The sequence below is a fragment of the Achromobacter sp. JCM 18799 genome, assembly GCF_055395645.1.
On sequence record NZ_AP043866.1, the window covers coordinates 3195452 to 3307170 of the forward strand.

General features: G+C 67.8%; 104 protein-coding genes, 6 tRNA genes and 1 pseudogene (2 of these 111 running past the window's edge). 74 read left to right on the forward strand and 37 right to left on the reverse strand.

What is annotated here, in order from left to right; translation table 11 throughout:
- Positions 1 to 690, forward strand: the 3' portion of a protein-coding gene (locus ACZ5YA_RS15045; protein WP_306635862.1) for an alanyl-tRNA editing protein. The gene continues 21 nt to the left of window position 1, outside the view; 690 of the gene's 711 nt are visible here — the last part of the coding sequence; the start codon falls outside the window, past its left edge; the stop codon is at positions 688 to 690.
- Positions 691 to 734: 44 nt separating this feature from the next.
- Here ACZ5YA_RS15045 and ACZ5YA_RS15050 read toward each other — a convergent pair whose 3' ends face one another.
- The gene (locus ACZ5YA_RS15050) at positions 735 to 1496 is read right to left on the reverse strand and encodes a phosphatase PAP2 family protein (protein ID WP_251881079.1); all 762 of its coding nucleotides are present in this window, start codon (positions 1494 to 1496) and stop codon (positions 735 to 737) included.
- Positions 1497 to 1664: 168 nt separating this feature from the next.
- Between ACZ5YA_RS15050 and miaB the strand changes: the two genes are divergently transcribed.
- The 5 genes from miaB to lnt all read left to right on the forward strand — a co-directional run bounded on the left by miaB (position 1665) and on the right by lnt (position 7251).
- On the forward strand, positions 1665 to 3098 hold the full coding sequence (gene miaB, locus ACZ5YA_RS15055) for a tRNA (N6-isopentenyl adenosine(37)-C2)-methylthiotransferase MiaB (protein ID WP_054451562.1): 1434 nt from the start codon (positions 1665 to 1667) through the stop codon (positions 3096 to 3098).
- Positions 3095 to 4120: a PhoH family protein gene (locus tag ACZ5YA_RS15060; RefSeq protein WP_059380239.1), complete on the forward strand. Its 1026-nt coding sequence runs from the start codon at positions 3095 to 3097 to the stop codon at positions 4118 to 4120. The genes miaB and ACZ5YA_RS15060 overlap by 4 nt, the downstream gene beginning before the upstream one ends.
- Positions 4110 to 4583: an rRNA maturation RNase YbeY gene (ybeY, locus tag ACZ5YA_RS15065; protein WP_059380240.1), complete on the forward strand. Its 474-nt coding sequence runs from the start codon at positions 4110 to 4112 to the stop codon at positions 4581 to 4583. Before ACZ5YA_RS15060 ends, ybeY begins: the two co-directional genes overlap by 11 nt.
- Positions 4584 to 4735: 152 nt before the next feature.
- Positions 4736 to 5626: an HlyC/CorC family transporter gene (locus tag ACZ5YA_RS15070; protein WP_118933857.1), complete on the forward strand. Its 891-nt coding sequence runs from the start codon at positions 4736 to 4738 to the stop codon at positions 5624 to 5626.
- Positions 5623 to 7251: an apolipoprotein N-acyltransferase gene (gene lnt / locus ACZ5YA_RS15075; protein WP_306635859.1), complete on the forward strand. Its 1629-nt coding sequence runs from the start codon at positions 5623 to 5625 to the stop codon at positions 7249 to 7251. Before ACZ5YA_RS15070 ends, lnt begins: the two co-directional genes overlap by 4 nt.
- Before the next feature lie 7 nt (positions 7252 to 7258).
- Here lnt and ACZ5YA_RS15080 read toward each other — a convergent pair whose 3' ends face one another.
- Entirely contained in the window at positions 7259 to 8314 is a 1056-nt protein-coding gene (locus tag ACZ5YA_RS15080; RefSeq protein ID WP_118933855.1) for an aldo/keto reductase, read from the reverse strand.
- 355 nt (positions 8315 to 8669) lie between these two features.
- Here ACZ5YA_RS15080 and ACZ5YA_RS15085 point away from each other — a divergent pair.
- From ACZ5YA_RS15085 to ACZ5YA_RS15125, 9 genes are all read left to right on the forward strand, one after another.
- A tRNA-Ala gene (locus tag ACZ5YA_RS15085) sits at positions 8670 to 8745 on the forward strand.
- A 39-nt stretch (positions 8746 to 8784) separates the two neighbouring features.
- Positions 8785 to 8860 (forward strand) — tRNA-Glu (locus tag ACZ5YA_RS15090).
- Positions 8861 to 8924: 64 nt separating this feature from the next.
- Positions 8925 to 9001 (forward strand) — tRNA-Asp (locus ACZ5YA_RS15095).
- A gap of 103 nt (positions 9002 to 9104) precedes the next feature.
- Positions 9105 to 9180 (forward strand) — tRNA-Ala (locus ACZ5YA_RS15100).
- Positions 9181 to 9219: 39 nt separating this feature from the next.
- A tRNA-Glu gene (locus tag ACZ5YA_RS15105) sits at positions 9220 to 9295 on the forward strand.
- Between the two features lie 71 nt (positions 9296 to 9366).
- Positions 9367 to 9443: transfer RNA gene (locus ACZ5YA_RS15110), tRNA-Asp, on the forward strand.
- A 214-nt stretch (positions 9444 to 9657) separates the two neighbouring features.
- The gene (locus ACZ5YA_RS15115; RefSeq protein WP_464092709.1) at positions 9658 to 11151 is read left to right on the forward strand and encodes a PAS domain S-box protein; all 1494 of its coding nucleotides are present in this window, start codon (positions 9658 to 9660) and stop codon (positions 11149 to 11151) included.
- A gap of 246 nt (positions 11152 to 11397) precedes the next feature.
- Positions 11398 to 12417, forward strand: coding sequence for a biotin synthase BioB (bioB, locus tag ACZ5YA_RS15120; protein WP_464092710.1), 1020 nt, complete (start codon positions 11398 to 11400; stop codon positions 12415 to 12417).
- On the forward strand, positions 12414 to 13289 hold the full coding sequence (locus tag ACZ5YA_RS15125; protein WP_165867922.1) for an EamA family transporter: 876 nt from the start codon (positions 12414 to 12416) through the stop codon (positions 13287 to 13289). The genes bioB and ACZ5YA_RS15125 overlap by 4 nt, the downstream gene beginning before the upstream one ends.
- An 18-nt stretch (positions 13290 to 13307) precedes the next feature.
- Here ACZ5YA_RS15125 and ACZ5YA_RS15130 read toward each other — a convergent pair whose 3' ends face one another.
- Both ACZ5YA_RS15130 and ACZ5YA_RS15135 read right to left on the reverse strand, forming a co-directional pair.
- Positions 13308 to 14690 (reverse strand): MFS transporter, encoded by a 1383-nt coding sequence (locus tag ACZ5YA_RS15130; RefSeq protein WP_464092711.1) that lies wholly within the window; start codon positions 14688 to 14690, stop codon positions 13308 to 13310.
- A gap of 86 nt (positions 14691 to 14776) precedes the next feature.
- Positions 14777 to 15280: a peroxiredoxin gene (locus tag ACZ5YA_RS15135; RefSeq protein ID WP_054451571.1), complete on the reverse strand. Its 504-nt coding sequence runs from the start codon at positions 15278 to 15280 to the stop codon at positions 14777 to 14779.
- Positions 15281 to 15525: 245 nt separating this feature from the next.
- Between ACZ5YA_RS15135 and ACZ5YA_RS15140 the strand changes: the two genes are divergently transcribed.
- Complete coding sequence (locus ACZ5YA_RS15140) at positions 15526 to 15948, forward strand: hypothetical protein (protein ID WP_118933850.1); 423 nt, start codon at positions 15526 to 15528, stop codon at positions 15946 to 15948.
- Positions 15949 to 16939: 991 nt separating this feature from the next.
- Here the strand turns inward: ACZ5YA_RS15140 and ACZ5YA_RS15145 are convergent.
- Positions 16940 to 17818 (reverse strand): dienelactone hydrolase family protein, encoded by an 879-nt coding sequence (locus tag ACZ5YA_RS15145; protein WP_464092712.1) that lies wholly within the window; start codon positions 17816 to 17818, stop codon positions 16940 to 16942.
- 63 nt (positions 17819 to 17881) lie between these two features.
- Complete coding sequence (locus ACZ5YA_RS15150) at positions 17882 to 21490, reverse strand: DUF748 domain-containing protein (RefSeq protein WP_464092713.1); 3609 nt, start codon at positions 21488 to 21490, stop codon at positions 17882 to 17884.
- 170 nt (positions 21491 to 21660) lie between these two features.
- Here ACZ5YA_RS15150 and moaC point away from each other — a divergent pair, with 170 nt between their 5' ends.
- Genes moaC through ACZ5YA_RS15175 form a run of 5 tightly spaced genes read left to right on the forward strand, consistent with a single transcriptional unit; the run spans position 21661 to position 24598 of the window.
- Entirely contained in the window at positions 21661 to 22149 is a 489-nt protein-coding gene (gene moaC / locus ACZ5YA_RS15155) for a cyclic pyranopterin monophosphate synthase MoaC (protein ID WP_042794830.1), read from the forward strand.
- The gene (locus ACZ5YA_RS15160; RefSeq protein ID WP_059377940.1) at positions 22130 to 22381 is read left to right on the forward strand and encodes a MoaD/ThiS family protein; all 252 of its coding nucleotides are present in this window, start codon (positions 22130 to 22132) and stop codon (positions 22379 to 22381) included. Before moaC ends, ACZ5YA_RS15160 begins: the two co-directional genes overlap by 20 nt.
- Positions 22382 to 22386: 5 nt before the next feature.
- Positions 22387 to 22854 (forward strand): molybdenum cofactor biosynthesis protein MoaE, encoded by a 468-nt coding sequence (locus tag ACZ5YA_RS15165; protein ID WP_059377938.1) that lies wholly within the window; start codon positions 22387 to 22389, stop codon positions 22852 to 22854.
- Between the two features lie 13 nt (positions 22855 to 22867).
- Positions 22868 to 23389, forward strand: a complete 522-nt coding sequence (moaB, locus tag ACZ5YA_RS15170) for a molybdenum cofactor biosynthesis protein B (protein WP_054451576.1) — start codon at positions 22868 to 22870, stop codon at positions 23387 to 23389.
- Between the two features lie 3 nt (positions 23390 to 23392).
- Positions 23393 to 24598 carry a molybdopterin molybdotransferase MoeA gene (locus ACZ5YA_RS15175; protein ID WP_251881064.1) on the forward strand — a complete coding sequence of 402 codons (1206 nt, stop codon included), beginning with the start codon at positions 23393 to 23395 and terminating at the stop codon, positions 24596 to 24598.
- Here ACZ5YA_RS15175 and mobA read toward each other — a convergent pair.
- Genes mobA through ACZ5YA_RS15190 form a run of 3 tightly spaced genes read right to left on the reverse strand, consistent with a single transcriptional unit; the run spans position 24583 to position 27408 of the window.
- Entirely contained in the window at positions 24583 to 25131 is a 549-nt protein-coding gene (mobA, locus tag ACZ5YA_RS15180) for a molybdenum cofactor guanylyltransferase MobA (RefSeq protein ID WP_059377964.1), read from the reverse strand. The two genes, ACZ5YA_RS15175 and mobA, sit on opposite strands and share 16 nt — an antisense overlap.
- Before the next feature lie 58 nt (positions 25132 to 25189).
- Positions 25190 to 26293, reverse strand: a complete 1104-nt coding sequence (gene moaA, locus ACZ5YA_RS15185; protein WP_059377934.1) for a GTP 3',8-cyclase MoaA — start codon at positions 26291 to 26293, stop codon at positions 25190 to 25192.
- A gap of 35 nt (positions 26294 to 26328) precedes the next feature.
- Entirely contained in the window at positions 26329 to 27408 is a 1080-nt protein-coding gene (locus tag ACZ5YA_RS15190) for a substrate-binding domain-containing protein (RefSeq protein WP_059377931.1), read from the reverse strand.
- A 140-nt stretch (positions 27409 to 27548) separates the two neighbouring features.
- Here ACZ5YA_RS15190 and ACZ5YA_RS15195 point away from each other — a divergent pair, with 140 nt between their 5' ends.
- From ACZ5YA_RS15195 to ACZ5YA_RS15230, 8 genes are all read left to right on the forward strand, one after another.
- Positions 27549 to 28106, forward strand: coding sequence for a formate dehydrogenase subunit gamma (locus ACZ5YA_RS15195; RefSeq protein WP_059377930.1), 558 nt, complete (start codon positions 27549 to 27551; stop codon positions 28104 to 28106).
- On the forward strand, positions 28103 to 29674 hold the full coding sequence (locus tag ACZ5YA_RS15200) for a formate dehydrogenase beta subunit (RefSeq protein ID WP_118933771.1): 1572 nt from the start codon (positions 28103 to 28105) through the stop codon (positions 29672 to 29674). Before ACZ5YA_RS15195 ends, ACZ5YA_RS15200 begins: the two co-directional genes overlap by 4 nt.
- Positions 29675 to 29687: 13 nt before the next feature.
- Entirely contained in the window at positions 29688 to 32564 is a 2877-nt protein-coding gene (fdhF, locus tag ACZ5YA_RS15205) for a formate dehydrogenase subunit alpha (protein ID WP_059377926.1), read from the forward strand.
- A gap of 29 nt (positions 32565 to 32593) precedes the next feature.
- Positions 32594 to 33415 (forward strand): formate dehydrogenase accessory sulfurtransferase FdhD, encoded by an 822-nt coding sequence (gene fdhD, locus ACZ5YA_RS15210; protein WP_118933772.1) that lies wholly within the window; start codon positions 32594 to 32596, stop codon positions 33413 to 33415.
- Between the two features lie 18 nt (positions 33416 to 33433).
- Positions 33434 to 33691 (forward strand): formate dehydrogenase subunit delta, encoded by a 258-nt coding sequence (locus tag ACZ5YA_RS15215; protein WP_118933773.1) that lies wholly within the window; start codon positions 33434 to 33436, stop codon positions 33689 to 33691.
- 110 nt (positions 33692 to 33801) lie between these two features.
- On the forward strand, positions 33802 to 35469 hold the full coding sequence (locus tag ACZ5YA_RS15220; RefSeq protein WP_464092714.1) for an OFA family MFS transporter: 1668 nt from the start codon (positions 33802 to 33804) through the stop codon (positions 35467 to 35469).
- Between the two features lie 116 nt (positions 35470 to 35585).
- Positions 35586 to 36704 (forward strand): methyltransferase, encoded by a 1119-nt coding sequence (locus tag ACZ5YA_RS15225; RefSeq protein WP_251881058.1) that lies wholly within the window; start codon positions 35586 to 35588, stop codon positions 36702 to 36704.
- A gap of 194 nt (positions 36705 to 36898) precedes the next feature.
- Entirely contained in the window at positions 36899 to 37549 is a 651-nt protein-coding gene (locus ACZ5YA_RS15230) for an imm11 family protein (RefSeq protein ID WP_464092715.1), read from the forward strand.
- A gap of 152 nt (positions 37550 to 37701) precedes the next feature.
- On the opposite strand, the gene ACZ5YA_RS15235 is transcribed toward ACZ5YA_RS15230, so the two are convergent.
- The 3 genes from ACZ5YA_RS15235 to ACZ5YA_RS15245 are packed head-to-tail and all read right to left on the reverse strand — an operon-like array spanning position 37702 to position 39521.
- On the reverse strand, positions 37702 to 38388 hold the full coding sequence (locus ACZ5YA_RS15235; protein ID WP_251881054.1) for a DUF1345 domain-containing protein: 687 nt from the start codon (positions 38386 to 38388) through the stop codon (positions 37702 to 37704).
- A 33-nt stretch (positions 38389 to 38421) separates the two neighbouring features.
- The gene (locus ACZ5YA_RS15240) at positions 38422 to 38946 is read right to left on the reverse strand and encodes a chromate transporter (protein ID WP_059377909.1); all 525 of its coding nucleotides are present in this window, start codon (positions 38944 to 38946) and stop codon (positions 38422 to 38424) included.
- Entirely contained in the window at positions 38943 to 39521 is a 579-nt protein-coding gene (locus ACZ5YA_RS15245) for a chromate transporter (RefSeq protein WP_059377906.1), read from the reverse strand. Before ACZ5YA_RS15245 ends, ACZ5YA_RS15240 begins: the two co-directional genes overlap by 4 nt.
- A gap of 125 nt (positions 39522 to 39646) precedes the next feature.
- Here ACZ5YA_RS15245 and ACZ5YA_RS15250 point away from each other — a divergent pair, with 125 nt between their 5' ends.
- The 4 genes from ACZ5YA_RS15250 (at position 39647) to ACZ5YA_RS15265 (ending at position 42429) form a co-directional block, all read left to right on the forward strand.
- Positions 39647 to 40567 (forward strand): LysR family transcriptional regulator, encoded by a 921-nt coding sequence (locus tag ACZ5YA_RS15250; RefSeq protein ID WP_059377903.1) that lies wholly within the window; start codon positions 39647 to 39649, stop codon positions 40565 to 40567.
- A gap of 46 nt (positions 40568 to 40613) precedes the next feature.
- Positions 40614 to 41417 (forward strand): glutamate racemase, encoded by an 804-nt coding sequence (gene murI, locus ACZ5YA_RS15255; protein WP_059377900.1) that lies wholly within the window; start codon positions 40614 to 40616, stop codon positions 41415 to 41417.
- A 141-nt stretch (positions 41418 to 41558) separates the two neighbouring features.
- Positions 41559 to 41984 carry a universal stress protein gene (locus tag ACZ5YA_RS15260; protein WP_059377961.1) on the forward strand — a complete coding sequence of 142 codons (426 nt, stop codon included), beginning with the start codon at positions 41559 to 41561 and terminating at the stop codon, positions 41982 to 41984.
- Positions 41985 to 42000: 16 nt separating this feature from the next.
- The gene (locus ACZ5YA_RS15265) at positions 42001 to 42429 is read left to right on the forward strand and encodes a universal stress protein (RefSeq protein WP_251881046.1); all 429 of its coding nucleotides are present in this window, start codon (positions 42001 to 42003) and stop codon (positions 42427 to 42429) included.
- A gap of 16 nt (positions 42430 to 42445) precedes the next feature.
- Here ACZ5YA_RS15265 and ACZ5YA_RS15270 read toward each other — a convergent pair whose 3' ends face one another.
- From ACZ5YA_RS15270 to ACZ5YA_RS15280, 3 genes are read right to left on the reverse strand one after another with little or no spacing between them, the layout of a single operon-like run.
- Positions 42446 to 43816, reverse strand: coding sequence for a sensor histidine kinase (locus tag ACZ5YA_RS15270; protein WP_118933777.1), 1371 nt, complete (start codon positions 43814 to 43816; stop codon positions 42446 to 42448).
- Positions 43813 to 44475 (reverse strand): response regulator transcription factor, encoded by a 663-nt coding sequence (locus ACZ5YA_RS15275; RefSeq protein ID WP_464092716.1) that lies wholly within the window; start codon positions 44473 to 44475, stop codon positions 43813 to 43815. Before ACZ5YA_RS15275 ends, ACZ5YA_RS15270 begins: the two co-directional genes overlap by 4 nt.
- Positions 44475 to 44774, reverse strand: coding sequence for a PepSY domain-containing protein (locus ACZ5YA_RS15280; protein ID WP_223283490.1), 300 nt, complete (start codon positions 44772 to 44774; stop codon positions 44475 to 44477). The genes ACZ5YA_RS15275 and ACZ5YA_RS15280 overlap by 1 nt, the downstream gene beginning before the upstream one ends.
- Before the next feature lie 220 nt (positions 44775 to 44994).
- On the opposite strand from ACZ5YA_RS15280, the gene ACZ5YA_RS15285 reads away from it, so the two are divergent.
- The 6 genes from ACZ5YA_RS15285 to ACZ5YA_RS15310 all read left to right on the forward strand — a co-directional run bounded on the left by ACZ5YA_RS15285 (position 44995) and on the right by ACZ5YA_RS15310 (position 51899).
- Entirely contained in the window at positions 44995 to 45306 is a 312-nt protein-coding gene (locus ACZ5YA_RS15285; protein ID WP_059377886.1) for a PepSY domain-containing protein, read from the forward strand.
- A gap of 74 nt (positions 45307 to 45380) precedes the next feature.
- Entirely contained in the window at positions 45381 to 46724 is a 1344-nt protein-coding gene (locus ACZ5YA_RS15290; RefSeq protein ID WP_464092717.1) for a ferredoxin reductase family protein, read from the forward strand.
- 63 nt (positions 46725 to 46787) lie between these two features.
- A complete protein-coding gene (locus ACZ5YA_RS15295) occupies positions 46788 to 48122 on the forward strand; it encodes a PQQ-dependent sugar dehydrogenase (protein WP_280016579.1) in 1335 nt (444 codons plus the stop codon).
- A gap of 19 nt (positions 48123 to 48141) precedes the next feature.
- On the forward strand, positions 48142 to 48846 hold the full coding sequence (locus ACZ5YA_RS15300) for an SDR family oxidoreductase (protein WP_118933781.1): 705 nt from the start codon (positions 48142 to 48144) through the stop codon (positions 48844 to 48846).
- A gap of 99 nt (positions 48847 to 48945) precedes the next feature.
- Positions 48946 to 50511: a DUF1800 domain-containing protein gene (locus ACZ5YA_RS15305; RefSeq protein WP_118933797.1), complete on the forward strand. Its 1566-nt coding sequence runs from the start codon at positions 48946 to 48948 to the stop codon at positions 50509 to 50511.
- Positions 50508 to 51899: a DUF1501 domain-containing protein gene (locus ACZ5YA_RS15310; protein ID WP_118933782.1), complete on the forward strand. Its 1392-nt coding sequence runs from the start codon at positions 50508 to 50510 to the stop codon at positions 51897 to 51899. Before ACZ5YA_RS15305 ends, ACZ5YA_RS15310 begins: the two co-directional genes overlap by 4 nt.
- Positions 51900 to 51921: 22 nt before the next feature.
- Here the strand turns inward: ACZ5YA_RS15310 and ACZ5YA_RS15315 are convergent.
- Positions 51922 to 53560, reverse strand: a pseudogene (locus ACZ5YA_RS15315) (acyl-CoA synthetase).
- Positions 53561 to 53596: 36 nt separating this feature from the next.
- Positions 53597 to 54886 (reverse strand): hypothetical protein, encoded by a 1290-nt coding sequence (locus ACZ5YA_RS15320; protein ID WP_464092718.1) that lies wholly within the window; start codon positions 54884 to 54886, stop codon positions 53597 to 53599.
- A gap of 101 nt (positions 54887 to 54987) precedes the next feature.
- Here ACZ5YA_RS15320 and ACZ5YA_RS15325 point away from each other — a divergent pair, with 101 nt between their 5' ends.
- From ACZ5YA_RS15325 to ACZ5YA_RS15405, 17 genes are all read left to right on the forward strand, one after another.
- The gene (locus ACZ5YA_RS15325) at positions 54988 to 55833 is read left to right on the forward strand and encodes a GntR family transcriptional regulator (RefSeq protein WP_059377868.1); all 846 of its coding nucleotides are present in this window, start codon (positions 54988 to 54990) and stop codon (positions 55831 to 55833) included.
- Positions 55834 to 55906: 73 nt separating this feature from the next.
- Positions 55907 to 57088, forward strand: a complete 1182-nt coding sequence (locus tag ACZ5YA_RS15330; protein WP_059377866.1) for an ABC transporter substrate-binding protein — start codon at positions 55907 to 55909, stop codon at positions 57086 to 57088.
- Positions 57089 to 57154: 66 nt separating this feature from the next.
- Positions 57155 to 58084 (forward strand): ferritin-like domain-containing protein, encoded by a 930-nt coding sequence (locus ACZ5YA_RS15335; RefSeq protein ID WP_059377863.1) that lies wholly within the window; start codon positions 57155 to 57157, stop codon positions 58082 to 58084.
- A gap of 15 nt (positions 58085 to 58099) precedes the next feature.
- Positions 58100 to 59005 (forward strand): hypothetical protein, encoded by a 906-nt coding sequence (locus ACZ5YA_RS15340; protein WP_464092719.1) that lies wholly within the window; start codon positions 58100 to 58102, stop codon positions 59003 to 59005.
- Positions 59006 to 59031: 26 nt separating this feature from the next.
- Complete coding sequence (locus ACZ5YA_RS15345) at positions 59032 to 59910, forward strand: branched-chain amino acid ABC transporter permease (RefSeq protein ID WP_251881025.1); 879 nt, start codon at positions 59032 to 59034, stop codon at positions 59908 to 59910.
- Between the two features lie 11 nt (positions 59911 to 59921).
- Entirely contained in the window at positions 59922 to 60938 is a 1017-nt protein-coding gene (locus tag ACZ5YA_RS15350; RefSeq protein WP_464092720.1) for a branched-chain amino acid ABC transporter permease, read from the forward strand.
- The gene (locus tag ACZ5YA_RS15355) at positions 60931 to 61710 is read left to right on the forward strand and encodes an ABC transporter ATP-binding protein (RefSeq protein WP_059377849.1); all 780 of its coding nucleotides are present in this window, start codon (positions 60931 to 60933) and stop codon (positions 61708 to 61710) included. Before ACZ5YA_RS15350 ends, ACZ5YA_RS15355 begins: the two co-directional genes overlap by 8 nt.
- Positions 61703 to 62416, forward strand: coding sequence for an ABC transporter ATP-binding protein (locus ACZ5YA_RS15360; RefSeq protein ID WP_059377847.1), 714 nt, complete (start codon positions 61703 to 61705; stop codon positions 62414 to 62416). Before ACZ5YA_RS15355 ends, ACZ5YA_RS15360 begins: the two co-directional genes overlap by 8 nt.
- 18 nt (positions 62417 to 62434) lie before the next feature.
- Positions 62435 to 63304: an alpha/beta hydrolase gene (locus ACZ5YA_RS15365; RefSeq protein WP_059377845.1), complete on the forward strand. Its 870-nt coding sequence runs from the start codon at positions 62435 to 62437 to the stop codon at positions 63302 to 63304.
- 19 nt (positions 63305 to 63323) lie between these two features.
- Entirely contained in the window at positions 63324 to 63716 is a 393-nt protein-coding gene (locus tag ACZ5YA_RS15370) for a RidA family protein (protein WP_464092721.1), read from the forward strand.
- A 33-nt stretch (positions 63717 to 63749) separates the two neighbouring features.
- Positions 63750 to 64511: an SDR family NAD(P)-dependent oxidoreductase gene (locus ACZ5YA_RS15375; protein WP_464092722.1), complete on the forward strand. Its 762-nt coding sequence runs from the start codon at positions 63750 to 63752 to the stop codon at positions 64509 to 64511.
- A 29-nt stretch (positions 64512 to 64540) separates the two neighbouring features.
- Positions 64541 to 65749 carry an acyl-CoA dehydrogenase family protein gene (locus ACZ5YA_RS15380; protein ID WP_464092723.1) on the forward strand — a complete coding sequence of 403 codons (1209 nt, stop codon included), beginning with the start codon at positions 64541 to 64543 and terminating at the stop codon, positions 65747 to 65749.
- Positions 65746 to 66789 carry a phosphotransferase gene (locus ACZ5YA_RS15385; RefSeq protein ID WP_464092724.1) on the forward strand — a complete coding sequence of 348 codons (1044 nt, stop codon included), beginning with the start codon at positions 65746 to 65748 and terminating at the stop codon, positions 66787 to 66789. Before ACZ5YA_RS15380 ends, ACZ5YA_RS15385 begins: the two co-directional genes overlap by 4 nt.
- 165 nt (positions 66790 to 66954) lie before the next feature.
- On the forward strand, positions 66955 to 67419 hold the full coding sequence (locus tag ACZ5YA_RS15390; RefSeq protein WP_054451612.1) for a GNAT family N-acetyltransferase: 465 nt from the start codon (positions 66955 to 66957) through the stop codon (positions 67417 to 67419).
- Between the two features lie 100 nt (positions 67420 to 67519).
- Entirely contained in the window at positions 67520 to 67888 is a 369-nt protein-coding gene (locus ACZ5YA_RS15395; RefSeq protein WP_059377825.1) for a COG4315 family predicted lipoprotein, read from the forward strand.
- Positions 67889 to 67918: 30 nt separating this feature from the next.
- A complete protein-coding gene (locus ACZ5YA_RS15400; protein WP_464092725.1) occupies positions 67919 to 68431 on the forward strand; it encodes an RNA polymerase sigma factor in 513 nt (170 codons plus the stop codon).
- A 1-nt stretch (position 68432) separates the two neighbouring features.
- Positions 68433 to 69248 carry an anti-sigma factor family protein gene (locus ACZ5YA_RS15405; protein WP_464092726.1) on the forward strand — a complete coding sequence of 272 codons (816 nt, stop codon included), beginning with the start codon at positions 68433 to 68435 and terminating at the stop codon, positions 69246 to 69248.
- Here the strand turns inward: ACZ5YA_RS15405 and ACZ5YA_RS15410 are convergent.
- The 3 genes from ACZ5YA_RS15410 to atzF are packed head-to-tail and all read right to left on the reverse strand — an operon-like array spanning position 69245 to position 75494.
- Positions 69245 to 69994, reverse strand: coding sequence for a GntR family transcriptional regulator (locus ACZ5YA_RS15410; protein ID WP_464092727.1), 750 nt, complete (start codon positions 69992 to 69994; stop codon positions 69245 to 69247). The genes ACZ5YA_RS15405 and ACZ5YA_RS15410 overlap by 4 nt on opposite strands.
- A 2-nt stretch (positions 69995 to 69996) precedes the next feature.
- Positions 69997 to 73629, reverse strand: a complete 3633-nt coding sequence (uca, locus tag ACZ5YA_RS15415) for an urea carboxylase (RefSeq protein ID WP_464092728.1) — start codon at positions 73627 to 73629, stop codon at positions 69997 to 69999.
- Positions 73630 to 73673: 44 nt separating this feature from the next.
- Positions 73674 to 75494, reverse strand: coding sequence for an allophanate hydrolase (gene atzF, locus ACZ5YA_RS15420; RefSeq protein ID WP_187774084.1), 1821 nt, complete (start codon positions 75492 to 75494; stop codon positions 73674 to 73676).
- Positions 75495 to 75862: 368 nt separating this feature from the next.
- On the opposite strand from atzF, the gene urtA reads away from it, so the two are divergent.
- The 10 genes from urtA (at position 75863) to ACZ5YA_RS15470 (ending at position 87050) form a co-directional block, all read left to right on the forward strand.
- Positions 75863 to 77116 (forward strand): urea ABC transporter substrate-binding protein, encoded by a 1254-nt coding sequence (gene urtA / locus ACZ5YA_RS15425; protein ID WP_059377801.1) that lies wholly within the window; start codon positions 75863 to 75865, stop codon positions 77114 to 77116.
- Between the two features lie 20 nt (positions 77117 to 77136).
- The gene (urtB, locus tag ACZ5YA_RS15430) at positions 77137 to 78768 is read left to right on the forward strand and encodes an urea ABC transporter permease subunit UrtB (RefSeq protein WP_464092729.1); all 1632 of its coding nucleotides are present in this window, start codon (positions 77137 to 77139) and stop codon (positions 78766 to 78768) included.
- Positions 78765 to 79892, forward strand: coding sequence for an urea ABC transporter permease subunit UrtC (gene urtC, locus ACZ5YA_RS15435; protein ID WP_059377789.1), 1128 nt, complete (start codon positions 78765 to 78767; stop codon positions 79890 to 79892). Before urtB ends, urtC begins: the two co-directional genes overlap by 4 nt.
- Positions 79889 to 80728: an urea ABC transporter ATP-binding protein UrtD gene (urtD, locus tag ACZ5YA_RS15440; protein WP_059377787.1), complete on the forward strand. Its 840-nt coding sequence runs from the start codon at positions 79889 to 79891 to the stop codon at positions 80726 to 80728. Before urtC ends, urtD begins: the two co-directional genes overlap by 4 nt.
- A 1-nt stretch (position 80729) precedes the next feature.
- On the forward strand, positions 80730 to 81428 hold the full coding sequence (urtE, locus tag ACZ5YA_RS15445) for an urea ABC transporter ATP-binding subunit UrtE (protein WP_059377784.1): 699 nt from the start codon (positions 80730 to 80732) through the stop codon (positions 81426 to 81428).
- Between the two features lie 75 nt (positions 81429 to 81503).
- Positions 81504 to 81917, forward strand: a complete 414-nt coding sequence (locus ACZ5YA_RS15450; RefSeq protein ID WP_251881010.1) for a DUF2946 domain-containing protein — start codon at positions 81504 to 81506, stop codon at positions 81915 to 81917.
- Positions 81918 to 82104: 187 nt separating this feature from the next.
- The gene (locus ACZ5YA_RS15455; protein ID WP_059377781.1) at positions 82105 to 84306 is read left to right on the forward strand and encodes a TonB-dependent receptor; all 2202 of its coding nucleotides are present in this window, start codon (positions 82105 to 82107) and stop codon (positions 84304 to 84306) included.
- A 23-nt stretch (positions 84307 to 84329) separates the two neighbouring features.
- Positions 84330 to 85859 (forward strand): PepSY domain-containing protein, encoded by a 1530-nt coding sequence (locus tag ACZ5YA_RS15460; RefSeq protein WP_464092730.1) that lies wholly within the window; start codon positions 84330 to 84332, stop codon positions 85857 to 85859.
- 65 nt (positions 85860 to 85924) lie between these two features.
- Positions 85925 to 86353, forward strand: coding sequence for an arsenate reductase (glutaredoxin) (arsC, locus tag ACZ5YA_RS15465; RefSeq protein ID WP_118934816.1), 429 nt, complete (start codon positions 85925 to 85927; stop codon positions 86351 to 86353).
- A gap of 91 nt (positions 86354 to 86444) precedes the next feature.
- Positions 86445 to 87050: a phosphatase PAP2 family protein gene (locus tag ACZ5YA_RS15470; protein WP_059377774.1), complete on the forward strand. Its 606-nt coding sequence runs from the start codon at positions 86445 to 86447 to the stop codon at positions 87048 to 87050.
- 13 nt (positions 87051 to 87063) lie between these two features.
- Here ACZ5YA_RS15470 and ACZ5YA_RS15475 read toward each other — a convergent pair whose 3' ends face one another.
- The 4 genes from ACZ5YA_RS15475 to ogt form a co-directional block, all read right to left on the reverse strand.
- On the reverse strand, positions 87064 to 88044 hold the full coding sequence (locus ACZ5YA_RS15475) for a Bug family tripartite tricarboxylate transporter substrate binding protein (RefSeq protein WP_059377772.1): 981 nt from the start codon (positions 88042 to 88044) through the stop codon (positions 87064 to 87066).
- Between the two features lie 119 nt (positions 88045 to 88163).
- A complete protein-coding gene (locus ACZ5YA_RS15480; protein ID WP_059377770.1) occupies positions 88164 to 89249 on the reverse strand; it encodes a tartrate dehydrogenase in 1086 nt (361 codons plus the stop codon).
- Between the two features lie 202 nt (positions 89250 to 89451).
- On the reverse strand, positions 89452 to 90417 hold the full coding sequence (locus tag ACZ5YA_RS15485; protein WP_464092731.1) for a DUF3829 domain-containing protein: 966 nt from the start codon (positions 90415 to 90417) through the stop codon (positions 89452 to 89454).
- 73 nt (positions 90418 to 90490) lie between these two features.
- Positions 90491 to 91039, reverse strand: coding sequence for a methylated-DNA--[protein]-cysteine S-methyltransferase (ogt, locus tag ACZ5YA_RS15490; protein WP_118934820.1), 549 nt, complete (start codon positions 91037 to 91039; stop codon positions 90491 to 90493).
- Between the two features lie 147 nt (positions 91040 to 91186).
- On the opposite strand from ogt, the gene ACZ5YA_RS15495 reads away from it, so the two are divergent.
- Positions 91187 to 92632, forward strand: a complete 1446-nt coding sequence (locus ACZ5YA_RS15495) for an AlkA N-terminal domain-containing protein (RefSeq protein ID WP_251880999.1) — start codon at positions 91187 to 91189, stop codon at positions 92630 to 92632.
- A gap of 13 nt (positions 92633 to 92645) precedes the next feature.
- Here ACZ5YA_RS15495 and ACZ5YA_RS15500 read toward each other — a convergent pair whose 3' ends face one another.
- From ACZ5YA_RS15500 to ACZ5YA_RS15540, 9 genes are all read right to left on the reverse strand, one after another.
- Positions 92646 to 93551 carry a LysR family transcriptional regulator gene (locus ACZ5YA_RS15500; RefSeq protein ID WP_118934825.1) on the reverse strand — a complete coding sequence of 302 codons (906 nt, stop codon included), beginning with the start codon at positions 93549 to 93551 and terminating at the stop codon, positions 92646 to 92648.
- A 47-nt stretch (positions 93552 to 93598) separates the two neighbouring features.
- Entirely contained in the window at positions 93599 to 94081 is a 483-nt protein-coding gene (locus ACZ5YA_RS15505) for a YajQ family cyclic di-GMP-binding protein (protein ID WP_059377757.1), read from the reverse strand.
- Between the two features lie 79 nt (positions 94082 to 94160).
- Positions 94161 to 94949 (reverse strand): heme ABC transporter ATP-binding protein, encoded by a 789-nt coding sequence (locus ACZ5YA_RS15510; RefSeq protein WP_059377754.1) that lies wholly within the window; start codon positions 94947 to 94949, stop codon positions 94161 to 94163.
- Entirely contained in the window at positions 94946 to 95890 is a 945-nt protein-coding gene (locus ACZ5YA_RS15515; protein ID WP_118934840.1) for a FecCD family ABC transporter permease, read from the reverse strand. The genes ACZ5YA_RS15510 and ACZ5YA_RS15515 overlap by 4 nt, the downstream gene beginning before the upstream one ends.
- 37 nt (positions 95891 to 95927) lie before the next feature.
- Positions 95928 to 96761 (reverse strand): heme/hemin ABC transporter substrate-binding protein, encoded by an 834-nt coding sequence (locus ACZ5YA_RS15520; RefSeq protein WP_464092732.1) that lies wholly within the window; start codon positions 96759 to 96761, stop codon positions 95928 to 95930.
- A gap of 18 nt (positions 96762 to 96779) precedes the next feature.
- Positions 96780 to 97826: a hemin-degrading factor gene (locus ACZ5YA_RS15525; protein WP_251880994.1), complete on the reverse strand. Its 1047-nt coding sequence runs from the start codon at positions 97824 to 97826 to the stop codon at positions 96780 to 96782.
- A gap of 79 nt (positions 97827 to 97905) precedes the next feature.
- Positions 97906 to 100521, reverse strand: a complete 2616-nt coding sequence (locus ACZ5YA_RS15530; protein WP_464092733.1) for a TonB-dependent receptor — start codon at positions 100519 to 100521, stop codon at positions 97906 to 97908.
- A gap of 112 nt (positions 100522 to 100633) precedes the next feature.
- Entirely contained in the window at positions 100634 to 101647 is a 1014-nt protein-coding gene (locus tag ACZ5YA_RS15535) for a FecR domain-containing protein (protein WP_464092734.1), read from the reverse strand.
- Positions 101626 to 102135, reverse strand: coding sequence for a sigma-70 family RNA polymerase sigma factor (locus ACZ5YA_RS15540; protein ID WP_464092735.1), 510 nt, complete (start codon positions 102133 to 102135; stop codon positions 101626 to 101628). The genes ACZ5YA_RS15535 and ACZ5YA_RS15540 overlap by 22 nt, the downstream gene beginning before the upstream one ends.
- A gap of 136 nt (positions 102136 to 102271) precedes the next feature.
- Here ACZ5YA_RS15540 and ACZ5YA_RS15545 point away from each other — a divergent pair, with 136 nt between their 5' ends.
- Together ACZ5YA_RS15545 and ACZ5YA_RS15550 are read left to right on the forward strand one after the other, a co-directional pair.
- Positions 102272 to 102739: a CopD family protein gene (locus ACZ5YA_RS15545; RefSeq protein ID WP_059377732.1), complete on the forward strand. Its 468-nt coding sequence runs from the start codon at positions 102272 to 102274 to the stop codon at positions 102737 to 102739.
- Between the two features lie 143 nt (positions 102740 to 102882).
- Positions 102883 to 103743 carry a hypothetical protein gene (locus tag ACZ5YA_RS15550; RefSeq protein ID WP_059377730.1) on the forward strand — a complete coding sequence of 287 codons (861 nt, stop codon included), beginning with the start codon at positions 102883 to 102885 and terminating at the stop codon, positions 103741 to 103743.
- Here the strand turns inward: ACZ5YA_RS15550 and ACZ5YA_RS15555 are convergent.
- Positions 103740 to 104696 carry a LysR family transcriptional regulator gene (locus ACZ5YA_RS15555; protein ID WP_464092736.1) on the reverse strand — a complete coding sequence of 319 codons (957 nt, stop codon included), beginning with the start codon at positions 104694 to 104696 and terminating at the stop codon, positions 103740 to 103742. The genes ACZ5YA_RS15550 and ACZ5YA_RS15555 overlap by 4 nt on opposite strands.
- A 162-nt stretch (positions 104697 to 104858) precedes the next feature.
- On the opposite strand from ACZ5YA_RS15555, the gene ACZ5YA_RS15560 reads away from it, so the two are divergent.
- The 4 genes from ACZ5YA_RS15560 (at position 104859) to ACZ5YA_RS15575 (ending at position 108099) form a co-directional block, all read left to right on the forward strand.
- Complete coding sequence (locus tag ACZ5YA_RS15560) at positions 104859 to 105869, forward strand: tripartite tricarboxylate transporter substrate binding protein (protein ID WP_187774082.1); 1011 nt, start codon at positions 104859 to 104861, stop codon at positions 105867 to 105869.
- Entirely contained in the window at positions 105866 to 106837 is a 972-nt protein-coding gene (locus ACZ5YA_RS15565) for an alpha/beta hydrolase (RefSeq protein WP_464092737.1), read from the forward strand. Before ACZ5YA_RS15560 ends, ACZ5YA_RS15565 begins: the two co-directional genes overlap by 4 nt.
- 77 nt (positions 106838 to 106914) lie before the next feature.
- Positions 106915 to 107607, forward strand: coding sequence for a helix-turn-helix transcriptional regulator (locus ACZ5YA_RS15570; RefSeq protein ID WP_118934795.1), 693 nt, complete (start codon positions 106915 to 106917; stop codon positions 107605 to 107607).
- A gap of 78 nt (positions 107608 to 107685) precedes the next feature.
- Complete coding sequence (locus ACZ5YA_RS15575) at positions 107686 to 108099, forward strand: VOC family protein (protein WP_464092738.1); 414 nt, start codon at positions 107686 to 107688, stop codon at positions 108097 to 108099.
- Between the two features lie 81 nt (positions 108100 to 108180).
- On the opposite strand, the gene ACZ5YA_RS15580 is transcribed toward ACZ5YA_RS15575, so the two are convergent.
- A complete protein-coding gene (locus ACZ5YA_RS15580; RefSeq protein WP_059377720.1) occupies positions 108181 to 109587 on the reverse strand; it encodes an amino acid permease in 1407 nt (468 codons plus the stop codon).
- Between the two features lie 77 nt (positions 109588 to 109664).
- Positions 109665 to 110915 (reverse strand): kynureninase, encoded by a 1251-nt coding sequence (gene kynU, locus ACZ5YA_RS15585; protein ID WP_059377717.1) that lies wholly within the window; start codon positions 110913 to 110915, stop codon positions 109665 to 109667.
- Between the two features lie 138 nt (positions 110916 to 111053).
- Here kynU and ACZ5YA_RS15590 point away from each other — a divergent pair, with 138 nt between their 5' ends.
- A complete protein-coding gene (locus tag ACZ5YA_RS15590) occupies positions 111054 to 111527 on the forward strand; it encodes an Lrp/AsnC family transcriptional regulator (RefSeq protein ID WP_059377705.1) in 474 nt (157 codons plus the stop codon).
- 19 nt (positions 111528 to 111546) lie between these two features.
- Here the strand turns inward: ACZ5YA_RS15590 and trhA are convergent, their stop codons facing one another.
- Positions 111547 to 111719 carry the 3' end of a PAQR family membrane homeostasis protein TrhA gene (gene trhA, locus ACZ5YA_RS15595; RefSeq protein ID WP_464092739.1) on the reverse strand. The gene runs 457 nt beyond the window's last position, so the window shows 173 of its 630 coding nt (coding positions 458–630); its start codon lies beyond the right edge, outside the window; the stop codon is at positions 111547 to 111549.

A 111719-nucleotide genomic window follows, 5' to 3' on the forward strand; every position in this document is an offset into this window, starting at 1 on the left:
TTCGACGAAGACCCTTATCTGGACCGGTGCGAGGCCACCGTGATCGCGGTCAGCCCCGAGGGCGTCGAACTGGACGAGACCGTCTGCTACGCGCGCAGCGGCGGCCAGGCGGGCGACAGCGGCACGCTGACATTGGCCGACGGCCGCGCACTGACGCTCACCGACACCGTCTACGCCGAAGACCGCAAGCGCATCCTGCACGTGCTGGAAGGCGACATCGCGCCGCAAGTGGGCGAGCGCGTTTCGGTGGCCATCGACTGGCCGCGGCGCCACCGCCTCATGCGCCTGCATACCTGCCTGCACCTGCTGGGCTCGCTGGTGCCCGCGCCGGTGACCGGCTGCAATATTTCGCCCGATTCCGCCCGCATCGACTTCGACCTGCCCGAATCCACGCTGGACAAGGCCGACCTGACCGAACGCCTGAACGCCCTGATCGACGCCCGTACCGGCGTCAGCATCAACTGCATCACGCCCGAGGAACTGGCCGCGCAACCCGATCTGGTGCGCACCATCGGCGCCGCGCCCCCGACAGGCACGGCCAGCATACGCATCGTCGAGATCCCCGGCGTGGACCGCCAGCCCTGTGGCGGCACGCACGTGGCCAACACGGGCGAAATCGGCGCCGTAGCAGTCACCAAGATCGAAAAGAAAAGCCGCACGAACCGGCGCGTGGTGGTGAACTTCGCGTAAGCCGCCGCCTGAAGCCGGCTCATGGCCGGCCGCCTGGACCAGGCTTACTTCTTCCACCAGCGCCAGGGCGCACGCAGAGGCCATTGGTAGCTGGCGCCCAGCACCCGGGGCGCCAATACGTGCCCGACCAGCACCGCGATACCCGCGGCCGTCATCACGTCCGACAGATAGTGGTCCAGGTTGACCAGCCGGCTCATCGCCACCAGCGCCGCCAGCAGCAGAAAGACCCAGCGCCAGCGCGGCGCCAGGATGCCCAGCACCACCGCCACGGCAAATGCCGCATAGGTGTGGCTGGAAGGGAAGGAGTTGTACAGCTGGGCGCGGGAGAAAGACTCGCCCAGCCCGTAGATGCCCTTCTCGAAGAAGAGCTCGGGGCGCGCCCGCGCCACCGAACGCTTGAGCACCAGCACCACCAGCCCGCCGACCGCCATGGTCGACAGCATCAGCAGGCTGCCGCGCGCCATGCTGGCGTAGCTCATGCGCACCGGGTTGCGCCAGCCGCGCGTCAGCCCGACCAGGCCGATCACGTAGAAGGCCAGCGCCACGCCGATATAGGGGCCGCTTTCGCCGAGTTCGCCGATCCATTCGAAGGATTCGTTCACGCCTTCGGACACCGACTGCTTGATCCACACCGCCAACGGCAGGTCCACCCATAACGCGCAGGCGCTGGCGGCCAGCGCCAGCGCGCAGCCCAGCAGCACCCAGGTCAGAGCGGAAAACGGGTTGCGGAACTGGTCGGGCGCGGAACCGGCCGCGGCGTCGGATACGGGAGCGGCCGCCGAAGGCGTCAGGGGGTTGCTGTTCATCGGTACCGCTGTCGGGAAATGAGAAATATTCTGGGCTGTGGAATCAGCCCGGCACGCTATCGTAACGGCCTGCGCGCGCCAGACCAAGAAGCAAATTCGGGCAAGGGTTAAAATCTCGGGTTTCCTACCATTCTGCCCCCGGGATCTACACCCGTCACGGCGACCATCATGCAAGAAACCACCCTCAAGCGCGCCGACGCCGCGCCCGACGGCGCCAGCGCCGCCCTCCCCGCCGCCGACGCCGGCTCCCCCCGCAAGCTGTACATCCGCACCTTCGGCTGCCAGATGAACGAGTACGACTCGGACAAGATGGCCGACGTGCTGCGCGGCGACCAGGGCCTGGAGCTGACCGACAACCCCGAAGACGCCGACGTCATCCTCTTCAACACCTGTTCGGTGCGCGAGAAGGCGCAGGAAAAGGTCTTCTCGGACCTGGGCCGGGTGCAGCACCTGAAGAAAACCAATCCCAACCTGGTGATCGGCGTGGGCGGCTGCGTGGCCAGCCAGGAAGGCGAAGCCATCGTCAAGCGCGCGCCCTACGTGGACGTGGTGTTCGGTCCGCAGACGCTGCACCGCCTGCCGGACCTGATCAAGCGCCGCCGCGACGAAGGCCGCTCGCAGGTGGACATCAGCTTCCCCGAGATCGAAAAGTTCGACAACATGCCGCCGCCCCGCGTGGACGGCGCCACGGCGTTCGTCTCCATCATGGAAGGCTGTAGCAAGTACTGCAGCTTCTGCGTCGTGCCCTACACGCGCGGCGAGGAAGTCTCGCGCCCCTTCGAGGACGTGCTGGTGGAAGTCGCCGACCTGGCCGACCAGGGCGTGAAGGAAGTGACGCTGCTGGGCCAGAACGTCAACGCCTACCGCGGCCGCATGACGGACAGCGACGAGATCGCCGACTTCGCCATGCTGCTGGAATACGTGCACGAAATCCCGGGCATCGAGCGCATCCGCTACACCACCTCGCACCCCAAGGAAATGACCCAGCGCATGGTGGACGCCTACGCCCGCCTGCCCAAGCTGGTGTCCTTCCTGCACCTGCCGGTGCAGGCCGGCAGCGACCGCGTGCTGGCGGCCATGAAGCGCGGTTACACCACCCTGGAATTCAAGTCCGTGGTGCGCCGCCTGCGCGCCGCCCGCCCGGACCTGACGCTGTCCTCGGACTTCATCGTGGGCTTCCCCGGCGAAACCGAGGAAGACTTCGAAAAGACCATGAAGCTGATCGAGGACGTCGGTTTCGACACCTCCTTCTCGTTCGTGTATTCGCGCCGCCCGGGCACGCCCGCCGCCGACCTGCACGACGACACGCCGCAGGACGTGAAGCTGCGCCGCCTGCAGCGCCTGCAGGCGCTGATCAACGAGCAGGCGGCCACGATCGCCCGCAACATGGTCGGCACGCGCCAGCGCCTGCTGGTCGAAGGCCCCTCGCGCCGCGACCCGAACGAGCTGATGGGCCGCACCGAGAACAACCGCATCGTGAACTTCGCCGCGCCCGCGCGGCTCATCGGACAAATGGTCGACGTCATCATCACCGAAGCGCACACCAATTCGCTGCGCGCCCGGGTCGCCGACGTGGACCGCACTCCCCAAGAGGCCGAATGACCACTCCCCGCTCCCGCGCCCGTCGCAGCATGCCCATCGTCGTCACCCTGGACGGCGACAACACCCATCTGGCCAACCTCTGCGGCCCGCTGGACGAAAACCTGCGGCAGCTGGCCGACGGCATGAACGTCAAGCTCTCGCGCCGCGGCAGCCGCGTCACCATCGAAGGCGAACTGGCGGAGCTGGCCGGCCGGATACTGCGCCGCTTCCACGAGCAGGCCGTGCACCGCGCCCTGTCGGTCGACGACATCCAGCTCGGGCTGGTGGAGATCGGCGTCGGGCGGCAGGAACAGGAACTGAAGGAAGAGCAGGCCCGCGAGGCCGACCCGCTGCCCGCCCTGGACGACGAAAGCGACAGCATCGCCCTGCGCACCAAGCGCAGCGACCTGCGTCCGCGCACGCCGCGCCAGCGCGACTACCTGAACAACATCCTCAAGCACGACATCACCTTTGGCGTCGGCCCCGCCGGCACCGGCAAGACCTGGCTGGCCGTGGCCTGCGCCATCGACGCGATGGAGCGCGACACGGTGCAGCGCCTGGTGCTGACGCGTCCCGCGGTCGAAGCCGGCGAGCGCCTGGGCTTTCTGCCCGGCGACCTGGCGCAGAAGGTCGACCCGTACCTGCGCCCGCTGTACGACGCGCTGTACGACCTGATGGGCTTCGAGAAGGTGCAGCGCCTGTTCGAAAAGCAAACCATCGAAATCGCGCCGCTGGCCTATATGCGCGGCCGCACGCTCAACCATGCCTTCGTCATCCTGGACGAGGCGCAAAACACCACGCCGGAACAGATGAAGATGTTCCTGACGCGGATCGGCTTCGGCAGCAAGGCGGTCATCACCGGCGACCCGTCGCAGGTGGACCTGCCGCGCGGCCAGGATAGCGGCCTGGCGCATGCGGTGAAGGTGCTGCACGACGTGCAAGGCATCGCCACCACCCGATTCACCAGCCGAGACGTCGTGCGCCATCCCTTGGTCGCCCGCATCGTCGACGCCTACGACCGCGCCGCCGAAGATGAAGCCTGAACTGTCCCTGTCCGTGCAATACGGCGTCGAGGAAGCCCGCCTGCCCCGCTGGCGCCTGCGCCGCTGGGCCGAACGCGCGCTGGCGGGCGCGGCCGAGGACGGCCTGGTCACGTTTTCGGCCGCGGAACTGAGCCTGCGGCTGGTCGGCGCGGCCGAAGGCCGGCGCCTGAACCGCGACTTTCGCGGCCGCGACTACGCCACCAATGTGCTGACCTTCGAATACGGCGTGGATCCGCTGGGCGTTGCGCGCGGCGACATCGTCATGTGCGTGCCGGTGCTGGTGCGCGAGGCCCGCGAACAGCGCAAGGCGCTGCTGGACCACGCCGCCCACCTCACCATCCACGGCGTGCTGCACGCCCTGGGCTACGACCACATCAAGGCCCGCGACGCCAAGCGCATGGAAGCCCTGGAGACCGCCACGCTGGCCGCCATGCGCATCGCCGATCCTTACGTCGAGGCATGACACGGCACTCGGGTCAACCCTGAGAAATTGGCTGAAAATGGCGTCCAGCAAGGCGCAGATGGCGGCGGTTCCCCTCATTTTGGGGACCGTCGTTACAAATTGCAGGCCAGTATCGGTTATGCTGGCCCCTCCATAACTTGTCCTCCCGGACGATGTCTGACCCTTACCCTGCTCCCGAAGCGACGCCTGCTCGCTCCTCCAAACCCGCCGCCAAATCCCTTCTAGACCGCCTGCTTTCCCTCGTGCGCCGCGAGCCCGAGGACCGCGAAGGCATCAAGGCCGTTCTGGAAGCCGCGCACGAACGCCAGCTGCTCGACGCGGAATCCTACAAGATGATCAAGGGCGCGCTCGCCGTGTCCGAAGGCACCGTGGGCGACATCATGGTCCCGCGTTCGCGCATGGATCTGCTGGACGTCACGCAGCCCATCCCCTACCTGGTGGCCTCGGTCATCGAGACCGCCCACTCGCGCTTCCCCGTCTACGAGGGCGACCGCGACAACATCATCGGCATCCTGCTGGCCAAGGATCTGCTGCGCTGCATGCTGGAACCCGGCATCGAAGTGCGCACGCTGGTGCGGCCCGCCGTATTCATCCCCGAATCCAAGCGCCTGAACGTGCTGCTGCACGAGTTCCGCGCCAGCCGCAACCACCAGGCCATCGTCATCGATGAGCATGGCGGCATTTCCGGCCTGGTCACGATGGAAGACGTGCTGGAACAGATCGTTGGCGACATCGAAGACGAATTCGACGAAACCGAGGAAGACTCGATCTTCCCCGAAGGCGAGAACCAGTGGCGCGTCCTGGCCGCCACCGACATCTCGCACTTCAATGAAGTGTTCGGCTGCCAGTTGCCCGACGACGAGTACGACAGCGTCGGCGGCTGGATGGGCGGACAGCTGGGCCGCATCCCGCGCCGCGGCGACACCGCCGAATTCGACGGCCTGCGCCTGGAAGTGGCCCGCGGCGACGCGCGCCGCGCCATCTGGCTGCGCGTCAAGCGCAACGCCCCGTCCCAAGCCTCCCGCCCCTCCGACGAAGCATGACCCAAACCCCGCGCAGCCGTAATCTGCGCGGCGCCGCCGGCCTGGTGCTGGCGGGCGCCGCGCACGCCTTGACGTTCTCGCCCGGCCCCCTGCCGGATTGGGCGTTGGCGGTGACCCAGGTCCTGATGCTGGCCATCGCCGCGCGCGTCACCCTGTACGCGCCTTCGGCCAAGCAGGCCTGGCTGCGCGGCTGGCTGTTCAGCTTCGCCAGCTACTCGTTGGGCTTGTACTGGATTTTCATCAGCCTGCACCGCTACGGCGACCTGGCCGCGCCGCTGGCCGTGGCCGCGGTGCTGGCGCTGTCGGCCTTCCTGGCCCTGTTCCCGGCCGCCGCCAGCGCGCTGGCGCGCCGCTACGCGCCGCTGGAGGCGGGCTCTCCGCCCTCCCGCATCCTGTCGGGCACGCTGGCCTGGGCCGCGATGTGGGCCGCGTTCGAATGGCTGCGCGCCGTGCTGCTGACCGGCTTTCCCTGGCTCAACATCGGTTACGCGCAGGTCGATAGTCCCATCGCCGGGTGGGCGCCGCTGCTCGGCGTGCATGGCATGGCTTTCCTGGCCGCCTTCGTCGCCGCGGCCCTCGCCAGCTTGTGGCAACCCTCGCGCAAGAGCGGCACCGGCTCGCGCCACGCCCTGGCCGCCGGCATCGCGCTGGCCCTGGCCGCCGCCGGCTGGCCGCTGTCCCGCATCGACTGGTCCACGCCGTCCGGCGATCCGCTGAACGTGCGCCTGGTCCAGGGCAACATCGGACAATCCCAGAAATTCGACCCCGCCCTGCTCGACCAGAGCCTGACGCGCCACCTGGACCTGGCCGCCATGCCGCCGGCGCCGGGCGTGCCCGCGCCGCAGCTGATCATCCTGCCGGAAACCGTGCTGCCGATTTTCCAGGACCAATTGGATCCGCGCGTCTGGGCGGTCTGGCGCGACCTGGCCGCCCAGCGCAACGCCACCATCGCGATGGGCGTGCCGCTGCACGACCGCGTCGACGGCCGCGACCGCTACACCAACAGCGTCATGGGCTTTGACGGCAATACCCCGGTCGAACAGCTCGTGGCCGGCAGCACCGCCATGCGCTACGACAAGCGCCACCTGGTGCCCTGGGGCGAATACGTGCCGCCCGGCTTCCACTGGTTCGTGGACATGCTGAACATTCCGCTGGGCGACTTCGACCGCGGCGCGGTGCGGCAGACGCCCTTCGCCGTCGGCGGCCAGCACATCGCATTCAACATCTGCTACGAAGACCTGTTCGGACCCGACCTGCTGCCCGCGCTGCAGCCCGGCCCCAACGGCGAACCGGGCGCGACCATACTCGTGAACGTCAGCAACCTGGGCTGGTTCGGCGACTCCTGGGCCTTGCGCCAGCATCTGCAGATCGGCCGCCTGCGCACCAAGGAAACGGCGCGGCCGATGCTGACCTCCACCAACACCGGCATCACCGCCGCCATTGACGCCAAGGGCCGCGTCGCGGCCCAGCTCGCGCCGCTGCAGGCCGGCGTGCTGCCGGTGGCCGTGCAAGGCATGACGGGGCTGACGCCCTACGCGCGCTTCGGCGACAAGACGGCGCTGGCCCTGATCGGCCTGGCGCTCATCGCCGCGTTCGGCAGCGGCCGCAAGACGCGCCGCGCCTGAGGCGTCTTCAGGCGAACAGATTGGCCGGCAGCGCGCCGCTCTCCTCCGGCGGGCGCAGCGGCCCGCTGCCGGCGCCGGTGCGCTCGATCGCGTCCGCGATGGCGTCCATATCCTCGCCATCCAGTTCCAGCGACGCCGCGCCCAGCAATCCATTCACCTGGGCCGCGTTGCGGGCGCCCACGATCGCGCCCGTCACGCCCGGCCAGGCCAGGGTCCAGGCCGCTGCTACCGCCGCAACCGTTGCGCCGTGGCGTTCGGCGATGGGCTTGAACGCATCGGCCAGCGCCAGGTTGCGTTCGATGCCCGGAGAGGCGAATTCCGCGTTGCGCGCGCGCCAATCATCCGCCGGCAAGGCGCGGGCGCGTTCCACGCTGAAGGCGCCGGTCAATAGGCCGGACCCCATCGGGCTGTAAACGATCACGCCCGTGCCATTGCGCTCGCACCACGGAATCAGCTCCGCGCCCGCGGCGCGCTGAATGGCCGAAAACGGCGGCTGCAGCGTATCCACGTGGCCCAGCATTTCGGCCTGCTGCAGTTGCGCGAGATTGTGGTTGGACAGCCCCACCGCCCTGACCTTGCCCTCTTGCTTCAGATCCAGCAGTTCCTGCCAGTACACCTCCAGGGGCGTGCCGTCGCCCGCCGGCCAGTGCATCTGATAGAGATCGATGCGCTCGACGCCCAGCCGGCGCAACGAGTCTTCGACTTCGCGCCGGATGCTGGCTGGCGCGCCGGTGCGCCGCGGCATCGCCTGGGGCTGCTCCGCCGACCAGGTCAGGCCGCATTTGGTGAACACGTAAGGCCGGGCGTCCGGCGTCATCTGCGCCAGCGCCCGGCGCACGATTTCCTCGGAATGCCCCAACCCGTACACCGCGGCGGTGTCGATCCAGTTGATGCCGCGCTCGACGGCGCGGCGGATCGCCGCCACCGAATCAGCATCGTCCTGCGGCCCCCAGCCCACCGCCCAACCGCTGCCGCCGATGGCCCAGGCGCCCAGCCCGATGCGGGTGATGTCCATGCCGCTCTGGCCCAGCGGCCGCGTGGGAAACGAAGTCTTGCTGCTCATGGCGATGTCCGTGCGTGCGGGTCCGGCGCAGAAAATTCTCCGGATCGGCGAAAAAATTTTTCGCTCACGATACCATTCTCACAAGTCTTTGATTTACTTGATCTCTGCATCAATCATGCTGGCCCGCCCTGAGCAAAAAAAGAGCAAAATCGGGCGAAAATCGCCTTCCACCCCCCTTTTTTTCCCGACTTTTTTGCTTTTTGCCGCCAAGCGACTTGCACACCAAATTTAGTTCGTGCATAATCTCGTTTCTTCGCCAACGGCACTAAACAAAACCGGCAACGAACTACGAAAAAGCACTCGGTAAAACGTGTGTTCGATTTCGTAAAACGTTGAACGGGTTGATTAGAAAGACGGGGGTATAGCTCAGCTGGGAGAGCGCTTGCATGGCATGCAAGAGGTCAGCGGTTCGATCCCGCTTACCTCCACCAGTCAACGGCGAAGGATGCAGTACCAGTTTGCAAGTCCAAGTCCCCTTCGTCTAGAGGCCTAGGACATCACCCTTTCACGGTGAGTACAGGGGTTCGAATCCCCTAGGGGACGCCAGTTCTTCTGGCAGCAGTATGTAGTGATGCAGTTGAAGTGACAATGTAGTTGAGTACGCCGCTGCGGAGCGGTAGTTCAGTTGGTTAGAATACCGGCCTGTCACGCCGGGGGTCGCGGGTTCGAGCCCCGTCCGCTCCGCCAAAAGCTCTCGCTCAGAGTCTTTCAAGAGCTCCGTTTTCGGGGCTTTTTTGCTTTATATAGTGTGAGACCTTGTTGTCTGAAGTTTGGGGCATCGAGGATCCTGGGGGGTATAGCTCAGCTGGGAGAGCGCTTGCATGGCATGCAAGAGGTCAGCGGTTCGATCCCGCTTACCTCCACCAGTAAGCAGTACGGTAGTAAAGTTGTTCTGTTTTGTTCAGGTCCCCTTCGTCTAGAGGCCTAGGACATCACCCTTTCACGGTGAGTACAGGGGTTCGAATCCCCTAGGGGACGCCAGTCTTTCTGGCATGTAGTACCAAACTGCCTTGACACCGCAGTGCATTGAAGAAGTCAGAGTAAACCGCTGCGGAGCGGTAGTTCAGTTGGTTAGAATACCGGCCTGTCACGCCGGGGGTCGCGGGTTCGAGCCCCGTCCGCTCCGCCAAGCACATCACGCAGTTCGCAAGCGCGCTAGCCTTGCCAGCCATAGAAAGCTCCGGTTTCCGGAGCTTTTTTGCATTTCTGCCCGCATCATCTGGCGGCAGCCATCTTCCCCGCCATCCCCCCTACGCTCAGACTCGTCCATTTCGCCATCTGGACAGGCTTTCAGTGCGCCTTCATTCTCTTTTCGTCGTGCCCAGCGAAAAGAAGAGGACTACGTGACCGCGAACGCCGCCGCTCCCCATCCGCACCGCCAGCATCTGCAACGCATCATCGCAGGCCTGAACGAAGGCATCATCCTGCTCGAAGCGGACGGCGCCATCGCCTGGGCCAATGCCAGCGCGCTCAGGCTGCATGGCGCCGATGAGCTGGATGAACTCGGCGGCACGCCAGCCGGCTACCGCAAGCGCTACAGCCTCAGCTACCGCAACCATCACCGTGTACCCGCGCGCCAATATCCGCTGGATCTGCTGGCTGCGGCCGAGCCGTTCGACGAACTGCTGCTGGACCTGGAACGCAAGGACGACGACGCGTTCCTGCGCAATGTGCGCGCCAGCGGCCTGAACCTGGACGGTAGCGACGGCGCCGACTACCGCGTCCTGATCCTGCATGACCAGACCGAGCAGATCAACGCCGAAGTACGCTTCGAGCGCGCCTTCGGCGCCAACCCCGCGCCCGCCCTCATCTGCCGCCTGTCCGACCTGCGCTATGTGAAGGTGAACCAGGGCTTCCTGGAGATGACCGGCTATGCGCGCGACGTCATTGTGGGCAAGTCAGCCTATGAACTGGACGTACTGGACGGCGGCGACGACAAGGACAACGCGGTCGCCAGCCTCAACGAAGGACAGACCATTGCGCAACGCGAGGGCGTGTTGAAACTTGCAGACGGCAGCGTGAAATTCGTCATCGTCGCGGGCCAGCCCATCGACATGCAGGGCGAACCATGCATGCTGTTCACCTTCATCGACCTCGAAGCCCGCAAGCGCACGGAGCTGGCCTTGCGCGAAAGCGAGGAACGATTTTCCAAGACGTTCCGTCTGGCGCCCGTTCCCATGGCGGTCTGCGAGGGCGAGACCCTGCTCGCGCTGGACCTGAACGACGCCTTCGCCACGGCCGCCGGCGCCTCTGCGCAGGACGGCATAGGCCGGACGCTGACCGGATTGGGGCTCCAGCTCTCCGATGAACTGGAGGCCAGCCTCAAGCGCGGCGAAAGCGCCCGCAGTCGCGAGGTGGCATTGGCGGCCACGGACGGTAGCCGGCTGGATTGCCTGTTGTCGGCCGACCCCGTGACCCTCGGCGGCCAGCAACGCGTGCTGCTGGCGATTCAGGACATCACGGAACGCAAGCGCTCCGAGGGGGAATTGCTGACCGCGATCGAGGCTGTCATGCAGGACACCTCCTGGTTCAGCCGCAGCGTCATCGAGAAGCTGGCGCAATTGCGCGAGCCCGCGCCCGCGACGCGCGACGTGGCCGAACTGGCGCAGCTCACCTCGCGCGAACGCGAGGTGCTGAGCCTGATGTGCCAAGGCCACGACGACGAGGGCATCGCCCGGCAACTGAAGCTGTCGCGCAACACGGTGCGCAACCACGTGGCCACCATTTACAGCAAGATCGGCGTGCACCGCCGCAGCGCGGCCATCGTGTGGGCGCGAGACCGCGGCATTACCGGGCACGAGCGCGTGCGGACGCGGGACAAGCGGGCCAAGGGCTGATCCCTCTCTAAAAATTTACAATTAGATGCAAAATAATCGACACCTCGGCGTCCCCGAAGATGTCCGCCACTTAGTAGCCCGCAACCCCAAAAATCTTTCATTTCCCATAAAAATAACCGCAACAGGCTGCTAATTTCTGGTTGATAGCCTGCATTGCGCAAACCCTGCGCAGCTTCTTACGATCCGCCGATCCTGCCCTTGCCCGACAAGCGGCGCGATCCCCGCAAGACCGAAAGGAGCCCATCCATGCAGACCGCCTACGTCCCCGTCCCGACCATCGCCAAGCCGGCCGCCGCCCCCGCCTGGAGCGCCGCCGACATCATGGCGCTCTACGAGCTGCCGTTCATGGATCTGGTGTTCCGGGCGCAGCAGACGCACCGCGCCCATTTCGATCCGAACGCCATCCAGCTATCCAGCCTGCTGTCGATCAAGACTGGCGGCTGTCCCGAGGACTGCGCCTATTGCCCGCAGTCCTCGCACTACGACACCGGCCTGGACGCCGACAAGCTGATGCCCCTGGCGGACGTGGTGACCGCGGCCCGCAAGGCCCAGGAAGGCGGCGCGCAGCGCTTCTGCATGGGCGCCGCCTGGCGCAGCCCCAAGCCGCACCACCTGGAGGCGGTGGCCGAGATGGTCAGCGCGGTGAAGGCCCTGGGCCTGGAGACCTGCGTCACGCTGGGCATGCTGCGCGAAGGCCAGGCCGAACAGCTCAAGAGCGCCGGCCTGGACTACTACAACCACAACCTGGACACCTCGCCCGAGTTCTACGGCAAGATCATTTCCACCCGTACCTACCAGGACCGGCTGGACACGCTGGACCGGGTGCGCGACGCCGGCATCAACGTGTGCTGCGGCGGCATCGTCGGCATGGGTGAATCGCGCCGCGAACGCGCCGGCCTGATTGCCCAGCTGGCCAACATGGAGCCTTATCCCGAATCCGTGCCGATCAACAACCTGGTGCAGGTGGAAGGCACGCCGCTGGCCGGCGTGGAAGCCCTGGACCCGTTCGAATTCGTGCGCACCATCGCCGTGGCCCGGATCGCCATGCCGCGCGCCGCCGTGCGTCTGTCCGCCGGCCGCGAAGCCATGGATGACGCGTTGCAGGCCCTGTGCTTCATGGCGGGCGCCAACTCCATGTTCTACGGCGACGCCCTGCTGACCACCGCCAATCCGCAGATGGAAGCCGACCAGCGCTTGCTGCAGCGCCTGGGCATGCGCATCGACGCCGCCCAGCACACGCACCACGACGCCACGGCATGCCGTTGACGCCCGGCCTCCTCTACCTGCTGGCCAGCGTCGCCTGCAGCGTCACCGTGGCCGTGCTGCTGAAGCTGGCGCGGCGCTACCAAGTGGACGTGCGCCAGGCCATCGCCATGAACTATGCGGTCGCCGCCCTGCTCTGCTGGGCCGTGCTGCGCCCGGACCCGGCGACGCTGCTGACCCCGCAAACGCCGTGGCTGGTGCTGGCCGCGCTGGGCGTGCTGCTGCCCAGCGTGTTCCTGGCGATGGCGGCGGCCGTGCGCCATGCCGGCATCGTGCGCAGCGACGCGGCGCAGCGCCTGTCCCTGTTCATCCCGCTGCTGGCGGCCTTCCTGCTGTTCGGCGAACCGGTAAGCGGCCGCAAGCTGGCCGCGACGCTGCTGGCCGCCAGCGCCTTGTATTGCCTGCTGCGCCGTGCGCCCCGCGTGCAGGCGCCGGGCGAGGACACGGTGGCCAACAGCCGCGCCATGTGGCTGTGGCCGCTGGTCGTCTGGGTGGGCTATGGCGTCATCGACATCCTGTTCAAGCAGATGGCGCGCGCCGGCACGGCTTTCGCGGGCGGGCTGCTGCTGGCCTTCCTCATCGCCGGGGTGTTGATGCTCTGCTACCTGCTGTGGCGGCGGGTGCGCTGCCAGCTTCGGCACCTGGCCGCGGGCGCGGCGCTGGGACTGGCGAACTTCGGCAACATCCTGACCTACATCCGCGCGCACCAGTCGCTGCCCGAACATCCCGCGCTGGTATTCGCGTCCATGAACATGGGCGTGATCACGCTGGGCACGCTGGTCGGCGCGCTGGCTTTCCGCGAACCGCTGACCCGGCTGAACCTGCTGGGCATCGCGCTGGCCCTGGCGGCCATCGTGCTGATGGCGCCCTGGTAAGGGCGCCATCCCCCGGCCTCAGGTGCCGGTGCGCATCTGGCGTTCGTCTTCTGCGGCGTCGTCCGCCGTATCCTTGGCGGCGTCGCCTGGCGGTTCCGCGGCGGGCGGTTCGGCCGTCGCCACGGGCGCAACTTCGGGCTGCACCATTTCCATGGCGATGTCGGTGGCCGGATCCACGCGCGGATCCAGCACCGCCGCGGCGGGCGAGCTCTGCAGCGTGTCCGGCATGGGCACGAAATGCGTGGGCGCCTCTTCCACCTGATGCGCGCCGGTGACGCGGGTGGGACGCACCTGCCAGACCAGGATCAGGGCGCAGGCGGAAATGAAGACGTAGTACATGCTGGGGCCGGCCAGGGACATCAGCACCCCGGCGATCATCGGCCCGACACATGCCCCCACGCCGTAGGTCATGAGCAGCACGGCCGACAGGCTGACCCGGCGCTCGGATTCCACGTGATCGTTGGCGAACGCCGCGCCCAGCGGGTACAGCGTGAACTGCAGCACGCCGAAGACACAGGACATGGCGACCAGCGCCCAGTACGGCAGCACGATCCAGCCCCACATCACCACCGGCAGCAGCACCAGCAGCAGCGCGTTGAAGCGGATCAGCCCGGCGCGGTTGATGCGGTCGGACAGCCAGCCCATGGGCCATTGCGACAGCAGGCCCGCGGTCACCGCGGCGGCCACGAAGATCGCCGCCTGCGAGGTCGACAGGCCATGCTTGGCGCCGTAGACGGCCGCCAGGCCATAGAAAGCGCCGGAAAGGTTGCCGGCCACGAACAGCACCGTCATGGACAACGGCACGCGCCGCATGAAGAAGCGTATATCCAGCGGCGCCGGGAGCGGCGTGGGCGGGTGCGAACGCGCCGTGACGGCGATCGGCACCAGGCACAGCACCAGGCACATGGCCACCAGCGTCAGGGGCCGCAGGTCCAGCGTGGCATAGGCCGTCAGGGCCAGTTGACCCAGCACGGTGCCCAGGCCGGACACAACCATGTAGACCGAGAAGACGCGCCCGCGCTGGTGGTTTTCGGTCTGCTCGTTGAGCCAGCTTTCGATGACCATGAATTCGGTCACCATCACGATGCCCGAAATGACGCGGAACACCAGCCACAGCGGCATGGAGTCGACCAGCGTCTGGGCCAGGATCATGCTGGTGGCCACGGCGGCACAGGCGACGAACGCCCGGATGTGGCCCACCCGGATGATGAGTTTGTGCCCAAGGCGGGCGCCGCACACCAGGCCCAGGTAGTAGCCGGCGATCAGGGCGCCGATCCATACCTCGCTGACAGACTGCGCTGTCAGCCTGAGCCCCATATAGGTGTTGAACAGACCCGTGCCGATGAGCATCAGCAAGGTCGCGAAGTAAAGCGACGAAAAAGAGGAGATGGTGGCGAGCATGGCGTCGGCAACCGCTGCTGGCGGCAACGCAACAGGCCGCGAAAGCGGCCCGCTGCGCTAAGCGGTAAAACAGGAACTGCGTGGGATCAGACTTGCGACAGCATCGTGGCGGCGTCGCTGACTTCGAACTTGCCGGGGCCTTCGACGTTCAGCTGCTTGACCACGCCATCGACGATCAGGGCAGAGTAGCGCTGCGAGCGCACGCCCATGCCGCGCTGGATCAGGTCCAGCTCCAGGCCCAGTTCCTTGGTCCACAGGGCGGAACCGTCGGCCAGCATGCGGACCTTGCCTTCGGTCTTCTGCTCGCGGCCCCAGGCGCCCATGACGAACGCGTCATTGACCGACACGCACCAGATTTCATCGACGCCCTTGGCCTTCAGGGCCGCGGCCTGTTCCACATAGCCCGGCAGATGCTTGGCCGAGCAGGTGGGCGTGAAGGCGCCCGGCAGGGCGAACAACGCGATGGTCTTGCCGCGGGTCAGGTCGGCGACCTGGAACGCGTTGGGGCCCAGCGAGCAGCCGGCGGTTTCGGTTTCGATGAATTCGGTCAGGGTGCCGTCCGGCACGCGATCGCCGACTTTGATCGTCATGTAGATCTCCAGGAGGAATAGGGGCAATGCACTGGGGCAGGAGCGCCCCACAGGCTCCATCATAGTTCCTGCGCGGCCGCCTTGCTGGCCAGCCGGCGTCCGGGAAAGAAAGATGCACAGTCTGAAACGACTCCACACCATGGCTACACGGGCTCGAAACGGCTGATTGCCATAATGTTGTGGTTGCAATCACCGCCCGCGCACGCCGCGCTGCCGGCTGGCGGGCATCTAGCGGAGATTCATCGATGCGCAAGATCTTGACCGGCCTGGCCCTGACGCTGGCCTCGGCCACCACGGCCTGGGCGGCTCCCGATGCCGCCGAACAGGCCCAATACGACTCCTTCGTCATCGCCGCCGGCGCCTCCAACGGCGCAGCCCGCGCCTGCGGGGCGTCCGAACCCGACCTGGCCCAGCACCAGGCCACGGCCCGCAAGAACCTGCTGCAGTATGCGCAGGAATATGGCTTTTCTTCGGGCGGGTATGACGGGCTGTTCCAGAAGGGACAGGGCCAGGGGACGGCGATGATGGAAGAGATGAAGCGCTCGGGAGTGGATGGGTGCCGGGGGGTGCTGGGCGGGTTTCAGAACGAGAGGGTGATGGAGTATGAGGAGATGAAAAGGGCGTTGGCTGAGGTTAGTGATGGGTTGCCGGGGGAGAAGGCGCAGTAGGTTTTTGATGGGTCACGGTTCGGGTTCTTCAGACGCCAGTCGCGGCGGCGGGGCCGGAGGCGCGGGGCAACGATTGCGGTCCGGAGCCTTCGCTCCGGACTTCCCCTTCGTCATCTTCGTCACCGCCTTCGGCGGTTCCTTCAGATTCCCTCGGGCTTATCGACGCCCCGCGCCTCCGGCCCCGCCGCCGCGACTGGCTCTGCTGGTTGAAACTTCCCGGACCCTGGGACGAACGGTGTGCTTAGGGTTCTCGCCGCCGTTGGGGTATGGCGATGGATCTTGCGGGGCCCGCCCCCGGCCGGCCGCGCAGGCGGCCTCTGGGGGCTTACGCGGTGTCTTGCGATTCCCGATGGCGCTGCGCGCTGGTGAGGAGTGGTCTTGGATCTCACGAGCAGTTTTTCGTGGCGCCCATCAAAGCCCGTTGCCAGGTCAATCGCCACTTGAACTCCAATGCCGGATGGATGGCGCGCGTACTGGTCTTCATGCGCAAACGGCTGCTCGCCGCGCGCCACCCATCACCACCCCTCCCCCCTTGACGGCGACGCCAGAAGAAATCCAATCGGCGCATGCGCGCCAGCGATCACAATCACACTTAAAACGATGACGTATGTATTAATCGGCCGCCCGCGCGGCCGATTAATACGGGCGTCCAAGACTCGCCCCCGACCACGGCTCCAGCAGCGCCGCAGCCCAAGACAGCGGCAGCCCGTCGGCGCGGGCGGCGTGGCGGCTCGCAACCTCGATGCGCCCGAGGGAATCTGAAGGAAAGGCCGCAGGCCTTGACGAAGATGACGACGGGGGGGGCCGCCGAGGCCAGTCCGGAGCGAACGCTCCGGACCGCAATCGTGGGCGCGAGCCGCCACGCCGCCCGCGACGACGGGCGACCTACGAAGACTCGAAGGACCTACGAAGACTCGAAGGACCTACGAAGACCCGTGCGAACCCATAGAGTCCAACACGCCCCAAGAAAACCAAAACGAACCCACGAAGATCAAAGCCCGTTCTGCTTGAACCAATCCAACATCCGCGTCCAAGCCTGCTCCGCCTCAGCCTTCCGATAAGAAGGCCGATAATCCGCATGAAACGCATGCGGCGCGTCCGGATACACATCGATCCGTGAAGCCTTCGCCGCCGCCGGCCCCTGCGCCAGCTCCAGCCGCATCTTGTCCACGTCGGCCATCGAAATCCCGGCGTCCTTGCCGCCATAAGCCCCCAGCACCTTCGCCTTCAGGTCATTCACCTGGCTCAGCACCGACTTGGGCTTCAGTTCCGAAGGCTGCCCGCCCAGTTGGCCGTACCAGGCCGCGCCGGCCTTGAGCTTCGGGTTGTGGGCCGCGTACAGCCATACCTGGCGACCGCCCCAGCAGAAACCCACGATGCCCAGCCGGTCCGGATTGCCGCCGTTGGACGCGGCCCAGGCCGCGGTCGAATCCAGGTCGGTCATCACCTGAGCGTCCGGGACCTTGCCGATGATTTCCGCCTGCAGCTTCGGGATCTCGGTGTATTTGGACGGATCGCCCTGGCGCGCGAAAAGTTCGGGCGCGATGGCCAGATAACCCTGGTGGGCCAGCCGCCGGCACACGTCCTGGATGTACTCGTGCACCCCGAAAATCTCCGACACCACCAGCACCGTGGGCAAGTCCTTCTTGCCCTTGGGCGCCGCGCGGTATGCCGGCATCTTGCCGTCCTTGACCGGGATGTCCACCCTGCCGGCCACGAGGCCGCTGGCGTCCGTGGTGATCGTGGTCTGCGCCACGGCCTGGCCGGCCGCCAGCGAAAACCCCGTCGCCACCGTGGTGGCCATGAAACCCCGCCGGTTCAGCCGCAAGGGCGGAAGCAGGCTGTCGAAGTGCGCGTCCTGGTCATTCATCGAGAATCTCCTGGCAAAAAGCTGGCAGGGGCGGCTGGGCGCCGCCTCCCGGACCAGCCTGGTTCACTTCAGGGAGAAGTCCACGCGCGAGGGTTGCCCCTCGTCCTTGATGCCATCCGCGTCCAGTTGCGGCGCAACGATGAACACGCGATCCGCGAGTCCTTCCTGGGCTTGCAGCTTCTCATACACAGCCTGCGCGCGCGCATCGGCCAGTTGGCGCAACTGCTCGTCGCCCACCGGCGCCACGCTGCGCAGCATCTCCTCCATCTGCGCCGCCGGCACTGACTTGGACATGCCGATGAAATTGCGAGGCTTGTCCTTGATGTCCGTGTCGTCGTAGACCTCTTCCAGATACTTGGCACGCTCCGCGCCCGAGACCTCGACGCCCGCCGGGTTCGGCTTCTTGCCGCGCGGCGTGGTGGCGGCGGCCTTGGCGGCGCGGATCTTGGCGTCGACCCAGGCCTGGCGCAGGCCTTCCATGTCGGTCTTGGGATCGGCGCGGCCGCTGATGTCCATCTTCAGCGCCGGACGGTCCGTCAACGCCTTGGTCAGCGTGTCGATGCGTTGCAGGCTGTCCTCGGTCAGCGCCGCGCTGCCCGGCGCGAATTCCACGTACGACAGCTCCTCGCCGCCGCCAAAGGCCGAGGCCAGCAGGCTGAAGGGCGACGTAACCGCCTTGACCACCAGGTTCAGCAGCACGCGCACCACGATGCCGCCCACCGAGAACTCCGGATCGTCCAGCGAGCCGGAAATCGGCAGGTTGATGTCGATGTTGCCGCGCGAGTCCTTCAGCAAGGCCACGGCCAGCAGCACCGGCAGCTTGGTTGCGTCGGGGCTGTTGGTCTTGTCGCCGAAAGTCAGCTGGTTCAGCACCACGTGGTTGGTGGCCTGTAGCGCACGGTCCTTGATCTTGTATTCCAGGTCCACCGAGAGCTTGCCGCGCTTGATCGGGTAGCCCACGTACTTGGCCGAATAGGTGTTGAAGCGCGGCAGGTCCACGCCCTTGGCCGAGGCCTTCAGGTCCAGCGACAGGTACTTGGCGAAAGGCTGCACCACGCCGCTGATCGACAGCGGCGCGGTGGTGTAGACGCGGCCGGTGACCTTGACCTTGGCGGGCTGGGGATTGGTGGACGACACCGCCGTGATCGAGCCTTCGATGCTGGACAGCTCGGCCACGTAGTTGGGCTTGACGAAGCGGTCCGTGAAGGTCATGCGGCCGCGGTTCAAGGTGACGCTGTTCACCGAGATGTCCGGCATGCCCCCGCCCCCCTTGGCGGCGGGCGCCGCGGGTGGCGGCGCGGCGCTGCGGCCGGGGGTCTGCGTGTCCTGGGTGATAGAGCCGCCGGCCTGGCCGGGAGCCGCCACCAGGTCCATGACGTTCAGGCGGCCTTGCGCATTGAGCAGCACGCGGCCGTAGAAATCCTCGAGCGCGATATCGCCCAGCTTGGCGCCGATCTTGTCGCCGGCCACCGAGATATCCATGCCGGTAAAGCCCAGGCGCTTCCAGTTCAGGAAGTCATCCTTGTTGACGCGGTCCTGCAGGTCCACGCCGGTGACTTCGACGCCGCCCTTCCAGCTGGCCTTCATCGGCGCCGAGCCGGCCGCGGCGGCAAACTCCGCATTGCCCTTGGCGCCCAGCGTGATGGCGCGCACCGTGGCATTCAGGCTGGAGGCCGCATAGGGCGCAAAGGACGCGACATTCAGTTCCGACAGGTCCACCGAGGTTTTCACCGTCAGGGGCTGCGGCGTGAATGCGCCCTTGAGATCGAGCTTGCCATTGCCCTGGATGCCGGCGGCGGCCAAGGTGAAATTGCTCTGGCCCGGACCCATGGCCAGGCGGTCCGCGGTCACGCGCAGGCTTTGCAGCGCGATGTCCAGGGCGGGCTTGAGGGATTCGTCGCGGGCCTTGAATTGCGTCAGGTCGGCCTGCACGGCGCTGGCCGATGCGTCCACCGCGCCGTTCGTTTCCTTCACGTGGACCTGCGCGCTGGCGGCCAGGCGGCCGTCCAGCAGCGTGATCGGCGCCGCATTGCGCACGGCCGGCGCCAGGGGCGCCAGCGCGATGTTGCCCAGGCGCACGCCGAGTTCCAGCGACAGCGGCTTCAGGACCAGCGGCCCCTTGGCGCGCAGCCAGCCGCCGTCGGTGCTGTTGTCCATGGTCAGCCACAAATTGATGGGCTGGCCGGACACCTGCGGCAGGGCCACGCCCTCGACCGTCGCGGCCAGGCCGGTCATCACGTAGTCCAGCTTGCTGACCGCGTCGGTGACATAGACCTCGCCTTCGTGCAGATTGAAGGTGTCCAGCTCGACCTTCCATTCGGCGGGCGCGGGTGCAGGCGCAGGCTGGGGCGCGGCGGCGTCCGCGGCTGGCGTTCCTGCCGCAGCAGCCGTGGCGGAAGGGGCGGCGGGCGATCCCGCGGCGACAGGGGCCACGGCGGCTGCCGCTGGCGCAGCGCCCTTGGCGGCGGCGTCCGCCGTTGCAGCCGGCGCGCCCTGGGCCGGCGCAGCGGCCGTGCCAGCCTTGCCGTCCGCCTTGGCGGGATTCAGGCCGCTGGCCTTGCGCAGCTTGTCGGCCACCGGCGTGGCGGTCGGTTCCACGCCGCCCAATCGTTTCAACCCGGCAACCACGTCCAGCCAGTTCAGGTTGGCATTGGCGTAGCGGCGCACGTGGATCTGCGGCGCCCACAGGCCCACCTCGCCCACATAGGCGTGGCGCGCGATGGGTTCCAGTTCCAGGCGGGTGACGGTCAGCGCGCTCCAGGCGGCGAGATTTGCCCCGGCGGTGTCGCGCAGGTCCAGCCGCCGCAGGCCCAGGTCGCCGACCACGCGGATCTTGGGCGGCGCGTCCTTGGGCTGCTCGAACACCACTTGCAGGTTGGAATCCAGCAGCGCGCTTTCCACTTTGAACGGCAGCGGCATGGGCCAGACGTCCGCCCACTTTTCCAGCTGCAGGCCATTGAAGGCCACCCGCAGCGTGGACGAAGGCACCTTGTCGAAGGGGCGCGCCACGCCGTTCAGATCGAAGGGGCTGCCGTTGATGCGCAGATGCACGCGCGGCTGCACGTCGATGTCGGTGGCGTAGCCGAAGGTGGAGATGAACGGCACGCCCACGCCCAGCTCGTCGACCACCTGCTTGCGGCCGGTGACCTTGTCATCCAGCGTGATCGTGCCGTTCTCGATCACCATGTTGTTCAGCGAGAAGCGCGGCAGCCCTGTGTCCGGCTTGGGCGGTTCCTCGGGCTGGGCGGCCGTCAATTCGGCCACTCGTTGCTGAATATCAGAAAAATTGAAGCGCGTGACGTCCTCGCGGACGATGGCGATGTTAGGCTCGCGCAGCGTCATTCGATCGACGACCGGCGCAAACCAGAACAGGGAGGTCCAGGCCGCGCTGACGTCCAGCTCGGCCAGCGTCAAGAGCGGCGTCTGCGAATCGGGCTGGGCCACGGCCAGGTCGCGCGCGCGGACCGTCAGCGTGAAAGGATTGAAGCTGATGTCGCCGACGGAGACGTCCCGCCCGATCATCTTGGAGACGTCCTGCACCAGGACGTTGTGCAGCACTTTGGGGACTTGCCAGGCGGCAACCCCGAAAAGGACCAGTACGAATGCCGCAATACCCAGAAGAATCTTGCCGACCCGGCGGGTTAACCGAAGTTTGGGCATCCGCAAGGGCATTGCGCGTCTCCTGATACGTGTGAAGGACGAGCGTTTCCGTCCTTCTAATGACTACAGGCGCGATTATCGCGCCCCCTGCACCGCTCGTCTATCATAGGCGTATCGATGGGCCGATCCGGCCAGCCGGGACCGCCCTTTTCAATCATTAACAATTATCGCTCCCGATTCCCATGTCCACGCCCACCCCAACCTTGAGCCACCTGGATGAAGCCGGGCAGGTCCGCATGGTCGACGTCATCGCCAAGACGGACACCGAGCGCGTGGCGATCGCCACCGCCAGCGTGCGCATGAACGCCGTCGCCTATGGCCTCCTGACCCAGCCGGGCCAGGGCAAGGGCGAAGTCCTCAACACCGCCCGCGTCGCCGCCATCCTGGCCGCCAAGCGCTGCGCCGACACCATTCCGCTGTGCCACAGCCTGCCGCTGGCCTTCGTCGGCGTCGAGTTCGCGCTGGACGACGCCGAGCACCGCATCGACGTGCTGGCCACCTGCCGCACCAGCTACAAGACCGGCGTGGAAATGGAAGCCATGATGGCCTGCAGCGTCGCCGCGCTGACCATCTACGACATGTGCAAGGCTGCCGACAAGGGCATCGTCATCGAGCAAGTTCGCCTTAAGTACAAGGCAGGAGGAAAAAGCGGTGAATGGCGCAACGATTAATCTTCTCTACTTCGCGCGCGTGGCCGAACTGGTCGGCAAGCGCTCCGAAGCCTGGCCCCTGGAAGGCGAGTCCACCGGCGCGCAGCTGCTTGCCGCGCTGGGCGAACGCTACCCCCAGCTGGCGCCCTCCGCGCGCCTGAAGCTGGCCATCAACCAGACCCACGCCAAGCCGTCCGCGCCCATCCGGGCCGGCGACGAGGTCGCGGTATTCGAACCCGTCACCGGAGGTTGAACGCCATGATCAGCGTCCAGGAAGCCGACTTCGACGGCGCCGCGCTCACGGCCGCGCTGCGTGAGAGCGCCGGCCCGGGCGTGGGCGGCATCGTCACGTTCGTGGGCTATGTGCGCGACTACGCGCCCGACACGCCCACCGATACGCTCTTTCTCGAACACTACCCAGGCATGTGCGAACGCGAGCTGGAAGAAATCGCCGCGACCGCCCGCGCGCGCTGGAACCTGGCCGGCACGGTCATCGTGCACCGGGTGGGCGCGCTGCATCGCAATGCCCAGATCGTCTTCGTGGCGGCGGCCAGCGCCCATCGCGGCGACGCCTTCCGCGGCTGCGAATACATCATCGACGCGCTCAAGACGCGCGCGCCCTTCTGGAAGCGCGAGACCCTCGCGGGCGGCAGCAGCTTCTGGGTGGAGCAACGCCAATCCGACCAGGACCGCACGCAGTCCTGGGATGAAGACACCACCGTCTAGAAGAGGAGAATCCATGAGCGACGAAAGCCTTGTTTCGCTGGCCTGCGCCGTACTGACGGTCAGCGACACCCGCAGCGCGGGCGACGACACTTCCGGCAATCTGCTGGCCCACAGCCTTGCGCATGCCGGCCACCAGTGCGTGCGCCGCGACATCGTCAAGGACGACATCTACCAGATCCGCCGCATCATGAGCGACTGGATCGCCGATCCCGAAGTGCAGGTGATCCTGACCACGGGCGGCACGGGCTTCTCGCATCGCGACCACACGCCGGAGGCCATCATGCCCCTGCTGGACCGTGAAATCCCCGGCTTCGGCGAACTGTTCCGCCAAATTTCCTACACCGAGATCGGCAGCTCCACCATCCAGTCGCGCGCCTTTGCCGGCTCGGCCAATCAGACGCTGATCTTCTGCCTGCCCGGTTCCAACAACGCCTGCGAAACCGCTTGGGCGCAGATCATCCGCGAGCAGCTGGACAGTAGCCACCGCCCCTGCAATTTCGCCACCCATTTCAAGCAACGCGAAGAAGACAACTGACCCATGCTGGATTTTGATCAAGCCCAGACCCTGCTGGCCAATGCCGCAGGGCCGCTGCAACGCAGCGAAGAGGTGAGCCTGGCCGATGCCGCCGGCCGCGTGCTGGCCGCCGATCTCGCCGCCACTGTGGACATACCGCCCGCCGACAACAGCGCCATGGACGGCTACGCGTTGCGCGTGGCCGACTGGGGCGCCGGCGTGCGCCTGCCCATCCAGCAGCGCTGCTACGCGGGGGAAATGCCGGAACCGCTCAAGCCCGGCCACGCCATCCGCCTGTTCACCGGCAGCCTGATCCCGGAAGGCGCGGATACGGTTGTGATGCAGGAAGACACCGCCGAAGCCGACGGCCAGGTGGAAATCTCGCGCGCGCCCAAGCCCGGCCAGCACATCCGCCGCCGCGGCGAAGACACCATGGCCGGCGCGCCGCTGCTGGCCGCGGGCACCGTACTTGAAGCCGCCCACGTGGCGCTGATGGCTTCGCAAGGCCTGGCCCGCGTGCGGGTCGTCGGCCAGTTGCGCGTGGGCATCCTGACCACCGGCGACGAGCTGGTGCTGCCCGGCCAGCCGCGCGCGGCCGAGCAGATCTACAACTCCAACGGCCCCATGCTGGCCGCGCTGGCGCGCGGCATGGGCGCCCTGCCGGTGCACGTGCTGCACGCCCGCGACACCGAGGCCGACCTGCAGGCCGCCTTCAAGACGCTGCTGGCCGATTGCGACCTGGTGGTGAGCGTGGGCGGCGTGTCGGTGGGCGAACGCGATCTGGTCAAGCCCGCGCTGGCCTCGCTGGGCGGCGAACTGGCGCTATGGAAGGTGCGCATGAAGCCGGGCAAGCCGGTGGCGCTGGCGCAGATCGACGGCAAGCCCGTGGTCGGCCTGCCCGGCAACCCCGTATCGGCCTACGCCGTGTTCACCCTGCTGGTGACGCCGCTGATGCGCCGCATGCAGGGCCGCGACACACTATTCCCGCCGACCAGCCTGCTGCCCCTGCGCACCGAGCATCCGCGCCAGGACAGCCGCGAGGAATTCCTGCGCGTGCAGCGCCGCCTGGCCGACGACGGCAGCGCCGAACTGGTGCCCTACGGCCATCAGGGTTCCGGCGTGATCAGCTCGCTGCCCTGGGCGACGGGTCTGGCCCGCCTGCCGGCCGACGTGCAAGTGCAGGACAAGGACCGGGTCGCCTACTACGACCTGCGTCACTGGCTGGCATAGCGCTCGGCCCGCGCCAGTTCATCTGGCGTGTTGACGTTCATGAAGGCATCGGGCGCGTCATCGAAGCAGGCTTCGACCGCGCCCGTTCTCGCCTGCCACAGCCCCACCTTGCGGTCCCCGGCCCGCAGGTACGCCAGCAGATCGGGCAATAGCGACGTGCGCAAGGCCATGCAGGCCGAATGGCGCTGTCCGTCCGCCACCGCATAGGCCATGGGCGCATTGGCCGACTCGGCCGCGCGCACCAGGCGCGCCGCCAGATCCGCGGGCAGGAACGGCGTGTCGCAAGGCGCCACCACCAGCCAGGCCTCGCGCTGCGCGGCCGCCAAGCCCGCGGCGATGCCCAGCAGCGGCCCTTGCCAGGCGCCCAGATCGGCTTCGCCGTCCCGCACGACGTCGCCGTAGCGGGCATAGAGATCCAGATGACGGTTGGCGCTGACGATCAGGCGCGACACCTGCGGCGCCAGGCGGCGCGCCACGTGCGCCACCATGGGTTCGCCGCGCAGCACGACCAGGCCCTTGTCCTGCCCGTGCATGCGCGCGCCCTGGCCGCCCGCCAGGATCAGCCCCGCAATTCCCTTGCTGGCAGGCGCTTCAGCCACCGATGTAGCTCATCTCGATCTTGCGCGCAGGATCAGCCATGTTGCGGCCGCGCAGCTCGGAATAATGGTCGTTGCGCCCCGCCCAGATGCCCGCGATGATGGCGGCGAGCTCGGCATCGCTGGCGCCGTCGCGCAGCGGCGCGCGCAGGTCGTAGCCGTCGTGCGCGAACAGGCACAGGAAGAGCTTGCCTTCCGGCGACAGGCGCGCGCGCGTACAGCCGCCGCAGAAGGCGTGCGTGACGCTGGAGATGACGCCGATCTCGCCGCCGCCGTCCAGGTAGCGCCAGCGTTCGGCCACGCGGCCCATTTCGCCGCTGGCCACGGGTTCCAGCGGATAGGCCGCGCCGATGCGGTCCAGCACTTCCTGGCTGGGCACCACTTCGGCAAGATTCCAGCCGTTGGTATTGCCCACGTCCATGTATTCGATGAAGCGCAGGATGTGGCCGGAATGGCGGAAGCGTTCGGCCATGGGCAGGATCTGCCCGTCGTTCAGGCCGCGCCGCACCACCATGTTGACCTTGACCGGCGCAAGTCCGGCCTCGGCCGCGGCGTCCACGCCTTGCAGCACGTCGTCGGGCGTGAAGCCGCTGTCGCTCATGCCCTGGAACATGGCCGGGTCCAGCGCGTCCAGGCTGACGGTGACGCGCGTAAGGCCGGCGCTCTTGAGGGCCGCGGCCTTGCGCGCCAGCATGCTGCCGTTGGTGGTCAGGGTCAGGTCCAGCGGACGGCCGGCGGGGGTGCGCAGGTCGGCCAACTGGCCCACCAGGTTCTCGATATGCTTGCGCAGCAGCGGCTCGCCGCCGGTCAGGCGGATCTTCTCCACGCCCAGTTGCGTGAAGATGCCGGCCAGGCGGCTGATTTCCTCGAACGACAGCAGCGCCGAATGCGGCATGAAGGTGTAGCTGCTGTCGAAGACCTCGCGCGGCATGCAGTAGGTGCAGCGGAAGTTGCAGCGGTCCGTGACCGATATCCGCAAGTCGCGCAGGGGACGCGCGCGCTGATCCAGCGCGGGCTGTCCGTGCGGCGGCAGTTCGCCGGGCGCCAGCGGGGCCAGCGGCCCGCTGCGGCGATCGGCAAGAAAGATCACTTTGCTCATGGGAGCATCATATCCCGGCGCATCGCGTTTCGCGCTCATGGAAAGGCCTCCTGCAACGACTGCAACCGGCCGGTGTCGCGGGCGTCGTAGCCCGCCAGCTGGCCGACGTAGCCGACGTAGTCCGGGCTGCGCATGATGGACAGCAGGTCGCGCATGGCCGGCGTCTCCAGCGAGGACTTGCGGATGGCGAAGAAATAGCGCTCCCGCACCAGCGGAATGAAGTCCAGTCCGAAGCGGCAGGCGGCCGTTTCCACCCCCACGCCCGTATCGGCCATGCCGCTGGCGATGTGCGCGGCGATGGCCATATGGGTGAATTCATTGGTTTCGTAGCCCTGGACCTCGCTGATCGAGACCCCCGCCCGCTGCAGCATCAGGCCTACCAGATAGCGCGTGCTGGAGCCGATCTGGCGGTTGACGAAACGCACGTCGGGCCGCGCCAGGTCGGCCATGCCGCGTATGTGCTTGGGATTGCCGGCGGTGACGAACAGGCCGGCATTGCGCACCGCCAGGTGGATCAGCATGTACTCGTCCGCATGCAGCCATTGGGCGTAGCGCTCCATGATGGGCGCTTCGAAATCGCCCAGCGGCACCTGGAAGCCCGCCAGGTCGCACTCGCGCCGCTCCAGCGAGGCCAGCGCCTCGATGGCGGTGCGGTAGCGCAGTTCCAGGCCCGGCTTGCGGTTGCCCATGTGCTGCATCAGCGACTCCACCGCGAAGCCGTGGCTGGCGTGCAGCCGCAGATGCGGGCCGCTCTCGGGCAGCAGGCGCTCCAGCTCTTCCTGCAGTTCCGAAGCCATGCTGTCCAGCGTGGGCATCAGCCGGGCCTCGATGCGGCGGTTGGCCCACAGCAGGCGCTGCGCGAACGGCGCCAACTGCGTGCCTTGCCGGCGGTTGGTGATGAGCAACTGCGTGCCGAAGATGGCCTCGAAACGGCGCAGCACGCCCCAGGCATGCCGGTACGACAAGCCACAGGCGCGGCAGGCCCCGGCAATATTGCCAGTGGCGTCAATGGCCGACAGCAGCGCCAGCATGTCCTGCAATGGCACCGGCGCCTGGTCGTCGTCTCCGCCCAGAGTCCATTGCGGCCGCAGGCCGATACGGAACTTATATGTCATTTATTTCTTATTGAAGACGGTGAATTACCCCGTTAGAGTACACAAATAATGCGGCTGGAGGGGTTTTTATATGCTATTAAAAACATATAAACCCAAATAGCATCCAGCCCGGCACAACAGCAACGCAGGAGGAGACCGACGTGCATCAGCGCGAGGCAACATCCGATCTGGCATCCAGCGGCGGCGCCCGCGGCGGCCAGATGGCCCTGGACGCGGCCCAAGCGTCCCCCACCCCGGCCATCGCGGCCACCGCCCGCATACTCGCCCGGCTGAAGGACCAGCCCGGGCCCCTGCTGCCCGTGCTGCATGCGGTCCAGCATGAACTGGGCTGTATTCCGGCCGCGGCGGTGCAGACCATCGCCGAGGCCCTGAACCTGTCCCGCGCCGAGGTCCACGGCGTCATCACCTTCTACCCCCATTTCCGCAGCGAACCCGCGGCGCGCCACACCCTGGAGGTCTGCCGCGCCGAAGCCTGTCAGGCCATGGGCGGCGAACGCCTCGCCGCCCATGCGCGCACGGCGCTGGGCTGTGATTTCCACGCCAACAGCAAGAACGGCGATTTCACCCTGGAACCGGTGTATTGCCTGGGCCTGTGCGCCCAGTCGCCGGCGGTGATGATCGACGGCCTGCCCCATGCCCGCGTCACGCCGGAAAAACTGGACCGCCTGCTGGCCCGCACGCTGGAGGGTCAATCATGAGTTCCCCCATCGTCATCTACGTGCCGCGCGACGCCGCGGCGCTGGCCATGGACGCCGACACGGTGGCGCGCGACATCGAACGCGCCGCCGACGCCCGCGGCCTGTCGGTGCAGATCGTGCGCAATGGCTCGCGCGGGCTGCTGTGGCTGGAACCCATGGTCGAAATCACTACCCCGCAGGGCCGCGTCGCCTACGGGCCGGTGCAGCCCGAGGACGTCGCCGCGCTGTTCGACGCCGGCTGGCTAAGTGGCGGCGAGCATCCGCTGCGCCTGGGCCTGACCGAAGAAATCCCCTACCTGAAGCACCAGGAACGCCTGACCTTCGCCCGCGTCGGCGTGACCGATCCGCTGTCCCTGCAGGACTACGCCGCCCATGGCGGCCTGCAGGGCCTGCAACGCGCCCTGGCCATGGAGCCGGGGCAGATCGTCGACGAAATGGTGGCCTCGGGCCTGCGCGGCCGCGGCGGCGCGGCGTTCCCGACCGGCATCAAGTGGAAGACGGTGGCAGGCACCCCCGGCGACCAGAAGTACATCGTCTGCAACGCCGACGAGGGCGACTCCGGCACCTTCGCCGACCGCCTGCTGATGGAAGGCGACCCCTATGTGCTGATCGAAGGCATGACCATTGCCGGCCTGGCGGTGGGCGCCACCTACGGCTATATCTACGTCCGCTCGGAATATCCGCAAGCCATCGACACCCTGGAAGCCGCCATCGCGCGGGCGCGCAGCGTGGGCTGGCTGGGCGATGACGTGCACGGCAGCGGCCGCCGCTTCGACATGGAAGTGCGCAAGGGCGCGGGCGCCTACATCTGCGGCGAGGAAACCTCGCTGCTGGAAAGCATCGAGGGCAAGCGCGGCGTGGTCCGCGCCAAGCCGCCGCTGCCGGCGATCTCCGGCCTGTTCGGCAAGCCCACGGTCATCAACAACGTGATTTCGCTGGCCACCGTACCCATCATCCTGGCCAAGGGCGCGGCCTATTACCGCGACTACGGCGTGGGCCGCTCGCACGGCACGCTGCCGTTCCAGCTGGCCGGCAACCTCAAGCACGGCGGCCTGGTCGAGAAGGCCTTCGGCCTGAGCCTGCGCGACCTGCTCTACGGCTTCGGCGGCGGCAGCGCTTCCGGCCGGCCGCTGCGCGCGGTGCAGGTGGGCGGCCCGCTGGGCGCCTACCTGCCGGAATCGCAATGGGACGTGCCGCTGGACTACGAAGCCTACATCCAGATATCCGCCATGGTCGGCCACGGCGGGCTGGTGGCCTTCGACGACACCGTGGACATGGCGCGCATGGCGCGTTACGCGATGGAGTTCTGCGCCATCGAATCCTGCGGCAAATGCACGCCCTGCCGCATCGGCTCCACCCGCGGCGTGGAAACCATAGACAAGATCGTCGCGGGCGGCCCCGGCCGCGAGCAGCAGGTGCATCTGCTGCGCGACCTGTGCGACACGATGCTGGGCGGATCGCTGTGCGCGCTAGGGGGCATGGCGCCCTACCCGGTGCTGTCCGCGCTGAACCACTTCCCGCAGGACTTCGGCATCGAGTCCTCCCAGTCTGCCGCGCACGCGGCCTGAACCCGAGACCGACATGCTAGAAACCGTCATCAAGCGCGATCGCGACCTGGGCACGCCGGCGCGCGAGTCCGCCGTAACCGTCACCCTGACCATAGACGGCCAGGAAATCACGGTGCCCGAAGGCACCTCGCTGATGCGCGCGGCCGCCGAGGCCGGCATCAACATTCCCAAGCTGTGCGCCACCGACAGCCTGGAGCCCTTCGGTTCGTGCCGGCTGTGCCTGGTCCAGATCGAAGGCCGCCGCGGCTATCCCGCGTCGTGCACCACCCCGGCCGAGAACGGCATGGTGGTCTACACCGAAACCCCCAAGCTGCACGACCTGCGCCGCGGCGTGATGGAGCTGTACATCTCCGACCACCCGCTGGACTGCCTGACCTGCCCGGCCAACGGCGACTGCGAACTGCAGGACATGGCCGGCGTGGTGGGCCTGCGCAACGTGCGCTACGGCTACGACGGCGCCAACCACCTGAAGAGCGAAAAGGACGAGTCCAATCCGTACTTCACCTATGACGCCTCCAAGTGCATCGTCTGCAACCGCTGCGTGCGCGCCTGCGAGGAAACGCAGGGCACCTTCGCCCTGACGATCTCCGGCAAGGGCTTCGAATCGCGCGTGTCGCCGGGGCAGGACCAGCCCTTCCTGGATAGCGAATGCGTGTCCTGCGGCGCCTGCGTGCAGGCCTGTCCGACCTCCACCCTGCAGGAAAAGACCGTCATCATGATGGGCCAGGCCGAACACTCGGTCGTGACCACCTGCGCCTACTGCGGCGTGGGCTGCGGCTTCAAGGCCGAGATGAAGGGCCAGGAAGTGGTGCGCATGGTGCCCTGGAAGGACGGCCAGGCCAACCGCGGCCATTCCTGCGTCAAGGGCCGCTTCGCCTGGGGCTACGCCACGCACAAGGAACGCGTGCTCAAGCCCATGATCCGCAAGCACATCACCGACTCCTGGAAGGAAGTGTCCTGGGACGAGGCGATCAACTATGCGGCCTCCGAATTCCGCCGCATCCAGGGCCAGTACGGCCGCGATGCGGTCGGCGGCATCACATCCTCGCGCTGCACCAACGAAGAAACCTGGCTGGTGCAAAAGCTGGTACGCGCCGCCTTCGGCACCAACAACGTCGACACCTGCGCGCGGGTCTGCCACTCGCCCACCGGTTACGGCCTGAAGCAGACGCTGGGCGAATCCGCCGGCACCCAGACCTTCGATTCCGTCATGCACACCGACGTGGTCATCGTGATGGGCGCCAACCCCAGCAGCGGCCATCCGGTGTTCGCCTCGCGCCTGAAGCGCCGCCTGCGCCAGGGCGCGCGCCTGATCGTGATCGATCCGCGCCGCATCGAACTGGTCAGTTCGCCGCACATCAAGGCCGACTTCCACCTGCAGGTGCGCCCCGGCACCAACACCGCCCTGCTGTCCTCGTTGGCTCACGTGATCGCCACCGAAAACCTGATCGCCGAGGACTTCGTGGCCGAGCGCTGCGAAGCCAAGGCCTTCAAGGAATGGCGTGACTTCGTCTCGCTGCCAGAGAACTCGCCGGAAGCCATGGAAGAAATCACCGGCGTGCCGGCGCAGGCCGTGCGCGGCGCGGCGCGCCTGTATGCCACCGGCGGCAACGGCTCGATCTACTACGGCCTGGGCGTGACCGAACACAGCCAGGGCTCCACCACGGTCATGGCCATCGCCAACCTGGCCATGGCCACCGGCAACATCGGCCGCGAAGGCGTGGGCGTGAACCCGCTGCGCGGGCAGAACAACGTGCAGGGCTCGTGCGACATGGGCTCGTTCCCGCATGAGCTGCCGGGCTACCGCCACATCTCCGACAACACGGTGCGCGCGCAGTTCGAGCAGGACTGGGGCGTGACCCTGCAGCCGGAACCCGGCCTGCGCATCCCCAACATGTTCGAGGCCGCGCTGGGCGGTTCGTTCAAGGGCCTGTACTGCCAGGGCGAGGACATCGTGCAGTCGGACCCCAACACGCAGCACGTGGCGGCGTCCCTTGCTGCCATGGAATGCATCGTGGTGCAGGACCTGTTCCTGAACGAAACCGCCAAGTACGCCCACGTGTTCCTGCCCGGCTCCTCGTTCCTGGAAAAAGACGGCACCTTCACCAACGCCGAACGCCGCATCTCGCGCGTGCGCAAGGTGATGGAACCCAAGAACGGCAAGTCCGACTGGGAAGTGACGGTGGCGCTGTCCAACGCGCTGGGCTACCCCATGAATTACAAGCATCCCAGCGAGATCATGGACGAGATCGCGCGCCTGACGCCGACCTTCACCGGCGTCAGCTATGAAAAGCTGGACAAGCAGGGCAGCCTGCAATGGCCCTGCAACGACGAAGCGCCCGATGGCACGCCCATCATGCACATCGACGAATTCGTGCGCGGCAAGGGCAAGTTCATGATCACCAAGTACGTGCCCACGGACGAGCGCAGCACGCGCCGCTTCCCGCTGCTGCTGACCACGGGCCGCATCCTGTCGCAGTACAACGTGGGCGCGCAGACCCGGCGCACGCCCAATGTCATGTGGCATGGCGAGGACGTGCTGGAACTGCATCCGCAGGACGCCGAGGACCGCGGCGTGAAGGATGGCGACTGGGTCGGCATCCAGAGCCGCGCGGGCGAGACCGTGTTGCGGGCCACGCTGACCGACCGGGTGCAGCCGGGCGTGGTATACACCACCTTCCATTTCCCCGAGTCCGGCGCCAACGTCGTCACCACCGACAGCTCCGACTGGGCCACCAACTGCCCCGAGTACAAGGTGACGGCCGTGCAGGTCACGCGCGTGTCCCAGCCTTCGGAGTGGCAGCGCCAGTGGTCGCGCTTTGCAGACATCCAGCAAAAGCTGCTGCGCGAGCGTTCGCGCGAAAGCGAGGCGGCGCTGACCGGGAAATAACCCTCAGCCCGAACCGCCAGGACGCCGCCATGCCCACGCCCCCGCCTTCCCGCCCCGACTGCACGCAGGTACAGGTCACCCGCGTGCGGGGCGGCGCCCTGGTCCCCGGGGTCGAAGCCGACTCCGTGGCCGAGGAAACGCCGGTCGCGCTGGAGTTCAACGGCATCAGCCACGCCACCATGCTGGCCACGCCGGCCGACCTGGAAGACTTCGCGGTGGGCTTCGCGCTGTCCGAGGGCATCATCGACGGCGTCAGCGACGTGCGCGGCATCGACCTGCTGCCGCAATGCGACGGCATCGTGGTCCAGCTGGAAATTTCCACCGCCTGTGAAGTGCGGCTGAAGTCGCGCCGCCGGGCCATGGCCGGGCGCACCGGCTGCGGCCTGTGCGGCGTGGAGACGCTACCCGAAGTGCTGCGGCCGGTGGCGCCCGTCACCAACGGCTCGCCCGTGCGCATCCAGGCCGTGCTGGCCGCCATGCGCGAAATGCGGGCGCGCCAGGCGCTGCACGACATCACCGGCGCCACCCACGCCGCGGGCTGGGCCGGCGCCGACGGTACCGTCGCGCTGGTGCGCGAGGACGTGGGGCGCCATAACGCCCTGGACAAGCTGGTCGGCGCCCTGGCGCGCCAGGCCATGCATGCCGGCGACGGCATCGTCGTGGTGTCCAGCCGTGCCAGTTTCGAAATGGTGCAGAAAACCGCGGCGGCCGGCGTGGCCGTGCTGGCCTCGGTGTCCGCGCCCACGGCGCTCGCCATCCGCCTGGCCCAGGACGCCAATGTCAGCCTGCTGGGCTTTCTGCGCGGCGACGACGCCACGCTGTACACCCACCCATCACGCATCACCCCCTGAACCGGACCTGACCCAAGCATGGAAATCGGCAATCTGATCCGCATGGCCAACCGCATCGGCCAATTCTTCGAAGCCATGCCCGACCGGCCCGAGGCCCTGGAAGGCGTGGCCAACCATATCCACAAGTTCTGGGAGCCGCGCATGCGCAATGAGCTTCTGAACTTTCTCGAAAGAAGTCCGGACGGCAATGCTGGCGAGGAACGCCTGCACCCGCTGGTGCTGGAAGCGGTCACGCAGAACCGGCAGCGCCTCACGCCGCTCGCCCGTGTGGCGTAACGCCATAGCGCCCGGCAAGACGACAGAAACACCACAAGAGAAAAAGGCGGCGAGACCGGCCGGATGCCGGACCACGCACGCCAATGAGCGGCGCCAAAAGAGGAGACAACATGCAAAGCACTGCCACGCTGGACCTGCCCGGTTCAAAGCCGGGTTTTTTCGATAAGGAACGCACCATCGCCGGCCCGGGTTTCTCGCGCTGGCTGGTTCCCCCTGCCGCCCTTGCCATCCACCTGTGCATCGGCATGGCCTATGGCTTCTCGGTGTTCTGGCTGCCGCTGTCCAAGGTGGTGGGCGGCGCCAAGCCGCTGGCCTGCCCCGCGGACATGAGCCTCGTCGCCGAGCTGTTCGCCACCAATTGCGACTGGAAGATTTCGACCATGGGGTGGATGTACACCCTGTTCTTCGTGCTGCTGGGCTGCTCGGCCGCGCTGTGGGGCGGCTGGCTGGAACGCGCGGGCCCGCGCAAGGCGGGCGTGGTGTCGGCCCTGTGCTGGTGCGGCGGCCTGGTCATCTCCGCCATGGGCGTGTACCTGCACCAGATGTGGATGCTGTGGCTGGGCTCGGGCGTCATCGGCGGCATCGGCCTGGGGCTGGGCTACATCTCGCCCGTGAGCACGCTGATCAAGTGGTTCCCCGACCGCCGCGGCATGGCCACGGGCATGGCCATCATGGGCTTTGGCGGTGGCGCCATGATAGGCGCGCCGCTGGCCGACCTGCTGATGCGCCACTTTGCCACGCCTGAATCGCCGGGCGTCTGGCAGACCTTCCTGACCATGGCCGCGGTGTACTTCGTCTTCATGATGTCGGGCGCGCTGGGCTACCGCGTGCCGCCGACCGGCTGGAAGCCCGAGGGCTGGACCGCGCCGGCCAAGCATGCCGGCAACGCCATGATCACCAAGGGCCACGTCCATGTGCAGCGCGTCTGGGGCGTGCCGCAGTTCTGGCTGGTGTGGTGGGCGCTGTGCCTGAACGTCACGGCCGGCATCGGCATCCTGGGCATGGCCTCGCCGCTGCTGCAGGAAGTGTTCGGCGGCGGCCTGATCAACCAGCCTGAGCTGGGTTACTCGCAGCTGGACAAGAACCAGCTGGCGGCCATCGCCGCCATCGCCGCCGGCTTCACCGGCCTGCTCAGCCTGTTCAATATCGGCGGCCGCTTCTTCTGGGCCAGCCTGCCCGACAAGCTGGGCCGCAAGACCACCTACTTCATCTTCTTCGTGCTGGGTTTCGCGCTGTATTCGGCCATCCCCTGGACCGCGCACATCGGCGCGCTGGCTCTGTTCGTGGCCGCTTTCTGCATCATCCTGTCCATGTACGGCGGCGGCTTCTCCACCGTGCCGGCGTACCTGGCCGACCTGTTCGGCACGCAGATGGTGGGCGCCATCCATGGCCGGCTGCTGACGGCCTGGTCGGCGGCGGGCATCTTCGGGCCGGTGCTGGTGAACTACATCCGCGAATACCAGCTGTCCATCGGCGTGCCGCGCGCCCAGGTGTACGACATCACCATGTACATCCTGGCGGGCATGCTGGTGCTGGGTTTCCTGTGCAACCTGGCGATCCGGCCCGTGAATCCCAAGTACTTCATGAATGACGAAGAACTGGCGCGCGAGAAGGCGCTGGCCCACGAACGCGCGGTCGCCACGGAAACGCACGGGGTCGGAACATCCGCGTTCCGCACGCCGGCGGCGCTGGTGGTGTTCGCCTGGGCCTGCGTGGGTATTCCCCTGGCCTGGGGCATCTGGATCACGCTGCAGAAGGCGGTGGTGCTGTTCCACTGAACCAGGCGGGTGCCGCGACGGGGCGCGAAGCTGCTACATTGGCAGCCCGCGCCCCTTCTTTTTGCTTTCTCCATGACCACCCTGCCCCGCGCGCCCCGCCTTGCTGGAGCGACACGTTGACCGTCCCTGAAATCCGCTGGGAAGAAAACCAGACCCCGCACGCCGCCCGCTGGCGCTCCGAATCCGGCGCCGCGCCGCCCAAGCGCGTGGTGGTGGCGGACGACACCATGACCGCCGACATGGCCTACCGCCAGGCCTGCGAAGGCGTCGGCCTGCTGTGGCGCGGCGATTTCCAGAATGCGCGGCAATTGCTGCAAGCCATCACGCGGCGGGTCGACAAGCGTCCCCGCAAACCCGTGGACAGCCTGCTGGACGCCTTCAACCAGCACCGCCAGATCCAGTCGCAGCGCGCCCGCATCCTGGGCATGCTGCTGATTCCGTTCGACGCCGGTCACGGCATTCCGCTGCGCCGCGCGCCCGACGCGCGCCTGGCCTGCGAGGAAGCCCACGGTCCCGCCGCCGAGCCCTACGTCGCGTCGCTGCGCGAACTGCTGGGCCTGATCGGCGCCTTCGAATGGCGCAAGAAAGGCGTGGAGATTCCCGCGCTGAATGCCCGCATCCATCCGCACTACGGCGTGTTCTCGCCGCTGCGCGGCGAGTACGTTGACCTGGTGGCGCGCACCCCGATGCCGCGCGGCAGCGTGGCCTTCGACATCGGCACCGGCACCGGCGTGCTGGCTGCCGTGATCGCGCGCCGCGGCGGCAAGCGCGTCATCGCCACCGACATGGATCCGCGCGCGCTGGCCTGCGCCCGTGAAAACCTGGAGCGCCTGGGCCTGTCCAAGCAGGTCGACGTCGAACAGACCGACTTGTTCCCCGAAGGCCGGGTGTCGCTGATCGTCTGCAACCCGCCCTGGCTGCCCGCCCGCCCCAGCTCGCCCGTGGAACATGCCGTCTACGACCCCGACAGCCGCATGCTGCGCGGCTTCCTGAATGGACTGGCGGCGCATCTGACGCCCAACGGCGAAGGCTGGCTGATCCTGTCGGACCTGGCCGAGCATCTGGGCCTGCGCAGCCGCGAAGCGCTGCTGGAGATGATCAGCCAGGCCGGCTTGCGCGTGATCGAGCGCATCGACACGCGTCCCACTCACGGCCGCGCGCAAGACGCGAGCGACCCGCTGCATGCGGCGCGTTCGAAGGAAGTCACGTCCTTGTGGCGCCTGGGCGCGGCCTGACGCGGCCCGGCCTGACGCAAGACCCAGGGGCGCGGCCCCACCGCCTGTTATGAACTTTGGAGTAGGTCGGCAGCATTTCCCAGCATCGGCATGCTGAAGACCACTTCGCCGGAACTTGTGGCTGCGCCCAAGCCCCGCCAGCATCGGCTCAACCGCATTCCCGTTCTGCCCCCGCATCCATGATGGAAGCCAGCGTGACCGAACCGACCGCCATTGAAGTTTCAGCCGAAGCCGCATCTCATAAGGGCGAATTTTTCCTGATCGACGCCAGCTTCTTGGGAAACGGCAGGGTTCCCGGCATCGAGATCGCCAACGAAGAGAAGCTGATCGATCCGGGGATGAATGTCGTCTCGCGTCCTGATGGCATGCCGGATCAGTATCCGGAGCGTCCCCGCCTGGTTCATGTACCGGAGAAGGGCGGAATGCCACGCGATCTGGAAGAGCTCGCTGGCATATGGATTGTGTCGGAGCCGTTGAAGCAACTGTTTGAGCAGTTGGACGCCGAGGCGTTTGCATTTGTGGCATGCGACTTCAGCCTTGCTGACGGCAGCCCCGCCCCTCAGTACTACCTAGGCAATGTGCTGCGCAGACTCGATGCCCTGGATGAAGCCTCTTCTCGAGTGAGGATCAAGCTCGACCACAATTATCAGACCGGCGAGGACGAGAAACTTTATAGCCTCGTCGGCGGAGCCAGCTTGGTGTTCAAACAGGATGTTGTGGGAGATGCCCATATCTTCCGCCAGGATCGCATGGGAGCACCTCCCATCTGCGACCGCGCGATGTTTGACGCATTGAGTGCGGCCAACTTCTCCGGCGTACGGCTGCGCGATGTAGCCGATATTTAGAGCGTGTTATGAACTGTGGAGCAGGTTGGCAGCATTTCCCGGCATCAGCATACTGAAGACCACGAAGCGAAGCCCCGCCAGTCTGTTGGCTAAGGGCGGCAGGCTGCCACCCAACTACGGTCGGGCGATCGCGGCACAGTTCATGACACGCTCTAGGCCCGCCCCGCCGCCACGTTGACGCTGATGGCAATGATGAAGACGTTGAAGAAAAAGGCGATGACGCTGTGCGTCAGCGCCGTGCGGCGCAGGCGGCGGTTCACGATCTGCACGTCCGACACCTGGAACGTCATGCCCAGCACCAGCGCGAAATAGGCGAAGTCCCAGTAGTCCGGATCTTCCGTGCCGGGAAAATCCAGCCCCTTGTGCATGGCGTTGCGATGGCCGTAATAGCCATGCGCGTAGTGCAGGGCGAAGATCATGTTCATGTAGAGCCACGACAGGATGATGGTCGCGGCGGCCGCCAGCATGGCCAGCACGCTGCCCACGCCGCTCTCTCCCCGCAGCTCCACCCACAGCGCCATCATCACCATGCAGGACAGCGCCACGCTGCTCCACAGCACGCCGGTGCGGCCCACGTCCTGCTGCTGCGCATGCTGGCGCATGGCCGCCGCGCTGGTCCGGCCGAACACCCGCGCCGTCATCAGCAGGAACACCAGCGCCCCCGCATCGAATCCCAGCAACAGCGCCAGCACCCATGGCACGCCCAGGGCGTACAGCCCGCCCGCCATGACCAGCAGCAGCGCGGCGCAGCCGACCAGGCGGCGATGCGCATGGAAGAACGGCAGGGCGGCGCCGGCAGCGGAATCGTCCTCGGGCTCGAAATCCTTGAGCGGCGGCATGCGGCGCTCCTTTTGGTGTGAGCAGCCCTAACGCTAACCGATGCCGAGCAAACCGACCAGTGCGCCGCCGAACAGCAGCCACAGCGGATGGATGCGGGTGAGGCTGCCCAGCAGCGCCACCACAGCGGTAATGACGCCCAGCAGCCAGGTATGCACCGAGGCCTCGGTGATGAGCGCCGCGCTGGCCGCCACCAAGCCCACCGTCATCGGGAAGATGCCCGCCTGAATGACGCCGCGCCAGGGACGGTCCTTGAAGCGTTCCCACAGGCCCAGCGCGATCACGGTAATGATGGACGACGGGCCGAACTTGGCGATGGTGGTGACCAGCATGCCCAGGCCGCCCGCCACATGCCAGCCGACCAGCGTGACCACCATCAGGTTGGGGCCCGGGGCCGCCTGTCCCAGGGCGAACAGCGCGGAGAAATCCGCCGCGCTCATCCAGCCGTGCACTTCCACCACCTGGCGCTGCATCTCGGGCAGGATGGTATTGCCCCCGCCGAACGCCAGCACGGACAGCTCGGAAAAGATCAGGGCCAGGGCGATCAATGTATGGATCATCGACGTTGCCTCCAGACCATCAGGATGCTCAGCGGCGTCAGCACCGCCATGGTGGGCAGAAGCGGAATGCGCAGCACGGCGATGGCGATGAAGCAAGCCGTGGCCACCACGCCGGCCAGCCAGTCGCGGCGCTTGACCACCGGCAACCCGATCTTCACCGCCATGGAAATCAACAAGCCCGCGGCGGCGGCGGCCAGCCCGGCAAACAGGTGCTGGATGTGGGGATCGTTCTGGAAGCGGTCGTACACCATGCCCAGCAGCACCACGATGGCGGACGGCGCCAGGATCAGGCCCATCAGCGCCGCGAACGCGCCGCGCGGGCCGCGGAACTTCATGCCCAGCGCCACCGACAGGTTGATGATATTGCCGCCGGGCAGGAACTGGCACAGGCCCAGCAGGTCGGTGAACTCGGCGCCGCTGAGCCAGCGGTGCTTTTCGACGACCATGCGGCGCGCCAGCGGCAAGGCGCCGCCGAAGGCCGTCAGGCCGAGCATCAGGAAGCCATAGAACAATTGCCCGCAAGTGGGCGCGGGCCGCAAATCGGCCTCGGAGATGGAAGGTGCCGCGTTCATCATTTTCATGCCGGCGCCGGGGAAGCGGCGCGGAGTGGGACCGGGGGAAGGACAACGAGATTGCAGCCTACTCTTCGCCTTGGATAATGTCTAATATATGACTAACTATATATTCATATCGGTTGAATATGGCATCCGTAGATTTAAGATTGCTGCGCTACTTCCTGGCCGTGGCCGAGGAATCCCATCTGACCAAGGCCGCGGCGCGGCTGGGCATCCGCCAGCCCCCGCTCAGCCAGCAGATCCGCGTACTGGAGCAGGAGCTGGGGGTAACGCTGTTCCACCGTCTGCCGCGCGGCATGGAGCTGACCGAAAGCGGCCGCGCGCTGCTGGACGACGCGCGCAACATCGTGGCCCTGGTGGACCAGGCCGTGGAAGGCGTGCGGCGCGTGTCGCAGGGCGAGGCTGGACGCCTGACCGTGGGCTTCACCGGATCGGCGGCCTTCCATCCCTTTGTGCCCTCCGTCATCCGACGCTTCCGCGAAGCGGCGCCCAACGTGCGGCTGGTGCTGGAGGAAAGCAGCACCGGCGAACTCATGGAGGGCGTGGCCGCGGGCCGCGTGGACGTCGCCTTCATCCGCGGCCCCTATGGCCTGGACCCCGGCGTGGTGGTGGAAACCGTGCTGGAGGAACCCATGCTGGCTGCGTTTCCGGCCGACCACCCGGCCGTCAAGGGCCGTGCGCGCAAGCGCATTGCGCTGGCCGAACTGGCCGATGAATCCCTGATCCTCTACCGCCGCCACAGCGGGCCGGGCCTGTACGACGCCATCATCGCCGCCTGCGGCGCCGCCGGCTTCAGCCCGCGCGTGGCGCAAGAAGCGCCGCGCATGCTGTCCACCCTGAGCCTGGTCGCGGCCGGCCTGGGCGTGTCGCTGGTGCCGGCGTCGCTACGCCGCGTGAACATCGAAGGCGTGGCCTACGTCAACCTGGCCCATCCGGCGGAACTGCGCGCGCCGCTGAACCTGATCTGGCGCGACGAAGCGCTCTCCGGCGCAGCCCGCAAACTGATCGGCGAGGCGCGGCGGCAGCGCGAGGAATCCCTGGCCTGAGCGCGCGGCGCTACACTGCCCGGCACCCGCACTCCGCATTGCAGCCATGACTCCAGATTCACCCATAGGCATCTACGACTCCGGCGTCGGCGGCCTGAGCGTGCTGCGCGCCATCCGCGACGCCCTGCCCCACGAATCCCTGCTGTACGTAGCCGACTCCGCCCACGTGCCCTATGGCGAAAAAACGCAGGACTACGTCGAGCAGCGCGCCAGCACGATCGCCGATTACTTCGTGTCGCGCCAGGCCAAGGCCATGGTGGTGGCCTGCAATACGGCCACCGCGGCCGCCATCGCCCAGTTGCGCCTACGCCATCCGCAGCTGATCATCATCGGCGTGGAGCCGGCCATCAAGCCCGCCGCGCACCTGACCACGAGCGGCGTGGTCGGCGTGTTCGCCACCACCGGCACCCTGGCCAGCCCCAAATTCGCCGCCCTGGTCCAGCGCGAGGCGCCCGAAGTCCGCATCCTGTTCAGGCCTTGCCCCGAGTGGGTGCGGCTGGTGGAGCAAGGCGTGCTCAGCGGCCCCCAGGCCGAGGCCGCGGTGCGCGCGCCCGTGGCGGAATTGCGCGGGGCCGGCGCCGACGTGCTGGTGCTGGGCTGCACCCACTTTCCCTTCCTGCGCGACGCGATCCAGGCGGCCGCCGGCGCCGATGTGCCGTTGCTGGAAACGGGCGCCCCGGTGGCGCGCCGGCTGCGCCACCAGCTGCAGGAGCGCGGCCTGCTGCGCGCCAGCGGCCCGGGCGGACTGCGCCTGGAGACCAGCGGCTCGGCCGAGGCGCTGGGCGCGCTGGCCGTCCGCCTGCTCGGGCAGGCTGCCGACGCGCACGTCCTGGAGCCGCGCTGGCGCTGACTTTGCGTCGGGTCCGCCGCCCGGTGGCGCGGGCTGATTGCGCCTGGTTTGATCCCGCGCATGACGCGCCTGTCCGAATCGGCGAATAATTCGGATACAGTGGACTACAACGCCGCCCGCGGCGCACACAAGGAGACGCTCATGAAACGCATCCTGATTCCCGTGGACGGCTCGCAGCCCGCCGTCCATGCGGTCCAAGCCCTGCTCGACGCCCGCAGCTACGATCCCGTCGAACGCGTGGAGCTCCTGACGGTCCAGATCCCCCTGAAAGCCGGCAAGATCGGCCGCGGCCTGTCGCAGGCCGAGATCGACGCCTATCACGAGGAAGAAGGCCGCAACGCGCTGCAAGCCGCCAGCGAATTGCTGACCCGGGCCGGCGTGCCCTTCCAGACCCACATCGAAATAGGCGCCGCCGCCGAGACCATCGTGCGCGTGGCCGACGAATCCGACGCGGATGAAATCTACATGGGCTCGCGCGGGCTGGGCTCGGTGTCGTCCTGGTTCCTGGGCTCGGTCGCGACCCGCGTCCTGCATCTGACGGAGTTGCCCGTCACCCTGGTCAAGTAACCGTCAAGGAGCATCCATGCTGAACATCCTGGTCCCTGTCGACGGCTCCGACAACGCCAACCGCGCCGTCCTGTACGCCCGCCAGCTCGCCCAAGGCGCTGGCGCCGCGCGCATCCATCTGCTCAACGTCCAGACGCCCGTGCAAGGCCGCGCCGGCCTGTCGCGCCTGATTACGCAGGACATGATCGACGAGTTCTACCTGCGCGAAGGCCAGGAAGCCGCGGACGAGGCGCGCAAGCTGCTGGATGTGACCGGCGCCGACTACACCAGCCACGTGGCATTTGGCCATACGGCCACGGAAATCGCCGGATACGCCCACGATCATGGCTGCGCCCGCATCGTCATGGGCACGCGCGGCAATGGCTCGCTGACGAACATCCTGATCGGCTCGGTCGCCAATCAGGTGCTGCAACTGGCCGAAGTGCCGGTCACGCTGGTCAAGTAAGCCCCGGACGCCGGCCTCAGGCGGCCGGCAGCCACAACGACACCCTCAAGCCGCCCAGCGGCGAGCGCTCGGCGCGCGCCTGGCCGCCATAGGTGCTGGCCAGGTCGCGCACGATATCCAGGCCCAGGCCCGATCCGGGACGCTGTTCATCCATGCGCACGCCGCGCAGGAAGATGCGTTCGCGCTCGTCGTCGGCAATGCCGGGGCCGTCATCGTCGATCTGGATGAGCAACTGACCCGGCCCGGCGGCGCTGGCGCTCACCTGCACCTGGCGCTCGGCCCATTTGCAGGCATTGTCCAGCAGGTTGCCGACCATCTCCTGCAGATCCTGTTCTTCGCCGCGGAACACAAGGCCGTCGGCGAACGCCGGCATTTCCAGCTGCAGTCCGCGCTGCGCATACAAGCGCTGCATGACCCGCAGCAGCCCCTCGATGGGCTTGCGCAGCGGCGTGCGGCTGTCTGCCGCGCCGGACGCGGCGGCGGCGCGGGCGCGCGCCAGGTGATAGTCGATCTGGCGGCGCGCCATGCCGACCTGCTCCTGCACCAGCGCCGCCAGCGGCCCTTCCTCGCGCGCCGCGGCATTGCCCAGGATCGTCAGCGGCGTTTTCACCGCGTGCGCCAGATTGCCGGCCTGCGTGCGCGCGCGCTGCACCATGTCGGCATTGACGGCCAGGACGCGGTTGAAGTCGTCGACCAGCGGCTGGATTTCGCTGGGAAAACGGCCTTCGATGCGCACGCTGGCGCCCCCTTGCTGCCCGGCGAGCTGCCGCCTGAGCTTGGCCAGCGGCCGCAACCCGACCAGGACCTGGACCACGGCCGCCAGCGTCAAGCCTGCCGCCAGCGCACCCAGCGAAATCAACAGCATATGGTTGAAGCGTTCGATCGGCTCGGCCAACACCTGGCTGTCGGCCGCCACGATCAGGCGCAGCGGCGCTGCCTCGGTCTCGGCCGGTTCCAGCGTGCGCGTCAGGGCCGTCAGGCTATGCTTTTCCGGCCCCGCGATTTCATACGCCCCGTCGGCGCTGTCCGCGGCGGGCAGCGCCAGCACCTGGTCCCAGAGCGACCGCGAGCGCGCCGCGCCCACGGCCACCGCGCGGCCCTGTTCGTCGAGCCGGTCGATCTGCCAGTACAGGCCGGACAGCGGCTGTTCCAGCCGCGGGTCGCTCAAGGGCGGCGACACCACCAGGCGGCCATCCGGGCTGGTGTTTACCGCGGCTGTCAGCTGGTTCAGGTGCAGGGTCAGTTCGGCGCGCAATTGTTCGGTGATGTGCTGGCGGAACAGGCTGCCCAGGCCCCATCCGGCCAGCACCACCGTGACCAGGATCCAGGCCAGCGTGCCGGCAAGCAAGCGCCAGCGCAGCGAGCCCGGCGCGCGCTGCGGCATCATGCGCCGCCGGCCAGGCGGTAGCCCAGGCCGCGCACGGTTTCGATGGTGTCGGGCGGCAGCTTCTTGCGCAGCCGCGCGATGAACACATCGATGGTGTTGGAATCGCGGTCCTGGTCCTGGGCGTAGACATGCTCGGTCAGCTCGCTGCGCGAAATCACTTCGCCCGCGCGCTGCATCAGCACGGCCAGCACTTTGAATTCATGGCTGGTAAGGGACAGCGCCTGCCCGTCCACCGTGACCTTGGCCAGGCGCGTGTCCAGCATCAGCGGGCCGCAGCGCCATTGCGCGCTGGCGTGGCTGCTGGAGCGGCGCAAGAGCGCCCGCACCCGCGCCAGCAGCTCTTCCATGTGGAAGGGCTTGGTCAGGTAATCGTCCGCCCCGGCATCGATGCCGGCAACCTTCTCGTGCCAGTTGTCGCGCGCCGTGAGGATCAGCACCGGCATGCCCTGGCCGCCGGCTCGCCACTGCTTGAGCACGGTCAGGCCGTCCATCACCGGCAGGCCCAGGTCCAGCACCACCACGTCGTAGGCCTCGACCGCGCCCATGTACTGGGCCGTTCCGCCGTCCGCGGCGGTGTCGACGGTATAGCCGGCCTGGCGCAAGGCGTCGGCCAGTTGCGTCGCCAGCGTCGGTTCGTCTTCCACTACGAGTATGCGCATCAGTGCTTGTCCCGGAATTGGATGTCGCGTCCCTTCACGCCCAGCACCTTGCCGTCGCGCGCGTCGATCTTCAGCTTGACCAGCCGGCCGCCGCTCTGCAGCAGCCGGATCTCGTAGATGAACTCGCCGTCGTCCTCTTCGAATTCGACCTTGACCACCTGCCCCGGATAATCGCGCTCGACGATGTCCAGCACCGAGCGCAGGGGCAGCACCTTGCCGGCCTGCAAGGCCTGGCGCGCCTGTTCATGGTCGCTTTCATCGGCCAGCCCCGCGTTGGGGCCCGCGGCCAGCGCCAGCATCAGCGCGCCGCAGGACAGCCAGATTCGGGTACGCGTTGCTCGGGTCATGTTTCCTTTCGCAATTCGGAGTTCGCCATGAGCGGCGATTGTCCGCCCATTTATAGCGCCTGGAAAATGAACGGCACGTGAACGGCAGCTTCAGAATTGGTTCATCCGCACACCCGAATAATGCGGTCATGGTCGCCATTCCGGCAACCCGCAACAACCTAGGAGCCATTCCATGACCGCAATCCGCAACACCCTGGCCGCCCTGGCGCTTGGCGCCGCAACCCTGACCGGCGCCGCCGCCGTGCACGCCCAGACGCCCGCCCCGGCGCCGGTCCAGCCCGCCGCCACGGCGCCCGCCAACGCGACGCTGACCGTGCGCCAGATCTACGACACGCTGACCGCCGCTGGTTATCGCAACATCACCGAGATCGAGCTCGAGCACGGCCGCTACGACGTCAAGGCCGACAACGCCCAAGGCCAGCGCGTGAAGCTGCGGGTCGATGCCCAGAGCGGCGCCGTCCTGCGCAGCCGCATCAAGGACTGAAGCGCCGGCGCCCGCGCGCCTTTCCACGCTCCGCCCGCATCCGGCGGGCCGAGCGCCCCAACACGGATGCCATCATGAAACCGATAGGAACCGGCGCCGCCGTAGGCGGCTTCTTGCTAGTCCTCACCCTGGCCTGGGGCCTGGACGCGTTCATCCTGCAGCCGCCGGCCGCCGGCGCCTGGTACTGGGTGGCGCGCCAGCAAGGCCTCTACCTCACCGGCGTCTGGTCCATCGGCCTGATGGCCTTGATCATGCTGCTGGCGCTGCGGCCCGCGTGGCTGGAGCGTCCGCTGGGCGGCATGGACAAGATCTACCGGCTGCATAAATGGGCCGGCATCCTCGCCGTGTCAGCAGGCGCCGCGCATTGGTTGCTGAAGCTGGCCAGCGGCCCGTTGAAAAGCCTGGCGGACGCGGGCAACCGCCCCGCCCGCGACGTCGTGCTGACGCTCTTTGAAAGCTCGCGCGGCCTGGCCAAGGACCTGGGCGAATGGTCGATCTACCTGCTGCTCGCGATGCTCGCAATCACCTTGTGGCGGCGCTTTCCCTACCGCGGATGGCGTCTCCTGCACCGCGCAATGCCTGTGCTGTTCCTGGCGTTGGCGTTCCACACGGCGGCGCTGGCGCCCGCGCGCTACTGGAGCGGCCCCGTCGGCCTGCTGCTGATTCCGCTGCTGGTCGCCGGTTCCTATGCCGCGCTGGTGGCGCTGCTGGGACGCGTGGGCAGCGGCCGCCGCGCGCAAGGCAGGATCGTGTCGCTGACGCACCAGCCAGGCGGCATCCTGGAGGTCAGCTGCGAACTCGACGGCAATTGGCAGCCGCACCAGGCGGGACAGTTCGCCTTCGTCACGTTCGACCGCAAGGAAGGCGCCCATCCCTACACCATCGCCAGCGCCCCGCATCAGGGCGAACGCCGCGTCACGTTCCAGATCAAGGCGCTGGGCGATTACACCCGCAGCCTGGCGCGCACGCTGCGCATCGGCCAGCCGGTAACTGTCGAAGGCCCATACGGGCGCTTTCAATTGACCCCGGACGCGGCCTCGACGTCGCAGGTCTGGGTGGCGGGCGGTATCGGTGTCACGCCGTTTCTCGCATGGTTGGAGGCGCTGCAGGACCGGCAGGCCCCGACGCCGCGCGTGTGGCTGCACTACTGCGTGCGCGACGCTGCAACCGATCCCTTCGTGCCGTTGCTCAAGGAACGCTGCGCAGCGCTGGACGGCGTGACGCTCGCCATCCACAACGCGCGCGACGGCGACACGCTGACGGCCGGTACGCTGGCGCAGGGCGAGGTGGCGGCGGGCCGTGTCGCCGACGTCTGGTTCTGCGGGCCCGCCGGCCTGGCCGACGCTCTCAGGCGCGGCCTGCGCAAGCTGGGCGCCCAGCCCGTGCGCTGGCATCAGGAAGCGTTCCAGATGCGCTGATCGCCCCAGGGTCCGCGGAGGTCCAAGCGTATGATGGACCTCACCGCCCCCGGAACATGCGTCATGCCCACACCCCGCATCCTGCTGGCCGCCGTGATGGCCGCCGCCACGCTCAACGCCTGCGGCGAAATGGCCACGCTGCCGGTCGAAGCCGGCATGGGTCCGTCGCCCCAGCTGCCCGCCCCCAATCCCACCGCCATCCCCACCGTGAAGACCGCCAAGGCCGTCGGCTGGCCCGCGGGTGCGCATCCGGTGGCAGCCAGCGGCCTGGCGGTGACGCAGTTCGCCAGCGGCCTGGACCATCCACGCTGGCTGTACGTGCTGCCCAACGGCGACGTGCTGGTGGCCGAGACCAATGCGCCGCCCAAGCCCGAATCGGCTTCCGGCGGCTTCAAGGCCTGGGTCGCCGGCCTGGTGATGAAACGCGCCGGCGCCCGGACCCCGAGCGCGAACCGCATCACCCTGCTGCGCGATGCCGACCACGACGGCGTCGCCGAAACGCGCAGCGTCTTGCTCGACGGCCTGAACTCGCCCTTCGGCATGGCCTTGATCGGCAACCAGCTGTATGTCGCCAATGCCGACGCCGTGCTGCGCTTTCCCTACGAAAACGGCCAAGAACGCATCAGCGCCCCCGGCGTCAAGGTCACCGACCTGCCGGCGGGCCTGAATCATCACTGGACCAAGAACCTGCTGGCCAGCCCCGACGGCCGCAAACTGTATGTGTCCGTGGGATCCAACAGCAATGTCGGCGAAAACGGCATGGACATCGAAGAGGGCCGCGCCGCCATCTGGGAAATCGACGTGGCCAGCGGCAACAAGCGCCTGTACGCCACCGGTCTGCGCAACCCCGTGGGCATGGCCTGGGCGCCCGACGGCAAGACGCTGTGGACGGCCGTCAACGAGCGCGACGAACTGGGTAGCGACCTGGTGCCCGACTACATGACCTCGGTGCGGGACGGCGGCTTCTACGGCTGGCCCTACAGCTACTTCGGCCAGCACGTCGACACCCGGGTCCAGCCGCCGCGCCCCGACCTGGTGGCGCGCGCCATCGTGCCCGACTACGCGCTGGGTCCGCACACCGCCTCGCTGGGGCTGGCCTGGTCGGGCGGGTCGCGCCTGCCCGCGCCCTACACGGACGGCATGTTCGTGGGCCAGCACGGCTCATGGAACCGCGATCCGCGCAGCGGCTACAAGGTCATCTTCGTGCCCTTTCGCGACGGCAAGCCCGACGGGCCGGCGCGCGACGTGCTGACGGGCTTTCTGAACGAAAGCGGCGAAGCCCAGGGCCGGCCGGTAGGGGTGGCGATAGACCGCCAGGGCGGCCTGCTGACCGCCGACGACGTCGGCAATGTGGTGTGGCGGGTCGCTCCCGCTTCTACAATGGCCGCTCCCAAATAATTCAAGACCAGGAGTGAGCATGAGCACGGAAAAAGTGGCGATCGTCACCGCCGGCGGCAGCGGCATGGGCGCGGCGGCGGCGCGCAAACTGGCGGCCGACGGCTGGCGCGTGGCCATCCTGTCCTCCTCCGGCAAGGGCGCAGCCCTGGCGCAGGAACTGGGCGGCCTGGGCGTCACGGGGTCCAACCGCTCGCCCGAGGACCTGGCGCGGCTGGTGGACGCCACCCAGCAGAAATGGGGCAGGATCGATGCCGTGGTCAACAGCGCCGGCCACGGCCCCAAGGGTCCGCTGCTGGAGATCAGCGACGAGGACTGGCACCTGGGCATGGAGTTCTATCTGCTGAACGTGGTGCGCATCGCGCGCCTGGTCGCGCCGGTGATGAAACAGCAGAAGTCCGGCGCCATCGTCAATATTTCGACCTACGCCACCTTCGAACCCGAAGCGCTGTTCCCGACGTCGGGCGTGTTCCGCGCCGGGCTGGCCGCCTTCACCAAGGTGTTCGCCGACGAGTACGCCGCACACAATGTGCGGATGAACAACGTGCTGCCCGGCTTCATCGACAGCCTGCCGGAAAAGGAAGACCGCCGCACGCGCATTCCGATGGGCCGCTACGGCACCGCCGAAGAAGTCGCCGACCTGATCGCGTTCCTCGCTTCCGACGCTTCTTCCTACATCACCGGCCAGAACATCCGCATCGACGGCGGCATCACGCGCTCGGTCTGAAGCTCATGCTTTAGGACTAGTCTCTCGTCCGAATGACGGTATTGAAGCCCGCCCGGGGCTTCAGTACCGTAGGTTTTCGCATTCGACGAGGTGCCGCGCATGTCCGCTACGCCGTCAGCGGCTGCGCCGCAGTCCGCCGATACTTCCCCTGCAAAACCGACCCCGGGCCAGGCTTCCCGTTTCCTGGCGCAGGCCACGTTCGGCCCCACGCCCGCCGACATCGACGCCGTGGTGCGCGACGGCTACGCGGCCTGGCTGGACGCGCAGCTGGCCATGCCGCCGTCGCAGACCCATTTCGACTGGCTGCTGCAGCAGCGCAAGAACACCGAGGAATTCAAGGGCAACGGCATCAACGCGCCGCTGGAATCCACGCTGTGGCGCAAGTTCATCTCCGCCCCGGATCAGGTCCGCACGCGGGTGGCGTTCGCGCTGTCGGAGATCTTCGTGGTGGGCGTATCGTCCATCACCGCGTCCTGGCCGCTGTTCGGCGCCGCGGGTTTCATGGACCTGTTGGCGGAACATGCCCTGGGCAATTACCGGCAGCTGCTGACGGCCGTCACCCAAAACCTGTCGATGGGCTGCATGCTGACCTATCGCGGCAACCGCAAGGAAGATCCCAAGACCGGCCGTCATCCGGACGAGAACTACGCCCGCGAGGTCATGCAGTTGTTCAGCATCGGCCTGTTGGAGCTGGAGGCGGACGGGTCCGTCCGGATGGTCAACGGCGCACCCGTCGAGACCTACACCAACGCCGACGTGCAGGGACTGGCCAAGGTGTTCACCGGCTGGGACATCAACGGCCCGGAAACCGACGTCGAATTCCACCGGCGCCCCATGGCCCTGAACAACGCGCTGCACTCGCTGGCTGAAAAGCGCTTTCTAGGCGCGGTGGTGCCGGCGGGGACCGACGGCCACCTGTCGCTCAAGCGCGCCATGGAGGTGATCTGCGCCCATCCCAACGTGGGGCCCTTCATCGGCACGCAGTTGATCCAGCGGCTGGTCACCAGCAATCCCAGCCGCGCCTATGTCGCGCGCGTGTCGGCCGCCTTCGACGACGACGGCAGCGGCACGCGCGGCAACCTGAAAGCCGTGGTGCGCGCCGTCCTGCTGGACCCCGAGGCGCGCAACCCGGACCTGGCCGCGCCCGGCTGGGGCAAGGTGCGCGAGCCCATCGTGCGCTTCGCGGCCTGGGCGCGGGCCTTCGGCGCCACCTCCAACAACGGCGCCTGGGCCATGCCGGACACCACCGACAACACGATCCGGCTGGCCCAGAGCCCGATGCGGTCGGCCAGCGTCTTCAATTTCTTCCGCCCGCGCTACGTGCCGCCGGTGACCGAGCTGGCGCGCCGGCATCTGGTCGCGCCGGAACTGCAGATCACCGACGAAACCAGCATTGCCGGCTACCTGAATTTCCTGGCCATCTATGTGGACCGGGGCTGGGAGGATCTGCAGACGCCCTACGCCGCCGAGATCGCGCTGGCGCAGGATCCGGCCGCCCTGGTGGCGCGGGTGGCGCTGCTGCTGGCGGGCGATGCCTATTCCGCCGAGACCGCCGGCAGCATTGCGCGCGCCGTGGCCACGATACCCGCGGGCCGGCCGCGCGACCGCGTGCGCGCCGCCATCATGCTGGTGGCCGCTAGCCCCGAATACCTGGTGCAGAAATGAAGAATTCCCGCCACGACGCGCAAACCAGCCGCCGCGAATTCCTGCTGCGCGCCTGCGCGCTGGGCGCCACGGGCGCCGCCGCGCCGCTGGCGCTGAACCTGGCGGCCCTGGGCGCGGCCGCGGCGCAATCGGCGCCGGCCTCCTCGTACAAGGCGCTGGTCTGCGTGTTCCTGTACGGCGGCAACGACCCCTACAACTCGCTGGTGCCCTATGACACGGCCGCCTACAAGGCCTACGCCCAGGCGCGCACCGACATCGCCTTGCCGCGCAACACCCTGCAGGCCACGGCGCTGCGCGGCAAGGAGCCCGCGCCCGGCGGCGCCCAGTTCGCGCTGGCGCCATCGCTGGCGCCGCTCAAGCCCTTGTATGAAAGCGGCGACATGGCGGTGCTGCTGAACATAGGCCCGCTGGTTGTACCCACATCCAAGCAGGAATACATAGGCGCGCGTGTCCCCCTGCCGCCCAAGCTGTTCTCGCACAACGACCAGCAGTCGTACTGGCAGGCGCTGGCGCCGGAAGGCGCGGCGTCGGGCTGGGCCGGAAGGCTGACCGATCTGTTCGCCGACGCCAACGCGCAGCGCACCTTCACGGGCATCACCGCGGGCGGCAGCAGCGTGCTGCTGGCCGGACGCAAGATCGCCGGATACCGCGTAGGCATCCACGGCTCCACGCAGATAGACCTGCTGGGCCGCGACATGTATGGATCCAGCGCCTGCACGGCCTTGCTGCGCCAGCTGATCACGCAGCCGCGCGAACACCTGATGGAGCGCGAGATGTCGCGCATCGCCGCCCAGTCCATCGACGCCGACGGCCGCCTGCGCGCAGCGCTCGCGGACGTGGCCGTGCCGGGCGACTTCTCGTCGCCCCTGGCGCAGCAGCTGAAGATCGTCGCCCGCATCATCGCGGCCAGGCAGGCGCTGGGCGCGCGCCGCCAGGTTTTCTTCGTCTCGCAGAACGGCTACGACAACCACTCCGGCCTGAACGACACCCACCCGGCGTTGCTGAAGGAACTGGGCCAGGCACTGGCCGCGTTCCAGCAGGCCTTGTCCGCGATAGGAGTGGCGGACCAAGTGACCACCTTCACCGCCTCCGAGTTCGGCCGCACCCTGGGTTCCAACGGCAACGGCTCCGACCATGGCTGGGGCTCGCACCACTTCGTGCTGGGCGGGGCGGTCAAGGGCGGACGCTACTACGGCAACCACCCCGAAATCGCCCTGGACGGCCCCGGCTTCGTCGACAACGGCCGCCTCTTGCCGACCCTGGCCGTGGATCAGCTCGGCGCGTCACTGGGCGGCTGGTTCGGCGCCAGCCGCGAGGACCTGGGGCTGGTGTTCCCGAACCTGCGACGCTTTGACGCGCATGCGCTGGATTTGCTGCAGCGCGCGTAAAGCCGCGCCGGCGGCGACGAATTCACAGCTGTCGCGCCTGTTCGCGCAGCAGATACTTCTGGATCTTGCCCGTGGCGGTCTTGGGCAACGGGCCGAACACGAAAGTGCGCGGCACCTTGAAGCCGGCCAGGCGGCCCCCGGCAGAAACTGGCCAGCTCCTCCGCCGTCGCGACGCCGCCCTCCTTCAGCGTGACGAAGGCGCAAGGCGTCTCGCCCCACTTGGCATCCGGCCGCGCCACCACGGCGGCTTCCAGTACGGCGGGATGCGCGTACAACGCATCCTCGACCTCGACGGTCGATATGTTCTCGCCGCCTGATATCACGATATCCTTGGCGCGGTCCTTGATCTGCATGTAGCCGTCGGGGTGCACCACGCCCAGATCGCCGGTGTGAAACCAGCCTCCCGCGAAGGCCTCGGCCGTGGCCTGCGGATTCTTCAGATAGCCCTTCATGAGCGTATTGCCGCGCATCATGATCTCGCCCACGGTAACGCCGTCCGGCGGCACCGGTTCCATCGTGGCGGGATCCAGCACGCGGACCTGTTCCATCGTGTGCTTGCGCACGCCGATGCGGGCCTTGAGCGCCGCCTGTTCATCCAGCGGCAGGTCGCTCCAGGCTTCATGCCAGGCGCAACTGATCGACGGACCGTAGCTCTCCGTGAGGCCGTACAGGTGCGTGACGTCTATGCCCAGTTCGTCCATCGCCGCGATGACGGCGGCCGGAGGCGGAGAGCCGCCGGTGAGCACCTGCACCGGCCGGATCGCGCGCCGCTTGATTTCGGGCGGGCTGTTGATGAGCATGCCCAGCACCACCGGCGCGGCGCAGAAATAATCGACCCCATGCGCCTGGATGGCGTCGAAGATGGCGCCGGCCTCGACCCGCCGCAGGCAGACATTGGTTCCCGCCAGCAGCGCGATGGTCCAGGGAAAGCTCCAGCCGTTGCAGTGGAACATCGGCAGGGTCCAGAGGTACACGGCATGCTGGCGCATATCGCAGGCCAAGGCGTTGCCCATCGCATTCAGATAGGCGCCGCGATGGTGGTACAGCACGCCCTTGGGGCTGCCAGTGGTGCCGGAGGTGTAGTTCAGGCACAGCGATTGCCATTCGTCCTCCGGCCACGCAAATTCGGCCGCCGCGTCGCCCATCTCCAGCAGCGCTTCGTAGTTCATTTCGCCGATCGGCTCGCCCGGCCCGCCGTATTCGGGATCGTCGATATCCACCACGCGGATCCGCCTGCGGGTCTTGGCCAGCGCCTGCGCCATGACGGGCGCGTACTCGCGGTCCGTCAGCAGCACCGCCGCCGCGCCATGCTCCAGGATGAAGGACAGCGTCTCCGCGTCCAGCCGGGTGTTCAGGGCGTTGAGCACCGCGCCCGCCATGGCGACGCCGAAATGGGCCTCGTACAGCGCCGGGATGTTGGGCGCCATCACGGCCACCGTATCGCCGGGCCGCACGCCCAGGCGCGCCAGCCCGCTGGCCAGCCGGCGGCAGCGCGCATAGGTTTCGCGCCAGCTCTGGCGCAGCGCGCCGTGGACGATGGCGGTGCGTTCCGGATAGACCTTCGCCGCGCGCTCGATGAAGGTCAGCGGCGAAAGCGCCAGATGGTTGGCGCTGTTGCGTTCGATATCCTGCGCATGATGGTCGTGGGTGTCGGCGGGCATCGGAGTCTCACAGAAGCGAAACGCTCACCGCGCCCTTCAGGCGTCGGCTAGCGGGGTCAGGCCGCGCAGCGTCGCGCGCAGCAGGGAATCGCTCAGGTCCGCGTCCGCCTGCATCAAGCGCTGCAGCAGGCGGTCGGGACTGTCGCCGGAAGTTTCCAGATGCCAGCCATACAGGTGCAGCCCGTTCAGCACATAGGCATCGTCCAGGCCCTCCAGCACGGCATGCCGGCGCGGCGCGCGCGCGGACGGCGGCAAGGCGTTGTCGGCGCAGTCCGCGACCAGGATGGACGTGGGCCGGGAAAAGTAATCCGCCACCCGCACGCGGGCGTCTTCCAGCCGGCGCAGCGCCGCGGCGTCCAGCGGCTCGTCCGCCAGGCGCACTTTGAGCAGCAGGTTGCGCTGGTCGAGTTCGACGATGTGCAGGTCTTTCTCTACCCAGTCCGCATGCACTGGCGCGCTCTTGCGGCGGAAGACTTCCGCGGCCGCCAGCCCCGCCCCCAGGCCTTCGCCGGCAAGCAGCTGTTTGAAGAAGTCCCGTTCGGCCATGGCGCGGTCCAGTTCCTGCAATTCCAGGTCGAGCGCGTGGCGCTCGCGCAGGCATTGCGCGCGGCGGGCGTGCAGTTGCTCGTCTGCCGGGCCGCGCTGCAGGTCCAGCCACCCCGCCAGACGCACGCCGCTGCGCTGGCCCAGGCGTTCGATGCAGCGGCGCAACTCCTGCAGGAACAGCGCCGAGCCGGCCTCGTCCTGCGCCAGATCCGGGGCCAGCGCCGGCAGCAGCAGCAGGCGGCCCGGCGGTTCGCTGGCGTAGCTCGCCAGCGTCATGCCCTGGCCATCCTCGAGGATGCTTGCGCCCGGCGCCTCGGCCAGTGTCGCGCAGGGCTGGAAACAGCGCGCGGCTTCGGTGAAGAGCGTGCGGAAAGGCTCGCCCGCCTGCCGCGGCAGCGCATCGCCATCTATCGGCTGGCTGCGCACCGTCCGCGGCCAGAGCGGATCGGACCAGTCGTAGGGAAGGATGTCCTGCAAGGTGTGCACGCCCACCGTGCGCGGCGCGGGCACCAGCACCGCCAGCGTGCCGCCCGCGGCCAGCAGGCGCTTGAATTGCTCGCGCCAGTGGCGGCTGGTAGCCAGCAGCCATTCCGACGCGCCCACGCCCAGCACCGGCGGATCGGCGCGTTCGCAGGCCGCCTCCAGCACGGGGTACAGGCCGGCGGGATTCCATATGAGCACGTCCGCCCGGTCCAGCGAGGCGGGCTGATCAAAGGACAGAACGGCATCCAGGCTATGCGGCGCAAGCGCCAGCGCAAGGTCGAGCGTAGAAATATTCATATCGCTAATCCGTACTTGACTTTCGAAATCAATATATCATAAAGTCTAGTTAACTAGACAAATATACAAATCCTATATACATATTCCGGAAACCAGCTGTCATGTCCACTCTTACGAACGTCCGCAGCGAGTCCCCCGTCTCCAGCAGCCCCGTGGCGCTGGACCGCGACTCCCCTCTGCCGCTCTATGTGCAGATCAAGCGGCGCGTGCTGATGATGATCCTGAACTGGCAGCAGGAAAGCGACCGCTTCCACACCGATCACGAACTGAGCGAACAATTCAACGTCAGCCGCATGACGGTGCGCCAGGCGATCCAGGAACTGGTGGACGAAGGCTATCTGCGGCGGGTGCGCGGCTCCGGCACCTTTGTCTGCGCCCCCAAGATCGACGAGCAGTTCAGCCCGGCCATGGATTTCATCGACCAATGGTCCGCCCATGGCCGCCCCCTCAGCCTGCGGGTGCTGCATTGCGCGCAGGAACCTGCCTCGGCCGCCGTGGCGCGCGAACTGGACGTGGCGCCCGGCACGCCGGTCTGGAGCATCCTGCGCCTGCGCACGGTCCAACAGGTGCCGATCTCGATCGACTACCGCTATGTGCGCACCGACCGCATCCCGCACATCGACGCCCGCCAGGCCGAAGCCGGCTCCTTGCTCGAGCTGATCGGCCGTCAGGTCGAACTGGCCTACGGCAACCTCAAGATCGAGGGCGGCGCGGTGCAGGCCGAACATGCCGATTACCTCAGTCTCTTGCCCGGCGATCCGGTCCTGACGCGGCACCTGGTGTATTTCGATAAACAGGACCGGCCGGTCATGTCCGGCCTGTCGCATTACCGCGCGGACCAGGTCCGGTACTCGGTGCGCGTGCCGCTGCTGAACGGCGCAGGCAAGACGGACCAGGTGTCGGACTCGCTCGAGTTCCGCAACCCACCCGGCGCGACGGAGAACTAGACCGCCGACGTTTTCGCTGTTCGTGGAAGTTGCTGCACCCCTCTAATCCCGCATCAGGCACAGGAGTAGCACCATGACTTGCATTAAGACGTTTCTGGAGTTCTCGCGCCGCGCGGCCATTGCGCTGCCGGCCGCCGCGCTGATGCTGGGCATGCACGCCGCCAGCGCGCAGGATACGGTGCGAATAGGATCCATCCTGTCCGTGACCGGTCCCGCCGCCTTTTTGGGCGAAGACATGAAGGCCGGCATGGAAATGGCCATCGACGATATCAACGCCGCCGGCGGCATCGGCGGCAAGAAGGTCGAATGGGTGTTCTACGACGCCGAAAGCCAGACCGCCAAGGCCATCAACGCCACCAAGCGGCTGCTGTCCCAGGACAAGGTGGACATCATCGTCGGCGGCGGCAACATGAGCGGCATCGCCATGGCCATGGTGCCGATGGTGGACAAGGCCGCCACGCCCTTCATCTCCACCGAAGGCTCGATGCAGATCGTGATGCCGGTGGCGGAACGCAAGTATGTGTTCAAGAGCACCGTGGACGACGACCAGGTCATCGACCGGGTGCTGGACTACTTCGACAAAAAGGGCATCAAGCGCGCCGCCCTGCTGGCCGACAACAGCGGCTTCGGCCAGAGCGCCGTCGAACAGATGAAGCGGCTTGCCGCCAAGCGCGGCATCGACATCACGTATGAATCCTTCAACCCCGCCGACACCGACCTGACCCCGCAGCTCACGCGCATCAAGAATGCATCGGTGCAGGCCATCATCTGCTGGACCGTCACCCCGGCTGGCGTGGTGTTCATCAAGCAGGCGCAGCAGCTGGGCCTGGACAAGCTCACGCTGGTGCACAGCTACGGCTTCGTCGACCAGCGCTACATGAAGCTGGCCGGCGACTCGGTCAAGGACCTGCTGCTGGTCAGCGTCAAGTTCCCGGTGGGCCAGGACCTGCCCGACGCCGATCCGATCAAGACGCGCATCATGGATCTCAGCAAGCGCTTCGAGGCCCGCTACAAGCGCAAGCCCAACCAGTTCGTGGCCCAGACCTACGACGCCATCATGCTGGCGCGCGCCGCCCTGGACAAGAGCGGCGGCGACAAGGAAAAGACCCGCGAACAGCTGACCGCCATCACCGGCTACCAGGGCGTGGGCGGGGTCTTCAATTTCTCGCCCCAGCGCCACTCGGGCCTGGATAAGGACGACATCGTCATGCTCGGCTACCGGGACGGGCAGTTCCGGCTGGCCGACTACAAGTAAAGCAGTTCCATCTCCGCAACCTCCACTCACGCGCGCCGCGGGCGCTGCAAACCAGGGAGTGCAGTCATGAACGTAGCAAGCGCCGAGCCGCGTACGATCCTCGACGATCCAGAGAGCATCTTTCCGCTGGATCTGGACACCCGGATCCCCAAGATCCGCGACCTCTACCACCTGGCAACGGTCAAGCAGTGGGACCCGCGCACCGACATCGACTGGCATCTGTTCGACGCTACGCAGTACACGCCCGAGCAGCGCTACGCGGCCCGCCAGTACTGGAGCCGCCGCGCCTGGAGCGAATACGGCGCCATCTCGGAAAGCCCGGCGCTGCAGATCCGCTTCTGCCACGACAAGTGCGAACCCGACCTGCGGCTGTTCTTCACCATCCGCTCGCAAGAGGAAAGCCGCCACGCCGAAGCCTGCTACCGCATGGCCGAAGCGCTGGGCGGCTACATGGAGCAGCCCGCCCAAGCCGCATACCAAGGGTCCGTCGCCACTCATGGCGTGCGCAAGATGGCGCTGGACCCCGAAGTGTCGGTCGAGGCGATCCTTGCCGCGCTGGTCTGCGCCGCCGAGGAAATCGCGTTCGACGTCTTCCGCCACCTGGTCGAGATCACCCGCGACCCCGTCGCCAAGCAGATCTGCGCCCGCATCATGCGCGACGAGGTGCGGCACTGCGCGTTCGGCTGGCGCTTTCTCGACCACCGCATTCCGCAGATGTCCGCCGCCGAAATCAAGGTGGTGGAAAACGCGGTGATCAACATGATGGAAAAGGTCGAGCTCAACGGCTATCACAGCGCCTGGCTGGCGCCCGACAACCCGGCCTCCCGCGCCGAGATGGAAGTGGACCGGCTCACCTGGGAAGCCGGCCTCGGCTCCACGGTCGAAGAACTGGAAAAACCCCTGTTCGTTGAAACGGTGCAGCGCGTGCGCCGCCAGATGGAGCCCTGGGGCGTGCACCTGCCCCTGCTGCACCACCCGAAGATCGGCGAATTCTGAATCCGAGGACCCGTCATGAACGCAGCTACGACCAGAATTCCCGTTGAGCGCCGCTTCCCGCTGACGCTCAAGCAGTCCATTACCTCGATCCGCGAACTGTACGAAACCGGCAAGCAGCAGCGCTGGGCGCCGGAGACCGATATTCCCTGGGCCAGCCTGGACCTCGGCGCGCTCGATGCGCGGGTTCGCGACGCGGCCCGCCTGACCTGGAGCCGCCGCGCCTGGGTGGAATACGCGGGCCTGAGCGAAACGCCGGCACTCCTGGTGCGCCTGTGCCTGGAGAGCGGCCGCGAGTCCGACCCCAAGTACTTCCTCACCGTGCGCAATACCGAGGAAGCCTGGCAGATCGAGTGCTTCCACCGCTACGCCACGCTACTGGGCGGCTACCTGAACCGCCCGCCCAGTCCGCAGCAGGAAGCCATCTTCAACCAGTGCCGGCATCGCCAGGTGCTGGATGCCGCCTGCAACGCCGACGCCTTCTTCGCCACGCACGCCGCGGTGGAAGACGGCTTGGAACTGGAACTGTTTCGGGCCTACCTGGAGAACGCCCGGGAACCGGTTGCGCGCCGCATCCTGGAACAGTGCGTCCAGGCGAAGGAGCGCCATGCCACCTTCGGCTGGCTCTATGTGGCCGAACGCGCGGCAGCCTGGTCAGACGCCGACCGCGCCGCCGTGGCCCAGGCCGTGTCGGGCTATCTGAACGATATCGAACTGCGTGGCTATCACTGCCCCTGGCTGGCGGAACCCAACGGCCCCGAAAGCCAAGCCAGCGCGCTGACGGCCGAGGCCGGCCTGGGCGCCGCGTCCGCCGACCGGGAGTACGAGGTCCTGTGGTCGTATCTGGAGACGGTGACGCGGCGCCTGGCCGAGTTCGGCGTCGAACTGCCGGGCATCGCGCTTTCCACGCGCCGTCCCAACTGAGCCGGCGCCGGGGCCTTGCCATGGACATGTCCGCGCAAATCATCCAACTGCTGGTCGCCGGAATCACCACCGGCAGCATCTACGCCATCGTGGCGGTGGGATTCAACGTCATCTTCAAGAGCACCGACGCCATCAACTTCGCCCAGGGCGAATGGGTCATGATGGGTGGCATGGTGGCGGCGGCCTGTTACGCGGTCGCCGAACTGCCGTTATGGCTGTCCTGCCTCGCGGCGGTGGCCCTGGTGGCCTTGGCGGGCGGCCTGTCCGAACGCCTGGTGATCCATCCGCTGAAAAAACCCGCGCCCCTGCTGGTGACGCTGCTCAGCATCGGCCTGGCCATCTGTACCAAAAGCCTGGTGATGCTGGGGCTGGGCAAGACCCCCATGGGCTATCCCGCATTTTCCGGCGACGCTCCGGTGCCGTTGGCCGGCGCGCAGATTCCGCCGCAGAGTTTCTGGGTGATGGGGGTGGCGCTGCTCTTCATGCTGGGCACGCACTTCTTCTTCGAGCGCACGCTGCTGGGGAAGACCCTGCGCGCCACGGCCATCGACCGCGATGCAGCCGCCCTGGTCGGCATCAACGTGCGGCGCTCGGTGACGGTGGCCTTCGTGCTGGCGGCGTTGGCCGGCGGCATCGCGGGCGTGATCATCGCGCCGCTGACCTTCACGTCCTATGACCACGGCACCATGCTCGGCTTCAAGGGCTTCAGCGCGGCGATGCTGGGCGGCCTGGGCAGCCTGCAAGGCGCCTTGCTGGGCGGCGTGCTGCTGGGCGTGATCGAAGCGCTGGGCGGCGGCCTGATTTCCTCGCAGTACAAGGACGCGCTGTCTTTCATCGTGCTGCTTCTGGTGCTGTTCTACCGTCCCCAGGGCTTGCTGGGCAAAGCCGAAATCAACAAGGTCTGAAGGGGGTGACGATGAAATCCGAAATCCATCCGCCCGGGGACGGCGCGCGCCACGATCTGCGCATCCTGCTGGCGCTGTGGGGCCTGTTCCTCCCGTTTCCGCTAGTGGCGCCGAACAGCTATGCCGTGGGTCTGGCGGTGACGTTCAGCATCAACCTGATGCTGATCGCCAGCCTCAACCTGTTGATGGGCTACTGCGGACAAATCTCCATGTGCCAGGCCGGCTTCTTCGGCCTGGGCGCCTATGTCAGCGGCGCCTTGTCGGCCAAGTACGGCCTTCCCGCGCTCGCCTCCATCCCGGCCGCGCTGGCGATCGCAAGCACGGCGGCGCTGTTGATCGCCCTGCCCGTGCTGCGGCTGCGGGGGCACTACCTGGCAATGGCAACGCTGGGATTCAACGCCATCCTGTCCGTGCTGTTCGTCGAATTGGTGGACTTCACGGGCGGCCCCAACGGCCTGTCGGGGGTTGAGCCCATCACCATCGCGGGCTATGCCTTCGATACCGACCGGCGCTTCTTCTACCTGGCCTGGGCCGCGGGCCTCTTGCTGATGTGGGGCTTCCTCAACCTGACCCGCTCGCGCATCGGCCGCGCCATGATCAGCGTAGCCGGCAGCGAGGTCGGCGCGGCCAGCCTGGGCATCAACACCTATGCGCTCAAGGTGGCGGTATTCGTGCTCTGCGCCGCGGTCGCGGCCCTGGCGGGCACGTTTTATGTCCACTTCAACCAGTTCGCGTCGCCGGAAACCTTCAGTTTCTCCGCGTCGGTGCTGCTGCTGGTCATGGTCGCGGTCGGAGGCTGGGGCAAGTACTGGGGACCGCTGTTCGGCGCGCTGGTCTACACCGCGGTGCCGGAACTGCTGCGCGCCTTCCACGACGTGGAGCTGCTGCTGTTCGGGCTGGGCATGATTCTGGTCCTGATGTTCTTCCCGGGCGGGCTGGCGGGACTGGCGCAGCGGCTGTGCCGGCGCTCCGCAAGCCTGCCCGCAGCCCCGGTAGCGGCAACGAAGGGAAAGGTGCGCCATGGCTGATCACGATTTCCTGTCGGTGCGGGACCTGGGCATCAATTTCGGCGGACTGGCCGCGCTTGCCGACCTGTCCTTCGACCTGAAACAAGGGCAGATCAAGGGCCTCATCGGCCCCAATGGCGCGGGCAAGAGCACCTTGTTCAACATCGTCGCGGGCCTGCTGCTGCCGGGGAGCGGCGACGTACGCTTTCGCGGCCGCTCGGTGCGGGGCCTGCCGCCGCACCAGCGCGTCAGGCTGGGCATCGCCCGCACTTTCCAGAACCTGCAGATCTTCAAGGACTTGACGGTGCTGGAGAACGTCATGGTGGGCTGCCATGCGCGCTTCGGCTCCGGCCTGTGGGCCTGCATGCTGCGCACGCCGCGCCAGCGCCGCGACGAACGGCAGATGCGCGACATCGCGATGCAGCGGCTGGAACAGCTGCATCTGGCCCGCCACGCCGATGTGCTGGCGGCGGACCTGAGCTTCGGCCAGGCCAAGATCCTGGAAATCGCCCGCGCCCTGGCCGCCGATCCCACCTTGCTGCTGCTGGACGAACCGGTCGCGGGCGTGCCGCATGCCGAAGTGGCGCAGGTGGCCCAGGTCATACGCGAAGTGAACGCCAGCGGAGTGACCGTGCTGCTGGTCGAGCACAACATGAGCTTCGTCATGCAGCTGTGCGACGACATCCTGGTCCTGAACTACGGCCGCAAGATCGCCGAAGGCCAGGCCGACGCGGTGCGCGTCGATCCCCTGGTCCTGAAGGCCTATCTCGGGGAGGACATGCCCGATGCTTGAAATCACCAACCTGTGCGCCTCGTATGGCGCCGGCGACGTCTTGCGGGAAACCAGCCTGGAGATTCCCGCCGGGCAGATAGGCTGCCTGCTCGGCGCCAACGGCGCCGGCAAGACCACCGTCATGCGCAGCCTGAGCGGCCTGCTGCGCCCCCTGCGCGGCAGTGTGCGCTTCGAAGGCGAAGCGATAGAGACGCTATCGGCGGACCGCATCGTCGACCGCGGCATCGTCCTGGTGCCGGAAGGCCGGCGCGTGTTCGCGCCGCTGTCGGTCAGCGAAAACCTGGAAATGGGCGGCTACAAGCTGCTGAAGCAACGCCGTCAGTCGGAATTCCGCCGCAATCTGGACTTCGTCCTGGACCTGTTCCCGCGGCTGTCCGAACGCGCCCGCCAGGCTGCGGGAACGCTGTCCGGCGGCGAGCAGCAGATGGTCGCGATCGGCCGGGCCCTGATGAGCAGCCCGCGCCTGCTGATGCTGGACGAACCTTCCATGGGCCTGGCGCCCCTGGTCGTGAAGGACATCTTCCTGTCGCTGCGGCGGCTCAAGCAGGAAGGGCTGACGCTGTTCATCGCCGAACAGAACGCCAGGCTGACCTTGAGCGCCGCGGACTACGGCTACGTGCTGCAGGAAGGCCGGGTGGCGTATTCGGGCAGCGCCCAGGCGCTGCGCGACGATACACGGGTACAGGCTGCCTATCTGGGCGCCTGACAGGAGACAGGTGAAGCGATGACATGTTCTTCCCAGGAGCAGGCGATCGATCCGGAGCAGGAAGCGCAGTACAACCTGCGCGCCCGGCATCCCGAACGCGAGGAGATCTACTTTACCTATGCGCGCCGCAGCGCGGACACGCGCCGCCGGCGCGAGGCGCGCCTGGACCTGCGCTTCGGCGAACGGCCCTCGAGCGTGCTGGACCTGTTCGTTCCCGACGTGCCGGCGCCGCCGCTGCTGGTGTTCATCCATGGCGGCTATTGGCGCGCCCTGGACAAGCACGGCTTTTCATTCATCGCCGACGAGTACCTGGCGCGCGGCGTCGCGGTGGCGCTGCCCAACTACACGCTGGCGCCGCACGCAAGCGTCTCCGCGATCGTCGACGAAGCCTGTACCGCCGTCTCCTGGCTGACCGCGCAGGGCGAGCGCCACGGCTACGACGCCAGCCGCATCGTGCTGTCCGGCCACTCCGCGGGCGGGCACATGGCCGCCCGCGCGCTGTGCCGCGACCTGGTTCCCGCCCTGGCGGGCAGGATACGCGGCTATGTGGGCCTGAGCGGCCTGTTCGATCTTGAGCCGCTGCTGCGCACTTCCATCAACCGCGATCTCCACATGAGCGCGGCCGAAGCCCGCAGCCTGGGGCTGTACCAGCGCGCCGCGCTGTACGAAGTGCCCATGGTGTTCGCGGCCGGCGCCCTGGAAACCGAGGGCTTTCGCGGGCAAAGCCGGGACTTCTCGCAGCATTGCGCCAGCCATGGCTACGCGGTCGAAAACCTGGTGGTGCCGCAGCGCAACCATTTCGATCTGTTGACCGATTTCGCGGGCGGAAGCTATCCGCTGTTCAACAAGACGCTCGATCTGCTGCTGCCCGGCGCGGGCCGGGCCTGATCTTTCACGAGGAGTCCTTATGGCAGGCCAACCACTCAATCCCGCGGGCGTCTGCGCCCCGCTGGGCCCCTACAGCCAGGGCGTGCTGACCGAAGGCGCCGGACGCTGGCTGCACATTGCCGGCCAGGTGGGAGTATCGTCCGAAGGCGCGCTCGCCCAGGGCTTCGAAGCCCAGGCCCATGCCGCCTGGCGCAACATCCAGGCCATGCTGGAGGCCGGGGGAATGCATGCGGGCGATCTGGTCAAGGTCGTGACCTACATCACGGACGAAAGCCAGCTGCCGCTGCTCGGCCCCGTCAGGCTGGCCTATCTGGGCGAGGCCCGCCCCGCCGCGACGCTGGTCGTGGTGCGCGCCCTGGCCCGGCCCGAGTGGCTGATCGAAGTGGAAGCGTCGGCGTACAAGCCTGCCTGACCCCGCGGCGGCATCGCCCGAAGGAGAACAAGCATGTTCGAGGACCTACGCAACAAGCGGGCCCTGGTGACCGGCGCCTTCGGCGGCCTGGGCGCGGAGTTCGCGCGCACCCTGTCCGCGGCGGGCGCGCATGTGGCCCTGGCCGGACGCAGGCTGCAGGCCGGCGAGCAACTGGCCGCGGAGCTGGCCGCCCCCGACCGGCGGGCATGCGCCATCGCGTTGGACGTGACCCAGCCCGACAGCGTCGCCAGCCTGTTCGATGCCGCATCCGAGCGCCTGGACGGCGCCATCGACATCCTGGTCAACAACGCCGGCGTCACGGCCACACGGCCGGCGCTGGAACACACCGAAGCCGATTGGATGGACGTGATCGACGTCAATCTCAACGGCACCTGGCGCGTGGCGCAGGCAGCCGGGCGCCACATGCAGGCGCACGGCGGCGGCAGCATCATCAACATCGCCTCCATCCTCGGGCTGCGGGTGGCCCAGCAGGTGCCCGCCTACGCCGCCTCCAAGGCCGCCCTGATCCAGCTGACGCAGGCCCTGGCGCTGGAATGGGCGCGCCACGGCATCCGCGTCAATGCGCTGGCGCCGGGCTACATCGAAACCGACCTGAACCGCGAATTCTTCGCCAGCGACGCGGGGCAGGCGCTGATCCGGCGCGTGCCGCAGCGCCGGCTCGGGCAGGCGCGGGAGCTGTCGGCTCCCCTGCTGCTGCTGGCTTCCGACGCCTCTTCCTTCATGACCGGGTCGGTCCTGGTGGCGGACGGCGGACATCTCATTTCCACGCTTTGACTCCGGGACGCAACATGGACTTCAGCCTCATGCCAGAAATCGAAAGCTATCGCCGGCGCATCAAGGACTTTGTCGAGACGCATATCCTGCCGGTGGAGGCGGACCCGTCCTCCTACGACGAACACGAGAACATCCGCGAGGAAGTCTTGCAGCCGCTGCGCCGCCGCGCGCGCGAAGCCGGGCTGTGGGCCCTGCAGATGCCGCGCGAACGCGGCGGCCAGGGTCTGTCGCGCGTCGGCATGGCGGCCTGCTACGAAGAGATGAACGTGTCGATCTTCGGGCCGGTGGTGTTCAATAGCGCAGCGCCCGACGACGGCAACATGATGGTGCTCGAAAAAGTCGCCACCGAGGCGCAGAAGGCGCGCTGGCTGCAGCCCATCGTGGACGGCAAGGTGCGCTCCTCGTTCGCCATGACCGAACCGCATCCGGGCAGCGGCTCCGACCCGTCCATGATGCGCACCACCGCCACCCTGCAGGACGGCAAGTGGCGGGTGCATGGCAAGAAGTGGTTCATCACCGGCGCGGGCGTGGCGCAACACTTCATCCTGATGGCCAAGACCTCGGACGATCCACGCAAGGGCCTGACGGCCTTTCTCTTCGACGCGGACCAGCCCGGTTGGCGCATCGAACGGCGCATCCCCATCATGGGTCCGGAGGAACACGGCGGCCATTGCGAACTGGTGTTCGACGGGCTGGAGATCCCCGACGAGAACCGCCTGCTCGGCGTGGGCGACGGCCTGAAGGTCACGCAGATCCGGCTGGGGCCCGCGCGGCTGACGCATTGCATGCGCTGGCTGGGGCTGGCCCGCCGCTCCCTGGCGATCGCGCGCGACTACGTCGCAACCCGCCAGAGCTTCGGCACCGCGCTGGCCGAACGCGAAGGCGTGCAATGGATGCTGGGCGAATGCGCCATGGCGATCGAGATCGGCCGCCTGCTGACGATGCGCGCCGCGGTCGCCTTGGACCAGGGCAGCTACGCGCGCAAGGAGGTCTCGATGGCGAAGATCGTCGTCTCCGAAACGCTGCACAAGGCGGTCGACACCGCCATCCAGCTGACCGGCGCGCGCGGCTATTCGCGCGATACGGCGCTGGCCTGGATCTACCGCTACGCGCGCCAGGCACGGCTGGTCGACGGCGCCTCGGAAGTGCACAAGATGGTGCTGGCGCGGTTCCTGATGGACGAAGGCGACGACTTCTGGCATTGGCAGGCGCAGGACCCGGCCGGGGCGCAATCGTGACGGGCGCGGCAGCGGACGTCCTCGACGGCCAGGACGCGCTGGCCGCCTATCTGGTGCGCGCGGGGTATACGGGGCGGGCGGAGGAAGTGGCGTTGCGCCGCCTGGCCGGCGGCCAGTCGAATCCGACCTACGTCGTAACCACAGGCGGCGGCCAGTACGTGCTGCGCAAGCAGCCCGCGGGCAAGCTGCTGCCCTCGGCGCACGCCATCGACCGCGAGTTCCAGGTCATGCGGGCGCTGGCGCGCAGCGAGGTACCCGTGCCGCGCATGCTGGACTATTGCGCCGACGGCAGCCTGCTCGGCACGCCGTTTTACCTGATGGACTACGTGCAGGGCCGCAGCTTCGTCGACCCGAGCCTGCCGGGGCTGGACCGGGCCGAACGCGGCGCCATCTACGCGGAAACCAGCCGCGTGCTCGCCGCCCTGCACGAGTTGGACTACGCGGCGCTGGGCCTCGAAAGCTATGGCCGTCCCGGCAACTATTACGCCCGCCAGATCTCGCGCTGGACGCGGCAATACCGCGAAAGCCGGCCGGCGGCCGACCTGCCCGCCATGGAATCGCTGATCGACTGGTTGCCCCGCAACATTCCCGCCAGCGACGAGACCCGCCTGGTCCATGGCGATTTCCGGCTGGACAACCTGATCTTCCATCCCACCGAGCCCCGCGCGCTGGCCCTGCTGGACTGGGAGCTTTCCACCCTGGGACACCCGCTGGCGGACCTGGCCTATTACTGCATGTGCTGGCGCGTATCGCCGCAGCTATGGCGCGGCGTGGCCGGATCCGATCTCGGCGCGCTCGGCATCCCCACCGAAAGCGAGGCCGTGGCCGCGTATTGCCAGGCGCGCGGGCTGGCGGGCGTGTCCGACTGGGGCTTCTACCTGGGCTACAGTTTCTTCCGCATGGCCGCCATCCTGCAGGGCGTTGCCGCGCGCGCCTCGGGCGGCAACGCCGCGGCCGACGACGCCCAGAGCATGGGCGCCAAGGTGGAACCGCTGGCCGAGCTGGGGTGGGAGTGCGCGCGCAACGGCGGCGCGGCCTGAAGGGCCGGTTCAAAGGGCTGGCTTGAAGGACCAGCTTGAAGGACCGGGTCGAGGGGCCTGGTCAACGCGGCGGGCGCCAGCGGGCTGGCGTCCGCCGCGCAACCGCTCTATAACCTGATAATCGCGTCGGCGCGGCAGCCGGACGCCCCTACCTCCTCCGCTTCCATGACCCAGACCTGCTCCCTGGCGTTGCAACCCGCCACCGAAGACGACCTGCCCTTCCTGCTTACCCTGCGCAAGACCACCATGCAGGAACACCTGCAGCGCGCGGGCGCGCCGCTGGATGACGACCACCACCTGGCCCGCATCCGTTACCGCTTCGAGGACGCCCGCATCGTCTGGCTGGACGGCCGGCCCGCCGGTCTGTTCAAGCACGGCCGCGACCCGGCCGGCTGGCGCATCGTGCAGATCCAGATCGACCCCGCCTTCCAGGGCCGCGGGCTGGGCCGCCGCCTGCTGGAAGGCGTGCTGGACGAAGCCGACGCCGAAGGCGTCCCCGTCACCCTGAGCGTGCTCAAGGGCAACCCTGCCCGGCGTCTCTACGAAGCGCTGGGCTTCATCCCCGTGGAGGAGACCGACCTGGAATATGAAATGCGTCACGAGCCCGGCGCGGTCCGGCCGGCCGGCTGACCCTTTGCAACTTCTTTCAGCCCGGCTGGAATAAAGCCGGGACCGGCAGCGTCTGTAGGGGGCAGTCTCCCAATTTCCCTATCTACGTACGAGGCACACCATGCGCAAACACATCGCCGCAGCCCTGGCCATCTCCGCCGCCGCCCTGTTTTCGGCCGGCGCCCAGGCCCAGGCCGTCAAGACCCAGGACGGCGTGCTGGTCAACAGCGCCGGCATGACGCTTTACACCTTCGACAAGGATGCCGGCGGCAAGAGCGCCTGCAATGACCAGTGCGCCAAGATCTGGCCGCCCGTCATGGCCAGCGCCGACGCCAAGCCCATGGGCGACCTGACCATCATCACCCGCGACGACGGCACCAAGCAGTGGGCCAGCAAGGGCAAGCCGCTGTACACGTTCTCCAAGGACGCCAAGGCGGGCGACAAGACGGGCGACAACTTCAAGGAAATCTGGCACGCCGCCAAGCCCTGATCCGGTGTCCGCCATCCAACGCAGCAATCCATGCGCGCCGAAGACGAAGCCCTGATCCTGGCCTGCATCCCTAGCCTGCGGCGTTACGCCCGCGGGCTGACGGGCGACCCCCATCGGGCCGACGACCTGGTCCAGGACACGCTGGAGCGCGCATGGAGCCGCTATTCGCGATGGCAGCGGCGCGGCGAGCTGCGCGCCTGGATGTTCGGCATCATGCATAACCATTTCATCGACGGCGTGCGCGCCAGCAGCCGGCGGCCCGAACAGACCGCCCCGGGCGAACTGCCCGACGCCCCGGTGCGCGCCACGCAGACCGACCACCTGGAGGTGCGCGACCTGGACCGCTGCCTGCAAGCCCTGCCCGCCGAACAGCGGGAAGTGCTGTTGCTGATATGCGTGGAAGACCTGTCCTATCAGGAAACCGCCCGGATACTGGACGTGCCGATGGGCACGGTCATGTCGCGCCTGTCGCGCGCCCGCGAGAAGCTGGGCGCGCAGATGCAGGCGCGCGACACCATCAGCAGGCTCCATCGCGTGAAATGACATGAACGAGAAACGCCTCCATGCGGTGCCCGGCGCGGGCACCCCGATTACCGAAGCCGACCTGCATGCCTATGCGGACGGCCAGTTGCCGCCCACGCGCCATGCCGAGGTCGAGGCCTTCCTGGCCGCGCATCCGCAGGACCAGGCCCGCGTCGACGAATGGCACGAGCAACGGCGCCTGCTGCACGCCATGCTGGACCCGGTGCTGGACGAACCTCTGCCGCTGCGCCTGCCCCTGGCGCGGCCCGCGAACCCCTGGCCCTGGCGCGCCCTGGCCGCCGGCGTGGCCATCGCCGCCGTCAGCGCCAGCGCCGCCTGGATCACCCGCGGCGCCATGGACGCCCGCCAACTGCAGGCGACGCTTGCGACTGCCGCGCCCGAGCGCATCGCGGGCGGCTATGCCCAGCGCGCCGCCATCGCCCACGCGGTCTACGCGCCCGACATGGGCCGGCCCGTGGAAGTCGGCGCCGACAACGAAAAAGGCCTGGTCACCTGGCTGACCAAGCGCATGGGCGCGACCATGCGCCCGCCGTCGCTGTCGCAGGCCGGCTATGAGCTGGTGGGCGGCCGCCTGCTGCCCGGCGGCGCGGGACCTGTCGCGCTCTTCATGTACGGCGCGGCCGACGGCCAGCGCCTGACGCTGTACGTCACCCGCGAAGCCGCGGGCGGGCAGACGGCATTCCAGTTCACCCAGGAAGGCCCGGTGCGGGTGTTCTACTGGGTCGAAGGACAGTTCGGCTACGCGCTGTCCGGCGCGGTCAGCCGCGACGAGCTGCTGCGCGTGTCGCAGGAGGTCTACCAACAGTTGCAGGGCTAGTCCGGCGACGCCACGCCTTGCCCGCCAGCGTGCTCGCGCGCCTGGTGCAGCATGTGCAGCGTGATCTTGCGGACCTCGGCGCGGCTCATGCCGATGTGCGAACGCAGCATGCGCGCCGCCTCGTCGGCGCGGCGGGCCAGCACGGCCCGCAGGATGGCCGCGTGTTCGTCGTAGGTGGCATCCACGCGGAAATCCTTGGTGAAGTCCAGCCGCCGCACGATGCGTATCTTCTCGGTCACGTCGCGATGGATCTGCGCCAGTTCCGGGTTCCCGGCCGCCGCCACCAGCGAACAATGAAAGGCCTCGTCCAGCTGCGCCACCAGCCGGCCGTCCAGGATCCGCTGCCGCGGCGGCGTCAGCCACACGTCTTTCAGCCCGCCCAGGATGCCGGCCTGGTCCATGTGCTCGCGCGCGCACAGCCGTTCCACGGCAGCCTCTTCCAGCACCACGCGCACGTCGTACAGCGCCTCGAAGCGTTCGAAGTCGAAGGGCCGCGCCTGCCAGCCGCTGCGCGGACGCGGCAGCACGTAACCTTCGCGCTCCAGCCGCGCCAGCCCCAACCGCACCGGCGTGCGGCTGACGCCCAGCCGCGCCGCCACCTCGGCCTCGGTGAAGCGCTCGCCCGGCAGCAGGCGGAAGTCGAACAAGTCGTCTTTCAGGCGCTGATAGACCTGATCGGCCAGCGAGCCGGCCAGGGCCGGCGCCTGGCGGATGGCCGGAGCGGCCTGTGCGGATTCCAGGCGCATGCTCAGGCCACGGGGCAGGTCGCGTCTTCGGCCAGCACGATGAGCGGATCGCCCGCGTTCACCGGTTTGCCGGGCATGCAGCGGATCGCAACCACCGTCCCCGAGGCCGGCGCGATGACGGACAGCTCCATCTTCATGGCCTCGACCACCACCAGCGTGTCCCCGGCCGATACGCTCTGGCCCACCTGCACCGGGATCTTCCAGATGTTGCCGCACATGTCGGCGCTGACCAGGCTTTCACCTTCGCGCAACGCCGCCTCGGCTTCGGGTTCGGGCGCAGCGGCCGCTTGCTCCACCGCCGCGTCCTCGCTTTTCCACAAGGCCACCTCGGCGTCGAAGGCGCTCTTCTGGCGCGTCTGGAACGCGGCAATGCTGTCGGCCTCTTCATCCAGGAAACGCTGGTGCGCGGCGAAATCGAACACCTCTTCCTCGATGCGGACCGTGGCCCGGCCTTCGCGGAAGTCCTCGCGCAGCACATCGAGTTCGGCTTCCGTCACCGGATAGAAGCGCACCTGATCGAAAAAGCGCAGCAGCCAGGGCTTGCCGTCCTGGAACACCGGATTCTTCAGGAACTTGTTCCAGATGGGCAAGGTGCGTCCGACCAGCTGATAGCCGCCGGGCGAATCCATGCCGTAGATGCACATGTAGACCCCGCCTATGCCTACCGTGCCTTCCGCCGTGTAGGTGCGCGCCGGGTTGTACTTGGAGGTCAGCAGACGGTGGCGCGGATCTATCGGCACCGCGCAGGGCGCGCCCAGATACACGTCGCCCAGCCCCATGATCAGATAGCTGGCGTCGAACACGACGTCGCGGACCTGCTTGCGGCTGGCCAGGCCGTTGATGCGCTGGATGAAGTCCACATTGTTCGGCAGCCACGGCGCGCTGGCGCGCACGGTTTCCTGGTAGCGCTGCACCGCGCCCAGCGTGGCCGAGTCCTCGAATGCCATGGGCAGATGGACCACGCGCGTAGGCACCTTGAGCGTGGCCACGTCGGCCAGGCCCGCCTCGATCCGCAACAGCCGTTCTATCAGCGCGCCCTGCAGGATGACGCGGCTGTCGTAGCGGATCTGCAGCGAGCGCACGCCGGGGGACAGCTCCAGCACGCCGGGGATGGGATCGGCGTCGAGCGCACCCATCAGCAGATGGATGCGCATGCGCAGCGCCAGGTCCAGCACGTTGTCGCCGTATTCCAACAGCAGGTAGCCGTCGCCCGCCTGGCGGTACGAGACCGCGGGCCGCGCGCCCTGCGCCGGCAGCGCCGCCACGATGGGTTCCGCCACGGCGGCTGGCGCCGCGGCTTGCGCGGGCTGCGCGGGCGCCGCCAGTTCGGCCACGCAACGGTCCTGCGCCGCCTCCAGCGCCACCGCCTGCTGATAATCGATGCGCACGAAGCGGATCCGGTCGCCCGGCTTGACCTGCCCGACCTTCCACAGTTCCGCGCGGGCGATGGTGACGGGGCAGACGAAGCCGCCCAGGCTGGGACCGTCGCGCGTCAGGATGACGGGGCTGTCGCCGGTGAAGTTGATGCTGCCGATGGCGTATTCGCAATCGTGGATGTTGGACGGATGCAGGCCGGCCTCGCCGCCGTCCTCGCGCGCCCAGGTGGGCTTGGGGCCGATCAGGCGCACGCCCAGCCGGTTGGAGTTGTAGTGCACTTCCCAGTCCGCGGCGAAGAAGGCTTCGATGGCTTCGGGCCGGAAGAAGTCCGGCGCGCCATGCGGGCCGTAGAGCACGCCGATTTCCCAGGTGTTGTCGTAGGCTGGAATCAGCGCGGCGGGCGCCGCCTGCGGCTCGGACACGGGCGCGGCGGCGTCATCGGCAAGCTCGGGCCGGATCAACGGCAGCATGTCGCCCACGCGCAGCGTGCGGCCCGCATGGCCGCCGAACTGGCCCAGCGCGAAGGTGGAACGGCTGCCCAGGTAGACCGGCACGTCCAGGCCGTGGCGCACCGCCAGGTAGCTGCGGCAGCCCGACAGCGCGCGGCCGGTGGCCAGCACCTGGCCCGAACGCACCGCCACCGGCGTCCACATGGGCACGGGTTCTCCGTCCAGCGTGGCGGCGCAGGTCGCGCCCGTCAGCGCCACGACGGCATCGCCATGAAAGCGCAAGGTCGGGCCGACCAGCGTGGCCTCGATGCCCGCCGCGTCGGACGCGTTGCCGACGATGCGGTTGGCCATGCGGAAGGCATAGTCGTCCATCGGCCCCGAGGGCGGCACGCCGATGTCCCAATAGCCCACCCGCCCCGGATAGTCCTGCACGCTGGTGTAGGTGCCGGCGGCCAGCACCTCGATCGCCGCGGGCCGGTAGGCGAAACTCTCCAGGAAGCGCGTAGACAGGTCGCCTGCGCGAAAACGCGCGTCATCCACGATCTGCCGCAGATAGTCCAGGTTGGTGGCAATGCCGTGCAGGCGCGTGCGGGCCAGCGCGTGCGCCAGCTTGTCCAGCGCGGCCTCGCGCGTATCCGCATGCACGATCAGCTTGGCCAGCATGGGGTCGTAGAACGCCGGCACCTCGGTGCCGGTCGCGACCCAGCCGTCCACCCTCACCCCTTCCGGAAAGAACACCTCGGTCAGCGCGCCCGGCGAAGGTTGGAACTGGCGCAACGGATCCTCGGCATACAGGCGCACCTCGATCGAAGCGCCTTGCGGCGCGCGCGACATCGCGGCGTAGTCCAGCGGTGCGCCCGCGGCCACGCGCAGCATGCACTCCACCAGATCCAGGCCGGTGACGGCTTCCGTCACGGGGTGCTCGACCTGCAGGCGGGTATTGACCTCCAGGAAATAAAAGCTGTCCCGCGCCGGGTCGTAGATGAATTCCACCGTGCCAGCCGAACGGTAGTTGACCGACTCGCCCAGCCGCACGGCGGCGGCGTGCAGCGCCTGGCGCGTGGCGGCGGGCAGCAGCGGCGCGGGCGTCTCTTCGATGACCTTCTGGTTGCGGCGCTGCACCGAGCAATCGCGCTCGCCCAAGGCCAGCACGCGGCCGGCGCCATCGCCGAAGATCTGCACCTCTACGTGGCGCGCGTTGTCGACGTAGCGCTCGATAAAGGCGCCGCCGTCGCTGAAGAAATGCTCGCCCATGCGCTGCACGCTATCGAAGGCCGCGGTCAGCTCGGCCTCGTTGTCGCAGCGCGAAAGTCCGATGCCGCCGCCGCCCGCCGTGCTCTTCAGCATCACCGGATAGCCGATGCGTTCGGCCTGCGACAGCGCGGCGCCCAGGCTGTCCAGCAGGCCGGTGCCAGGCGTCATCGGCACGCCGGCCTCGGCCGCCAGTTCGCGCGAACGGTGCTTCAGGCCGAACTCGCGGATCTGCAGGGGCGTGGGGCCGACGAACGCGATGCCGGCGTCCTCGCAGGCCTGCGCGAACTCGGCGCTTTCGGACAGGAAGCCGTAGCCGGGATAGATGGCCTGCGCGCCATGCTTGCGGGCGGCCGCCAGCAACAGGTCCATGCGCAGGTAGCTGTCGGCGGCCTTTTCGCCGCCCAGCGCCACGGCCACGTCGGCCGCGCGCACGTGCGCGGCATTGCGGTCCGGGTCGGAGTAAACGGCCACGCTGCGGATGCCCAGCCGCTTGAGGGTGCGGATGGCGCGGACGGCGATCTCGCCGCGGTTGGCAATCAGAACGGTATCGAACACAGTGCGACTCCCTGGTGTCTTGCGGGGGTTATCGAAAGCGGAGATCAAGCCAGGCTGGCCAGATAGGCGCGCCAGCCGCCAAACTCCGTGATGTCGCGCGCGCCCTCCAGCCCGCGCGGCTCGCAAATGAAGCCCTTGACCTGGCGGCCATCCGCCAGCTCCAGCGTGCCGATGCCCAGCGGCGCGGGGATCTCGGCCACGAAGGCGCCGAAGGCAGCCAGCGGCACATCCCAGAGTTCGACCTCGATGGGCGCGCCGCTCGCGGACTTCACCAGGCCGGGCTTGGGCGGCGTGGTATTGGCCAGGGCATACAGGCGGTAGTCGTCCGAGGTGCGCGCCGCCTCGACGAACACGGCGCGGCGCGAGGTCAGTTGGTGGTTCAACGGCATGCCGCGCAAGTGCGCGCCCACCACCGACACCCGCACCGTGTCGCGCGCGGGCGGGGCCGCATGCCCGGCCGCGGGCAGCGGCGCGCCGGTGGCGCCCAGCGGCAGCGCCAGGCGCGCCTGCCACTGGCGTCCGAACTGCGCCAGCGCGTGGTCCTGCCAGGCCATGCCGATCAGCGTGATGCCTGCGGGCAGGCCGTCGCCGCGCATGCCCGCAGGCAGCGCCAGCGCCGACAGGTCGGCCAGGTTGGTGAAGTTGGTGTAGGTCCCCAGCCGCGAATTCAGCGTCACCGGATCGGCTTCGAGCTGGGCGATGGTGTAGATCGAAGGCGTCGTCGGCACGACCAGCGCATCAAAGCCCGCCAGCGCCTGATGGATGCTGCGCGTCAGCTCGGCGCGCCGGTACTCGGCCTTGAACGCGTCCAGCGCGCTGTAGTTGGCGGCCTGTTCGACGATGCCGCGCACCACCGGATGGATGGCGTCAGGGCTCTGCTTCCACAACGCTTCCACGGCGGCAAAGCGCTCGGCCACCCAAGGCCCTTGATACAGCAGCGCCGCCAGCTCGTTGAACGGCGTGAAGTCGATGGGTTCGACCGTTGCGCCGCCCGCCTTGAGGTCGCTCACGGCCTGGTCGAACGCCGCCGCTGCCTGCGCATCGCCAAAGAACTCCAGCTGCGCGGGAATCGCCAGCCTGGGTTGCGCCGGCCAGGGATGTCCGCTGCCCACAGGCTGGGCGCGCGAATAGGGATCGCGCGCATCCCAGCCTGCCGCAATGTCGGCCACCAGTTCGGCGTCGTCCACCGTCAACGCGAACACCGACACGCAGTCCTGCGTGCGGCAGGCCGGCACCACGCCTGCCGCGCTGAGCCTGCCCTTGGTGGGCTTGAGGCCGACGATGTTGTTGAAGCCTGCCGGTACGCGGCCCGAGCCCGCCGTGTCGGTGCCCAAGGAGAAAGCGGCCAGGCCGCGCGCCACCACGGATGCGGAACCCGAACTGGAGCCGCCGCTGACGTAGTCCGGATTGAACGTATTGGGCACCGCGCCCAGCGGCGAACGCGTACCCACCAGTCCGGTGGCGAACTGGTCCAGGTTGGTCTTGCCCACCAGGATGGCGCCGGCCGCGCGCAGGCGGCGGACCACGGTCGCATCTTCCTCGGGCGTATACGCGAACTCAGGGCAGGCCGCCGTGGTGGGCCAGCCGGCGGCGTCGATGTTGTCCTTGATGGCGAACGGCACGCCATACAGCGGCAGCCGCGTCAGGTCGCCGTTGGCCGCTTCCAGCAGCCCCTGCAGGGCATCGAGCTGCCGCGCCAGCATGGCGCCGTCCACGCGCTTGATCCAGGCCGTGTCCGGCGGGCTGCCGCGTTCGGCCCAGGCCGCCAACAAGGTCTCGGGCGTGGCGCCCTCGTTGCGATAGGCGGCCTGCCACTGCGCGATCGTCCAGGCGACGGGGCCTTTGTGCGTTGCTACGGCGTTCATGCTGGAATCCTTTCTTGTATACAAGTACGGATTCCCAAGCAATCGGCGTGCCATGTTGGCCGCCGCTGCGCGCACGCCCCTGTTCCCTGCGGCAACGCGCCGCTTGCGGCCTGAAGCCATCACGGCGGCGCGGCACGCGCGCACCGCCAGCGGGCGGCGCCCGCACCCATGTTGTGCATACGGCACCAGATCGGCCCCAGCCCGCTCCCGCGCTGTTATCGCCGGCGTCCGTCTTGTTTTCACCCCTTCATATAGCGAACCGCGCGTAGCCGCGCAGCTGGCATGCCTTTTGCTTTTAGGTCTTCGTTGTCGTGTGTTTTCAGATCGTTCTCGCCGGCACGGCCGGCCCATTCCATTCAGGAGTCACCATGAAACGCAGACTAGCCCTTAAGCAACTGACCGCCGTGAGCCTGTTGGCCATGTCCGGATGGATGCCGCAGGTATACGCCGCCGAGGACACCATCAAGGTCGGCATCCTGCATTCGCTGTCGGGCACGATGGCGATCTCGGAAACGTCGCTCAAGGACGTGGCCCTGATGACCATCGACGAAATCAACGCCAATGGCGGCGTGATGGGCAAGAAGCTCGAAGCCGTGGTGGTGGACCCGGCGTCAAACTGGCCGCTGTTTGCCGAGAAGTCGCGCCAGCTGCTGTCCCAGGACAAGGTGGCGGTTGTCTTCGGCTGCTGGACCTCGGTGTCGCGCAAGTCCGTGCTGCCGGTGTTCAAGGAACTCAACGGCCTGCTCTTCTACCCCGTGCAATACGAGGGCGAGGAACTGGAGAAGAACGTGTTCTATACCGGCGCCGCGCCCAACCAGCAGGCCATACCCGCCGTCGAATACCTGATGAGCGAAGACGGCGGCGGCGCCAAGCGCTTCGTGCTGCTGGGCACCGACTATGTCTACCCGCGCACCACCAACAAGATCCTGCGTGCCTTCCTGCATTCCAAGGGCGTCAAGGACAGCGACATCGACGAGGTCTATACGCCCTTCGGCCATTCCGACTACCAGACCATCGTCGCCAACATCAAGAAGTTCGCCACCGGCGGCAAGACCGCCGTCATCTCCACCATCAACGGCGACTCCAACGTGCCCTTCTACAAGGAGCTGGGCAATGCCGGCCTGAAGGCCACCGACGTACCGGTGGTGGCATTCTCGGTGGGCGAAGAGGAACTGCGCGGCGTGGACGCCAAGCCGCTGGTGGGCCACCTGGCGGCGTGGAACTACTTCCAGTCGGTCAAGAACCCCGTCAACGACGCCTTCATCCAGAAATGGAAGGCCTATGCCAAGGCCAAGAACCTGCCCAACGCGAATACGGTGGTGACCAACGACCCGATGGAAGCCACCTACATCGGCATCCACATGTGGAAGCAAGCGGTGGAACAGGCCAAGACCACGGACGTGGACAAGGTGATCGCAGCCATGGGCGGCCAGAAATTCAACGCGCCCGACGGCTACACCATCGAAATGGACAAGACCAACCACCACCTGCACAAGCCGGTCTACATCGGCGAGATCAAGGCGGACGGCCAGTTCAGCGTGGTGTGGAAAAGCAAGGGTCCGATCCGCGCCCAGCCCTGGAGCCCGTACATCCCGGGCAACGAAGGCAAGCAAGGTCTCTAACGCACCGGGAACAAGCAGCCATGCGCATCGCGGCATTCGCACTCTACTTGCGTCGTTTCCTGCTGGCATGGCTGGTGTCCCTGCCGCTCGCGGCCGCCCCGGCGGCGGCAAGCGGCGTGGACCCAGCCCTGCTGGCGCCGCTGGCCGGCGACGACACGGACGCCAAGCTCCAGGCGATTGCCGCGCTGGGCCAGTTGCCCGAACCCGAAGCGGCAGCGGTGCTGCAGGCGCTGGGCGAGGACCGGCTCTATGCCGCCAATGACGGCCGCGTGCTGATCGGCAACGGCGGCACGCGCGCCATCGATGCGGCGACGGGCGCCGCCGCCGAGCTGCCCGCGGACGCGGGCTCCATCGGCATCAACAACCGCCTGCGCCGCGCCATCGAGGCCGCGCTGGCGGGTTCGCGCCTGTATTCCGAGCAGCCCGCCGAGCGCCTGGCTGCGGCGCGCCGCCTGCAGCAGACCGGCGACCCGGCGCGCCTGCCCATGCTGGAAAAAGCATTGGCATCGGAAAGGAACGAAGCCGTGCGCGACGCGTTGCTGATCGCGCAGGCCAACCTGGAGTTGAAAAGCAACGATCCCGCCAAGCGCCGCCATGCGGTCGAGGTGCTGGGCGCCACCCGCAACGCCGCGTTTCGTCCCACCCTGGCCGCGCTGGCCGAGGCGCGCGACGGCGCTTACGCCGAACCCGATGCCGGCGTGCGTGAAGCTGCCGGCCGCGCGCTCAAGCAGATCGACCGCCACCTGGCCACCATCGAATGGGCCGGCAATCTGTTCTACGGCATCAGCCTGGGCAGCGTGCTGCTGCTGGCGGCGCTGGGCCTGGCCATCACCTTCGGCCTGATGGGCGTCATCAACATGGCGCATGGCGAACTGCTGATGATAGGCGCCTACGTGACCTACGTCGTGCAGACGGCGTTCCGCGCCTGGCTGCCGGGCTGGCTGGACTGGTATGTGCTGGCGGCGCTGCCGCTGGCCTTTGCCGTGACGGCGCTGGTCGGCATGGCGCTGGAGCGCACCGTCATACGCTGGCTCTATGGCCGGCCGCTGGAAACGCTGCTGGCCACCTGGGGCATCAGCCTGATCCTGATGCAGGGCGTGCGCACGCTGTTCGGCGCGCAAAACGTGGAGGTGGGCAATCCCGGCTGGATGTCCGGCGGTGTCACGGTGCTGGGCGGACTGGTGCTGAGCTACAACCGCCTCGTCATCATCGGCTTCGCCTTCTTCGTGGTGTTCCTGGTCTGGGCGCTGCTGAACCATACCCGCCTGGGCCTGTTCGTGCGCGCCATCACGCAGAACCGCCGCATGGCCGACTGCGTGGGCGTGCCCACCGGCCGCGTCGATATGCTGGCCTTCGGCCTGGGCTCTGGCATCGCCGGGTTGGCCGGGGTGGCGCTGTCCCAGCTGGGCAATGTGGGGCCGGACCTGGGCCGCGGCTACATCGTCGATTCATTCATGGTGGTGGTGCTGGGCGGCGTGGGCCAGTTGGCCGGCACCGTCATCGCCGCGCTGGGCCTGGGCGGCGTCAACAAATTCCTGGAGCCTTACGCGGGAGCCGTCATGGCCAAGATCACCATCCTCGCGCTCATCGTGCTGTTCGTCCAAAAGCGGCCGCAAGGCCTGTTCGCCCCCCGCGGCCGGAGCGTCGAATGAAACAGAACGCGCTGACTGACCTGAATCTGCTGACCCGCCGCCCGCTGTACTCGGGCCGGGTCTGGGCGGCCCTGGCCGCGGCCGTGGCGCTGCTGGCGCTGCTGCCCTTGCTGAATCTCGCTTTCCCGCCCGGCCATGCGCTGCATGTGTCGGCCTATGCCGTGGCGCTGCTGGGCAAGTTCATGTGCTACGCCATGGCGGCGCTGGCGCTGGACCTGGTGTGGGGCTATGCCGGCATCCTGTCGCTGGGACACGGCCTGTTCTTCGCGCTGGGCGGCTATGCGCACGGCATGTACCTGATGCGCGCCATCGGCCGCGACGGCGTCTACCAGAGCGACCTGCCCGACTTCATGGTGTTCCTGGACTGGAAGAGCTACCCCTGGTACTGGTCCTTTACCGAGCACTTCTGGTACGCCATGCTGCTGGTCGTGCTGGCGCCTGGCGTGCTGGCCTTCGTGTTCGGCTACTTCGCCTTCCGCTCGCGCATCAAGGGCGTGTACTTTTCCATCATCACGCAGGCGCTGACCTTCGCCGCCATGCTGCTGTTCTTCCGCAACGACACCGGCTTTGGCGGCAACAACGGCTTCACCGACTTCAAGCGCATCCTGGGCTTCGACATTACCGCGCCCGGCACGCGCGCGGCGCTGTACTGGATCACGCTGGCCGCGCTGGCGGGCGCGCTGGTCCTGGCGCGCGCGGTCACGCAGAGCAAGCTGGGCCGCGTGCTCACCGCCGTGCGCGACGCCGAGAGCCGGCTGCGCTTCATCGGCTACGACCCGCTGGGCTTCAAGCTCTTCGTCTGGACCCTGTCCGCGGTGCTCTGCGGCATCGCCGGCGCGCTCTACGTGCCGCAGGTCGGCATCATCAACCCCAGCGAGATGTCCACCGAGACCTCGATTGAAATGGTGATCTGGGTCGCCACCGGCGGACGCGGCACGCTGGTCGGCCCCATCATCGGCGCGGGCGCCGTCAACGGCCTGAAGACCTGGTTCACCAGCGTGCTGCCGGAATTCTGGCTGTACGCGCTGGGCCTCATCTTCGTGCTGGTGACGCTGTTCCTGCCCACCGGCATCGTCGGCCTGGCGCGCCGCATCTCCGCCCGTATCCAGGGGAACAAGGCATGAGCAGCACGCACATCGAATCCGCCGCGCTCGACGGCGGCCCCAGCGGCGATGCCGGCTACGGCCGCGTCAGCCCCAAGGGCCTGGACACCAGCCACGGCGCCATCCTCTACCTGGAAGGCATCACCGTCAGCTTCGACGGCTTCAAGGCCTTGAACGACCTGACGCTGGACATAGGCGTGGGCGAGCTGCGCTGCATCATCGGCCCCAATGGCGCGGGCAAGACCACGATGATGGACGTCATCACCGGCAAGACCCGGCCCACGGCGGGAACCGCCTACTTCGGCCAGAGCATAGATCTCACCACCCTGAACGAAGCCCAGATCGCGCATGCCGGCATCGGCCGCAAGTTCCAGCGGCCCACGGTGTTCGAGCAGCACAGCGTGTTCGAAAACCTGGAGCTGGCGATGAAGACCGACAAGCGCGTGCGGCCCACGCTGTTCGCGCGGTTGAGCGGCGAACAGATCGACAAGATCGGCGAGACGCTGGACCTGATCCGGCTGCGGCCCGAGGCGGCGTTGCCCGCCGGGCTGCTGTCACACGGACAGAAACAGTGGTTGGAGATCGGCATGCTGCTGATGCAGGAGCCGCAACTGTTGCTGCTGGACGAGCCGGTGGCGGGCATGACCGACGCCGAGACCGAACGCACCGGCGAGCTGCTCAACGAACTGCGCGGACGCCATTCGCTGATGGTGGTGGAACACGACATGGACTTCGTCAACCAGATCGCGGGCGACGGCAAGGTCACGGTGCTGCACGAAGGCTCGGTGCTGGCCGAAGGACCGATGAGCAAGGTGCAGGCCGATCCGCGTGTCATCGAAGTCTATCTGGGGCGCTGAGATGCTGGACGTGAACGCGATCGACCAATACTACGGCGGCAGCCACACGCTGCGCGGCGTCTCGCTGTCCTTGCGCCAGGGCGAATGCCTGGCGCTCTTGGGGCGCAACGGCGTGGGCAAGACCACCCTGCTCAAATGCGTGATGGGCGTGCTGCCGGTGGCGCACGGCAACATTGCCTTCGACGGCGCGGACGTCACGCGCCTGGCGCCGCACCAGCGCGCCGCGCGCGGCATGGCCTATGTGCCGCAGGGCCGCGACATCTTCGCCCGGCTGACGGTGGAAGAGAACATCCTGATGGGCATGGCGACCAAGCCGGCGGCGCGCGCCCGCCGCATCAAGGAAGAGGTGTACGAACTGTTCCCGGTGCTGCGGACCATGCTGTCGCGCCGCGGCGGCGACCTGTCCGGCGGCCAGCAGCAACAGCTGGCCATCGCCCGCGCCCTGGTGGCCGAGCCCAAGCTCATCATCCTGGACGAGCCCACGGAAGGCATACAGCCGTCCATCATCAAGGACATCGCCCGCGTCATCCACATGCTGCGCCAGCGCGGCGACATCGCCATCCTGCTGTGCGAGCAGTACTTCGACTTCGCGCGCGAACTGGCGGACCATTTCGTGGTGCTGTCGCGTGGCGTCGTGGTGGCGCGTGGAGACCGCGCCGCCATCGACGGCGAGGACGTGCGGCGACATCTGTCGGTCTAGGACGGATACGAAATCGCATTTTTCACCGAGGGGCTCTGGACGGCGGCCCCAACTGCTCCGATATAATCGGGCGCCATGTGCTCCGCTGCCTACCTGACCCGCCCCGCCGTGTGGATCGCGCTCGTCGCGATCCTGTGGGCGTCGTTGGCGCCGTCGCTGGCGAATGCGCTGAGCCTGTCTCCGGCCAGCCACAACGCCCATCGCATCAGCGTCGACTTCTGCACCAGCGAAGGCGCGGGGCAAGCCTCCCTGACCCTGGAGGTGCCGGGCGGCAACGATAACGGCACCCAGGCGGACAGTCACGGCGACAGCCATCACTGCCCGCTGTGCCGCAACCCCAATGCCGACGTGGGCATACTGCCCACGCCTGTTCCCGTCGTGCCTGCTCCTCTCGGGCGCGCCATCACCTATCCGCCGCTGTTCTTCCTTGCGGCGCATCCTCTTCATGCCTGGAGCGCGGCCCAGCCGCGCGCACCGCCAGCGGTCTGAGCCTGCGCGCCCCGTCGCCTGATGGCGATCGCTGCGCGCCGGTACGCCGTCACCCCATCGCCACGTTGCGTCCGCGCCCCCCGCGCGTGCGCACGCGTGCCGCCATTCAGGCTCATGCGCTCCGGCCAGTCCCGTCCGTTCCAGGCGGGGCCTTCCTGGCGCGCGGGCCGGACCACCGGTTCCAGACATGAAGAAAACCACGACCTACACCCTGCTGCTGGGCGCGCTCGCCAGCGGCTCCGCCCAGGCCCTGACCACGGAACCCGCCGTGCCCACCCTGGCGCCCACCACGGTGCACGGCGCCGCCGCCGAAGAGCCCGCGCCCAACGGCCCCATCGACCTGAACGTACGCGACAGCACCGGCAGCCGCCTGGGCCTGACCCTGCGTGAAACGCCGGCCAGCGTCACCGTGATCTCGCGCGAACAAATCGAGGCGCGCGGATCCTTGAACACGCAGGAGATCGCCCGTGGCATCCCAGGCGTGGACAATGCCTCGCCGCCCGGCAACGCGGGCGCGGTCAGCTACCGCGGCTTCGCTGGCGGCCAGGTCTCGCAGCTGTTCAACGGCATTTCCGTGCAGTACGACTCCATCGCCGCGCGGCCGGTGGACAGCTGGATCTACGACCGGGTCGAAGCCATCGGCGGCCCCTCTACCTTCCTGTTCGGCGCGGGCGCGGTGGGCGGCGCCATCAACTACGTCACCAAGCTGCCCGAGCGCGACACCTTCTACGACGGCCAGCTGCGGGTGGGATCGTTCGACAGCCGCCAACTGTCGGTGGGGCTGAACCAGCAACTGGCGGGCGAACCCGGCGGCCGCGGCCACTATCTGCGCATCGACGCCAACACCGGTTCCAGCCACGGCTGGGTCGATGGCAACCATTCCCGCGCCAGCCAGGTCGCCGCCTCGCTGCTGTCCGACCTGGGCGCGGACGTGACCCAGACCTTCGCCTTCGAGTACCAGCGCGAACAGGTCGACCGCCCCTACTGGGGCACGCCGCTGAAAACCGACGCCAACGGCGTGGTGCAGGGCACGGGCCGCATCCTCGATGGCACGCGCTTCAAGAACTACAACGTCAACGACGGCCTGTACGAGCAGTCGGTGCTGTGGGCGCGGTCGCTGACCGAATGGCGCGCCGGCTCCAATCTGACCTTCAAGAACACGCTCTACTACTACCGCGCCGAACGCGATTACCGCAACCTGGAAAACTACCGGCTGAACGCCGGCAACAGCCTGGTGCTGCGGTCCGGGGCGCTGTTGCAGCGCCACGAACAAAGCCTGATCGGCAACCGCGTGGAAGGCCTGTACCGCTCCACCCTGGCCGGCCTGCCCAGCGACTGGTCCTTCGGCGTGGACGTCAGCCAGAACAAGATCACGCGCTATCCCACCAGCCTGCCCGGCCAGGTCGACGCGGTCGATCCCTACGACTTTTCGCCCGGCGATTTCTACGACATCCCCGGCATGAAGCGCGGCCACGTCGCCGACCGCGACAACCGCATCCGCACGCTGGCGCTGACCATGGAAAACCGCACCACGGTGCTGCCGGGCGTGGCCATCGTATCGGCATTGCGCAAGGACTTCATCGACCTGGACCTGACCAATCGCCGCGCCGTCACCGCGGCCTCGCCCGCCAGCGCGCAGCGCAGCTACTCGCCGCTGACCGGGCGGCTGGGCGTGAACTGGGAGCTGAGCCCGGAGGCCTCGCTGTATGCGCAGTACGCCACCGCGGCCGATCCCCCCTCGGGCATCCTGGCCACCGCCTCGTTCGCCGACGTGCTGAACAATGACAAACTCACCACCGGCAGGCAGGCGGAAGTCGGCGGCAAGTTCAACTTCTGGGACGGCCGCGGTTCGGCCACGGTGGCGCTCTACGAGATCAAGCGCAAGAACATGGCGACCTCGGACCCGAACAACCCCGGCGTGAGCGTGCCCGTGGGCGCGCAATCGGCGCGCGGCATCGAACTGGCCGGCGGCCTGCAGCTGACGTCCCAGCTGTCCTTGCAGGGCAACGTCGCCTTCGTCGATCCCAAGTACGACGATTTCTCGCAATCCGTGGGCGGCGTGGCGGTCTCGCGCAACGGCAACGTGCCCACCAATACGCCGCGCCGCCTGGCCAACGTCTGGCTGGACTATGCCTTCCTGCCCGACTGGACCGCCAGCATGGCCGCGCGCTACGTGGGCCGCATGTACGCCGACGCCGCCAACAGCGTCTGGACGCCGTCCTACACCGTGTTCGACGCGGCGCTGTCGCACCGCATCAACCGCAACCTCAGCGTAACGGCCCGCGTGCGCAACCTGACCGACAAGGTCTACGCCGCGAACGCGACGCCGACCATGTACTACCTGGGCGCGCCCCGCTCGTTCGAGCTCACCTTGCAGGCCCGCTTCTGAGCGGCGTGCCAGGACAGACCGCCATGAACACGACGCTCCCCCCCTCGACCCGCCATCGCGCCGGGCCGCCGCTGTCGGCGCGCGCCAAGCGCTGGCTGTACCTGATCCATCGCTGGGCAGGCATCGTGCTGTGCCTGTTCTTTGCCATGTGGTTCATCTCTGGCGTGGTGATGATGTACGTGGGCTATCCCAAGCTCACGCCGCAGGAACGCCTGGCGCACCTGCCCGCGCTGGATTCCGCGGCAATCACCGTCACGCCCGCGCAGGCGCTGGCGGCGGCGGGAGCCAAGGACTCCGCCGGCATGGTGCTGGCCGCCGCGCGCGGCGGCGCGCCGGTCTACGTGATTCCCGGCGAGGCGCGGCGCGCACCCAGGATGGTGGACGCCGCCAGCGGCGCGCTGTTGCCCCCGGCCGACGCCGCCACCGCGCTGGCCACGGCGCAGGCCTGGTCCGGCGGACAGCACGCCGCCCGCTATCTGGGCACGGTGGACGAAGACGCCTACACCCATTCGCGCGCGCTGGGTCCGGACCGGCCGCTGCACCGGTTGGACCTGGACGATCCCGCGCATACGCGGCTCTACATCTCGTCCGCCACGGGCATGGTGGTGCTGGACGCCACCCGCGCCGAGCGCATCTGGAACTACGCCGGCGCCTGGATCCACTGGCTGTATCCATTCCGCGGCAATGCGCTGGACGGCTGGTGGCACGACATCGTGGTGTGGCTGTCGGTCGCCGGGGTGCTGCTGGCCGTGACGGGCACGGTGGTCGGCATCCTGCGCTGGCGCTTCTCGCGGCCCTATTCCAGCGGCAGCCGCTCGCCCTACCGCGAAAACATGATGCGCTGGCATCATTTGAGCGGCCTGCTGTTCGCGGTCATCACCATCACCTGGATCTTCAGCGGACTGATGTCCATGAATCCGTGGAAGCTGTTCAGCACGGGCGCGCCACCCTTGGCGCAGGCGGCCTATGCCGGCGCGCCGGGGGAAACGCTGGCCGCGCCCGGTGAGCTGATCGCCGCCCTGCCGGCCGCGCCGCGCGAATTGCGCTGGGCCCGCGCCGATGGCCAGGACGTAGTGCTGGCGCGCAGCGCCGCTGGCGCCCCGCTGGTGCTGTCGGCCGGCAACGCGCAGCCCCATGCGTTCGACCCGGCGGCCTTGCGCGCCGCCGCCGCCCGGCTGGTCCCCGGCGCCCGGCTCGCCAGCGCCGAAACGCTGCAGGCCTACGACTTCTATTACTACGCCCGCGACGAACACGCGATGCTGGGCCATGTCGAGAAGCCGCTTCCCGTCTGGCGGCTGGCCTATGACGATCCCCAGGCGACCTGGGTCTATCTGGACCCGCGCACGGGACAGATCGTGAGCCGGCAGGACAGCGGCGCGCGCACCAGCCGCTGGCTGTTCGCCTTCCTGCATAGCTGGGACTGGACCGGCCTCCTGGCGCGCCGCCCGCTGTGGGACGTCCTGCTGGTGTTCCTGAGCCTGGGCGGCGCGGCGCTCAGCCTGACAGGCGCGGTGATAGGCTGGCGGCGGCTGGGCAAGAAGCTGCGCGCCTGAAGCGCGGGCGCGGATGCACTATGCTCACAGCCTTGCATGACGATCTACCGGAAAGAGGAGCTTCCATGTCCGACGTAACCATCTATCACAACCCCAAGTGCGGCACCTCGCGCAACACCCTGGCCATGATCCGCAACGCCGGCATCGAACCGGAAGTCGTGCTGTATCTGGAAACGCCGCCCTCGCGCGCCACCCTGAAGGCGCTGTTCAAGAAGGCCGGCGTCAGCGTGCGCGAGGCCCTGCGTGAAAAGGGCACGCCCTATCAGGAACTGGGCCTGGACGACGCGTCGCTCTCGGACGATGCGCTGCTGGACGCGATCGAGCAGCACCCCATCCTGCTGAACCGTCCCTTTGTCACGACGCCGCTGGGCGCGCGCCTGTGCCGCCCGTCGGAACTGGTGCTGGACATCCTGCCGGCCCCGCAGCAAGGCGCCTTCGCCAAGGAAGACGGCGAAGCCGTGATCGACGCGCAGGGCAAACGCATCCAGAAGTAAAAGGACGCGGTCCGCGGCCTTTTGTAAGCGGACTGACGGCTGGGATCATTACCATCGCGGCAATCGTTTCATTACGCCGCGATGACAATTCATGAATTCCCTTGAAAGCCTCAACCAGTCCCTTTTTCTTTCGATCAACGCCGACCCGGCCACCCCGATCTGGCAGATCCACGCCGCCATGCTGGTGGCGAACCGGCTGATCCTGCTGGTGCCGGCCGTACTGGCCGCCCTGTGGCTGTGGGGCGGCCGGCCGCAGCGCGACATGGCGCTGAAGGCGTTGGCCAGCATCGCCTTGGCGCTGTTCGCAAGCTACCTGTGCGGCGCGCTCTGGCCGCACGCGCGCCCCTTCGTCCTCGGCCTGGGACATGCGTTCTTCCCGCACAAGGCGACGTCCTCGTTTCCCAGCAATCACACCATCATCATCGCCACGCTGGCGTTCGCGCTGATCTACGACCGGCGCTGGGCCGGATGGGGCTGGCTGGCGCTGGCCGCGGCCGTCCTGGTCGGTGCCTCGCGCGTCTACCTGGGCGTGCACTTCCCGCTGGACATCCTGGGCGGACTCCTGCTGGCGCCGCTGGCCGCCGGGCTGACCGCCATGGCATGGCGCCGCTGCGGCGAGCCCCTGACAGGCGCGGCGCAGGGCCTGTACCGCAAGGCGCTGGCCCTGCCGATCGCGCGCGGCTGGATCCGCGCCTGAAGGCGCGCCGCGCTCAGTTGATCGCGACCTTGGCGTCCTTGACCAGCTTGGCGTAGTTCTCGGTATCCGTGCCGATGCGCGCCTTCATCTCGGCAGGCGTATCACCGATAGGCACCGCGCCTATTTCCGCCATCCGCCGCGAGAAGTCGGGCGAACGGATGATCTTGACCATCTCGGCATTCAGGCGCCCGACCACGTCCGCCGGCGTGGCCGCCGGCGCCAGCACGCCGAACCAGGTCCCCATGTTGAAGGGTTTGAGGCCGGCTTCCTCCATGGTCGGCACATCGGGCAGCGCGGCCGAACGCTGATTGGTGGTGACCGCCAGCGCGCGCAGCTTGCCGCTCTGGATGTGCGCCAGCACCGGCGTCACGGTGTCGAAGGACATGTCGATCTGGCCGCCCAGCAGGTCGGTCGTCAGCGGGCCGCTACCCTTGTAAGGCACATGCAGCAACTGCACATGCCCTTCCTTTTCGAACTGCGCGCCGATCAGGTGTTGTCCCGTACCCATGCCGTTCGAGCCATAGGTCAGCTTGCCCGGCTGGCCTTGCGCCAGTTTCAGCAGCGACTTCACGTCCTGCGCCGGCAGCTTGGGATTGACCACCAGCACGTTGGGCACCAGGGCCACGGTAGTCACCGGCGCGAAATCCTTCTGGAAGTCGTAATGCAGGCTCTTGTAGACGCTGGTGGCGATGGTGTGGTGCACGGCGCCCATCAGCAGCGTATAGCCGTCGGGCGCAGCCTTGGCCACGTAATCCGCGCCCAGGGTCGAACCCGCGCCCGGCTTGTTCTCCACCACCACGGGCTGGCCCAGGCTCTTGGCGAGCTCCTGGCCCAGCGCGCGCGCCAGCACGTCGGTGGTGCCGCCGGCCGGAAACGGCACCACCAGGTTCACCGGCCGGGCCGGATAGCCCTGCGCCTGCGCGCCGCCGGCGATGGTCAGGCCCGCCAGGCAGGCCAGCGCCAGGACGCGCGCGGGTATCGTTCTCTTGTGCATGCTTGTCTCCTCGGTACGAATGGAATTCGCTTGTTGTCGTGGATCCCGCGGCGGGCCTGGGGTCTCGCGCCCCGGTCCCGCTGCGGGTCTGCTTCGGGTCTGCTGCGGGTCTGCTACGCCTATGCGGCCTTGGCCCTGCCCGCAGCCGCCAGCTTCGCGCACACGGCTGCCGTGACCTGCTCCGTGGTGGCGGTTCCGCCCAGGTCGCCCGTATGCAGAGAGGGATCGGCGGTCACGCTTTCGATCGCCTGCATCAGCCGCGCCGCGGCCTGCGTCTCGCCCAGGTGCTCCAGCAGCATGACCACGGACCAGAAGGTGCCGACCGGGTTCGCCAGGCCCTTGCCCATGATGTCGAAGGCCGACCCGTGGATGGGTTCAAACATGGAGGGATAGCGGCGTTCCGGATCGATGTTGCCGGTGGGCGCGATGCCCAGGCTGCCGGCCAGCGCCGCCGCCAGGTCGCTCAGGATGTCGGCGTGCAGATTGGTGGCGACGATGGTGTCCAGCGATGCCGGGCGGTTCACCATGCGGGCGGTGGCCGCGTCGACCAGTTCCTTGTCCCAGGCCACGTCCGGAAACTCGCGGCTCACCTCCAGGGCGATCTCGTCCCACATGACCATGGCGTGGCGCTGCGCGTTGGACTTGGTGACCACCGTCAGCAGCTTGCGCGGACGGGATTGCGCCAGCTTGAAGGCGAAGCGCAGGATGCGTTCGACGCCCGCGCGGGTCATGATGGACACGTCGGTCGCGGCTTCCAGCGGATGGCCCTGGTGCACCCGGCCGCCCACGCCGGAGTATTCGCCCTCGGAGTTCTCGCGCACGATGACCCAGTCCAGCTGGCCAGGCGCGCAGCGCTTGAGCGGCGCGTCGATGCCGGGCAGGATGCGCGTCGGGCGCACATTGGCGTACTGGTCGAAGCCCTGGCAGATCTTCAGCCGCAAGCCCCACAGAGTGATGTGGTCGGGAATGTGCGGATCGCCGGCCGAACCGAACAGGATGGCGTCCTTGCCGCGTAGCGCGTCCAGGCCGTCGGCCGGCATCATCACGCCGTGCTTGCGGTAATAGTCGCCGCCCCAGTCGAAATCCTCGAACTCGAAGCTCAGGCCGCCGTCCCGGGCCAGTTCCTGCATGATGCGCTGTCCGGCCGGAATCACTTCCTTGCCGATGCCGTCGCCGGGGATGGTTGCGATGCGATAGGTCTTCATATGCCGACTGGGCTCCTTGCTGGTGGAATGCTGTCGGCACTGTACTGACGCCCGCGAGCGGCGGGCGCAATGGAATTCAAAACATCTTTTACCTGGAGTTGAAGGTGGCGCACGGGCGGGAAAAGCGAACGCGCAAAAAAACAGCGCCCGCATGTGGCGCTGTTCCAGGTAGCGGCCATGACCGGCCGCAGGCATGCAGCAATCAGCAGCGGCCGATGTTCAGGTCGGAGATCAGGTTGTTGAAATTCTGGCGCAGACTGTTGGCGTCGTCCTCGATGGTGGGACGCATCATCTTGAACGCACCGGTGCGCGCCGCGTCTTCCTTGTAGCGGCCATTGTTGGTGTGCTCCAGGATCTTGCGGCCGGAGGCCAGGAAGCCGTTGACGTTCATCATCATGCCGGTGCAGCCCTTGGCATCGGCCTCGCGCGTCTTCTTGTCGAAGCCCAGCGCCATTTCGTTCATCTTGTCCAGCTCCTGCTTGAAGGCCTCCTGGTCGGCGCCCAGGCCCTTGCCCTCGAACACGCCCGACGCCTTGTCCATCGTAGCCTTGCCGTAATAGACCATGCCGGCGCGGTAATAGGCGACCGTGTCCTTCTTGGCCTTTTCAAAGGCTTGCTTGGTGTTGGCCGTGTCCTTGATGGAGATGCCGCGGTAGAAGCCGTTTTCCGCCTTCACGACTTCGGTCAGCGCCGCGACGTAGGCCGGGCTCTTCTCGCGCGCCAGCGCGCCATTGTCGGACAGGAAGGTCTTGGCTGCAGCATAGTTCTGCAGTTCATGGCTCAGCGGCGCCAGCTTGCCCAGCGCATCCGAGAACGCCTTGGCGGGCGCGTCGATCTCGGCGATAGGCGTCGACATCGCCAGCGCGCGACCGAGCTTCTCCTTGGTGCGCTGGATCGTCGAGTCGTTGCTGATGACGAAATCCTTGAGCGGCTTGCCTTCCTTCAGCGCCGGGACGGCGTAGGCCTCGTAGCGTTCCAGCGCCTGCTCGAAGGTCGTGGAAATGCTGTTGGCGGTGTCGACGTACTGGTTGTACTTGATGATCTCGGACTGAGCGGTAGTCGGCTCGGACGCTTTCGCTTCCTTCTTGGCGCTGTCGTCGCCGCACGCGGCGAGCGCCAGCGTGACGGCCAGAACTGCGAACATGCGCAAGGGGCGCGGCATAAACATCTTTGATTCCTGTTGCGGGTTGCTCTGAAGGGGACGCATGATATGCCCTCCAGATGCTTAACACGCTACAAATCTATTCAACCCTGTCACAAGAATTTTCAAGCCATCTCTGCTCGTGATCCAGCAGCCAGCGCTTGCGGTGCAAACCGCCGCCGTAACCGGTCAGGGCAGCGTCCGCGCCCACGATGCGGTGGCAAGGCACGACGATGCCGATGGGATTCGCCCCGTTGGCCGCGCCCACCGCGCGCACGGCGGCGGGACGCGCGATGCGGTGCGCCAGCGCGCCGTAGCTGATCGACTGGCCGCCCGATACTTCCCGCAATGCCCGCCACACCGCGCGCTGGAAATCGGTGCCACCGGTGGCCACGTCCAGCGCGTCGATGGCGCGCACGTCGCCGTCGAAGTAGTCCAGCAACGCGCGCCGCGCGGGCGACGCCTGGACCGCATCGCGCAATTCGACCTGCTGCTTGCGGTACTGCCTGCGCAACAGCAGGTGCATGCGCGCTTCGTAGTCTTCCCAATCGACAGCCCGCAGGCGCCGCTGCTCGTCGCTCAGGACCAGCATCAGGCCGATGGGCGTGGGAACGCGCTCAAGAAAAAAAGCCTGGGTTTGGACGGGCATGGCGGACTCCAGCGTAGGTGATCGACCGTAGCACTATAGGCGCGGACGCGGGCTCTGCGCTGGCGGTTTTCGGACAGGAATGCTGCATCCACAACACTGTCCGAAAACCGCTAGATCCAACGCTCGCCGCGGCGTTAGCATGATCTCATGGACCTGAACCACGACGCCTGCTACAGCGCCATCCAAGTGCGCGACTCCCGTTACGACGGCCGCTTCTTCACCGCCGTGAAGACCACGCGCATCTATTGCCGTCCGGTCTGTCCGGCGCGCACCCCATTGTCGAAGAACGTCACGTTCTATGCCACGGCGGCAGCGGCGCAAGAGGCCGGCTACCACCCCTGCCTGCGCTGCCGGCCAGAGACCGCGCCGGAGGTCGGGCCGGGGCATGAGCTGCCCGATGGCGTGGCCCGCGCGCTGCAGTTGATCGAACTGGGCGCGCTGGACGAGGACGGCGTGGACGTGCTGGCGCAGCGCCTGGGCGTGGGCGAACGCCAGTTGCGGCGCCAGTTCCGCCAGCACCTGGGCGCCTCGCCCGTGGCCGTGGCACAAACGCGGCGCGTGCTGCTGGCCAAGCAGCTGATCCACGAGACCCGGCTGCCGATGGCCGAGATCGCCTTCGCATCGGGCTTTGGCAGCATCCGCCGCTTCAACGAGATCTTCCACGACCTGTTCGCGCGCGCCCCAGGCGACCTGCGGCGCTCCGGCAAACCGGAAGTATCGGCGGCGCAAGAAGGCGAGATCAAGCTGCTGCTGCGCTACCGCCCGCCCTATGACTGGGACGCCATGCTGGCCTTCCTGCGGCTGCGCGCGATTCCCGGCATCGAGCAGGTCACGGACGACAGCTACGCGCGCACCGTCCTGCTGGACGGCTGCCAAGGCACGGTGACGGTGCGCCCGGGCCGCGGCGATGCGCTCGAGGCCACGGTGCGCTTTCCCCGGCTGCAGGCGCTGCCGGCCATCATCGCGCGCCTGCGCCGCGTCTTCGACCTGGCCAGCGATCCGGTCGCCATCGCCGCGCAGTTCGCCAGCGATCCCGTGATGACCGAGCTGATCCGCGCGCGGCCCGGCCTGCGCGTGCCCGGCGCCTGGGACGGCTTCGAGCTGGCCATGCGCGCCGTGCTGGGCCAGCAGATCACGGTGGCCGCGGCCATACGCCTGGCCGGCAAACTGGTGGCCGCGCACGGCGCGGCCATGGCGCGTCCAGAAGGCGCGCTGACGCATGTATTCCCCTTGCCTGAAGCCGTGGCGGCGGCCGAGCTGGCCTCGCTGGGCATGCCGCGCAGCCGCGCCGCAACCTTGTCGGCGGTCGCCGCGGCGGCGGTGGCGGACAGGCATCTGTTCGATGCCGCCGGCGGCCTGGAGGATGCGGTCCGCCGGCTGCGCACAATACGGGGCGTGGGCGAATGGACGGCGCAATACATCGCGCTGCGCCAGTTGCGCGAGCCGGACGCGTTTCCGTCCGCCGACATCGGCCTGATCCGGGCCTTGGAAAGGCTGGAAGCGCGGACCTATACGCCCGCGCAATTGCTGGCCCGCGCCGAAACCTGGCGGCCCTGGCGCGCCTACGCGGCGCAGCACCTGTGGACGGCCTGAGCGAACGCCGGGCTTACCACCGGTCTTCCGCGCCCTTCCTGAAATACGCCACCAGGAAGTCCACGAACATGCGCACCTTGGCCGACAGATGGTGCCGTTCCGGAAAGACCGCGTAGATGTCGGCTTGCGGCAAGGCGTAGTCCTCCAGCACCTGCACCAGCCTGCCGCTGCGCAGATAGCGCGCCAGGTCCCATTCGGCGCGCTGCAGGATGCCCAGGCCGGCCAGGCCCCAGGTCAGCGTCACTTCGCCGTCATTGCTGCTGAGGTTGCCGCGCACCTTCACGGTTTCGCTGCGGCGTCCCTTGGTGAAGCGCCACAGGCCGTACGCGGCTTCATTCTGCCGCAGCACGATGCACTGGTGCCGCGCCAGGTCGTGCGGCGTGGCGGGAATGCCGTGGCTCTTCAGGTAGCCCGGCGACGCGCAGACCAGGCGCCGGTTGGGCGCGATCTTGCGGGCGATGAGGCGGGTGTCGGGCAGGTCGCCGAAGCGCACGGCCACGTCGACGGCGTCCTGCACGAAGTCGGCCGGGCTGTCGGTCAGCTGTAATTGCAGCGACACCTCGGGATATTTCTGGGCGAATTCCGCAATCGCGGGCGCGATGTAGCTGCGGCCGAAACCCAGCGGCGCGTTGACCTTGAGCAGGCCGCGCGGGCTGTCCTGGCGGCTGGCGATCAGCTGGTCCAGGTCCTCGATCTCGCCCAGGATGCGGCGGGCGTTTTCCAGGTAGACCTCGCCTTCCGCGGTCAGGCTCAGGCGCCGCGTGCTGCGGTTGACCAGCCGCACGCCCAGCCGCGCCTCGATCTGGGCCAGCCGCTTGCTGACCGCGGCCGGCGTGACGCCCAGCTCGCGGGCGGCGGCGGACATGCCGCCGGCGCGCACCAGTTCGACGACCAGCTGCAACTCGTTGGAATGTCCCATGGCCCCTCCAGGTCCGCAGGGTGCGCGGCACCCTGGCGCGGGGCGGATCAGTCGCGGAAGTTTTCGAACTGCAGCGGCAGGTCGACGTCGGTCTTCTTCAGCAGCGCGATGGCGGTCTGCAGGTCGTCGCGCTTCTTGCCGCTGATGCGCAGCTTGTCGCCGTTGATCTGCGATTCCACCTTGAGCTTGGCGTTCTTGATGGCGGCGATGAGCTTCTTGGCCACCGGCTGCTCGATGCCCTGCTTGATGGTGACCTTCTGGCGGGCGCCGCCCAGGTTTTCGAGGGGATCGGCTACGTCCAGGCAGCGCACGTCGATGCCGCGGGCCGACAGGCGGCCGCGCAGGATGTCCAGCATCTGCTTGAGCTGGAAGGCGCTGGAAGCGACCTGCGTTACGACAAACTCGTCGAGCTCGAACTTGGCGTCGCTGCCCTTGAAATCGAAGCGGGTGGCCAGTTCGCGGTTGGCCTGGTCGACGGCGTTGGAGAGTTCGTGTTTGTCGACTTCGGAGACGACGTCAAAAGTAGGCATGACACGGGGTCCTGTTGGGTAAATGTTGAAAAAGGCGAATACCGGGGTATCGCCTATTTTACCGGCCCCGCGGCCCGAGTCACGCCGTCAGCACCAGCAGGCGGCCGGCTTGCAGGGGATGCGCAATCACCTGCGCGTCGATGCCGTAGGCCAGATACAGATTGGCCGGCGTCAGGACCTCTGCCGGCGTCCCCTGCGCGATGCCGCGTCCGCCGCAGAGCAGCAGCAGGCGGTCGCACCAGCGCGCGGCCAGGTTCATATCGTGCAGGATCACCAGTACGCCCGTATTGCCGGCGTGGGCCAGCTCCCAGGAGCGCCGCAGCAGGTCGCCCTGATGCTTGGGGTCCAGGCTGGCGGTGGGTTCGTCCAGCAACAGGTAGCGCGGCTCGTCGCGTTCGCGCGCGGCATGGCATTGAACCAGTACGCGGGCGAACTGGACGCGCTGCTGTTCGCCGCCGGACAGCTCGGGATAGCGCCGCCCGGCAAGATGCGCCGCGTCGGCCTCTGCCAGCGTTTGCGTCACCAGCGCGTCCACCACGGATGGCGCCAACTCCGGGAACGGATAGGCGCCCATGGCGACCACCTCGCGCACGCTCAGGTCGAAGCTCAGCCCCGGCTTTTGCGGCAGCACGGCGCGGCGGCGCGCCTGTTGCCGGTGCGGCATGGCGGCAAGCGGGGTCTCGCCCAAACTCAACTGGCCCGCATCGGCAGCCAATTCCGCTGACAACGCGCCCAGCAGGGTGGATTTGCCAGCGCCGTTGGCCCCCAGCAAGCCCACCACTTCTCCCGGGCGGATGTCCAGCGATACATCGGTGAGAATGCGCGCTGCGCCGCGGTTCACGGTCACGTTTTGCGCGGAAAGCGTCATCCTATCCTCCGTCCGCGCGCCAGCAGCCACAAGAAGAACGGCCCGCCCACCAGGCCCGTCACCAGGCCGATGGGCAGTTCGGCCGGCACCACCACGGTACGCGCCAGCCAATCCGCGAGGATCAGCGCCAGGCCGCCGGCCAGGACGGTCGCGGGCAGCAGCCAGCGGTGATTGGCGCCCAGCGTCATGCGCACCAGGTGCGGCACCACCAGGCCGACGAAGACGATGGTGCCCGTGGCGGCGACCAGCGGTCCCACGATGAGCGCGCTGGCCAGCACCAGCCTGGCCCGCACGCGCTTGAGCGTGTAGCCCAGGTGCTGGGCTTCGCGTTCGCCCAGCAGCAGCGCGTTCATGACGCGCCACTGACTCATCAGCCACAGGCTCACCAGCAGCACCCACGGCCCCAGGAACGACAACACCTTCCAGTTCGCGCCGCCCAGGCTGCCCATGTTCCAGAACGTCAGGTCGCGCAGCTGCGCATCGGTGGCGACGAAGGTGAACAGGCCGATCAAGCTGAACGCCATGGCCGTGATGGCCACGCCCGCCAGCAACAGCCCCGCCACGCCCGGCACGCGCCGGCCCACCGCGTAGGCGCAGAGCGTGGCCAGCAGGCTGCCGGCGAAGGCGGCAGGCGCGGTGACCCAGAAACCGCCGGACGTCAGCACGATGGCGGCCACCGCCCCAAGCGCGCCGCCCGCCGATATACCGATCAGGCCGGGTTCGGCCAGCGGATTGCGGAACAGCGCCTGCATGGCCGCGCCGGCCACCGCCAGGCCGGCGCCCGCCACCAGCGCGAACAGCACGCGCGGCAAGCGGATGTCGATCAGCACATTGCGCCACAAGGCAGTCTCGGGCGTGGGCGCGCCCCACAACAGGGACGGCAGCTCGCGCAGGGGGATCGCCACCGCGCCGTTGGCGGTGGCGGCCACCACCGCCAGCATCAGGGCCGCCGCCAGCAGGCCCAACGCCAGCGGCGCGCTAACGCGCCATGACATGCGCAACCTCCTGCTTGAGCTGGGTCAGCGCCAGCGGCAGGCGCGGTCCCATGCCCAGGATGAGCAGGTCGTCCATCACCACGATGCGCCGCTTCGCGGCCGCCTGGGTGGACGCGATGCCGGGCATGCGCAGGAAGGCGTCCATGCCGCCGCCGGCGTCCAGCGATGCCTGCGTCACGATGATCAGGTCAGGCGCCAGCGCGCCCATGGCCTCGGCGGACAAGGGCTTATAGCCATGCTGATCTTGCAGCACGTTCACCAGCCCCGCCAGGTGCATGACTTCGTTGGCGGCGGTGTCGCGGCCGGCGCCTTGCGGCGAGCCCGTGCGGTTGATCAGCAGCAGCGCCCGCGCGCGCGTCGCGGGCACCGCCTCGGCGCGCGCGAGCTCGCGCGTGACGTCTTCCACCATGCGTTCGCCCGCCGGCGCCACGCCCAGCGCGTCCGCAATGCCGCGGATGCGCGACTTGAGCGAATCCACCGACGGCGCGTCCGACACGGTGACGACGCGCACGCCGACGTCCGCCAGCCGCTTGAGCGAGTCCGGCGGGCCGGCCTGCTCAGAGGCCAGCACCAGATCCGGCTTTAGCGACAAGACGCCTTCCACGGGTACCGAACGGTAGTAGCCGACGCGCGGCAGCTTGGTCGCGGCCTCGGGATAGAGGCTGGAGAGATCGTCTCCCACCAGCTTGCCGCCCTGCCCCAGCTGATACACGATTTCGGTCACGGTGCCGCCCAGGGTCACTACCCGGGTGGGCGGCGCCGCGTACGCGCCGAGCGCGATTGCCCAGCCCGCCGCCATTGCCAACCATTTTTTCATCGCTACGTCCTTATGGGCTCAGGCGGCCAGCGGCACGCTGCACAGGCTGATCATCAGTTCGCGCCATTGCGCCAGTTCCGGCTTGCCGGGCTTGCGCTCGCCGAAGAACTGCGCAATCAGGTCGCCCGTCGAGGCATACAGCTCCAGCGAGGTGACCCAACCGTCCGAGGTCGGCTTGTTCACCACCCAGGCCGAGGCAATGGCGGTGGTATCCAGGTGCAGGTTGAACTTCGGGTCCAGCACGTTGTACCAGGGGCCGGTGCGGCGCAATTGCTGCACCGGGCCGGTATGGATCTGGATCATGCCGCGGTTGCCCACGAAGCACATGATGGACAGGCCGGACTGCGCCGCGGATTCGAGCATGCGTTCGACGGCGTCGGCCGGCACCTGCTGCGCCAGATCCTCGCCCGCGCCCGCCAGGGCGGCCAGGCGCGACACCTTGAACTTGCGCAGCAGGGGAAAGAACTCGTGCGTGTCCTGCATGCCCAGCCAGGCTTCGCGCCACTGCGCGCTGTTCTCGACCCGGTCGGCGTCGGCGGCGGGCGCATAGGGCTGGGTCTCGGGCCATTGCGCCTCGCCCGCGAACTTGGCGACCAGGGCATCGTAGGCGGCGGCGTCGGTAGCGTCGGTGCGGTAGACCTTGTGCACCGCCACGCCCGCGCCATCGAAGAACTGCAGGCTGTGGCGGCCGTCCTGTTCGACTGCCCAGGCCGACTTCCAGGTCGTGAAGAAGACACGCAGGTCGATGTCCGGTCCGAGCACCAGGCCTACCGGACCTTCGGCCTGGATATCCTCATACACGCCATGGCGCTCGTGCACACACCAGTCGTTGCGGGTAAGCGCCATGACCGGGCCCAGCGTGCCCAGTTCGCGGAAGATTTCCTGAGGCGTGCCGTGCAGGGCCGTGGCCTTCAGGCCGCCGCATTGCGCCGCCACCCATTCGGCTTCGGACACTCCCAGCGCCTGCGCCAGATTGCGGGCGCGCAGCTTGGGTTGCGAGGCGGCCAGGGCCTCGTTGCGGGCGCGCAGTTCCTGGGCGCGGGACGTGAAATCGGTGTTGCTCATCGTGGGCCCTCCGGCCGTTGCTAAGGTTTGCGTAAACCGCCGCCGCCCCGGTATGGTCCGGACCGGCGGCGGGTCTGGATCAATACTGGTATGTCAGTGAGACGCGCAGGCTGCGTCCCGGTTCCGTGTACCAATCGACCGGCCGCGGAATGGCGATGGCGCCGGCGGTCGGCACGTTGATGGCCTCCCAATACTTCTTGTCGAACAGGTTGAAAACGCCCGCCTGCACCTGCAGGCCCTTCACCGCGGCCGGACGCCAATAGCCCATCAGGTCCACCACGCCGTAGCCGGGCGCCTGGAAATCGGGATTGCGGGCCGTGGCCGTGGCCTCGGGGTACTCGACCTTGTCGCGCTTCAGGGCCGTGGTCAGCATGGCGTCCACGCCCCACGCATCGCGGCTATAGCCCAGGCCCAGCACCGCCTTCAGCGGCGCCACCGAGTTCAGGTACTGCCCCGTGCTTTCGTCCTTGCCCACGGCCCACGCCAGCGAACCCCAGGTGCGCCAGCCGGGCGAAAACTTCCAGTGCGCGCTGGCTTCGGCGCCGTAGATGCGCACCTTGGCGCGGTTGACGTTGCCGGTCACGCCCAAGGGGTACTGTCCGGCCCAGCCCGGCTGCCACTGGGGCGAGGACGCGTTCAGCGGCACGTCGCCGTCGATGAAGTTCTGGTAGCGGTTGTCGAACAACGATACCGCGCCGCCCAGGGAATCGGAACCGATCTTGGCGCCCAGCTCCCAGCCCTTGCTGGTTTCAGGCTTCAGATAGGGATTGCCCACGCGCAGGTAGGTGCCGGGGCCGCCATAGTTGGTGTAGAGCTGCGTCGGGCTGGGCGCCTTGAAGCCGTATGCGTATTGGGCATAGAGGCTGAGTTCGTCCGCGGCCTTCCAGGTGGCCAGCAGCTTGGGCGAAAAACGGCTGCCGCTGTTGGACGGCGGCAGCGCGCCCGCGTTCGGGTTGCTTTCGTAGCTGGCCGTGGACTGCGGCTTCTGTTCGTAGTGGTCGTAGCGCAGCGCCGGCATGATGGTGTAGCGGCCGTCGGCGAAGCTGAATTCGTCCTGCACCCACAGAGCCCACTGGTTGCCCTTGGACTGCGGCACGTCGGCCTGGTTGGTGTGCAGCATGTCGCACAGGCGCGGACCCATCGGCGCGCGCGTGCCTGCCGGGATCGCCGGGCAATTGTCGTAGCCGCCGGAGTACTGCTCGGTCTTGTTGCCGTACCATTCCCCGCCCACGGTCCACAACTGCGACACCGACGCGCCTGCCAGACGCTTGGTGATCTCGGCATTGGCGCCGAACATGGTCTGACGGATGGAGTTGCTGCGGCCATATGGCCCGCTGGGATAGCCGTAACGGAACGGATCGCCCGGTATGGCGTAGGCCCGGGAATCGACGCTGCGCACGCCGCTCAGCGAGCTGTCCAGCTGCAGGCGCTGCCAATAAACGACCGCGCTGGCCGTGTCGATCAGGCTGTCCGCGCCGGGCGCCTTGTACGAGTAATCGAAGGACACGCGCTGGCGCTCGGTTTCCTTGCGGGTGCTGTTTTCGCCGTACAGATAGCTGGTGCCTGCGCCCTGCTCGAACATGCTGTCGATGTCGGCGTTGCGCTTGAAGTATTCGCCGGTCAGGCCGAAGCGGTGGCCGCCTTCGACGCGCTGCTGCAGCTTCAGAAGGAAGCTGCGCTGGTCGTAGTCTTCCGGGCTGGGTTCGCTGCGCTTGGGTCCATAGCCGCCGACGTCGCCGCGATTGTCCAGGGCATGGCCGTTGCGTACGCCCGCCTGCACCAGCCAGAACGTGTTGCTGTGGATCTGGCCCGCCAGCGCGGCGTTGGCGCCCCAGCTGCTGTCGGCCGTGTCGTAGTCGGTCTTGGCCAGCGCGCCGAAGGTCTTGCCGTCGGTCAGCAGGTCAGACGGTTGCAGCGTGTGCAGGTCGGCAGTGCCGGAAATCGCGCCAGAGCCGCCGCCGCTGGCGTCGGCGCCGCGCACGATGTCCAATCGCGACAGGCTGTTGAAATCCACCGTTTCCAGGCCGCCCTTCAGGCCGCGCGCGCCGTCGTCCAGCCATGGCAGGCGGATACCGTCCACGCGCGTCAGCACACGGTCCTGGTCCAGGCCGCGGATATTGATGCTGTTGGTCGTACGGTTGAAACTCACGCCGGGCTCGGCGCGCTTGCCGAAATCGCTCCAGTTCTTGACCTGCAGTTCGTCCAGGCGCTTGCGGTCGGTGCTGGTTTCCCAGGCCGGTGCGACCGGCGCGCCCTCGCCTTCCACCTGGACCGGCGCCAACTGCGTCACGTCCGCGGACAATGCCTGCAACACGTAAACGCGGGCGCTGCGCTCCTGCACGCCCAGGCCGCTGCCCGCCAGCAAGCGCGCAAAGCCTTCATTCACGGAATAGACCCCGTCGAGCCCCGCCGTGCGGCGCTGGCCCACCAGCGCCGCGTCGAACAGCACCGTCACGCCCGCGCTGTCGGCAAAGCGCGGCAGCGCCTCGGCCAGCGCACCCGCCGGAATGCGATAGCCGCGCGCCTGCGTCTGCTGCGCGGACTGCGCCCACGCGGCGCTTGCGGGCAACAAGGCGGCGGACACGGCAGCCAGCGCCAGGGCGGCATGCACGGCGGCGGCCAGGCGGGTCATGCGGCATTGCAGGCCTCGGGCGGGTCGGGAGCCGCTTGCGCGGCCGGCGGGAAGATAAGCCATGGTCGTCCTTTCGATCCAAAAGGTGTCGGCATTCGTTTGCCTCTACAGACCATGACCCTCGTGAAATCGGAATCGGACAGCTGGCCCTCCCCTTTTTTGTAACGGCGCGGATTCAGGCCTCGGCAGCCGCGCGCAAGGTGATCGTCACCCAGTACGGCGTGCGATAGCGCACCCGCACCGGCAAGGTCGCGGGCAAGGCCGCCAGGACCGCATCGGTATCGCGCACCTGGAACGCGCCCGAGATGCGCAGATGCGCGGCCTCGAGATCGCAACGCAGGATGCCGGAACGGTAGCGGCCCAGTTCGGCCGCGAAGGCGTCCAGCCGCATGCGGTTGGCGTACAGCACGCCGCGTTGCCAGTCGCTGGCATGCGGATCCGCAGGGGATGGCGGCGACGCGCCCTCGTCCGTCAGGCTGCTCTGCTGGCCGGCCTCCAGGCTGACCAGGCTGCGCGGATGCGCGGCGCTGCCGACGCGGATCCGCCCTTCCTGCACGCTGACGCGGCACACGCCGCCTTCTTGGCGCACGCAGAATCGCGAGGACTGCGCCTCGATGTCTCCCTGGCTCGTGCGCACCACGAAGGGCCGCGGCGCAGGCGCCGTGTCGGCCACGGCATGCACCGCGATCTCGCCGGCGCGCAGCCGCAGCAGGCGCGCCGTGGAGCTGTACATCACGTCGACGGCGCTGGCCGTGTTCAGCAGCAGCGTGGAGCCATCCGCCAGCGCCACTTCGCGCCGTTCGCCCGGCGCGCTGCGGTAGTCCGCGGTCCAGTCCAGCGGATCGGCGCGCCAGGCTGCCCAACCGACGGGCCCGGCCGCCACCAGCGCAATCAGCGTCTTGAGCGCGGCACGACGGCTTCCGAGTCCGGGGCGGTTCAAGGTGGCCATGCCCAGCGCCGCCGGGATCAGGCCGAAGCGCTCATTCACGCGCTGCGCGCGCTGCCAGGCGTGCTCGTGCTCGGCCTTGCTGGCGCGCCACAGTTCACAGGCCCGCTGGTCCGCGTCGGTGGCGCGGCCCGAACTCAGCCGCAGCAGCCAGCGCGCGGCCTCGCGCGCCACGCTGCGTTCGACGGCGGGCAGCTCGGGCGCCGCCTCGGCCTGCGGGTTCAGATCGACGCCATGATGCATTGTTCGAATCCCTTGGCGATGTAGCGATGCACGGTGCGCAGCGACACGTTCAGGCGGGAGGCGATTTCGCCATGGCTCAGTCCTTCCAGCTGCGCCATCAGGAAGGCCTGGCGGGCCGGCAGCGACAGGCCGGCCAGCATCTCGTCGATCTCCTGCAGCGTTTCCAGGATGATCAGGCGCTGCTCGGCCGAGGGCGCCAGCGCCTCCGGCATCAAGGCCAGGGCTTCCAGATAGGCCTGCTCCACCGAGCGCCGCCGGTGGTGGTTCAGCAGCAGGCGCTTGGCGATGGTGGTGAGATAGGCGCGCGGCTCGCGCAAGGCGTCCAGTTCGTGGCGGTGGCGCAGCACCCGCACGAAGGTGTCCTGCGCCAGGTCGGCGGCGTCGAAGCTGTTGCCCAGCTTGGCGCGCAGCCAGCCATGCAGCCATCCATGATGAGCGCGGTACAGCAGATGGACGTTGTCGCCGGCGGCGACCGCGGGATTCGGCACGGGTGGCTCCCTGAACTTTCAATCACAAATAGAAATCAATCTCATTCTAAATGCAAAACCATGATTCCGGTCAAGCCCGCGCGCCGCGCTTGACGGCGATATGATGGGGACGGATTCCTCCCTACAGGCCTGCCCCATGCTCTATGCCGCGCTCAAATTCATCCACCTGATGGCCGTGATCCTCTGGGTCGGGGGCATGCTTTTCGCGCACTGTTTCCTGCGGCCGGCGGCCGCGCAGCTGGAACCGCCGGTCCGGCTGCGGCTGATGGCGGCGGTGCTGGGGCCGTTCCTGAATGCGGTGCTGGCGGCCATTCTTCTGATCCTGGCGACGGGCGCGATCATGATCGGCCAGGAAGCCAGCCAGGCGGCGCAGACGGGCGGCGCCTTCTTCATGCCGCGCAGCTGGACCCTCATGGCCTCGGGCGGCCTGGTCATGACGGCCATCTACGCCTACATCCGCTTCGTGCTCTACCCGCAGCTGCGGGCGGCGGTCGCCGCGTCCGACTGGCCCCAGGGCGGCCAGGCCATGGGCGGCATACGCCGCTGGGTGGGCATCAACCTGCTGCTGGGCATCGCCATCGTGGCCATCGTCTTTCTGGGGTAGCTGGATATCAGCCAGCGCCCGCGAGCTATCGGGCATGTGCAGGCTGGTATCGGAATTCTTTTGCTTGGTGCAATACGCATTACATCCGCGCTGGCCACACTGCGGATGACTCTCGCGGGCTTACACAAACAAAAGGAATCTCCATGATCAAGCGTGTCTTCCAGCTGGCCGCCCTCGGCCTGTTCGTTTCCGCCTCGGCCGCGCATGCCGCCGCTCCCATCGACAACAGCGCCCTGGACCAGACCGGGTTCCGCGAACACAAGGCGACCTACGGCGTGGTCTACCGCCTGCCCCAGGACGTCAACGCCATCCTGGACGCCAAGATCAACGGCACGCTGAAGGCCGACCTGCTCCAGCTGGGCCTGAAGACCGAGGCCGAAACGCCCAACATGCCGCACGTGACGGTGGTGCACATCCACAGCGCCGACCCTGAAACGCCCGCCCGCATGCTCAAGGCCCTGCCCAAGCCGCCGGCCCCGCTGCAGGTCACGCTGAAGAACTTCTATCCCACCGAAGCCGCCAAGGGCGCGGGCCATCCGTGGTGGCTGGACCTGGGCGTGGTCAAGAGCGGCCAGGGCTTCGAGGACATGATGCGCTACAACACCGTCGCCACAGCCGCGCTGGCGCCGCTGCGCGATGGCCCGCTGCCGCGCGTCACCGGCCCGGTCTACGCCAAGATGGGCGATGCCGGAAAAGACCTGGTCAAGACCATGGGCGTGAGCGGCGTGAACATCATGCAGGACGGCAAGGAAGTGCGCGCGCACAATCCGCACACCACGCTGGTCTACAGCATGGCGCTGTACGACACGCGCCTGCAGGACGCCATGAAGCAAGAGTCCGACAAGTTCAACGCCGTGCTGCCGGACGGCATCAACACCACCTTCAAGGACGTGTCCATCGTCGAGATCGGCTTCGCCGGCAACGTGGTGCGCGAGATCTACCGCGTCAGCCTGGAAGACGGCTCGGCCATCGACGTGGCGACGGGCAAGAAGGTCGGTTCCTAAGCCGCACCGGCTGCGGGAGCGTCCACGCGTTCCCGCAGCACCTCGCGGATCTGCCCGCGCAGCCAGGCCTGCAGCGGCGACGTATGCAGGCGCCGCGGCCACACCATCACCAGTTCGATCTTGCGCAGGCTGGCAGGCAGTTCCAGCGTCGCCAGGGGGAAATGCCGGGCGTGCACCCGCGCCACGCTGGCCGGCATGGTGGTGGCGTAATCAGTGTCCAGCAGCACATAGGGCGTGATGCCGAAGCCGGACAGGTAGGCCGAAAATTCCAGCCGGCTGGCATCCGGCTTGAGCGCGCGGTCGAAGTTGGTTTCGCGGCCATACATGTGCGCGAAGGCGAACCACTTGATGGACGGCAGATCCGCCAGCGACAGCGCGCGCTTGCCTGCCCAGGGATGCCGCGCCGACACCACGCACACGCGCCGGTCCTTCAGCAGCGTATCGCGATGGAAACGCGCCGGCACCTTGCCGAACAGGCCGATGGCCATGTCCAACCGTTCCGCGTCCAGATCGTCCGGCACGAAGTCTCCGTGCACCGACTGGAAACGCAGCGTGATGCCCGGCGCGGCGCGGTGCAGCCGTTCGATCAGCGGCGCCGCCAGCAGGATCTCGCTGTGCGCGCCGGTGCCGATGTTGACCACGCCGCTGGCCTTGGCCGGATCGAAAGCCTCGGCCGGACGCAGCGCCGCTTCGATCTGCGCCAGCGCGTCATGCACCGCCGAATGCAGTTCCAGCGCCCGCTCCGTTGGAATGAATCGGCCCTTCACCACCACCAGCAAGGGATCTTCCAGCCGGCGGCGCAGGCGCGCCAGGTCACGGCTGATGGCGGGCTGCGTCTTATGCAGCAGGGCTGAACTGGCGGTGGCGCTGCGAGTGCGCATCAGGACGTCGAACGTCAGCAGCAGGTTCATGTCCAGCCGGCGCAGATAGGGCAAGGATTGGGCGTCGCTCATGCCGCCCATACTATGCCTGAAATGCATGCGTTGAAAATTCCATACCATTTTCGACATATATGGCTTGCGCAGCCAGCATTGGGCAAGGCCGCCGGCCTTGGCTACAGTCCGCGGCAGATCGGGGCCTTCCGCACCCGACCCGACTTTCCGGAGACTGCCGCAATGAACCCCTTGGGCCCGACCGCCGCGCGCTGGCGCGCTTCCCCCCGCCGCTGGATGGCGGCCGCGCTGGCCGGCGCAGCGCTGCTGGCGGGCGCAGCCCAACCGGCCGCCGCCGCCTTCCCCGAACGCCCCGTGACGCTGGTGGTGCCCTTCCCCGCCGGCGGCACGCCCGACATCCTGGCCCGCATCCTCAGCGACAGCCTGGCCAAGCGCCTGGGCCAGCCCCTGATCGTGGAAAACCGCGCCGGCGCCGGCGGCAACATCGGCGCGCAGGCGGTGGCGCGCGCCGCGCCCGACGGCTACACCTTGCTGATGTGCGCCTTCGGCTGCACGGTCGCGCCCTCGCTCTACCAGCCCGCGCCCTACGACATCGTCAAGGACTTCGCGCCCGTCGCCATGGTCGGCACGGTGCCCAGCGTGCTGGTCGTCAATCCCAAGGTGCCGGCGCAGACCGTGGCCGAGCTGCTGGCCTACGCCCGCGCCCATCCGGGCAAACTGAACTCGGCCTCGTCGGGCGTGGGCGGCTCGGCCCACCTGGCCACCGAACTGCTGAAGCTGCGCACCGGCATCGACGTGGCGCACATCCCCTACAAGGGCGCCGGACAGGTCGCGGCCGATCTGCTGGGCGGCCAGGTCGACATGTATTTCGACAACCTGCCGGCATCGCTGGCGAACATCCGCGCGGGCAAGCTGCGGGCCCTGGCCGTGGCCAGCGCCAAGCGCGCGCCGGCCATTCCGGACGTGCCGACCTTCGCGGAGGCCGGCGTGGCCGATTTCCTGATCACGCCCTGGTTCGGCATCATGGCGCCCGCCGGCACGCCGGACGCCACGCTGGCCGCGCTGCACCAAGCCTTCAACGACGCCTTGCAGGCGCCCGAGGTCGCCGCCAAGATGCGCGAACTGGGCGTGGAAACCGCCGCCGGCCCGCGCCAGGCGCTGGGCGACTTCGTGCTGGCCGAGACCGCGCGCTGGAAGGACGTGATCCAGGCCAACCACATCCGGGCGGAATGATGGCGGACGAACCCGGCCGCGCCGCATCGGACGCGCTCGCGCCGATCCGTCTGCGCGACATGGGCGCCTTCCATGTCGGCGGGCGCGAGGTCAGCTTATCCGGTCTGCCGCGGCGCGAAGTCGTCATGGCCGAGGGCGGCCAGCCCGTCGCGCTGGACCCCAACGGCACCTACCGCGTCGAGCAGATGTACGCGCAGTACTTCCTGGCCGAGCCGGCCAGCGGCCGCCCGCCCCTGGCCTTCTGGCATGGCGGCGGCATGACCGGCGCGGCGTGGGAGACCACGCCCGACGGCCGCCAGGGCTGGCTCCATGCCTTCCTGCGGCGCGGCTGGGACGCCTATCTCTGCGATGCCGTGGAACGCGGCCGCTCGGGCTACGCGCCGGTCCCCGAGATCTGGCCGGAAGGCCCCATCGTGCAGGCGCAGGAAGACTGCTACACGCGTTTTCGCATCGGCCGCCCGGGCGCCCGCCCCGGCCCCGGCAGCGCCTATGGCAACACGCAGTTCCCGGTGGAAGCCTTCGGCGAGCTGGCCGCGCAGATGGTGCCGCGCTGGGTGCATACCGACGCCGCCGTCCTGCGCGGCTATCTGGCCTTGCTGGAGCGGGTCGGCCGCATGATCGTCATCTGCCATTCGCAGGCGGGCGTATTCGGCATCCGCGCGGCCGCCGCCCGGCCCGATCTGGTGCGCGCCGTGGTGGCGCTGGAGCCGGCCAGCATCCCGGAACTGGACGCCGGCTACCGCACGCCCACGCTGATCCTCATGGGCGACAACATGGACACGGACCCGCGCTGGCCGCGCATGCGCGAGCGGGTGCGCGATTTCGCGCGGCGGCACGCTTGCGTCACCCTGCTGCCGCTGCCCGAACTGGGCATCGCCGGCAATTCGCACATGCTGATGATGGACCGCAACAGCCTGGACCTGGCCGCCCGCGTGCACAACTGGCTGATGGCCCTGCCGCCCGCCTGACATCCCGCTGCGGACGGGCCCCGCCTGCTGCCATTTCGTGGCAGCATTATGGATCCGTCATCCCCGTCCGCCCCCCCATGTCCCGCACCGAACGCCTCCTGGGCCTGATGCAGACCTTGCGCTGCCATCGCCGCCCCGTCAGCGGCCGCCAACTGGCCGCCGACCTCGGCGTCAGCATCCGCACGCTGTACCGCGACATCGCCACCCTGCAATCGCAAGGCGCCGAGATCGAGGGCGAACCGGGCGTGGGCTACGTGCTGAGGCCGGGTTTCATGCTGCCGCCGCTGATGTTCAGCACCGAGGAGATCGAGGCGCTGGTGCTGGGCACCCGCTGGGTCGCGGACCGCGCCGACCCGCGCCTGGCGCAGGCCGCGAGCAACGCGCTGGCCAAGATCGGCGCCGTGCTGCCGGGCGAACTGCGCGACGGGCTGGACGCGATACCGCTGCTGGTCGGTCCCAGTTCGATGCAGGTGGTGGACCGCGTGGACCTGTCGCTGATCCGCCAGGCCATACGCTGCGAACAGAAGATCGACATCACCTACCGCGACGACAAGGGCGCCGATTCCACGCGGGTGATCTGGCCGTTCGCGCTGGGTTTTTTCGACAGCGTGCGCATCGTCATGGCCTGGTGCGAACTGCGCCAGGATTTCCGCCATTTCCGCACCGACCGCATCGCCACGCTGACGCCCGGTGAGCGTTATCCCAAGCGCCGCCATGCGCTGCTGAAGGAGTGGCGCGCGATCGATCGCACGCCAAAGAATCGCGGCTGAAAACGCGGCTGAAAGCTACTGCCAAAAACTGACAGTACCCCTGTCTAAGATGAGCGCGTCTACCACCCGGAGCGCATCATGTCAGACACCAATTTCGTGATTTTCTACGTTGAAAAACCCGCCGCCAGCGCCGCGTTCTACAGCGCCCTGCTGCAGCGTCCGCCCATGGAAAGCTCCCCCACCTTCGCGCTGTTCAGGCTGGATTCCGGCCTGATGCTGGTCCTGTGGTCGCGCTACACGGTGGAACCTGCCGCCGCCGGCCGCGGCGGCGCCACCGAACTCGCCTTCACCGTTGCTGACGCGCAGGCGCTGGACCGCCGCCACCTGGACTGGAGCCTGCGCGGCCTGCCCATCCTGCAAGCGCCCACCGACATGGATTTCGGCCGCACCTTCGTGGCGCTGGACCCCGACGGCCACCGGTTGCGCGTGTTCGCGCCGGCGCCTCAGGAACAGGCTGCGGAGCAGCCCGCGCCGGCCATGGCCAGCGCTTGAAGCGCAGTCATGCCGCGCGCTCATGAAATACGGGCCTGAGGCGCTGGCCCCAGGCCCGTGGCTGAACCGGGCGTAGCAATATCAGGAACGCTGGCCGCGCGGGGTCAGCGCCACCGTTTCGCCACGCCTGCGGAACAGCAGCTGGTACAGCACGGCCAGCACCACCAGGAAGGGCACGCCGAACACCAGCGTCATCTTGAAAACGCTGGTGAAGTAGGTGGTGGCCAAAATAGCCAGCATCGCGCCCGCGCCCAGCAGCGTCAGCACCGGAAAGCCCGGCATGCGGAACGACAGCTTGCCGCCGCCTTCGCGCGCCCAGCGGCGGCGAAAGCAGTAGTGGGTCACGAAAATCATCATCCACGTAAACAGCGCGCCAAACATCGAAATCGCCATCATCAGCGTGAACGAGGTCTCGGGGTACAGCACGTTCAGCACCGCGGCGATGGCAATGCCGCTGGTGGACAGCAGCAGCGCGTTCAGCGGCGTGCCGCTGCGCGTCAACTTGCCGAACGCGGACGGCGCATGACCGGCGCGCGACAGGCTGAACATCATGCGCGTGGTGATGTAGAGCTGGCTGTTCATGGCCGACAGCGCCGCCACCAGCACGATGAAGTTGATGACGCCTGCCGCGCCCGGGATCTCAAGCGCCTGCATCACCTTGACGAAGGGGCTGCCGCCCTTGCCGGCCTCGTCCCAGGGCACGATGGCCAGGATCAGCGCCAGCGTCAGCAGGTAGAACACCACCAGCCGGACGATGGTGGCGCGGAACGCCTGCTTGACCGCGCGCTCGGGGTCTTCGGCCTCGCCCGCCGCCACCGCGATCATCTCCACGCTGAGATAGCTGAAGATCGAGATGACCACGGCGATCCACATGCCCCAGACGCCATTCGGGAAGAACCCGCCATGCGAGGTGTACAGCGCCGTGCCGTACTGCGGATTGCCCCAGACCACGTAGGCGCCCAGGATGATGAAGGCCACGATGGCGGTGATCTTGATCGTGGAGAACCAGTATTCGACCGTGCCGAAGGTCTTGACGCTCATGGCGTTGATGAAGATCAGCACTGCCGAGAACAGGCAGACCCACTGCCAGCCGGGCACGTCCGGGAACCAGAACTTCATGTATTCCGCGACGGCCGTGACTTCGGTGCCTACCGCCAGCACCACGCAGGACCAGTACGCGTAGCGCACCAGAAATCCCGCCAGCGGGCCGACGTAGTGTTCGGCATAGGCGCCGAAGGAGCCCGAGGTGGAATGCGCCACCGTCATTTCCGCCAGGCAGCCCATCAGCAGCAACGTGATCAGGCCGCCGATGGCATAGCTGATGATCACGCTGGGTCCGGCAAAGCCGATGGCGAACTTGCTGCCCAGGAACAGGCCCGTGCCGATGGCGCCGCCGATGGCGATCATGCTCATCTGCCCCGACGTCAGCCGCCGCTTCAGGCCCTGCTCGCGTTCGGCGATCTGGCCGAATCCTTTTTGTTGTTGCATTGTCTCCTCCAGGTCCCGCGCTCTCTTTGTGGATACAGGGCCGGTTTGGCCCGCGCAATGGGGTTATGTTGCGGCGCTCAGGTCACGGCGGCGCGGTGCTTGAATTCCGGCTTGTCCCAGGAACGCGTGTCCAGCACGTCCTTCAGGATGTCGACGGCGTCCCAGACATCGGCATAGCCGAAATACAGCGGCGTCAGGCCGAAGCGCAGCACCTCGGGTTCGCGATAGTCGCCGATCACGCCGCGCGCGATCAGGGCCTGCATCACCTCGAAGCCGTTGGGATGGCGGAAGCTGACATGGCTGCCGCGGTCGGCGTGCTTGCGCGGCGTCACCAGCGTGAGCGGATGGCCGGCGCAGCGCTCTTCGACCAGCGCGATGAACAGGTCGCCCAGCGCCAGCGATTTCTTGCGCACCTCGGCCATGTCGGCGGCATGCGCCACGTCCAGGCCGCATTCCACCAGCGACAGCGACACGATAGGCTGGGTGCCGCACAGATAGCGGCGCACGCCGCCGGCGGGCTCGTAGGCCACGGTCATGTCGAACGGCCGCGTGTGGCCCCACCAGCCGGACAGCGGTTGCCAGAAGTCCTTGGTGTGGCGCGGCGCCACCCAGATGAAGGCGGGCGAACCCGGGCCGCCGTTCAGGTATTTATAGGTGCAACCCACGGCGAAGTCGGCGTCCGCGCCGTTCAGGTCCACCGGCACCGCGCCCGCGGCGTGAGCCAGGTCCCAGATCGCCAGCGCGCCGCGCTCGTGCGCCAGCGCGGTCACCGCGGCCATGTCGTGCATCTGGCCGCTGCGGTAGTTCACGTGCGACAGCAGCATCACCGCCACGGACTCGTCCAGCGCCTTTTCGAGCGGCAGTTCGTCGTCGATCAGGCGCATTTCGTAGCCCTGCTGCAGCAGGTCGATCATGCCCTGGATCATGTAGAGATCGGTCGGAAAGTTGTCGCGTTCGGACAGGATGACGCGGCGCTTGGGGTGCTGGTGCTGCTGGATGCGCAAGGCGGCGGCCAGCGCCTTGAAGATGTTCAGCGAGGTCGTGTCGGTCACGACCAGCTCGCCTTCGCGCGCGCCCAGCAGGCGGCCCAGCTTGTCGCCCAGGCGGGTGGGCAGTTCGAACCAGCCCGCGGTATTCCAGCTGCGGATCAGGCCCGAACCCCATTCCTGGCCGATCACGGCGGCGGCGCGGCCGGCGGCCTCCTTGGGCAGCACGCCCAGGGAATTGCCGTCCATGTAGAGGACGCCGGGCGGCAGGTCGAAACGGTCCTTCAGGGGCGCCAGGGGATCCTGGCGGTCGGCATTTACGCAGGCTTCACGGGTGTTCATTTTGTGCTCCGGGGGGCTATATTCTGGGTACATACTATCAGCGCGATCAGGCTGATAAATTGCAAATTCAGGCGCGGATTACCCTAGGTTTCCGCATTAAATTGCACATAATCCACTTTTTTGGAATTTGATTGCACCATGCAGATCGACGCCATAGACCAGCGCATTCTTTACCGGCTGCAAGAGAACGGCCACCTCAGCAACCAGGACCTGGCCGAGCAGGTGGCGCTGTCGCCCTCGGCCTGCCTGCGGCGGGTGCGCGCGCTGGAAGAAAGCGGGCTGATCCGCCACTATCGCGCCGTGCTGGACGCCGAAAAACTGGGGTTCGAGCTGGAGGCCATCGTCCATGTGTCGCTGGACCAGTCGCGTCCCGGCTGGCACGAGGAATTCCTGGCCGGCATCGCCCTGCATGACGAGATCACCGAGGCCAGCATCGTGACGGGCGCGTCCAACTACATCCTGACGGTGTGCACGCGCAACCTGAAGGCGTTCTCACAGTTCGTCGAAGACAAGCTCAGCAAGATCCCGGGCGTGCGGAACCTGTCCTCGCATATCGTCATGCGCAAAGTGAAGGACCGCGGCGGCATGCTGCCGCTGGCAAGCTGGCGCTAGCGGCCCGCTGAAACCCCGCTCAGGCCGAGCTCAGCCGCAGGAAGCCGAACACCGTCACGAAGTGGCAGGCGGTGCCGCCCATGACGAACAGGTGCCAGATGCCGTGGGCATGCGGCCAGCGCTGGTCGTTGGCGTAGAACAGCGTACCGGCGGTATAGACCGCCGCGCCCGCCAGCAGCCAGGCCAGCCCAG

Excerpts from the sequence above, each read along its gene's own strand:
- ACZ5YA_RS15050 (WP_251881079.1), bottom strand. The coding sequence starts at position 1,496 with ATGAACAGCAACCCCCTGACGCCTTCGGCGGCCGCTCCCGTATCCGAC.
- miaB (WP_054451562.1), top strand. The coding sequence starts at position 1,665 with ATGCAAGAAACCACCCTCAAGCGCGCCGACGCCGCGCCCGACGGCGCC.
- ACZ5YA_RS15060 (WP_059380239.1), top strand. The coding sequence starts at position 3,095 with ATGACCACTCCCCGCTCCCGCGCCCGTCGCAGCATGCCCATCGTCGTC.
- ybeY (WP_059380240.1), top strand. The coding sequence starts at position 4,110 with ATGAAGCCTGAACTGTCCCTGTCCGTGCAATACGGCGTCGAGGAAGCC.
- ACZ5YA_RS15070 (WP_118933857.1), top strand. The coding sequence starts at position 4,736 with ATGTCTGACCCTTACCCTGCTCCCGAAGCGACGCCTGCTCGCTCCTCC.
- lnt (WP_306635859.1), top strand. The coding sequence starts at position 5,623 with ATGACCCAAACCCCGCGCAGCCGTAATCTGCGCGGCGCCGCCGGCCTG.
- ACZ5YA_RS15080 (WP_118933855.1), bottom strand. The coding sequence starts at position 8,314 with ATGAGCAGCAAGACTTCGTTTCCCACGCGGCCGCTGGGCCAGAGCGGC.
- bioB (WP_464092710.1), top strand. The coding sequence starts at position 11,398 with ATGCAGACCGCCTACGTCCCCGTCCCGACCATCGCCAAGCCGGCCGCC.
- ACZ5YA_RS15130 (WP_464092711.1), bottom strand. The coding sequence starts at position 14,690 with ATGCTCGCCACCATCTCCTCTTTTTCGTCGCTTTACTTCGCGACCTTG.
- ACZ5YA_RS15135 (WP_054451571.1), bottom strand. The coding sequence starts at position 15,280 with ATGACGATCAAAGTCGGCGATCGCGTGCCGGACGGCACCCTGACCGAA.
- ACZ5YA_RS15140 (WP_118933850.1), top strand. The coding sequence starts at position 15,526 with ATGCGCAAGATCTTGACCGGCCTGGCCCTGACGCTGGCCTCGGCCACC.
- ACZ5YA_RS15145 (WP_464092712.1), bottom strand. The coding sequence starts at position 17,818 with ATGAATGACCAGGACGCGCACTTCGACAGCCTGCTTCCGCCCTTGCGG.
- ACZ5YA_RS15150 (WP_464092713.1), bottom strand. The coding sequence starts at position 21,490 with ATGCCCTTGCGGATGCCCAAACTTCGGTTAACCCGCCGGGTCGGCAAG.
- moaC (WP_042794830.1), top strand. The coding sequence starts at position 21,661 with ATGTCCACGCCCACCCCAACCTTGAGCCACCTGGATGAAGCCGGGCAG.
- ACZ5YA_RS15165 (WP_059377938.1), top strand. The coding sequence starts at position 22,387 with ATGATCAGCGTCCAGGAAGCCGACTTCGACGGCGCCGCGCTCACGGCC.
- moaB (WP_054451576.1), top strand. The coding sequence starts at position 22,868 with ATGAGCGACGAAAGCCTTGTTTCGCTGGCCTGCGCCGTACTGACGGTC.
- ACZ5YA_RS15175 (WP_251881064.1), top strand. The coding sequence starts at position 23,393 with ATGCTGGATTTTGATCAAGCCCAGACCCTGCTGGCCAATGCCGCAGGG.
- mobA (WP_059377964.1), bottom strand. The coding sequence starts at position 25,131 with ATGCACGGGCAGGACAAGGGCCTGGTCGTGCTGCGCGGCGAACCCATG.
- moaA (WP_059377934.1), bottom strand. The coding sequence starts at position 26,293 with ATGAGCAAAGTGATCTTTCTTGCCGATCGCCGCAGCGGGCCGCTGGCC.
- ACZ5YA_RS15190 (WP_059377931.1), bottom strand. The coding sequence starts at position 27,408 with ATGACATATAAGTTCCGTATCGGCCTGCGGCCGCAATGGACTCTGGGC.
- ACZ5YA_RS15200 (WP_118933771.1), top strand. The coding sequence starts at position 28,103 with ATGAGTTCCCCCATCGTCATCTACGTGCCGCGCGACGCCGCGGCGCTG.
- fdhF (WP_059377926.1), top strand. The coding sequence starts at position 29,688 with ATGCTAGAAACCGTCATCAAGCGCGATCGCGACCTGGGCACGCCGGCG.
- fdhD (WP_118933772.1), top strand. The coding sequence starts at position 32,594 with ATGCCCACGCCCCCGCCTTCCCGCCCCGACTGCACGCAGGTACAGGTC.
- ACZ5YA_RS15215 (WP_118933773.1), top strand. The coding sequence starts at position 33,434 with ATGGAAATCGGCAATCTGATCCGCATGGCCAACCGCATCGGCCAATTC.
- ACZ5YA_RS15220 (WP_464092714.1), top strand. The coding sequence starts at position 33,802 with ATGCAAAGCACTGCCACGCTGGACCTGCCCGGTTCAAAGCCGGGTTTT.
- ACZ5YA_RS15235 (WP_251881054.1), bottom strand. The coding sequence starts at position 38,388 with ATGCCGCCGCTCAAGGATTTCGAGCCCGAGGACGATTCCGCTGCCGGC.
- ACZ5YA_RS15240 (WP_059377909.1), bottom strand. The coding sequence starts at position 38,946 with ATGATCCATACATTGATCGCCCTGGCCCTGATCTTTTCCGAGCTGTCC.
- ACZ5YA_RS15245 (WP_059377906.1), bottom strand. The coding sequence starts at position 39,521 with ATGATGAACGCGGCACCTTCCATCTCCGAGGCCGATTTGCGGCCCGCG.
- ACZ5YA_RS15250 (WP_059377903.1), top strand. The coding sequence starts at position 39,647 with ATGGCATCCGTAGATTTAAGATTGCTGCGCTACTTCCTGGCCGTGGCC.
- murI (WP_059377900.1), top strand. The coding sequence starts at position 40,614 with ATGACTCCAGATTCACCCATAGGCATCTACGACTCCGGCGTCGGCGGC.
- ACZ5YA_RS15260 (WP_059377961.1), top strand. The coding sequence starts at position 41,559 with ATGAAACGCATCCTGATTCCCGTGGACGGCTCGCAGCCCGCCGTCCAT.
- ACZ5YA_RS15265 (WP_251881046.1), top strand. The coding sequence starts at position 42,001 with ATGCTGAACATCCTGGTCCCTGTCGACGGCTCCGACAACGCCAACCGC.
- ACZ5YA_RS15270 (WP_118933777.1), bottom strand. The coding sequence starts at position 43,816 with ATGATGCCGCAGCGCGCGCCGGGCTCGCTGCGCTGGCGCTTGCTTGCC.
- ACZ5YA_RS15275 (WP_464092716.1), bottom strand. The coding sequence starts at position 44,475 with ATGCGCATACTCGTAGTGGAAGACGAACCGACGCTGGCGACGCAACTG.
- ACZ5YA_RS15280 (WP_223283490.1), bottom strand. The coding sequence starts at position 44,774 with ATGCTGGCGCTGGCCGCGGGCCCCAACGCGGGGCTGGCCGATGAAAGC.
- ACZ5YA_RS15285 (WP_059377886.1), top strand. The coding sequence starts at position 44,995 with ATGACCGCAATCCGCAACACCCTGGCCGCCCTGGCGCTTGGCGCCGCA.
- ACZ5YA_RS15290 (WP_464092717.1), top strand. The coding sequence starts at position 45,381 with ATGAAACCGATAGGAACCGGCGCCGCCGTAGGCGGCTTCTTGCTAGTC.
- ACZ5YA_RS15295 (WP_280016579.1), top strand. The coding sequence starts at position 46,788 with ATGCCCACACCCCGCATCCTGCTGGCCGCCGTGATGGCCGCCGCCACG.
- ACZ5YA_RS15300 (WP_118933781.1), top strand. The coding sequence starts at position 48,142 with ATGAGCACGGAAAAAGTGGCGATCGTCACCGCCGGCGGCAGCGGCATG.
- ACZ5YA_RS15305 (WP_118933797.1), top strand. The coding sequence starts at position 48,946 with ATGTCCGCTACGCCGTCAGCGGCTGCGCCGCAGTCCGCCGATACTTCC.
- ACZ5YA_RS15310 (WP_118933782.1), top strand. The coding sequence starts at position 50,508 with ATGAAGAATTCCCGCCACGACGCGCAAACCAGCCGCCGCGAATTCCTG.
- ACZ5YA_RS15320 (WP_464092718.1), bottom strand. The coding sequence starts at position 54,886 with ATGAATATTTCTACGCTCGACCTTGCGCTGGCGCTTGCGCCGCATAGC.
- ACZ5YA_RS15325 (WP_059377868.1), top strand. The coding sequence starts at position 54,988 with ATGTCCACTCTTACGAACGTCCGCAGCGAGTCCCCCGTCTCCAGCAGC.
- ACZ5YA_RS15330 (WP_059377866.1), top strand. The coding sequence starts at position 55,907 with ATGACTTGCATTAAGACGTTTCTGGAGTTCTCGCGCCGCGCGGCCATT.
- ACZ5YA_RS15335 (WP_059377863.1), top strand. The coding sequence starts at position 57,155 with ATGAACGTAGCAAGCGCCGAGCCGCGTACGATCCTCGACGATCCAGAG.
- ACZ5YA_RS15340 (WP_464092719.1), top strand. The coding sequence starts at position 58,100 with ATGAACGCAGCTACGACCAGAATTCCCGTTGAGCGCCGCTTCCCGCTG.
- ACZ5YA_RS15345 (WP_251881025.1), top strand. The coding sequence starts at position 59,032 with ATGTCCGCGCAAATCATCCAACTGCTGGTCGCCGGAATCACCACCGGC.
- ACZ5YA_RS15350 (WP_464092720.1), top strand. The coding sequence starts at position 59,922 with ATGAAATCCGAAATCCATCCGCCCGGGGACGGCGCGCGCCACGATCTG.
- ACZ5YA_RS15355 (WP_059377849.1), top strand. The coding sequence starts at position 60,931 with ATGGCTGATCACGATTTCCTGTCGGTGCGGGACCTGGGCATCAATTTC.
- ACZ5YA_RS15360 (WP_059377847.1), top strand. The coding sequence starts at position 61,703 with ATGCTTGAAATCACCAACCTGTGCGCCTCGTATGGCGCCGGCGACGTC.
- ACZ5YA_RS15365 (WP_059377845.1), top strand. The coding sequence starts at position 62,435 with ATGACATGTTCTTCCCAGGAGCAGGCGATCGATCCGGAGCAGGAAGCG.
- ACZ5YA_RS15370 (WP_464092721.1), top strand. The coding sequence starts at position 63,324 with ATGGCAGGCCAACCACTCAATCCCGCGGGCGTCTGCGCCCCGCTGGGC.
- ACZ5YA_RS15375 (WP_464092722.1), top strand. The coding sequence starts at position 63,750 with ATGTTCGAGGACCTACGCAACAAGCGGGCCCTGGTGACCGGCGCCTTC.
- ACZ5YA_RS15380 (WP_464092723.1), top strand. The coding sequence starts at position 64,541 with ATGCCAGAAATCGAAAGCTATCGCCGGCGCATCAAGGACTTTGTCGAG.
- ACZ5YA_RS15390 (WP_054451612.1), top strand. The coding sequence starts at position 66,955 with ATGACCCAGACCTGCTCCCTGGCGTTGCAACCCGCCACCGAAGACGAC.
- ACZ5YA_RS15395 (WP_059377825.1), top strand. The coding sequence starts at position 67,520 with ATGCGCAAACACATCGCCGCAGCCCTGGCCATCTCCGCCGCCGCCCTG.
- ACZ5YA_RS15400 (WP_464092725.1), top strand. The coding sequence starts at position 67,919 with ATGCGCGCCGAAGACGAAGCCCTGATCCTGGCCTGCATCCCTAGCCTG.
- ACZ5YA_RS15405 (WP_464092726.1), top strand. The coding sequence starts at position 68,433 with ATGAACGAGAAACGCCTCCATGCGGTGCCCGGCGCGGGCACCCCGATT.
- ACZ5YA_RS15410 (WP_464092727.1), bottom strand. The coding sequence starts at position 69,994 with ATGCGCCTGGAATCCGCACAGGCCGCTCCGGCCATCCGCCAGGCGCCG.
- atzF (WP_187774084.1), bottom strand. The coding sequence starts at position 75,494 with ATGAACGCCGTAGCAACGCACAAAGGCCCCGTCGCCTGGACGATCGCG.
- urtA (WP_059377801.1), top strand. The coding sequence starts at position 75,863 with ATGAAACGCAGACTAGCCCTTAAGCAACTGACCGCCGTGAGCCTGTTG.
- urtB (WP_464092729.1), top strand. The coding sequence starts at position 77,137 with ATGCGCATCGCGGCATTCGCACTCTACTTGCGTCGTTTCCTGCTGGCA.
- urtC (WP_059377789.1), top strand. The coding sequence starts at position 78,765 with ATGAAACAGAACGCGCTGACTGACCTGAATCTGCTGACCCGCCGCCCG.
- urtD (WP_059377787.1), top strand. The coding sequence starts at position 79,889 with ATGAGCAGCACGCACATCGAATCCGCCGCGCTCGACGGCGGCCCCAGC.
- urtE (WP_059377784.1), top strand. The coding sequence starts at position 80,730 with ATGCTGGACGTGAACGCGATCGACCAATACTACGGCGGCAGCCACACG.
- ACZ5YA_RS15450 (WP_251881010.1), top strand. The coding sequence starts at position 81,504 with ATGTGCTCCGCTGCCTACCTGACCCGCCCCGCCGTGTGGATCGCGCTC.
- ACZ5YA_RS15455 (WP_059377781.1), top strand. The coding sequence starts at position 82,105 with ATGAAGAAAACCACGACCTACACCCTGCTGCTGGGCGCGCTCGCCAGC.
- ACZ5YA_RS15460 (WP_464092730.1), top strand. The coding sequence starts at position 84,330 with ATGAACACGACGCTCCCCCCCTCGACCCGCCATCGCGCCGGGCCGCCG.
- arsC (WP_118934816.1), top strand. The coding sequence starts at position 85,925 with ATGTCCGACGTAACCATCTATCACAACCCCAAGTGCGGCACCTCGCGC.
- ACZ5YA_RS15470 (WP_059377774.1), top strand. The coding sequence starts at position 86,445 with ATGAATTCCCTTGAAAGCCTCAACCAGTCCCTTTTTCTTTCGATCAAC.
- ACZ5YA_RS15475 (WP_059377772.1), bottom strand. The coding sequence starts at position 88,044 with ATGCACAAGAGAACGATACCCGCGCGCGTCCTGGCGCTGGCCTGCCTG.
- ACZ5YA_RS15480 (WP_059377770.1), bottom strand. The coding sequence starts at position 89,249 with ATGAAGACCTATCGCATCGCAACCATCCCCGGCGACGGCATCGGCAAG.
- ACZ5YA_RS15485 (WP_464092731.1), bottom strand. The coding sequence starts at position 90,417 with ATGTTTATGCCGCGCCCCTTGCGCATGTTCGCAGTTCTGGCCGTCACG.
- ogt (WP_118934820.1), bottom strand. The coding sequence starts at position 91,039 with ATGCCCGTCCAAACCCAGGCTTTTTTTCTTGAGCGCGTTCCCACGCCC.
- ACZ5YA_RS15495 (WP_251880999.1), top strand. The coding sequence starts at position 91,187 with ATGGACCTGAACCACGACGCCTGCTACAGCGCCATCCAAGTGCGCGAC.
- ACZ5YA_RS15500 (WP_118934825.1), bottom strand. The coding sequence starts at position 93,551 with ATGGGACATTCCAACGAGTTGCAGCTGGTCGTCGAACTGGTGCGCGCC.
- ACZ5YA_RS15505 (WP_059377757.1), bottom strand. The coding sequence starts at position 94,081 with ATGCCTACTTTTGACGTCGTCTCCGAAGTCGACAAACACGAACTCTCC.
- ACZ5YA_RS15510 (WP_059377754.1), bottom strand. The coding sequence starts at position 94,949 with ATGACGCTTTCCGCGCAAAACGTGACCGTGAACCGCGGCGCAGCGCGC.
- ACZ5YA_RS15515 (WP_118934840.1), bottom strand. The coding sequence starts at position 95,890 with ATGCTGGCGGTGGTGGCCGCCACCGCCAACGGCGCGGTGGCGATCCCC.
- ACZ5YA_RS15520 (WP_464092732.1), bottom strand. The coding sequence starts at position 96,761 with ATGAAAAAATGGTTGGCAATGGCGGCGGGCTGGGCAATCGCGCTCGGC.
- ACZ5YA_RS15525 (WP_251880994.1), bottom strand. The coding sequence starts at position 97,826 with ATGAGCAACACCGATTTCACGTCCCGCGCCCAGGAACTGCGCGCCCGC.
- ACZ5YA_RS15530 (WP_464092733.1), bottom strand. The coding sequence starts at position 100,521 with ATGGCTTATCTTCCCGCCGGCCGCGCAAGCGGCTCCCGACCCGCCCGA.
- ACZ5YA_RS15535 (WP_464092734.1), bottom strand. The coding sequence starts at position 101,647 with ATGCATCATGGCGTCGATCTGAACCCGCAGGCCGAGGCGGCGCCCGAG.
- ACZ5YA_RS15545 (WP_059377732.1), top strand. The coding sequence starts at position 102,272 with ATGCTCTATGCCGCGCTCAAATTCATCCACCTGATGGCCGTGATCCTC.
- ACZ5YA_RS15550 (WP_059377730.1), top strand. The coding sequence starts at position 102,883 with ATGATCAAGCGTGTCTTCCAGCTGGCCGCCCTCGGCCTGTTCGTTTCC.
- ACZ5YA_RS15555 (WP_464092736.1), bottom strand. The coding sequence starts at position 104,696 with ATGAGCGACGCCCAATCCTTGCCCTATCTGCGCCGGCTGGACATGAAC.
- ACZ5YA_RS15560 (WP_187774082.1), top strand. The coding sequence starts at position 104,859 with ATGAACCCCTTGGGCCCGACCGCCGCGCGCTGGCGCGCTTCCCCCCGC.
- ACZ5YA_RS15565 (WP_464092737.1), top strand. The coding sequence starts at position 105,866 with ATGATGGCGGACGAACCCGGCCGCGCCGCATCGGACGCGCTCGCGCCG.
- ACZ5YA_RS15570 (WP_118934795.1), top strand. The coding sequence starts at position 106,915 with ATGTCCCGCACCGAACGCCTCCTGGGCCTGATGCAGACCTTGCGCTGC.
- ACZ5YA_RS15575 (WP_464092738.1), top strand. The coding sequence starts at position 107,686 with ATGTCAGACACCAATTTCGTGATTTTCTACGTTGAAAAACCCGCCGCC.
- ACZ5YA_RS15580 (WP_059377720.1), bottom strand. The coding sequence starts at position 109,587 with ATGCAACAACAAAAAGGATTCGGCCAGATCGCCGAACGCGAGCAGGGC.
- kynU (WP_059377717.1), bottom strand. The coding sequence starts at position 110,915 with ATGAACACCCGTGAAGCCTGCGTAAATGCCGACCGCCAGGATCCCCTG.
- ACZ5YA_RS15590 (WP_059377705.1), top strand. The coding sequence starts at position 111,054 with ATGCAGATCGACGCCATAGACCAGCGCATTCTTTACCGGCTGCAAGAG.